This is a genomic window from Stenotrophomonas rhizophila (assembly GCF_020857975.1).
GTDB classification, from domain to species: domain Bacteria; phylum Pseudomonadota; class Gammaproteobacteria; order Xanthomonadales; family Xanthomonadaceae; genus Stenotrophomonas; species Stenotrophomonas rhizophila_C.
Genome location: NZ_JACWUO010000005.1, coordinates 112,904 through 228,246 on the forward strand (window position 1 = coordinate 112,904; position 115,343 = coordinate 228,246).

Consider the following 115,343-nt stretch of genomic DNA (forward strand, 5'->3'; position numbering starts at 1 on the left):
AGCACAAGGACAACGCGCCGGCCGGCGCGGGCGAGGGCACCGACACCACCGCGGTCCATTTTCCCGATCCCGCCCGCGCCACGTTGAAGGAAGGGCTGTTCGTCAACGTCGACAACCTGCGCCTGTTCGCCCGTGGCATGAGCAAGCGCCAGCTGTATACCGTACTGGGCACACCGCATTTCAGTGAAGGCATGTGGGGCGTGCGCGAGTGGAACTACCTGTTCAATTTCCGCAGCAGCCCGGGCGGGGACTACTTCACCTGCCAGTTCCAGGTGCAGTTCGATGGCAAGGGCATCGCCCAGGCCGGTTACTGGAAGCCACAGGCATGCGCAGCAGTGCTGCAGCCGCCGGCACCGGCGGCGGTGCCATCGCCGCCGGCACCGATGCCGAGCGAGCCGCTACGGTTGTCGGCCGATGCCTTGTTCGCCTTCGACAGCGCCACCTTGACCGAGGACGGGCGGCGCAGCGTGGCCGGGTTGCTGCAGCAGGTACGCGCTGCCAGCCAGGTGCAGACCATCCAGGTGCGCGGCTATACCGACCGCATCGGCAGCGACGACTACAACCTGGCGCTGTCGCAACGCCGCGCGCAGGCGGTACGCGATGCGCTGGTGCGCGGCGGCGTGCCGCCGACAGCGATCATGGCCGAAGGCCGTGGCAAGGCCGATCCGCTGGTGCAATGCGAGCAGGCCGGGCGCCAGGCGCTGATCGCCTGCCTGGCACCGAACCGCCGCGTTGAAATCGCCGGCGTGGCGCAGCCGCGCTGAGGCCGGCTGCTACCGCCCACCCGCCGCGCTTCCCCTCCGCTGTGACCTTGGCCGATGCAGCTCTCCCCGCATCGGCCCAGGCGATGTTTTGACCTGGTTCGTCGGTCACGCGTGATGTCTCCCCCGTCATCGCATTGGGGCGGCGGGCCAGGTCATCTTGTTTGCGTGCGATCAGCGCTCGGGGCACCAACGCCTGGTCCTTGCCGGCCTGGCGGGTAGTGTCGGGTCAGCGGCTCATGCCGGGCCGCGTTCGCTGGTGATGGTGGCGCCCTCGCGCATGACCAGGGTTACCGGGGTCTTCTCCACCACCTCCAGCAGGCGTTGCCACTGCGCATCGGTGAGCGCGCCGCTGGCATGCAGCACCCGGTGCACCACCAGCTTGCCGACCGCATCGCGGCTCGAGCTCAGTTCGGCACGAAACTGGCCCAGCTCCCAGCCCTTTTTTTCCGCGTACATGCGCAGGGTGATCGCGGTACAGGCCGACAGTGAGGCCAGGTACAGATCGAACGGGGCCAGCCCGGCGCCTTGCCCGCCCAGCGTGGCCGGCTCATCGGCGATCACCGCATGCGCACCGCTGCGGATCTGGTGGCGGTAGTTGGGGCCTTCGGAAACGATCTGGACCTGTGCCATGGGAGGATGCCTGCGCGGTGTCGGAGGCAGCCAGCATCGCATGCCATGGGTACCTGCGCCGCTGCGGTGCGCAGGCTTCGGGCGCTGGATGCGCGCGCGGCGCAACGCCGGCGCAGGTACCCGGTCGGCCATCGACGGGGATCGGGCAACTGCGTTGGGGGCAGGCAGGCCGCTCGGGTATGCTTGGCCGGGCAGTGCGGGGAAGGTGCTGCCGGGATCGCCCCTACTGCCGGCGCGTGCACCTGCGCGCGCGGCGCGCCGCCACCTGCCGAAGGATGATCGATGGCCATCGCCCTGATTGCCTTGCTGCTGCTGGAGATGATGGTCCAGTTCGCCTGGACGCCGGCCTACTATGGTTGGGGCATCGCGCTGTTCAAGCAGCGCATCGCCACTCCGGCGGCGGCGCGGGTGCGGCTGTCGCCGGGCAGCCTGGAACGCGACATGGCCGTGGACACCCGGCTGCCGCTGGTATTCCACGCCATGCCCGATGGCCGCATCGCCTTCCGTGAAAGTTTCGCGGTGCGCTTCTACCCGGTGATGCGCGGCCGGATCGAGGTCGATGCCCGGCGCCGCGAAGTGCGGGTGCTGGGGCTGTGCAACTGGAACACGCTGGCCATCACCCTGACCATGCCGTTCATGATTGCGCTGCGCCCCAGTGCGGCGCCGATGCTGTTGATGCTGGTGATGTTCCTGGTCTGCTTCCTGGTCCAGCGCAAGCGGTTCCTGGGCGTGGTGGAGGCGGTGCGCGCGCAGCTGGGCGATGACAGCGCCGGGTTGGCCACGCTGGAAGAACGCGTGCGCCTGCAGCGGGCGCGTTGAGACAGTGTTCCACTTGACTCTGTGAGGTGACGGTATGCGGGTGTTGATACGATCCATCGCGATGGTGGCGGTGCTTGGCCTGCTCTGCAGCATGGCCCATGCCACAACGTCGTTGTCGTTCCATGGTGGCGGCTACAGCCTGTACATGGAGATCGGGTACGATCAGCGGCCTGAAATCGCCAGCATCACCGTGCACAGGCCCGGTGACCGCCAAGGTGTCGTGCTGCGCGGCAATTACCAGGTGAAGGCCTTCGACACCGCGGGCAGAAAGATGGAGGTGGTCTACGCCGGCGCCGATCCGCGGGTCGAGCCGTTTACGCTGGTGGTGGACGATGAGGCGGCAACATTGACCATCGCCGGAGCCCGGCGCGAATCAGGGTTCAGCTGGCTCATGTAACCGGTGGCGGCGCGGTCGGGTGCGTCGGCATCACAGGTTGCATCACATACCGGTGGCAGGATGGGGCGGGTCGATCCCCCTTTCTCGAGGAGCCTGCCATGGAATCGTCCGTTGTTTCGTCCCGGCCATGGGCCATCCATCCGTTCCACGCGGCCGTGCTCGGCGGCGTGCTGCCGCTGTTCCTGGGCGCCCTGCTGGCCGACTACGCCTACTGGAGCAGTTACGAAATCCAGTGGAGCAACTTCGCGGCCTGGCTGCTGGTCGGGGCGATGGTGATGACCAGCATCGCGCTGCTGTTGGCCATTGTCGGCCGGCTGCGCGGCAGCGCCGGCACCGTCTACCTGGTGGCGCTGATCGCGACCTGGGTGGTGGGTTTTGTCAACGCACTGCACCACGCCCGCGACGCGTGGGCGATCATGCCCGGTGCGCTGCTGCTGTCGGCGCTGGTCAGCGTGCTGGCCCTGGTGGCCACCTGGATCGGTTTTTCCAGCCTGCGCGCCGGAGGTGCACGATGAAACGCCAAACGATCACGCTGTTGTCCGTCTCGGTGCTGGCCGCGGCCCTGGCCGCCTGCAGCCCGGCCGCGCCGCCGCTCGAGCAGTACGGTGCCGACCCCCAGCTGCCCACGCCGAACCGCGGGGTGATGCCGGACATGACCATCGCCAAGCCGACCGCCTGGGGCGATCGGGTGCCCAGTGTGCCCAAGGGCTACCGGATCGCGGCGATCGCCACCGGGCTGGCCATTCCACGCCAGACCCTGGTGCTGCCCAACGGCGACATCCTGGTGGCCGAAGGGCGTGGCGGCAGCGCGCCCAACCTCAAGCCCAAGGATGTGATCGCCGGCCGGATCAAGTCCAAGGGCAACACCGCCGTCAAGGGCGGCAACCGCCTGACCCTGTTGCGCGACGCCGACGGCGATGGCGTGTACGAGTTCAGGACGGTGTTTGCCGACGGCCTCAACGCGCCCTACGGCCTGGCCCTGGTCGGCAACGCCTTGTATGTGGCCAACCAGGATGCGCTGGTCCGCTTCGACTACCAGGACGGGCAGACCCGGGCCGGCGGCGCGCCGGTCAAGCTCACCGACCTGCCGGCGGCGATCAACCACCACTGGACCAAGTCGCTGGCCGCCAGTGCCGACGGGCGTTACCTGTATGTCGGCATCGGTTCCAACAGCAACATCACCGAACGCGGCATGGCCGTAGAAATCGACCGCGCCCAGGTCTGGCAGATCGACGCGGCCAGCGGCGCGCACAAGGTATTCGCCACCGGCCTGCGCAATCCCACCGCACTGGCGATCCAGCCCGGCACCGGCACACTGTGGGCGGTGGTCAACGAGCGCGACGAGATCGGCCCGAACCTGGTGCCGGACTATCTGACCTCGGTGCGTGAGGGCGCCTTCTACGGCTGGCCGTACAGCTACTGGGGCAAGCACGTGGATACGCGGGTGATGCCGCAGAACCCGGCCAAGGTGGCCAGCGCGATCGCCCCGGACTACGCGCTGGGCTCGCACGTGGCTGCGCTGGGCGTGGCGTTTTCATCGCCGGCGATGGGCGCGGCGTTCGCCGATGGGGTGTTCGTCGGCGAACACGGCAGCTGGAACCGCAATCCGCCGGTGGGCTACAAGGTGGTGTTCGTCCCGTTCCGCGACGGCCGCCCGGCCGGCGATCCGATCGATGTGGTGACCGGTTTCCATGGCGAGGATGGCCTGACCCGCGGCCGTCCGGTCGGGGTCACGCTCGACCCGCGCGGTGCGCTGATCGTGGCCGATGACCTGGCCAATACGATCTGGCGGGTGACCCCGGTGGCGGCAACCGCACCGCCGCCATGAACCGACGGCAGGCCGGCAGCGGATGCCGGCCTGCACTGCTCAATTGGCCTGGCCCAACCGCTGCTTCAATTGCGCGATCTCGATATCGCTCACGCCGATCGCCTTCAGGTACCCTTCGGCACCACCGTACTGCCGGTGCAGTGCGGCTAGGAACATCTGCATGTCCTGCGGTGCGGTGCCGGCCATGCCGGCCAGCTTCCTGCCGATCTCCGGGTTCTGTTTGATCAACGCCATGATCTGCGCGTTCATCGCGCTGTCCTTGGGCTGGTCCTGCAGGTAGTGCGCGGAAATGGCGTAGTTGTGCACGATCTCGGCCTGCGGCACGCCGGCCAGGTCCAGCAGCAGGCCGGCGATTACGCCGGTGCGGTCCTTGCCGGCGGTGCAGTGGAACAGCACCGTGCCGTCGCGCTCGGCGGCGATGCGCTGGAATACTTGCCTGAACTGCGGTTGATTGTGCTCCATCCACTGCACATAGGCTTCGCCCAGGCTGGCGGGGAAGCTGGTCATCATCTTCTGCAGGTCCATCTTCTCGGTGCCCATCAGCGAAATGCGCTGGTAGGCAAAGCGCGCATCGTCGGCCAGCAGGTCCGGCGACTGCGCCTGCTCATCGGCGGTACGCAGGTCGAGGTCCAGGGTGACGCCGGCCGCCGCCAGGGTGTCACGGTCGGCGGCGGTCAGCCGCCCCAGGTCGGCGGTGCGCACGAAGGCGTTGGCCGGGATCGGCCCGCGCGCGCCCTGCAGGCCGGCGAAGCTGCGCACGTTCCATGCGCCCTGCAGCGGCAGCACGCGCTGTGCGTCGGCGGCCAGCGGCTGTACGTTGGCGGTCGCGGTGGAATGGGCCGGTTCGGCCGTGACCGCCTGGCCATTATCGGCCAGGGCGCTGCCGGCCAGCAGCGGCAGGCTCAGTGCCAGGGAAAGCGCGAACGCGAGCGGGGTGTGTCGGGTAGGCATCGGAATCTCCAGGGGTCAGAAGTGGACGCTCAGGTCCAGGCCATAGGTGCGCGGATCGTTGAAGATGCCGGTCTGGCCCAGTGCGGCGCTGTTGAGCTTGTAGAACAGGTGTTGTTCGTCCAGCAGGTTGCGCGCCCACAGCGACACGGCCATGGTGGTGCCGGTCGCGTTCAGCGGCACGTCGATCAGCGCCACGCGCGCATTGACCACCAACGAGCTGTCGGTGAGCATCTGGTCGTATTCGCTGGTGTAGAACCCATCGGACCAGTTGCCGTCCAGGTGGAATTTCAGCGCCGAGAAATTGGCGAACGGCACCAGGTAATCCAGCGACAGGCTGCCGGCGTTCTTCGGCGCCAGCAGCGGCTTGACGGTGACCTCCACGCCGGCGCCGAACGGGTCGACCGCAGTCTGCGCATCGATCCGGGTGTAGGCGTAGTTCAGCCCCACGGTCAAGTTGTCTACCGGCATCACGCTGAACTCCAGCTCGGCACCGCGCGAACTGCCCTTGTTTAGGGCATTGGTGGTGACCATGGTGGTGCGGGTGACACCGCTGTTGGGGTCGAACGGCAGCGAGAAGTCGATCTGCTTGTGCTCGATGGTCGCATCGAACAGCGCCAGGTTGAGCCGTGCGCGGTTGTCCCAGAACTGCGACTTGAAGCCCAGCTCGAACGCGGTCACTTCCTCCGGCGCAAACGCGGTGTAGGTGGTGGAGCGCGAGTTGGCGCCGCCAGCCTTGAAGCCGGTGCTGTACTTGGCGTACACCATCGCCGCATCGGTCAGGTCGTAGGCGATGTTGAACATGGGGTCGAAGCGGCCCCAGGCATCATCGAAGGCCAGGGCGGTGGGCGCGCCGTTGACGATGGACAGGCTGCCTTTCTTCTCATCGCGGGTGTAGCGGCCACCGGCGGTCAGGTGCAGCCGTTCGATCGACGCCGGCGTCCAGGTGGCCTGGCCGAACAGGCCCAGGCTGTCGGTCCAGGCCTTGCTGGCGCGGTCGATGCGCACGTTGGCCAGGTTCAGCGGGTTGGTGGCCGGGTTCAGCCCATAGCTGTTGCCGCCCGGGCCCCACTGCAGCATGTTCGGAGTCTGCGCGTTGTCGCCGGCGGTTTCGTGGTAGTAGAACGCGCCGGCCAGGAACTGCACCTGCGTGGTGTTGCCGACCAGCTGGAATTCCTGACTGTACTGGTGCTGGTAGACCTGGGCCAGGCTGTAGCGGCCGAAGGCGCTGTTGGGGCCGGTATAGGCGGAAATCGCATCGACCAGGCCCATGTCGAACTGGCCCTGGGTCAGTTCGCGGTAGGAGCTGATCGATTTCAGTTCCAGGTTGTCGCCCAGCGTCCAGCCCAGGTTGAGCAGGTGGCCGCTGGTACGGCCGATGTTGTCTTCCTGCGGGCCGCCCAGGATCGACGCATCGCGCCGGTCCTGGCTGGCGCCGGCCTTCTGCAACGGGCTCAACGCCGGGCCTGCCACCAGTACCTGGGTATGGTAGGGCGTGCTCGCATCGTAGGAACGGTCGAAGGCGTACAGCGCCGAGAACGTATCGCTGGGCTGCCACAGCGCGCTCACCCGCGCGCCACGCTTGTCGTAGCGGTTGAAATCGCGCTCGCCGCGCATCGGGTTGTCGGTGGTGCCGCCGCGCGTGGCCTGCACCGCATCGATCTTGACGCTGACATCGCCAACCTTGGGCAGGTCCAGGTGCAGGCCGCTGTTGTAGCCGCTGTAGTTGGACACCCCGGCGCTGACACTGCCGCCGAATTCGCCGGTGGGCGCCTTGGTGACGATGCTGATCGCGCCGCCTTCGGTGTTGCGGCCGAACAGGGTGCCCTGCGGGCCCTTCAGCACCTCGATGCGCTCCACGTCGTAGAGCATGCTGCCCAGGCCCTGCGCGCGGCCCATGAACACGCCATCCACATACACGCCCACGCCGGCATCGCGCGCAGGCTGGTTGGCATCGCCGGAGGCGCCGATGCCGCGGATGCCGATGTTCAGGGCCGAGCTGCGGGTGGCGAACGGGGTGACCCGCAGCGACGGAATCGAGCCGTCGGACAGGCTGCCCAGCGAGATCGCGCTGCGGTCCTTCAAGGCCTCGGCATCCACCACCGACACCGAGATCGGGGTGTCCTGCAGGTTGGTGGCGCGCTTCTGCGCGGTGACCACCACCTGGTCCAGCGCGACCACGTCGCGGGCGGCGCTGTCGGCGGTATCGGCCGCCTCGTTGGCGGCGGCAAGGCCGGGCAGGGCGGTGGCGACGGCAAGGGCGAGCAGATGGCGGTGCAGCAGGGCGTAGCGCATCGGAGTCGTTCACGGCAGGGAGGGGGCCGGCGCAGTCTGGGTGCGTGAAATGACAGGTGAATGACCGTTCATTCATGCGCGGCCGTGGCGTACCATTTCCCCACACTGGATGCCCGATACGACATGCAATGACGCCCAACCCTCTCTCCGCACTCCCGGCCGATGACGCCGCCGCCGCCCGGGCCGAGACCCAGCGCCAACGCATCCTGGATGCCGCGCAGCGCTGCTTCATCACCCGCGGGTTCCACGCCGGCTCGATCAGTGAGATCGCCGCCGAGGCGGACATCAGCCAGGGATTGATGTATCGCTATTTCGAGAACAAGCGGGCACTGATCCTGGCGCTGATCGAACGCCAGCTCGCCCACGACCAGGCCTCGATCGGCCACATGCCGGCCTCGTCGGATCTGGTTGAAGGCCTGCTGCGCTGCTACCAGCAATGGGCGCGCGGGGAGACCCTGGATACCCATGGCAATGCCATCGCCAACGTGGCGCTGTATGCGGAAATCACCGCCGAAGCCCAGCGCGATCCGGTGGTGGCGCAGGTATTGCGCCGGCACGACCGGCAGACCAGCGCGGCGATCACTGCATGGCTGCGCCAGCACGACGTCGCCCGCGGACGCGTCGCCGACGAGGCCGACCTGGCCCGGCGCACGCTGTTGATGCGTCTGCTGGTGGAAGGCCTGGCAATGCGCGCGGTACGCGATCCCGATCTGGCCGCCGATACCGTGCGCCAACTGTTGGCCTCGACCATCGCCACGGTGCTGGCCGAGCAGCCGTGCACCACAGCGAACGCTTGCTGATGGTGCCGCCGGGTTTCTGGAACGCGACGGGCAAGGTCGTCCATGTGCCGGCACCGGAGCGCGACTGGAAGCGCTAGCGACGCCTGCCAGGGCCGCGGCACGGCGTCTTCAGCCCGGCATTGGCCGTCGCCTTACGCCTTGGCGGCAAGCCGCTGCAGCAGGATCTTGGCGGCCTCTTCCGACGAGGCCGGGTTCTGGCCGGTGATCAACAAGCCGTCGCGGACTACATACGAACTCCAGTCCGGGCCCTTGGAGTAGTCGCCGCCCAGCGCCTTGAGCGTGTCCTCGACCAGGAACGGCACCACCGTGGTCAGGCCGACGGCTTCTTCCTCGCTGTTGGTGAAACCGGTGACCTGCTTGCCGGCGACCAGCGGCTTGCCGTCGGCGGTCCTGACGTGGCGCAGCACGCCCGGCGCATGGCAGACCAGCGCGACCGGCTTGCCGGCGGCAATGAAGGCCTCGATCAGCGCGATGGAATGGGCGTCTTCGGCCAGGTCCCACAACGGACCATGCCCACCGGGGTAGAACACCGCATCGAAATCGGCCGGCGACACACTGTCCAGGCGGACGGTGTTGGCCAGCTGTGCGGTGGCATCGGCATCGGCTTCAAAGCGCCCGGTTGCCTCGGTCCTGAAGTCCGGCTCGTTGCTCTTGGGATCCAGCGGCGGCTGCCCACCCTTGGGCGAGGCCAGCACGATCCGGGCGCCGGCGTCCTTGAAGGCGTAGTAGGGCGCGGCCAGTTCTTCGAGCCAGAAGCCGGTCTTGCGGCCGGTGCTGCCGAGTTGGTCGTGCGAGGTCAGGACGATGAGGACGTTCATGAGGTTGGGGCTCCTGCGGGCGCTTGATTAGACCGCCCGCCCGGTGAGGGGGCCGAGAAAACGCGCGTCATCGGGGGCGTGCTGGTATATTCCCCGCCCCCACGCATTGCCAAGTCCAGCCCCGCCATGAGCACGATCCGGAAACACTACAAGCATCCCGCCGAATCGGAAATCGGCCCCGGCACGCTGTACATCGAGGCTCAGGGCGATGTGATCGTCCGGCAGGTCGAAAGCTACCGCAGCGTGCTGGTCTGGGCCGACAAATCCGGCCAGGCCGACTCCCGCTTCCCGCTGTCCGACCAGCCCTTGTCCTGGCTGGACCTGGACGAGGATGACGGCATCACCACCGGTGAATTCGACGCCGTCTGGAAACGCGCCAAGGCCGTGTCCGGCTGAGGGTGCCGACGGTCTGGACTCAGACCGTCCAGCCCGACCGGTCATCGGCGGCCACATGCATCAGCTGGTCCAGCTGGCGCAGCGCCCGGTGCAGTTCCTGGCGGTTCGCCGCCGCCCCCAGTGAGATCCGCACCGCATCGTTGATCGCCACCCCGTCCGGGGTGAATGCCGAGGACGGCGCGATGCCCAGGCCCTGCAACCGCGCCGCGTGGGTGAGGCTGGCGTCGGTCCAGTGGGCGGGCAAACGGCACCAGGCATGCACGCCGGCGCAGTGCTGCAGGAAGCGCGGCGACAGCGCGGACTGGGCCAGGTAGCGGCGCTCGGCCGCTTCTTCCTGCACCAGCGCGAGCAGGGTCTGCGCTGAACCATCGAGGATCAACTGGGTCACCAGTGCATTCATCAGCGGCGGCGCCATCAGGTTGACCGCGCGCAGCGCATCCAGCACGGCCTGGCGCGACACGCCGTCGGGCAGGTGCACAAAGCCGGTGTGCAGGCCGGGGCTGAGGCACTTGGACAAGGTGGAGATGTAGCAGGTGTGCTGCGGCGCCAGCAGCGCGAGCGGGGCAGGGGCGTGCTCGACCAGCAGCCAGTAGGGGTCGTCTTCGATCAGGCGCAGGTCGTGCGCGCGCAGCACCTCGGCCAGCTGCTCGCGGCGGGCCTGCGGCAAGGTCCGCGCGGACGGGTTCTGGGCGGTCGGGTTGAGGTAGACCACGCGTGCACCGCCGGCGCGTGCGTGCCGGCGCAGCGCATCCGGGCGCATGCCGTGTTCGTCGCACTCCACTACCTGCAGCCGCCGTTGCAGCACCCGCGCGGCATGCAGCAGGCCGGGGTAGACCAGCGGCTCGCACAATATCGTGTCGCCGGCGTCGGTCAGGGCCAGGATCAGGGCCGACAACGCGGCCTGCGCGCCTTCGGTGACCACCAGTGCTTCGGCGGCCACCTTGCCGAGGATCGGCTTGAGCCACCGCTGGGCCGCCAGGTGATCGGCGCGGCTGCCGCCGCCGAGGTGATAGGTCATCAGATTGCCCGCGTCGCTGCGGGTCAGCACCGAGGACAGGCCGCGCCGCAGCATGTCCGCGACCTGGCCACCGCCAGGGCTGGGCGGCAGGTTCATGCTCAGGTCGACCAGTTGGGTCAGTTCCACCTTGGGCGGCGCAACGAACGAACCCAGTGGCCCGCGCGCATCGATCAGGCCGCGCGTGCGTGCTTCGTTGAAGGCGCGGGTGACGGTGGTCAGGTCCACGCCCAGCTCGGCCGCCAGGGCGCGCTGCGCGGGCAGGCGTTGGCCGGGCCGCAGCGCGCCGGACCACACCGCACGCTCCAGCGCCTGCACGATGCGCAGGTAGAGCGGCCCGTGGCCGTCGGCGATGAGAGTGCTCCACTGCATCGGCGCATCTTACCTCCGGCCGCGCAGGCGCCTGCGACAGTGTGTCGCATCATGTATGGATCATGTCGTTGCCTAACGTACGCCACTGCGGCGGGCACCCCCCATGCATATCGGTCATGCAGGGGGTTGTCCGCCACTTTTCATGATCCGGGCCGCCCGGCCCGGCACTGCGTTGGAAGGGCCGTCCCGCATGATTCCCGTTACACACCCCGCTCGCCGCGCCACGCCGGCCGGTCGAGCCCGCGCCGGACGCTGGTTCGGCCTGGCAGCGCTGCTGCCCCTGCTTGCCGGGTGCTCCTCCTTGGAGCTGTTCAACCCCATGGGCAGCATCGCCGAACAGGAGATGCAGCTGATCCTGGTCTGCACCGGCCTGATGCTGCTGGTGGTGGTTCCGGTGATCATCCTCACGCTGTACTTCGCGTGGCGCTATCGCGCCTCCAACACCCAGGCCACCTATGCGCCGGACTGGTCGCACTCCACCGCCATCGAAGTGGTGATCTGGACCATTCCATGCCTGATCATCGTGGTGCTGGCGGTGCTGATCTGGAACAGCACCCATGCGCTGGATCCCTACCGGCCGATCGCCTCGGACAAGGCGCCGCTGCGCGTTGAGGTGGTGGCGCTGAACTGGAAGTGGTTGTTCATCTACCCCGACCACAACGTGGCCACGGTCAACGAACTGGTGATGCCGGTCGATACGCCGGTGGCCTTCAAGCTCACCTCCGAATCGATGATGAATGCCTTCTTCGTGCCGCAGCTGGGCAGCATGGTCTACACCATGGCCGGCATGCAGACCCGGCTGCACCTGATCGGCCACACCCCGGGCACCTACGCCGGGATGTCGTCGGCCTACAGCGGCTCGGGCTTTTCGGACATGAAGTTCCCCGCGCGGGTGGTCACCGAGGACGATTTCAGCGCTTGGCTGGCGCAGGCCCGCAGCAGCGGCGCGCACCTGGATGCCGCGCGTCTGTCCGAACTGGAAGTGCCCACCCATGGCGCGCCGCTGCAGCGTTTCAGTGGCGTGGATACCGGCCTGTTCGATCGCATCGTGGGCCGTTACCACGGCATGGGCGATGACGAAATCTGCCTGCCGGGCGAGCAGCCCGGGGCCACCTCAAAGACGTCGAGCCTGGTCGCGTCTGCCAGCCGTACCGCGGAGAACTGATTGTGCTTGGAAAGTTGAACCTCGAGGCGATTCCCTACCACGACCCGATCATCATGGCCGCGCTGGGCGGCTCGCTGCTACTGGGGCTGGCGATCATCGCGGCCATCACCTATTACAGAAAGTGGGGCTACCTGTGGACCGAGTGGGTCACCTCGGTGGACCACAAGAAGATCGGCGTGATGTACATCCTGCTGGCCCTGGTCATGCTGGTGCGCGGCTTCGCCGATGCGCTGATGATGCGCGCCCAGCAGGCGATCGCGGCCAACGACGCGGCCGGCTACCTGCCGCCGGAACACTACGACCAGATCTTCACCGCCCATGGCGTGATCATGATCTTCTTCGTGGCCACGCCGCTGATCGTGGGCCTGATGAACATCGTGGTGCCGCTGCAGATCGGTGCGCGCGACGTGGCCTTCCCGTTCGTCAACTCGCTCAGTTTCTGGCTGTCGGCGGTGGGCGCGGCGCTGGTGATGTTGTCGATGTTCGTCGGCGATTTCGCCGCCACCGGCTGGGTGGCCTACCCGCCGCTGTCGGGGATCGAGTACAGCCCGACGGTCGGGGTGGACTATTACATCTGGTCGCTGCAGGTGTCGGGCATCGGCACCACGCTGACCGGGCTGAACTTCATCGTCACCATCCTCAAGATGCGTGCCCCGGGCATGGACCTGATGAAGATGCCGGTGTTCACCTGGACCGCGCTGATCACCAACATCCTGATCGTGGCGATCTTCCCGGTCCTCACCGCGACCCTGCTGCTGCTGACCATGGACCGCTACCTGGGGATGCATTTCTTCACCAATGATGCCGGCGGCAACGCGATGATGTACGTCAACCTGATCTGGATCTGGGGCCATCCGGAAGTGTACGTGCTGATCCTGCCGTGCTTCGGCGCGTTCTCGGAGATCATCGCCACCTTCTCGGGCAAGCCGCTGTTCGGTTACCGCTCGATGGTGTATGCGACCTGCTCGATCGGGGTGCTGTCGTTCTTCGTCTGGCTGCACCATTTCTTCACCATGGGTTCGGGCGCCAACGTCAATGCCTTCTTCGGCATCATGACCTCGATCATCTCCATTCCCACCGGGGTGAAGCTGTTCAACTGGCTGTTCACCATGTACCGCGGCCGCATCCGCTACCACTCTTCCACCTTGTGGACGATCGGCTTCATGGTCACCTTCGCCCTGGGCGGCATGACCGGGGTGATGCTGGCCATTCCCGGCGCGGACTTCGTGCTGCACAACAGCCTGTTCCTGATCGCGCACTTCCATAACGTGATCATCGGCGGAGTGGTGTTCGGCTGCCTGGCCGGCATCAGCTTCTGGTTCCCCAAGGCATTCGGCTTCACCCTCAACGAGCGCTGGGGGAAGATTTCGTTCTGGTGCTGGCTGGTCGGTTTCTACCTGGCATTCATGCCGTTGTACGTGCTCGGTTTCAAGGGCATGACCCGGCGCATGAACCACTATGCGGTCGACGGCTACCAGCCGTGGCTGATCGTGGCCGCCATCGGCGCGCTGGTGATCGCCGCCGGCATCGCGGCGATGTTCATCCAGTTCTATGTCAGCGTGCGCGACCGCAAGGCCAACCTGGACCTGACCGGCGACCCGTGGAACGCACGCAGCCTGGAATGGGCCACCGCCTCGCCGCCGCCGTTCTACAACTTCGCCACGCTGCCCACCATCACCTCGCTGGAGCAGCATTGGGACGACAAGCAGCACGGCCGCGCCGGGCAGCGGCCGGTCCGTTACCAGGACATCCATATGCCGCGCAATACCGCCGCCGGGGTGGTGATCTCGGTGTTCAGCCTGGTGCTGTGCTTTGCCCTGGTCTGGCATATGTGGGTGCTGGCCGGCATCGGCCTGGTCGGGGTGATCGCCACCTTCGTGCTGCGTTCCTATGACCGTGACGTGGACTATTACGTGCCCGCCGCCGAGGTGGAGCGCATCGAACAGGCGCACTACGCGCAGCTGCAAGGAGCCAAGGCATGAGCGGCGATACCTTGGTGGCTGGCCCGGCGCATGGGCAGCTGGAGGCCGGTCAGCACGACCACGGGCATGAGCACCACGACGACGGCAACAAGACCGTGGTGGGATTCTGGATGTACCTGATGGGCGACTGCCTGATCTTCGCGGTGCTGTTTGCCACCTTCGGCGTGCTGCTCAACGGCACCGCCGATGGCCCCAGCGGCAAGGAGCTGTTCAAGCTGGGCTTTGTGCTGTCCGAGACGGTGGTGCTGCTGCTGAGCAGCTTCACCTTCGGTGTGGCGATGCTGGGCATGCAGGCCGGCAGGCGCAACCAGGTAGTTGCCTGGCTGGTTCTCACCGGCGTGCTCGGCGCGGTGTTCATCGGCATGGAGCTGTATGAGTTCGCCGAGCTGATCCACGAAGGCGCCACCCCGGATGTCAGCGCCTACCTGTCGGCGTATTTCACCCTGGTGGCTACCCATGGCCTGCATGTCAGCTTCGGCCTGCTGTGGCTGGCAATCATGATCCACCAGGTGCTGAAGTTCGGCCTGGACGGCATCGTACGCCGTCGCCTGGCCTGCCTGAGCCTGTTCTGGCATTTCCTCGACCTGGTCTGGATCTGCGTGTTCACCTTCGTCTATCTGCGGGAGTTCGTATGAGCGCCGGTACTGCTGAAACCGACCACGGCGGCGGCCACGCCACCCTCAAGGGCTATGTCGTCGGCCTGTTGCTTTGCCTGCTGCTGACCGGCGCCTCGTTCGGCGTGGTAATGGGCGAGCTGGTGCCACAACCGCTGCGCCTGACCGCCATCGTGGTGCTGTGCGTGGTGCAGCTGGTGGCCCAGCTGGTGCTGTTCCTGCATATCGGCGCCGGCCGCAGCCAGCGCGAGAACACCGGCATCTTCCTGTGCACCGCGTTCCTGATCGCGATCGTGGTGGCCGGTTCCCTGTGGGTGATGCACAACGCCACCCAGAACATGATGCCGATGCAGTTGTGAGCAGCTACTTGCGTCCCCTCCTGCAGGGCATGCTGCTGGCCGTGGCCGTCGTGTTGGCTGCGCTCGCCTCGGCAACGGCGGCCGGCACCGTGACCGCCAGCCAGGCCTGGATCCGCCTGCCACCGGCCGCCGCTGGCGTGGCCGCCGGCTATGTCCAGCTGCACAACGGCGGCCGCGCCGACCGCCTGCTGTCCGCGCGGGCCACCGGCTTTGGCCAGGTGCAGATCCATGCCATGCGCATGGACGGCGAGGTCATGCGCATGCACCCCTTGCCCGACGGGCTGGCGTTGCCGGCCGGGCAGGTCACCGCGCTGCAGCCTGGCGGCCTGCACCTGATGCTGATCGCACCCCAGCGCCCACTGCGGGCCGGCCAGCAGGTGGCGGTCACGCTGCAGTTCGCCACTGCCGGCGAGCAGGCAGTGGTGTTCGTGGTGGCCGAAGGCAGGGGCGGGCACGGAGCAGGGCGATGAGCGTGCGTGCGCTCGCAGTGGGGCTGGGCCTGGCGCTGCTGGCGGCCTGCAGCAACGAGCCGGCGCCGATCATGGGCCGCTCCGCGCTGCAGTCGGTGGCCCTGCACAGCAGCGACGGCCGTGAACTGTCGATCGGCAGCCTGCGCGGCCGGCCCACGCTGTTGTTCTTCGGCTTCACCCATTGCCCGGAAGTGTGTCCGCTGAGCCTGCTCAAGGCGGTGCAGCTCAAGCAGCGGCTGGGCCCGCTGGCCGATTCGCTGCAGGTGGTATTTGTCACCGTCGACCCGCGTCGCGATACCCCGGCGCATCTGCGCCAGTACCTGGCCGCGTTCGACCCGGCGTTCATCGGTTTGGCCGGCGACGAGGCCGGTACGCGTGCCGTGGCCGAAAGCCTGGGCGTGAGCTATCGCCAGGTCGGCGAGGGCGAGACGGCCACCTTCGAGCACACTGCCTCGTGGTTCCTGCTCGGTGCCGATGGCACCCTGCAGGAAGTACTGGGCTATGCGCTCAGCGATGCACAGATGGAAGCGCGGTTGCGGGCGCGGCTGGCATCGAACCCTTGATCCGGCACCCGATGAGCACCGCGGTACGGCCTGGCGCTACCCCGCACTGGCCCGCACCTCCCAGCACGCCGCCGTAAACCGCACGCTGTCGCCTTCCACGAATGGGGCGAAGGCCTGTTCGACTGCCGCCAGTACCCGGGCGCGGGTGGCGGCGTCGATATCGGCGCTGCGCAGTGCGCTGCCCACCGGACCCAGCAGCGAGATATAGGTGCGCAGGTCCCTGCGCGGGATCTGGCAGGGAACGTCGATGGCGGTGAGCTGCAGCTCGGTCCAGCCGCTGTCGGTCAGGATGGCGCGTACGCGGTCGGGGTCGGCGAAGGCGAATTGGCCGGGGGCGTCCGGGTCGCGCGCCGGCAGCGTCAGCATCGGCGCGGCGGCGCGTTCGGCGGTGGTCATGAAGGCATTCTCGGCCGCGCTTCGCCAGGTCAGTGCGTGCAGGCTGCCGCCGTGGCGGGTGGCGTGGCGCAGCCGGGTGAAGGCCTGCACCGGGTCGTCGAAGAACATCACCCCGAAGCGCGAGACGATGCGGTCGACGCTGGCCGGGGCGAAGGCATGCCGTTGCGCGTCGGCGACCACGAAGTCCACCTCCAGGCCGGCGTCGCGGGCGCGCTGCCGCGCCCGTTCGATCATCGCCGCGGCGATGTCCACGCCGGTGCAGTGACCGCCGCTGCCCAGGCGGGCGGCGATGGCCAGGCTGACCGCGCCGGTGCCGCAGCCGATGTCCAGTACCTGCTGTACCGCGCCGGCAGGCTGGGCCTGGGCGAGCAGCCTGGCGAACGGGGCGAACATGCCGTCGAGCAGACTCTGGGCCTGGACCCAGGCCTGGCCGGCCAGGCCGTTCCACAGGGCGTGTTGTGCGTTGTCGGTCATCGAAGGCTCGGTCTGGGCTTGCCAGCAGGGGTGGGGAGCCCGCACTCTGCCACTTCAAGTGCACTTGAGGTCAAGCCGATGCGCGAACTGGATATCGCCGAGGTCGTGCGCCGCTCCGGGGTGGCCGCCTCGGCGTTGCGCTACTACGAACAGTTGGGCCTGATCGCGCCGATCGGCCGCCATGGCTTGCGCCGGGTATTTGCCGACAGCGTGCTGGAACGGTTGGCGCTGATCGCGCTGGGGCGTGCGGCGGGGTTGTCGCTGCAGGAGGTCGGGGTGATGCTGGCCGGCGAGGGCGCCGCCGACCTGGACCGTGCGCGGCTGGCCGCGCAGGCCGATGCGCTGGACCGCAGCATCGCGCGGATGACCGCGATGCGTGACGGCCTGCGCCATGCGGCGGCATGCCGGGCGGCCAGCCACCTGCAGTGCAGCCGTTTCCGCGCGTTGATGCGGCTGGCCACGCGCGCCGGACCGGACTGACCTGCGGCGTGCGGCGGGTCAGCCGGCCAGGGTGTCCACCAGCAGCTTCACGTTGAGCACCACGATGATCGCGGCGATCAGCCAGGACAGGGCGAGCAGCCAGCGCGGGGCGACCAGCGCCCCCATCCTGGCCTTGTCCGACACCAGGCGCACCAGCGGCACCACCGCGAACGGCAGCTGCATCGACAGCAGCACCTGGCTCAACACCAGCAGCCGCGCAGTGCCCCGCTCGCCGTAGATCGCGGTGACCACCACCACCGGCACGATGGCGATGCCGCGGGTGATCAGCCGCCGCGCCCACGGTGCGATGCGCAGGCGCAGGAATCCTTCCATCACGATCTGCCCGGCCAGGGTGGCGGTGACCGTGGAGTTGATGCCCGAGGCGAGCAGGGCCACCGCGAACAGGGTGGAGGCCAGTCCCACGCCGAGCATCGGCGCCAGCAGTTCATGGGCCTGTTCGATCTCCTGCACGTCGGTGCGGCCGTGCGCATGGAATACCGCAGCGGCCAGGATCAGGATCGCGGCATTGATGAACAGCGCCAGCATCAGCGCGATGGTGCTGTCGGTCACCGCCCAGCGCAGCGCGCTGCGGCGGCCGGCGTCGGTGCGCGGGTAGGCACGGGTCTGCACGATGGAGGAGTGCAGGTAGAGATTGTGCGGCATCACTGTGGCCCCGATGATGCCGATCGCCAGGTACAGCGCGTGCGGATTGGTGACCACCTCGGCGCGCGGAATGAAGCCGCCCAGCACCGCCATCAGGGGCGGGGCGGCCAGCGCGATCTGGATCGCAAAGCAGGCCAGGATCAGCAACAGCAGCGCGATCACGAACGCTTCCAGTGCGCGGAAGCCGCGGTGCATCAGCAGCAGCACCAGCACCACGTCCACGGCGGTGATGATGGCACCGGCCAGCAGCGGAATGCCGAACAGCAGCTTGAGCGCGATGGCGGTACCGATCACCTCGGCCAGGTCGCAGGCGATGATGGCGATCTCGCACAGCAGCCACAGGCCGAGGTTGACCGGGCGGGAATAGTGATCGCGGCAGGCCTGGGCCAGATCGCGGCCGGTGGCGATGCCCAGCCGTGCCGACAGGCCCTGCAGCACGATCGCCATCAGGTTGGAGAGCAGGATCACCGACAACAACAGGTAGCCGAACTGTGCGCCGCCGGCGATGTCGGTGGCCCAGTTGCCCGGGTCCATATAGCCGACCGAGACCAGGTAGCCCGGGCCGAGGAAGGCCAGCAGGCGGAACCACCAGTGCCCGCCGACCGGGACGGCGACGCTGGCGTTCATCTCGCCCAGGCTGGGCGCGTGCGTGCCGGCCTGCGGGGTGATGGCGGGGCGGGAAGCGGGGTCCGGCGTCATGGCTGCAATATAGCAAAAGCTATATTAGTAAGGCTGTGCAATGTGGCGCCCGCCGGTCCGCCCGCCGGTCCGCCCCTGCAAGGCGGCGCCGGGTGGTCAGCGCGGTGGCAGCGGCGTCAAGCGCATGCCGTGGGTCTGCGGCAGGCTCAGCTTCATCGCGTCGATGAAGGCGCGCAGCCGCGGCGGCAGGTGCCGGGCCGGCGGGTAGACCAGGTGCACCGGCAGGGCAGGCGCTTCCCAGCCGGGCAACAGGCGCAGCAGGGTGCCGGCCTGCAGGGCCTCGTCGGCCAGCCAGGCCGACACCACCGCCGCGCCCAGCCCGGACAGGGCGGCCTGGCGCACCACGAACAGGTTGTCGGTCAGCAGCCGCGGCTGGATCGGCACCTGCAGGGCCGGGCCACCATCGCCGGGCAGCAGGGTGATGCGCTCGCGGTAGTAGGTGGTCAGGGCGATCCACGGCAGCTGCGGCAGCAGCGCCGGGTCGCGCACGTCGGCGCTGCCGACCAGCGACGGTGCGGCGATCACGATGCGCGGCACTTCGGCCAGCGGCACCGCCACCAGGTTGGCGGTCTCGATCGCACCGACCCGGATCGCACAGTCGATGCCGTCGGCGATGAAGTCCGGGGCGCGGTCTTCCAGCATCCACTCCAGCGAGACCTGCGGGTAGCGCGCCAGGAACGCCAGCATCGGCGCCAGCAGCTGGGCCTGGCCGAAGGCATGCGGCACCACCACCCGCAACCGGCCGCGCGGGACATCCAGCTCGCCGCGCAGGTCGGCCTGGATCGCGTCCCAGTCCTGCACCAGCCCACGGGCATGGGCGTAGCAGCGCTGGCCATCCTCGGTGAGGGTCATGCGGTGGGTGGACCGCTGCAGCAGGTGCAGGCCGAACAGTTTTTCCAGGGCCTGCAGCCGCCGGCTGACGGTGGGCTGGGTGGTGCCCAGCTGGGCCGCAGCGGCCGACAGGCTGCCGCTTTCGACGATGCGCACGAAGGTGCGCAGCAGGTCGATACGGTCGGCACCGACGGACATCTGCGGATCGGTCATGCGTTTCTCGTATGAGCTATATGCGGGCCAGCCTACTACACGGTTGCTGCGGCAAGGAGGATGCTGGCGCCACTTTCCCCGCTCTGGAATTCCCCATGTCTGCTGTGCATGTTCCGCTGCCGGCCTTGCCGGCGCCGCTGTTGTCGCGCGGCCTGATCGTGGCGATGGCCGCCGGCGCCGGCTTTTCGGTCGCCTCGCTGTATTACAGCCAACCGATGCTGGGGGTGATCGGCCCGGCGCTGGGCGCCGCACCGGCGGCCACCGGGCTGGTGCCGACCCTGACCCAACTGGGCTATGCACTGGGCATCGCCTTGCTGGCCCCGCTTGGCGACCGGCTGGACCGGCGGGCGCTGATCCTGGTCAAGGCGGTGATCCTGGCCGCCGCGCTGGGCCTGGCGGCGGTGGCCGGCAGCCTGCCGGGCCTGCTGCTGGCCAGCCTGCTGGTCGGGCTCACCGCCACCCTGGCCCAGGATGTGGTGCCGGCGGCGGCGGCGCTGGCGCGGCCGGACGAACGCGGTGCGGTGGTGGGCAAGGTGATGACCGGGCTGCTGCTGGGCATCCTGCTGTCGCGGGTGGCCAGTGGCGTGGTGGCCGAACTGCTGGGCTGGCGCGCGATGTTCGGTATTGCCGCCGGTTCGGTGCTGCTGATGGCGGTGGCGCTGGCGCGGGCCTTGCCGCGTTTCACCCCGACCACCACGCTGGGCTATCCGGCGCTGCTGGGCTCGCTGCTGTCGTTGTGGCGGCAGCAACCGGCGCTGCGCCGGGCGGTGCTGGCGCAGGGTCTGCTGGCGATCGGTTTCAGCGCGTTCTGGTCGACCCTGGCGCTGATGCTGCACAGCCGTTTCCAGCTGGGCAGCGCGGCGGCCGGGGCGTTCGGTATCGCCGGGGCGGCCGGCGCGCTGGCTGCCCCGCTGGCCGGGCGCTGGGCCGACCGGCTGGGCAGTCCGGCGGTGGCGCGGATCGCGATCACTGTGGCGCTGGCCGGATTCGCGCTATTGCTGCTGGACGGCGCGCTGCCGCCGGTGGCGGTGCTGCCGTTGCTGGCGGTCAGCGCGGTGGTGTTCGACTTCGGTTTCCAGTCGGCCCTGGTCGCGCACCAGACCCAGGTCTATGGGCTGGTGCCCGAGGCGCGCAGCCGGTTGAACGCGCTGCTGTTCACCGGCATGTTCCTGGGCATGGCCGCCGGCGGTGCGTTGGGCAGCCTGGCCTTGGCGCGTTGGGGCTGGAGCGGGGTGGCCGGCTTGGCCACGCTGTCGGCGCTGGCCAGCCTGGTGGTGCGGCGGCGCTGAACGGCGCCTCCGCCGCGGTTCGCTCAGGGCCCGGGGTCGGCCTGGCCATCGTCCAGGCTGATGATGCCGCGCTTGAGGGCCTGGGTGACCGCATGGGTGCGGTCGCGCGCGCCGAGTTTTTCCATGATGTTCTTCATGTGCGCCTTGACCGTCTGTTCGGAGATCCGCATCTGCTCGCCGATCGCCTTGTTCGAGCGCCCCGCGGCGACGTGGCCGAGCACTTCGGTTTCGCGCGGGGACAGGCTGTCTTCGATCACGTGGGCGGCGATGCTGGCCGCCAGCGTCGCGGGGATGCCGGCGCGGCGGCCGCCATGCACGGTGCGGATGGTGTCGATCAGTTCGTGCCGGAGCATGTCCTTGAGCAGGTAGCCGCTGGCCCCGGCCTGCAGCGCACGCACCGCGCGCACGTCGCCGCGATAGGTGGTGAGCACGATGATGCGCGCGCGCGGGTCGTGGCGGCGGATCCGGGTGATCGCCTCCACGCCGTCCACCCGTGGCAGCTGCAGGTCCATCAGCACCACATCCGGGCGCAGCGCCAGGTATTGGGCAACGGCCTGCTCGCCATCGGCCGCTTCGCCCACCAGGCGCATGTCGGCCTGCATGCCGAGCAGGGCGGCCAGGCCATCGCGCAGCAGCGGATGGTCATCGACCACGAGCACGCCGATCGGCGTGGAGGACACGGTCATGCGGATTCTCCAGAAGACCCCGGCCAACGCCAGCGGCGGGTGGAACGGCGGTAGATGCGGTGGCGTGGCAGGAACAGTTCCACCTCGGTGCCCAGGCCCGGGCGCGACCACAGGCGCAGGCGCGCGCCCAGCCGTTCGGCGCGTTCGCGCATGCCGACCAGGCCCCAGTGGCCGTCGGGCAGAACCGCCGGCAGGCCGTTGCCATCGTCGCGGATATGCAGGCGCAGGCCGCGCAGGCCGTAGCCGATCTCGATCTCGATCGCGCCGGCGGCGGCGTGCTGCAGGGCGTTCAACACCGCTTCGCGACCGATCAGGTAGACCTCTTCGGCCGCGTCGCGGCGCAGTGGCACCGGCGCGCCTTCCACGTTCAGTCGCAGCGCCGGGCTGCTGGCATCGCTGGCGCGCTCACCGTAGACCTGCACCAGCGCCGCGCCCAGGTCCTGGTAGCCATCGCGGTCTTCGCGCAGTGCGCCGACCCGCTCGCGTGCTTCGGCCAGGGCGTGCTCGGCCTGCTGCATGGCCGCCTCCAGCGCCGCGCGCACCGGTGGCGGGGTGTGGCTGGCCTGGCTGACCGCATGCAGGCGCAGAATCAGCCCCTGGGTGCCCTGCAGCAGGGTGTCGTGCAGCTCGCGTGCGATCCGCTCGCGCTCGGCATGGCGTTCCTGCAGCCGTGCCCGCACCAGTTGGGTCAGGCGGCGGCTGCGCAGGCGCATCGCCAGCAGGATCAGGCCCAGCAGCAGCAACACGCAGGCCGCGTTGAACCACAACGTCTGGTACCACATCGGGGCGATGCGGAAACTGCGCTGGGCCGCGCTGCTGCTCCAGGCCCCGTCCTGGTTGGCGGCCATCACCTCGAAGCGGTAGTTGCCCGGCCCCAGGTTGGTGTAGAACGCGCGGGTCAGGGTGCCGGCGTCCTGCCATCGCTCATCCAGGCCGGACAGCCGGTAACGGTAGCGGGTGCGCTCGGGCCGGGTCAGCGACACGGCCATGTAGTCGATCTGCAGCTGGGTGGTGCCCGCCGGCAGCAGCAGGCCATCGCGCAGCGGTTGCTGCTGCCGGCCATGGGCGATGTTGCCGATCCGTGGCAGCGGCGCGGCGGCACTGCGCTGCGCTGCCTGCGTGTCCAGCCAGGCCAGGCCCTGGTTGGTGGACAGCCACAGCAGGCCGTCGGCGGCCAGTACCGCGCTGGGCACCGGGGTGGTCTGCGCGGCGATGCCGGGCATGCCATCGGCGGTATCGAACAGCCGCAGCTGCACGGGCGTGGCCTGCCGCAGCGCCTGTTCCAGCCCGGCAGCGTCGATCCGGGCCAGGCCGCGGCTGCCGTTCAACCAGTAACGGCCGGCGCGGTCGCGGACGATCCCGGTGATGCCTTCGAATACGCCGGGGGTATCGGACTGCAGCGCGTGGAAGCGGCCGTCGCTGCCCAGTACCGCCAGGCCGTTCTCGCCGCCCACCCAGAGCCGTGCGCCGATCATGGACGTGGCCGTCACCGGGCCCACCGCCAACCCGTCGGCGCGCGTGTAGTGCCGCCATTGCTGCTGGCGGCGCAGCCGCACGCTGCCATCGGGATAACCCAGCAGCAGTTCGCCGGCCGGGCCGCCGGCCGCGGTGGTGCAGGCCTGGGCGGGCAGGGCCGGGTCGGTGCGCCAGCGGCCGTGCCGATAGTGCAGCACATCGGCATTGCCGAAGCAGAACCAGGCCTCATCGCGGCCCAGCGGCAGCACCGCACGCAGTTCGCGCGGCGCGGGCAGGCCGGGCGGATCCAGCGCGCGGCGCTGGCCGGCGTCGATCACCGCCAGGGCTTCCCAGTCGGCCAGCCACAGCGGCTGGCTGCTGGCCAATGCGGCTCCGTGCAGTGCCGTCGCGCCGGCCTGCAGCAGGTCGCGGCGCAGCGCCATCGGCTGCAGGTCCTGGCCATAGGCGAACACTTGGCCGTCGGGCGCCTGGTACAGCGTGCGCAGCGGATCGGCCGGGCCGGGCAGGGCCAGCGCGTGGACCGGGTGCTGGCGGAACCGGTTGAGGCCCAGGTTGGTGCCCACCCAGACATTGCCTTCGCGGTCTTCGGCCACCGGCACCGCGGTGGTGGACGCCAGCCCCTGGGCGGCGTCGAAGTACTCGACCTGCGCCGGGCTGCGGTCCAGGTCGACATGGAAGATGCCGCCGTTGCCGACCAGGCTGCCCCACAGGCGGCCATCGCGGGAGAACCGGATGCGTTTGGCCAGCAGGCCCGGCAGGCGCTGCGCCTCGCGTTGCGCGGCCGGCAGCAGGCCGTGCGCGTCGGCCACCGGCATCACCCCGCGCTGGCGGTCGGCCAGCCATAGCCGGCCGTCGGCGCGCAGCGCCAGCGACGAGAACGGTGCCACGGTCAGCGCCAGTGGTTCGAAGCCGGTGGCGCCGGCCGGCAGCCGCCACAGGCGCCCGGCCGCAATCACCCACAACGTGCCGGCCGCGTCGCGCAGCAACCACTGTGCCGGCACATCGCCGATCCCCATCGCGGCGGTGGGCCGCTGCCAGCGCTGGCCGTCGAACCAGCGCAGCCCGCCGTCGGCCGCCGCCCACAGGCGGCCGCTGCCGTCGCGCTCGATCCGCGGCACCAGCCCGGGCGGCACGCCCTGGGCCTGCGCGTAATGGGTAAGGCCATGGCGGTCGAGCCGGCTGATGCCGGCGTTGTAGTAGGCGATCCACAGCGTGCCGTCCGGGTCCAGCGCCAGGGTGGTCATGTTGGATGAGGGGAACGTGCTGCCGTTGGGCGGCTCGCGCCGCTCGAACTGGCGGCCGTCGAAACGGTAAAGACCGTTGCCGGTGGCCAGCAGCAGGCTGCCGTCGGTGTCCTGGCCGATGTCCCAGACATCCCCCGGCGCGCCCTGGCCGACCACCCAGGCGGTGTGTTCATAGGCCGACAGGTTCGCGCCCAGCGCCGGCCAGGCGGCCAGCAACAGCCACCACAACGCCCGGCCGGCCAGGTGGCGGCGCGTGCGTGCAGGGGCGGGGGCGGAACAGGCAGCGGGCATGGCGCATTGTCTCAGGGTTGGGGGCAGCGGCTGCCTACTCTTTCGGGGCAGGCGCCAGGCCCCGATAGTGCGGTAACCATGCGGGCCTGCCTTGGAACGCTGCGATGCAACGACTGTTTGTGATGTTTCCCGACCGCGCGCCCGGCATCGGCCTGGTGCTGCTGCGGCTGACCCTGTGCGCGGCGCTGCTGAGCCTGCCGCCGGCACCGGCAGGGTGGCTGCAACTGCTGCCGCTGCTGGCGATCGGCCTGTTGCTGGTCGGCGTGTGGACGCCGTTGGCGGCGCTGCTGCTGGTGTTGCTGCTGGGCGTGCACGCCGCTTCGCACTGGGCCTGGTTGCCGTTGCCGCTGGCGTTGCTGTTGCTTGGGCCGGGCGCCTATTCGCTGGATGCGCATCGTTTCGGGCGGCGCGTGCTGCGCCGGCAACCCGGCGGCGGCGACGGCCGGCACCCCCCGAAAGAGTAGGCGCCGGCCCCGTCGATCGAGGGTAGGGCGCAACGCTCCCGGCGGCGACCATGGCACACCCGGTCGTGGAGCCCGTTGATGGCTGCTTGTTCTCCCCCGACGCCGGCCCTGCCTGCCGCATTGCCGCCGACCCAGGCGGCCGCGCTGCGCCGCGCCCTGGCCTATATCGAGGCCCACCTGCAACAGCCGGTGCTGGTGGAAGAGGTGGCCGCTGCGGCCTGTGTCAGCCGTTTCCACCTGGCACGGTTGTTCCGTGCCGGCACCGGGATGAGCCCGACCGCCTACCTGCGCCATCGCCGCATCGAGCGCGCCCAGCAGCTGCTGCATGCCGGCGGGCTGAAGGTCAGCCAGATCGCCAGCTGCCTGTGCTTCTTCGACCAGAGCCATTTCGTACGCAGCTTCCGCGCCGTCACCGGCTGCACGCCCCGTCACTTTGCCCGGCGCACGCTGCGCCCGGGCGCCTGATCCCCCCTGACCTCCAAGGAACACCCATGACCAAGGCCACCGCCGTTGCCGCCACCTCGCTGCTGTCGCCCACCGACCATGCCCTGGTGCTGATCGACTTCCAGTCGCAGATGGCATTTGCCACCCACACCATCGACATCTCCGCACTGCGCAACAACATGGCGCTGATCGCCAAGGGCGCGGCCGGCTTCAGCGTGCCGGTGGTGCTGACCACGGTGGCCGAAAAATCGTTCTCCGGCCCGATGTTCCCGGAACTGCCGGCGATCTTCCCCGGCCAGGCCGTCTTCGACCGCACCTCGATGAACACCTGGGAAGACCAGCCGGTGATCGATGAGATCAACCGCATCGGCAAGCGCCGGCTGGTGCTGGCCGGCCTGTGGACCAGCGTCTGCATCGTCGGCCCGGCGCTGTCGGCGATCGAGCAGGGCTTTGAGGTGTACGTGGTCACCGATGCCTGCGGCGATGTCAGCCTGGAGGCGCACGAGCGCGCGGTGACGCGCATGGTGCAGGCCGGCGCGGTGCCGATCACTGCGGTGCAGTACCTGCTGGAACTGCAGCGCGACTGGGCCCGCAGCCAGACCTATGCGCTGACCACCGGCATCGCCGCCGAGCATGCCGGCGGCTACGGGATCGGCATCCAGTACGCCAAGGCCATGTTCGGTGCGCAGGAAGGCGGTCACTGAGCATGCCCGCCGCCACCGGCCTGGACCTGGCGTTGTTGCTGCTGCGCATGGTGGCCGGCGGTTTCCTGTTGCCGCACGCACTGGGCAAGCTGTTCGGCTGGTTCGGTGGGCCCGGCCTGGCCGGGTTCGCCGCCGAACTGCGTGGTTTTGGTCTACCGGCCGCGGCGCCGGCGCCATTGCTGCTGGCCGCGCTGCAGGTGCTGTCCGGGTTGGCGGTGCTGCTGGGCTGGCAGACCCGCGGCGCGGCGCTGGTTGCCGCGCTGTTCCTGCTGTCCACCGCGCTGCTGGCCCTGCCCAAGGGCTGGTTCTGGATGCGCGGCGGTGCCGAGTATTCCCTGTTCTGGGCGACGGCATTGCTGGCCATCGCCCTGGCCGGCCCCGGCGCGCTGGCGCTGCAGCCGGCCCTGGCCGGCGCGCCATGAGCGCGGCCTCCCACCATCCCGGCCGCCGCGAACTGCTGCGCGGCGCCGCTGCCGGCCTGGCGCTGGCCGCAGGCGGCCGCGTCTTTGCCCTTTCCCCGGAGAAACGCATGTCTACGCTGCTCATCCGCAATGCCCGCATCACCACCCTCGACCCGACCTGCCCACAGGCCGATGCACTGGCGGTGGTGGACGGGCGCATCGCCGCGGTCGGTACCGAAGCGCAGGTGCGCGCCGGCCTGGACGCGCCCACCGTGATCGACGCCGGTGGCCGCCGCGTGGTGCCCGGCCTCAACGACAGCCATACCCACCTGATCCGCGGCGGCCTGAACTACAACCTGGAACTGCGCTGGGACGGGCTGCGCTCGTTGTCCGATGCGATGGCCATGCTCAAGGCCCAGGTCGACAACACCCCGGCACCGCAGTGGGTACGCGTGGTCGGTGGCTTCACCGCCGAGCAGTTCGTGGAAAAGCGCCTGCCCACCCTGGACGAGCTCAACGCGCTGGCCCCGGACACACCGGTGTTCCTGCTGCACCTGTACGACCGCGCGCTGCTCAACCGCGCCGCGCTGCGCGCCTGCGGCTACGACCGCAATACGCCGGACCCGCCCGGCGGCCAGATCGCGCGCGACAGCAAGGGCAATCCCACCGGCCTGCTGCTGGCCAAGCCCAACGCGCTGATCCTGTACGCCACCCTGGCCAAGGGGCCGCGCCTGCCGATCGAATACCAGTCCAACTCGACCCGGCATTTCATGCGCGAACTGAACCGGCTGGGCATCACCTCGGTGATCGACGCCGGCGGTGGTTTCCAGAACTATCCGGAGGACTACCAGGTGATCGAGCAGCTGCATCGCGACGGGCAGCTGACCGTACGCATCGCCTACAACCTGTTCACCCAGAACAAGGGCGGGGAAGTGGGCGATTTCCAGCATTGGAGCGAGATCGTCGCCCCGCGCCAGGGCGATGATCTGCTGCGCCACAACGGCGCCGGCGAAATGCTGGTGTTCTCGGCGGCCGATTTCGAGCTGTTCAACGAACCACGCCCGGAACTGCCACCGGGCATGGAGCCCGAGCTTGAGCAGGTAGTGCGGTTGCTGGTGGAGAAGCGTTGGCCGTTCCGCATCCACGCCACCTACGACGAAAGCATCGACCGCATCCTCGACGTGTACGAACAGGTCAACCGCGAGATTCCCTTCGATGGCCTGCACTGGTTCATCGACCACGCCGAAACCATCACCGCGCGCAATATCGACCGCATCGGCGCGTTGGGCGGCGGGCTGGCGATCCAGCACCGCATGGCCTACCAGGGCGAGGCCTTCGTGGCGCGCTATGGCAGCCAGGCGGCGCGGCATACCCCGCCGGTGCGGCGCATGCTGCAGGCCGGCGTGCCGGTGGGCGCCGGTACCGATGCCACCCGGGTGGCCAGCTACAACCCCTGGGTGGCGCTGTCGTGGCTGGTCACCGGCCGCACCGTGGGCGGGCTGGCGCTGTATGGCGAAGAAAACCTGCTGGAGCGCGAAGAGGCGCTGCGCCTGTGGACCCAGGGCAGCGCCTGGTTCTCCGGCGACCAGGAGCGCAAGGGCAGCCTGGCGGTGGGACAGCTGGCCGACTTCTGCGTGCTGTCGTCGGACTTTTTCGCCGTCGACGATGCGGCCATCGCCGATATCACCAGCCTGCTGACCGTGGTCGGCGGCCGGGTGGTGTACGGGCAGTGCGACTTCGCGCCGCTGGCCCCGGCGCTGCCGCCGGCGATGCCGGACTGGTCGCCGGTCAACCGCTTCGGCGGCTACCACGTCGGCGGTGCCGCCACCGGGCTGAGCGCGCACGCGCACCTCCATGGCGCCGGCGGTTGCCGCACCCACGGCGCGCACGGCCATGCCGCCGCCCATGCGGTGCCCACCGACGCGCCGAACGCATTCTGGGGTGCGCTGGGATGTTCGTGCTTCGCGTTCTGAGCCTGGGGCTGGCCGGCCTGGCCACGGCGTCGCCGGCGCTGGCCTGCGAGGCCGGCGGCAGCGGTCATTGCCTGACCCTGGCCGATGGCACCGAGCTGCGCAGCGATGCCGCGCTGCGGCTGCGCAGCCTGTATTACGACCCGACCCGCTTTGGCGTACAGGAAGGGCAGCAGGACGGTTACGGCTTGCTGCGTGCACTGGCCTCGGTCAGCGCGCAGCGCGATGGCTGGCAAGCCATGGCGCAACTGGGCGTGCACGCCGAGCAGGGCCGTCGCGGCGGCCCTGGCGGCACCGACCGCGGCGCGCTGGACCTGCAGCAGGGCTATGTGCGCTGGCAGGGCCGGCGGATCGGCTGGCAGGTGGGCCGGCAGGAGGCCGGCTACGGCAGTTCGCGGCTGCTGTCGGTGCGCGACGGCCCCAATATCCGCCTGGCCTTCGACGGCGTACGCGGGCGCTGGACCGCCCCGCGCTGGCAACTGGACCTGCTCGCGCTGCGGCCGGTGGACAACCGCCCCGGCGCGTTCGACGACCGCAGCGACCGGGGCCAGTACCTGCTCGGCGGCTATGCCACGCGCAAGGGCCGCCGCGCCGGCACTGGGCTGGACCTGTACCTGCTGGGCTATGGCCGCGACGATGCGCGCTTTGCCGGCACCGCTGGCGATGAACGCCGCACCACACTGGGCGCGCGCTGGTTCGCCCGACAAGCGCGCTGGGATGCCAACGTGGAACTGGTCGGGCAGCGCGGCACGCTGTCCAGCGCGTCGGGCGAACTGGCCGTCCGCGCCTGGACCCTGGCCAGCGACAGCGGCGTGCGTTGGCCGCAACGGCCCTGGCAGCCGCGCCTGGGCGTGAAACTGGACATCGCCAGCGGCGACCGCGATCCGGCCGATGCCCGCCTGCAGACCTTCAATGCGCTGTACCCCAAGGCGGCCTACTTCAGCGAGGCCAGCCTGCTGGCACCGGCCAACCTGATGGACGTGCAGCCGACCCTCACCCTGACCCCGCATCCGGCGGTCACCACCGAAATCGGCTGGCAGCTGGCTTGGAAGCACCGCCGCGCCGATGCGATCTACACCACGCCCGCGCCGCTGGCCGCGCTGCCGGGCAGTGCCGGCACGCCGCGCCGGATCGGCCAGCAGTTCAAGTGGGAAACCACCTGGCGGGCCAGCCCGCAGTGGCAATGGCAGGCGCAGCTGGCCTGGTTCCAGGCCGGCCCGGGCCTGCGTGCGGCCGGCGGCCGCGACACCTTGTTTGCATCGATGGTAGGAGCTTGGCAATGGTAAGCAACAACAATGGCGCCGCCCCCGGCGCATGGTCACCGCTGAAGATCGGCCTGTTCCGCGCGATGTGGCTGGCCATCCTGGGCAGCAATGTCGGCACCTGGATCAATGACGTCGCCGCCGCCTGGGTGATGGCCGAGCGCACCGGTTCGGCGTTGATGGTGGCGCTGGTGCAGTCGGCCACCACCGTGCCGGTAGTGCTGCTGGCGCTGGTGGCCGGCACCCTGGCCGACATCGTCGACCGCCGCCGCTACCTGCTGTTCACCCAGGGCTGGATGCTGCTGGTGGCGGCCACGCTGGCCACGCTGACCGGACTGTCGATGCTGACCCCGGGGCTGCTGGTCGCCCTGACCTTCGCGATGGGCTGCGGCGCGGCGATGGCGATGCCGGCGCAGGCGGCGATCGTCTCCGAGCTGGTGCCGCGGCCGATGCTGGCCTCGGCGGTGGCGCTGAACTCGATCGGGATCAACATTGCCCGTTCGCTGGGGCCGGCCATCGGCGGCTTGATCGTGGCCCAGCTGGGGCCGGGCTGGGCCTTCGGGCTGAACGCGGTGAGTTTCGCCGCGATGCTGATCGTGCTGAGCCGCTGGCGGCCCGACCCGATGGCCTCGACCCTGCCGCCGGAAGGCTTCGGCGCCGGGCTGCGGGCCGGGCTGCGCTATGCGTTGCGGGCCGGGCGGCTGCAGGCGGTGCTGATCAAATCGGCCGGGTTCTTCTTCTTTGCCAGTGCGGCCACCGCGTTGCTGCCGCTGGTGGTACGCGCGGAGATGCACGGCGGCGCCGGCCTGTACGGCATCCTGCTGGGCTGCATCGGGGTAGGGGCGGTCACCGGCGCACTGGTGCTGCCCACGCTGCGTGCGCGCATGGACCGCGACCTGCTGGTGCTGCTGGCCACGCTGGCCTGCGCACTGAGCCTGTTCGGGCTGGCCTGGTTGCGGCACATGGCGCTGCTGCCGCTGGCGATGCTGGTCAATGGGTTCGCCTGGATCACGGTGCTGTCCTCGCTGCAGATCGCCGCGCAGACCGCGGTACCGGCCTGGGTGCGGGCGCGCGCGCTGTCGCTGTACATCATGGTGTTTTCGCTGGGCATGGCCGCCGGTGGATTGAGCTGGGGCAGCTTCGCCCAGCGCACTTCGATCCCGCTGGCGTTGACGGTGGCGTCGGTGGGCGCGGTGATCGCCGGGCTGCTGGTGTGGCGGGTACGCATTGCCGGCAGCGAGGAGCTTGACCTGCGCCCGGCCGGCTACTGGCCGGCGCCGGAACTGGCGGTGCCGGTGCCGCATGACCGCGGCCCGGTACTGGTGACGGTGGAGTACCGCATCGCCGAGGCCGACCGCGCCGCTTTCCATGCGTTGATGGGCGAGCTGGGCCGCACCCGTCGTCGCGACGGTGCGGTGGTATGGGGCGTGGCCGAAGACGTGGCGACGCCGGGCATCCACCTGGAGTATTTCGTGACCAGTTCCTGGCTGGAGCATCTGCGCCAGCATGAGCGGGTGACTGCCGAAGATGGCGAGCACCAACGCAAGGTGCGCGCGCTGCACGACGGCGAGTACGCGCCCAAGGTGCGGCATTTCGTCGGCGGCGCGGGGGCATTGGCGGCATTGAAGCCGGGCCATGAGCATCTGGGGTGATGCCGCCGCAGCGCCGGGTACGGCCCGGCGCTGCGGCGACTGAACTGGCCGCGATCAGGCCTTGGCGAAGGCCAGCAGGTCCTGGTTGAACTGGTCGGCGTGGGTCACGGTCAGGCCGTGCGGCGCGCCGGGGTAGACCTTCAGCGTGGCATTGGCCACGATCCTGGCCGACAGCCGGCCGGAGGCATCGATCGGCACTATCTGGTCGTCGTCGCCATGCACCACCAGGGTGGGCACGTCGATCTTCTCCAGGTCGGCGGTGTAATCCACCTCGGAGAACTCGGCGATGCAGTCGTACTGGCCCTTGTGGCCGCCCTGCATGCCCTGCAGCCAGAACGCGTCGCGCATGCCCTGGCTGACCTTGTGGCCGTCACGGTTGGCGCCGAAGAACGGGGTGGTCAGGTCCTGGTAGAACTGCGAGCGGTCGGCGGCCACGCCGGCGCGGATGCCGTCGAACACGCTCATCGGCAGGCCGCCGGGGTTGCTGGCGCTGACCACCATCTGCGGCGGCACCGCGCCCACCAGCACGGCCTTGGCCACGCGCTTGCTGCCATGCCGGCCGATGTAATGGGCGATCTCGCCGCCACCGGTGGAGTGGCCGACCAGGATGGCGTCCTTCAGGTCCAGCGCCTCGATCAGCGAGGCCAGGTCGTCGGCATAGGTATCCATGTCGTTGCCGTCCCAGGTCTGGGTGGAGCGGCCATGGCTGCGGCGGTCGTGGGCGATCACCCGGTAACCGTGCTGGCCCATGAACAGCATCTGCGGGTCCCAGGCATCGCCGCTGAGCGGCCAGCCATGGGCGAACACGACCGGCTGGCCGCGGCCCCAGTCCTTGTAGAAGATGGCGGTGCCATCCTTGACGGTGTGGAAGTTGCTCATCGATGAATCTCCAGTGGGGCGGGTGTGGGTGGCGGCCCGGCACGCGGCCGGGCGGCCCAGTACAGCGCGGCGGCGGCCTGCCGGATTGCACCGCTGTGCTGGATTGCCGCCGCCTGTGTCACCGCCTTAACCGCGAACCGCGTATCGTCGGCCCTCTTTGGGTTGGAGTGGATGCATGCGTTGGATCGTGTTGTTGGCCGCATTGGCCATGCCGGTGGTGTCGTGGTTGTCGCAGTCCGGTATGTTCGGCCCGACCAACGGTGCCATTTCCGACCGCTATCCGACCCTGCTGGTCGCCGCCGGCTATGCCTTCGCCATCTGGGGGCTGATTTTCCTGTGGGATGTGCTGTTCGGGCTGTGGCAGCTGCGCCGGCGCAAGCCGGACCTGGTCGGCGTGCGTGGCTGGGTGGCAGCGGGCTTTGCGTTGACCGCGCTGTGGATGCCGGTGTTTTCCAATCAATGGTTCGGTCTGGCGCTGGCGATCATCTGGGCCGCGCTGGCGTGCATGCTGGTGGCCGCCACCCGTGCCGCGCCACCGGAAGCCAGTGGCGGGCAGCGGGCGTGGGCGGCCTATCCGCTGGCCCTGCATGCCGGCTGGCTGTCGATGGCCGCCTTCCTCAACACCGCCCAGGTGATCGTGGCCTACCAGTGGCTGCCGGCCGCCGACATGTTCGGCTGGAGCGTGGCACTGCTGGCGCTGGCCACGCTGCTGGCGTGGTCGATGAACCAGCGCCTGCGCGGGCATTGGGCCTACCCGGCGGCGGTGGTATGGGCACTGGTCGGCGTGTATGTGAAGCAGTCGGGCTGGCGCCTGCCCGGTGCCGACACGGTGTCGGTGCTGGCGCTGGCCGTGGCCGCGTTGCTGGTGCTGCAGACCCTGCTGCTGCGCGCGCGGGCCTGGCGCCATCCCACCGTCGCGGTGGTGGCCGCGCACCGCCATCGGCGCTGACCGGTATCACCGGGCCAGGCCCGACATCCCCCATGACGTGGCAACAGGAGAAGACGCATGCGCGTAGCGATGCATGAGCGGTTCGGCGACCCGGCCGTAGTGCTGCACGGCGGCCAACAGCCGGTCCCGCAGCCCGGGCCGGGGCAGGTGCGGATCCGTACCGTGCTGGCGCCGATCCACAACCACGATCTGTGGACGGTGCGCGGCCAGTACGGCTACAAGCCGACCCTGCCGGCGATCGGCGGCAGCGAAGGCACCGGGGTGATCGACGCGCTGGGCGAGGGCGTGCAGGACCTGGCGCCGGGCCAGCGGGTCAGTGCCGCGTCGGTGCACGGCACCTGGGCGGAGTACTTCCTCGCGCCGGCGAAGATGGTCATTCCCATTCCCGATGCGGTCGACGATGAGACCGCCGCGCAGCTGATCGCGATGCCGCTGAGCGCGTTGATGCTGCTGGAATTCCTGCAGGTGCAGGCGGGCCGGTGGATCGTGCAGAACGCGGCCAACGGCGCGGTCGGCAAGGCGCTGGCGATGCTGGCTGCCGCCCGCGGCGTGCACTGCGTGAACCTGGTCCGGCGCGATGCCGGCGTGGCCGAGATGGCCGCGCTGGGGATCAAGCACACGGTATCGACGGCGCAATCGGACTGGATGGCGCAGGTGCAGGCCCAGGTGGGTGCTGGGTCGATCGCCGCAGCGGTGGATTCGGTCGGTGGCCGCGCCAGCAGCGAGCTGATGACCCTGCTTGGCGACGGCGGCACGCTGGTGTCGTTCGGCTCGATGACCGGCGAGCCGATGCAGCTCAATTCCGGCGATGTGATCTTCAAGCAGGCCACGGTGAAGGGCTTCTGGGGCAGCAAGGTCAGCCAGGCGATGGCGGCCGGGGACAAGCGCCGGCTGGTGGGCGAGCTGTTGCAACTGGCCGCGCGCGGTGGCTTGAGTCTGCCGGTGGACGGTGTGTTCGGCCTGGACCAGGTCGCCGAGGCGGCCGCGGCCAGCCTGGTACCCGGCCGCAACGGCAAGGTGCTGCTGCGGCCCTGACCGGGGATGCCGGCCGCTGGCCGACTCTGCCCCGGATGTTGTCTGGAGCCGGCCAGCGGCCGGCACTACACCCCCACGAGGACATGCATGGACACTACCGCCCCGATCCGCATCACCAAGGCCGGCAGCGTCGCGTCGGCCGCAGGCTCGACGGACTATTTCACCGGCACGGTGCGTATCGACGCGCCGTTCCAGGCCGATGCACCGGCCCGGCTCGGCGGGGCGACGGTAACGTTCGAGCCCGGCGCCCGCACCGCGTGGCATACCCATCCGCTGGGCCAGACCCTGATCGTCACCGCCGGGGTCGGCCATGTGCAGGAGTGGGGCAAGCCCGCGCAGGAGATCCGCCCGGGCGACATCGTGTGGATTCCGCCCGGCATGAAGCACTGGCATGGCGCGCGCCCCGATGTGGCGATGACGCATATCGCCATCGCCGAGGCCGTGGATGGCTCGCCGGTGACCTGGCTGGAGCCGGTCAGCGAGGCCCAGTACAACGGGCAATAGCGCTGTCTCGGTGGGGGTGTTTCACCCGTCCTGGTCTAATGTAATGTATTTAGTTACATATGATCGGAAGCCTGCCCATGGACGCCTACGCCGACCCGGACACCGTCGCACGCTATGCCGAAGGCCCGCCGCGACTGGTACCCGGCTTCGCCGACCTGCTGCGCATGGCCGGCGTGCTGCTGGGCGAACGGGTGGGCGGCGATGCCCGGCTGCTGGTGCTGGGCGCCGGCGGGGGACTGGAGATGCGCGCCTTCGCCCGGGCGCATCCGGGCTGGCGTTTCGACGGCGTGGACCCCTCGGCGCAGATGCTGGCGCTGGCGCGCCAGACGCTGGGCACCGACGCGGCGCGCGCAACCTTGCACCACGGCTATGTGGACGTCGCGCCTGATGGTCCGTTCGACGCGGCCGCGTGCCTGCTGACCCTGCATTTCGTCGCACCCGACCAGCGCGTGGACACCCTGCGTGCGCTGCACCGACGGCTGCGTCCGGGCGCACCGCTGGTGGTGGCGCACATGAGCATTGCCGCCGATCAGCGCGAGCGCTGGCTGGACCGCTACGCCGCGTTCGCAGTGTCGTCGGGGATCGCGCCTGCGGCGGCGGCCAAAGGGCGTGCGGCGGTGGCCACGCACCTGCACATCGCTTCGCCGGCGCAGGACGAAGCCTTCCTGCGCGAAGCAGGCTTCGCCACGGTGGAGCCGTTCTACCAGGGCCTGGCGTTCCGCGGCTGGGTGGCCGTGGCCTGAGTGGCGGGGGAGGCGATGGTAAAGTGCAGGGCTCGCACACCGGAACGACTGCACGCCATGAATGACGCCACCTTCTATCCCATCGGTACCGCCGGCCGGCCCTGGGGCGCGGCAGAGAAGGCGCAGTGGCGTGCCCGCCAGACTCCGAGCCGGCGTTACGCCGATGACGTGCTGCCGGCACTGGAACGCCTGCGCGCCGACTTCGACGTGGAGCAGTACGGCACGCTCGACTATGCGCCGGACCGCTATCCGCTGTTCGCGGTGCGCAGCCGCGACTGGAACCCGGCGTTGCCCAGCGTGCTGGTCACCGGTGGCGTGCATGGTTATGAAACCAGCGGCGTGCAGGGCGCGCTACAGTTCCTGGCCACCCGTGCCAGGGACTACGCCGGCCGCGCCAACGTGCTGGTGGCGCCGTGCGTGAGCCCGTGGGGGTACGAGCGCGTCCAGCGCTGGAACGCCGATGCGATCGACCCGAACCGTTCGTTCGTGGCCGACAGCCCGGCTGCCGAGTCGGCCGCGCTGATGGCGCTGGTCGCGCCCCTGCGCGGCAGCATCGTGATGCACATCGACCTGCACGAAACCACCGACAGCGACGAAACCGAGTTCCGCCCGGCCTTGGCCGCGCGCGACGGCAAGCCGTTCGAGCCGGGGCTGATCCCCGATGGCTTCTACCTGGTGGACGACAGCGAGAACCCGCAGCCGGCGTTCCAGACCGCGGTCAACGCCGCAGTGGAGCGGGTGACCCATATCGCCCCGGCCGACGACAAGGGCGAGATCATCGGTTCGCCGGTGGTGGCCCCGGGCGTGATCGAGTACCCGCTGAAGAAGCTGGGCCTGTGCGCCAGCATCACCGGGGCGACCTACACCACCACCACCGAGGTGTACCCGGACAGCCCGCGTGCCACCGCCCAGCAGTGCAACGACGCCCAGGTGGCGGCGATCTGCGCGGCGATCGATTACGCGTTGGCGCATCGGGTTTCATGATTGCTGTATGGGTTGAAGGATCCGAATCGGGAAAATGAGCGGCCCGTTGCATGGGCCGCCTGGGCCCTCAAGGGCGCTCAGCGGAACAGCTGGTTCAGCGCCGCCCCCGAGGCCGCATCGGCAAAGCCGTCGAAGCGGCCCTGGTCCATCAGCAGTTGCGAGGCGCGCATCATCCCGCCCCAGGCGGTGCGCGCCATCGCCCCGCCGACGCTGACCCGGCGCACGCCCATCGCGGCGATATCGGCCAGGGTGAACGGCACCGCGCTGCCGACCAGCAGGTTGACCGGTTTGGGCGCCACTGCGGCAACCACGGTTTCGATCTGCTCGCGGCTGCTGATGCCCGGGGCGTACAGGCAGTCGGCGCCGGCGTCGGCATAGGCGCGCAAGCGGGTGATCGCATCGTCCAGATCGGGGCGGCCGACGAAGAAGTTCTCGGCGCGGCCGACCAGCAGCACGTCCTGGCCGGAGGCATCGATCGCGCGGCGGGCGGCGCGTACGCGTGCCACCGCCTCGTCGAGCGAACGCAGCGGGTGGTCGGGGTCGGCGCTGGCGTCTTCGATGGAGATGCCGGCCACGCCGGTAGCGATGGCGCGGGTGACGCTGCTGCCGACCTCATCGAGCGTGCCGAAGCCGTCGCCGAAATCGGCGTTCACCGGCAGCGGCGTCGCGGCGGCCAGCGCTCGCAGGTGGTCCAGCGTGGCAGCCAGCGACAACTGGCCGTCGGCCATGCCCTGGCTCCAGGCGACCCCGGAACTGGTGCTGGCCAGCGCCGCGAAGCCCAGGCCGTGCAGGTAGCGCGCGCTGCCCACGTCCCACGGGTTGGGCAGGACGAAACAACCGGCGTCGTGCAGGGCACGGAAGGCGGCGCGGCGTGGGCGGGGATCGAAGCACGGTGCAGTCATGGCGCAGGCCCGGTGAGCGGTGAGCCGATGGTACCGCTGCGGGCGCAATCCCCATGCTGCACGGCGCGGCCGGGGGCCGCGCAGCACCGCGCGATCAGAACACGGCCGGCTTATGCACGCACCGCCCGTGCCGACAGCCCCAGCAGCACCAGCGCCACCGCCACCGCGGCGAAGGCCGCCACCAGGCTGCTGGCCTGCGCAACGAAGCCGATCAGTGCCGGCCCGGCCAGGATGCCGGCATAGCCCAGCGTGGTGATCGCCGGAATGGCCAGGCTTTCCGGCATGGCCTTCTGGTTGCCGGCCATCGAGAACAGCGCCGGCACGATGTTGGCGCAGCCGACGCCGACCAGCGCATAGCCGGTCATGGCCAGCGCCAGGTCCGGGGCGAAGGTGGCCAGGGCGAAGCCAGCGGCGGCGATCAGCCCGCCCAGCAGGATGGCGCGGTGGCGGCCCAGCGCGGCCACCGCGCGGTCGCCGAACAGGCGGGCGACGGTCATCGCGATCGCAAAGGCCATGTAGCCCAGCCCGGCGCGCGAGGACGGCACCTGCTGCACTTCGTGCAGGAACACCGCGCTCCAGTCCAGGATGGCGCCTTCGGCGAGGAAGGCGACGAAGCACAGCACGCCGATGCCCAGCACCACCCCGTGCGGCACTGCGAACACCGGCGCACCGGCCGGTGCCTTGTCGGTGCGCCAATGCGGCAGCGACACCGCTAGCAGCGCGGCCATCACCGCCGATACCAGCAGGCACACCAGCCACGGTGGCAGGTGCAGGGCCAGCAGCGCGGTCATCGCCGCCGCGCCGATCGCGCCGCCGATGCTGTAGAAGGCGTGGAAGCCGGACATCATCGGCCGCCCGCTGTCGCGTTCGACGATGACCGCCTGGATGTTCATCACGCAATCGCAGGCGCCCACGCCGGCGCCGAACACGAACAGGGCCAGGCCCAGCGTCCACGGCGAGGGCGCGACCGCCAGCAGCGGCAGGCTGGCCAGCACCATCAGCAGGGTGGCCACCATCACCGCGCGGCAGCCATGGCGGGCGGCGAACACGCCGGCCAGCGGCATCGCCAGCAGCGAGCCGGCGCCCAGGCACAGCAGCACCAGCCCCAGCGTGCCTTCGTCCAGGCCGGTGCGGGCCTTGGCGAACGGCACCAGCGGCGCCCACGCGGCGGTGGCGAAACCGGGCAGGAAGAAGGCGGCACGGGTGGCGTGCTGTTGGGTGCGGGGCGTGGGCAGGGGCATCGCGATTCCGGGCAACGGGGGAAGGGACACCGGATCAGTCGCGGGTGGCGCGCAGGATGGCCACGCCGCGGCGGGCGAAGGCCTCCACCTGCGCCGGCGGCGCATCGGCCTCCAGGACCAGTTGGTCGATCCGGTCCACGCCGCCGATGCGGTGCGCGGCTTGTGCCCCCAGCTTGTCGTTGGTGGCGACCACCACGCAGCGGCTGCTGGCCGCGAGCAGGGCACGCTTGAGCGCGGCCTCTTCGCCATCCACCGCCCAGATCCCGGCATCGGCATCGACCGCGCAGGTGCCGATGAAGCACACGTCCGCACGTAGCGCGGCAACTGCCTCCAGGGCCTGGGCGCCAACGGTGGCGCCGATGCGCGCATCCAGCCGGCCGCCGATGAGGCTGACCTCGATGCCGCGCCGGGCCATCAACAGCAGGGCGATGTCCGGCGCATTGGTGACCACGCACAGTCCTTGCTGCTCGGGCAGGCAGGCGGCGATGGCGCTGTTGGTGGAGCCGGCATCGAGCAGCACCAGCTCGCCGGGCAGCACCTGCGCGGCGGCCAGGCGCGCCAGGGCCAGCTTCTGTTCGCGGCGCTGGGCGTGGCGGGCCGCCAGCGGCGGGGTGTCCGGCGTGGCCGGCAGCGCGCCGCCATAAACCTTGCGGCACAGGCCCTGGCTGGCCAGGTCGCGCAGGTCGCGGCGGATCGAGTCCTCCGACACCTGCAACTGGGCGGCCAGCTGCGCCGACACCACCCGGCCCTGTTCGCGCAGCAGTTGCAGGATGGTCTGTTGGCGTTCGCCGGGCAGGGCATCAGGGGTCATGCGGGGGTCTCCGGGCGGGGTGAGCGGCACTGCGATCGCGCAGGTTTGTGTAATACGTTGCACCGTTTCGGGCTAAATAATGCCACAACATGGATAAACGTGCACATCCTGCGGCGCATTTGTGCACGGTTTCGTTGGCAATCAGCGCTCGCGCTCCAACTCCGGCTGGATCAGGGCGGTGACCCAGTCCATGAACGCGGCCACCCGGCGTGGCAGGTGGCGGCGCTGCGCGTAAAGCAGAGTGACCGGCATGGGTTCGGCCACGCACTGCGGCAGGATCTGGACCAGTTCGCCGGATGCCAGGGCATGGCGCGCGCCCAGCAACGGCACCTGGATGATGCCCAGCCCGGCCAGCGCCGCCGCGCTGTAGCCCTCGCCACTGTTGACCGTGATCGCCCCGCGCATCGGCAGGCTGCGGTAGCGCTGGCCGTCGTGGTACTCGAACCCCGGCGAGCGCTGGCCCAGCGTGCCCACGTAATGCACCAGCGCATGGGCAGCCAGGTCGGCAAGGTCCTTCGGTACCCCGCGTGTGGCCAGGTAGGCCGGGCTGGCGCAGTTGACGATGTGCATCACCCCCAGCGGCCGCGCGACCAGGGTGTTGTCGTCCAGCGGGCCGACCCGCAGCACGCAGTCGAAGCCTTCGCGGACCAGATCGACGCGGCGGTCGGTGCCGCTCAGTTCGATCTCCAGCCCGGGGTGCCCGTCCAGGAACGCGGGCAGCTGCGGGATCACCAGCTGCCGCGCCAGGCCGCTGGACATGTCCACGCGCAGGCGTCCCTTCAACTGGCTGGTGTCGCGGCGGAACATGCCCTGCAGCTCTTCCAGGTCATCCAGCAGGTCGCGCGCGCGCTGCTGGAACTGGGCGCCGTCGGCGCTGAGCTGCACGCGGCGGGTGGTCCGGTGCAGCAGCTGCACGCCCACTTCGGCCTCCAGCCGCTGTACCGCCAGCGACACGCTGGCCTTGGGCAGCCCCAGGCTGTCGGCCGCCGCGGTGAACGAGCCCAGCTCGGCGACGCGCAGGAAGCTGCGCAGTTGGTCGATGCGATCCATGGATTGTTCGCCAGGTATGAACAGTCAAATCAGAATCGCGCTGTTTATGCTTTGATGCAATGCCAATACGCTGCCTCCCTACCCACACAGGAGCGCGACATGAACACATCCACCCGAGTCGTTCTGATCACCGGCGGCAGCCGCGGCCTGGGCCGCAATGCCGCGCTGGCACTGGCCGCCGACGGCGCCGACATCGTGCTGACCTACCGCAGCCAGGCCGACGCCGCGCAGCAGGTGGTGGCACAGATCCAGGCGCTGGGCCGGCGGGCGGCCGCGCTGCCGCTGGACGTGGCCGACAGTGGCAGCTTCGCCGCGTTCGCCGCCCAGGTGCGGCAGACGCTGCAGGGCTGGGGTGCCACCGGGCTGCAGGGTCTGCTCAACAATGCCGGCGAAGGGCTGTACGCGCCGATCGCAGAGACCACGCCGGAGCAGTTCGACCACCTGGTCGCGGTGCACCTGAAGGGACCGTACTTCCTGACCCAGGCGCTGCTGCCGCTGATCGCCGATGGCGGCCGCATCCTCAACGTGTCCAGCGGTCTGGCCCGCTTCTCGCTGCCGGGCAGTTCGGCCTACGCGATGATGAAGGGCGGCATCGAGGTGTTCACCCGGTACCTGGCCAAGGAGCTGGGCGCACGCCGGATCAGCGCGAATACGCTGGCGCCGGGCGCGATCGAGACCGACTTCGGCGGTGGGCGCGTGCGCGATGACGCGCACACCAATGCGATGGTCGCCTCGATCACGGCGCTGGGCCGTGCCGGGCAGCCCGATGACATCGGGCCGGTCGCGGTGGCGTTGTTGTCGCCGCACACCGGCTGGATCAATGCGCAGCGCGTGGAAGCCTCGGGCGGCATGTTCGTCTGAGGACGGTGCAGGCAGGCGCGGGCCGTGATGGCGCGCGCCTGTTTTTTCATGCGAAAGCGTTGCATTCGCAAACAGCGGCTATCATGCAGTTCCTGTCCACAGCCTGCCGAGCGTTGAGTTGAAAGCTGCCATTGCGATGAGCCCGATGGGCCGTGTGTTCGCCACTGTCGCCTTGGTCGAGGCATTGACCTGGGCCGGGCTGTTGATCGGCATGTATTTCAAGTACCACGCCGCCGAACCGACCGTGATTGGCGTGCGCGTGTTCGGGCCGCTGCACGGGTTCGCCTTCATGGCCTACGTGGTGGTGACCGTATTGGCCGCGGTGCGGCTGCGCTGGCCATGGTGGGCAGCGGGATTGGCGCTGATCGCCGCAGTACCGCCGCTGGTGACGCTGCCGCTGGAATGGTGGTTCAGACGCCGCGGCCTGTTGGCCGCCCGGTAGGGTCGAAGCGTGCTCGACTGCCGGTAGCGGTGCCGCGTTCGGTGGCGACATGACCATTGAACGGAGCTGGTTCTGCGGTTGTGTGACGTGGCCCCGATACAGGTCATGCGTGCAATGGACGTGGCGGGGCTATCGGCAGTCGTTTGGGAACCGACCCTACCGGCGTAGTGCGTCATTGCCTTGGTTGCCCTGGTAGGGTCGAAGCTTGCTCGACTGCCGGTAGCGGTCCCGCGTTCGGTGGCGACATGACCATTGAACGGGGCCGGTTCTGCGGTTGTGGGACGTGGCCCCGATACAGGTCATGCGTGCAATGGACGTGGTGGGGCTATTCGGCAGTCGTTTGGGAACCGACCCTACCAGTGCGGCGCACGTGCGGTGGCGACATGACCGTTGAACGGGACCGGTTCTGCGGTTGCGGGGCGTGACTTCGATGTAGGTCATGCGTGCAATGGACGTGGCGGGGCTATCGGCAGTCGTTTGGGAACCGACCCTACCAGTGCGGTGCCGCGTGCGGTGGCGGCATGACCGTTGTCCGGTGCCGACACTGTGGTTGGCGCGCGGGAACCGGACCTACCTTTTTTCCAGCGCGTCTGTGATCTGTTGCGGCGACTGGAACCCGGCCAGCCGCGCCACTTCGTGTCCGTCACGGACCAGGAGCAGGGTAGGGGTCTGGCGCAGGCCGAGGCTGCGGAAGAACACTTCGCCGATGGTTTCCAGTTTTACTTTGAGCAGTACCACGCCCTCGGTGGCGGGCGCGTCGGCCAGGCTGGCCAGCGACAGGTCCAGCATCCGGCAGCCGGGGCAATCGTCCTTGTGGAAATCCACCAGCACGGTGGCGTAGTCGCGCAGGGCGGCGTGGTAAGCCTCAGGCGTGGCGGCGTGCAGGGTCTGCATGGTCAAGGGTCTCGATATGGGCCAACACGGTGTCGGCCCAGGAATGGATGGCGAGGGTGTCGGCGGCGCCGTGCGGCATCTGCTCGATTTCCAGCACCGCGTGCGGGGAGCTGAAGAAGCGCGCCAGCCGGTGCGCGGCGCCGCAGTAATACTCCAGTCCCCATTGGGTTTCCCCGGTGCCGAACACCGCCACGCGTTGCGCCGACGGTAGGCCGCCGTGGTCGCGCACGGCCGCGACGAAGCGCTTCATCTCCGCCGGGGTGCGCCCGGCATTGTCGGTCCAGCTGCCGAGCAGCAGCAGGTCGTGCGGCCGGGCCAGTGCGTGGGCGGCATCGCCATCGACATCGAACAGCCGCACCTGGTGCCCGTGCCATTGGCAGCGCGCGGCCAGTTGCCGGGCGACATCGCGCGTGTTGCCGCTCAGTGAGGCGTAGGCGACCAGGATCTGCATGGCCTTACAGGTCGTCGAAGCCATTGTCGGCATTGGTCTTCTTGTAGCTGGCGTTGCGCATTTCGAAGAAGTCGGTCTTGGTTTCGGTGAAGTTGTCGGCGTAGGCCTTGATCCACGGCATCACGTTGACGTGGGTGTCGCTGTACAGCTTCTCGATGCCGAGCATGCCGGCCATCTTGTTGGCGCGGTATTTCACATAGCGGATCATCTCGTCCACGTCGATGCCGTCGATGCCATCGAGCACTTCGCCGGTCCAGCGGGTTTCCAGCGCGATGGCGTGCTCGAAGGCATCGTGTACGTAGGCGGTGAGCGCATCGCCCTGCAGAGCCGGGTTCTCGCCGATGATGGCGCGGATCAGTTCGCTGATGAACTTGGTATGGGCCAGCTCGTCGCGGTTGATGAAGCTGATGATCTTGCCGGTGCCGGTCATGCGGTTCTGCCGGACCAGGTTGTAGAAGAAGGCAAAGCCCGAATAGAAGTTGATGCCTTCCAGGATCGAGGACTGGATCAGCGCGCGGATCAGCGTTTCGGCGGTCTTCTCGCGCAGGAAGTCGTCGTAGGACTGCATGATCGGCTGGTTGCGGGCCAGGATGGTGGGGTGGGTGCGGGCGATTTCGAACACCCGGTTCTGGTCGGCCAGCCCGGCGATGGAGGCCAGCACGTAGCTGTAGCTTTCGTTGTGGATCACCTCCTGCTGGCCGATGATCGCCGCATTGGCATGCGCGGCCGGGTCGGTGATGTACTCGGCCACGTTGTAGATGAAGCGGGTCTGCGGCGAATCCAGCGTGGCCAGCAGGCCGATGATGGAATCGTAGGCGTTCTTTTCGCGCGCGTTGAGTTCGCCGTAGCCGCGCGCGTCGCCCTTCATGTCGACCTCGTCGGGAATCCAGAAGTTGGTCGACAGTTCCTTGTAGGCCCGATAGAAGGACGGGTAGGGGATGTCGTTCCAGTTCAGGATGCCGCTGGTGCGGCCGTTGATGATGCCGGTGGAGCGGTTGGGGTGGCGTGGTTCGAGGATCTTGATGCGTTCCAGGGGGATGGCCATGGGGTGTCCTTGTTTTTGCGATTGCATGGGGTGGCGTGGTTGCCGGCCAGCGGCCGGCGCCACCGGGCGATGGGTTGACGACCAACGGTCGTCAGCTACCTGGGGGTGGTCGTCATCCCCCGCACCATTCGCATTCGCTGATGTCGATATCGTTGGAGCGCACGTAGTAGGTGGTCTTCAGCCCTTCGCGCCAGGCGCTCATGTGCAGCGCCAGCAGGGTGCTGGCGCGGATGGTGCTGGGCACGTAGAGGTTGAAGCTGATCGACTGGTCCACATGGCGCTGGCGGCGCGCGTTCTGGCGGATGCTGGCGAACTGGTCCAGCCGGTAGGCGCCCTTTTCGTAGTACGGGTAGGTGTCCAGCGACAGCCCCGGCGCGGCCACCGGGCGGCGGAAGTCCTTCTTCTCTTCGTAGTAGAACGCGCCGTATACCGGGTCGATCGAGGCGCTGGAGCCGGCGATCTGCGCGGTGCTCATGTTCGGCGCCACCGCCAGCAGCCAGCCGTTGCGCAACCCGTGCACGCCTACCTGCGCGGCCAGTTCCTGCCAGGCCGGGCTGGTGTAACCGCGCGCGCGGAAGTACTCGCCGTTGTGCCAGTCGCTGCCCAGGAAGGCGCTGTAGCGGCCCTTCTCTTCGGCCAGGCGCATGCTGGCCTGGATGGCCAGGTAGTTGATCCGTTCATACAGGGTGTCGGCATAGTCCTCGGCCTGGGCCGAGTCCCAATGGATGTGCTGCTGGGCCAGCAGGTGGTGCCAGCCGAAGGTGCCCAGCCCGATCGCGCGGTACTTGCGGTTGGTGATGGTGGCCTGCGGCACGGGCAGCTGGTTGAGGTCGATCACGTTGTCGAGCATGCGCACCTGGATCGGCACCAGCCGCTCCAGCACGTCGCTGGAGAGCAGGTCCGGCGCGGCGGTGACGGCCCGGCCCAGGTTGATCGAGGACAGGTTGCACACCACGAAATCGCCGGCCTGGCGGGTGGTGACGATCTGGTCGCCGCTGATCATCTCCTGGATCAGGCGGGTGGGGCTCATGTTCTGCAGGATTTCGGTGCACAGGTTGCTGGAGTACACCGTGCCGGCATGCTTGTTGGGGTTCTTCCGGTTCACTTCGTCGCGGTAGAACATGAAGGGGTTGCCGGTCTCCAGCTGGCTGACCATGATCCGCTTGAACAGATCGATGGCCTTGATCGTGCGCCGGCCGATGCGCTCGTCGGCCACCACCTCGGCATAGCGGTCGCGGAAGCTGCCCTGGCCGCGCTGCTCGTCGTGGAAGTCCTGCAGGTACCAGCCCTTGATCCGCTTGACCTCGTGCGGATCGAACAGATACCAGTCGCCGCGCCGCTCCACCGTTTCCATGAACAGGTCGGGCAGGCATACCGAGGTGAACACATCGTGCGCGCGCAGGCGCTGGTCGCCATTGTTCAGGCGCAGGTCCAGGAAACTTTCGATGTCGCGGTGCCAGATATCCAGGTACACCGCGATGGCGCCTTTGCGCTGGCCGAGCTGGTCCACGCTGACCGCGGTGTTGTTGAGCTGCTTGATCCACGGCACCACGCCACCGGACGAATTGGCCACCCCGCGGATCGGTGCACCGGCCGAACGCACATAGCCCAGGTAGGCGCCCACGCCGCCGCCGTGCTTGGACACCCGCGCCACGTCGGTGTTGGAATCGTAGATGCCCTGCAGGCTGTCCTCGACGGTGTCGATGAAGCACGACGACAGCTGGCCGCCCAGCTTGCCGGCATTGGCCAGGGTCGGGGTGGCCACGGTCATGTACAGGTTGGACAGTGCCCAGTAGGCCTCGCGTACCAGCAGCATGCGCCGGCGCCGGCCATCGGCACCGCTGCGGTGCTCGTCCTGCATCAGGTACAGCGCGATGGTCAGCCAGCGTTCCTGCGGCAGTTCGAACACCGCGCGCGAAGCGTCGGTGGCCAGGTAGCGGGTGGCCAGCAGGTACAGCCCGTTGTAGGCGAACAGGGTGTCGCGCTCGGGCTCGATCATGCGCCCGGCTTCTTCCAGTTCTTCCTTGGAATAGGCCTTGAGGATGTCGATCGAGTACACGTTGCGGTCGGCCAGGCTTTCCTGCAGGCCTACGTAGGAGCCGTACTTGAGGGCGGCGTCGTAGAAGCGGTTCTTGCTGGCGCGCTTGTACAGCCGGCGCAGGTACAGCCGCGCGGCCAGGTGCTCCCAGTCCGGCGCGGTCAGGTCGATGCGCGCCTCGGCTTCGCGGATCAGCAGGTCCACCAGTTCATCGGCGCTGAGCTGCTGGCGGCGGCCGATCAGGGCCAGCACGCTGCGCAGGTAGTCGGCCAGGTCCAGCTGCGGGAACGGGGCATGCGCCGCCTGCAGGCTGCGCTGCAGGCGCGCCGGGTCGAACGGCAGGCGCCGGTTGCCGCCTTCCTTGGTGATCCACGGCGTGGTGTCGGCGTCGTTGCCGGTCGGTTCGGGGGTTGCGGTGGCGTCGGTGACGCGGCTGTCTTCGTTGATCATCGTCGGTCCATGCGGTGCGCAGGTGTCGCGCCGCGATGCAGGCATCGCGACGGCCGGGCGGGCGTCATGGGGCAGGGGGGATCATCCCCGGCAATGGCCGGGTGAAGGCCGCGCGTCCAGACGCCGTTCGGGTGGTCATGCCCTGTGGCCGGGAGGGGCAACAGGGGCGTGACGGGGAAACGGGCCTGGCGGAAGCGGGGAGCCGATGAACACAACATAGTGTGGTTCTGCCTCATCGTCAACATCATATGTTGTGTTGTCGGCGGGGCTGGCGTGACCAAACGCCGCAGTGCTGCGATCGCGCGCGAAGCGGTGGGGCGACGGCGGAGGGGGTTACCGGAACGGCAGCGCGCGCAGCTGCTGGCGCAGCAACAGCGCCAGCTCGGCGTGCACCTTGGCGTTGTCCGGGTCGGTCAGCGCGATGGCCAACGGCGAACCGGCCGCATCGCGTGCGGCGCGGGCGCGGGCAGCATCCAGGTCGTCGCTGCGCAGGGCCAGATCGGCCAGCACGATCACCTTGCCCGGCTGCACTTCCACATGCCCGCCGGGGACGTACACATGCAGCGGCGGGGCGGCATCGAGCGGAAACACCGAGACCATGCCTTCGCGCAACAGCGCCAGCAGCGGCGTGTGCCCGGCCAGCACGCCGAAGCGGCCTTCGCTGCCGGGCAGGCTGATCTCGCGCACCGGGCCGTTCCATATTTCGCCGACCAGGCTGATGATCTGCGCCGACAGGCCTTGTGCGGCATCGGGAATGATGCCCGGGAGCACGTCGGGAGACGGCGGTGACGCCATTGCGCGGTGCCTGGATCGGGAATGGAAGCCAGCATAGTCGGGTCGATGTAGGCAGCCGTTGATCAACCTGCATCCGCGCGCGGAAGGCCGGCCGACATGAACACGGCGGACAGGTCCGCTGATATCGCAAATGCGACCTGTTATCATTTGACTGGATAGCCACGGCGGCCACGCGCCGCCCCAGCCGATCGATTCGACGTACCCGCGCGCCTGCGCGGTGCGCTCTTCCCTGGATTGGCAGTGGTGGTTATGCGTGAACGTTCGGTAGTACCCGGTTTGCCTGCCCTGGTCCTGGCAGCCCTGACCGGCACCATGGCGATGATGGCCTTCGTGGCGGTGATCGGGCCGGTGGTGCGTCTGCTCGGCCTGGCCGAATGGCATGCTGGCCTGTCGGTGACCGCCGCCGGCGTGTTGTGGATGCTGTCGGCGCGCCGCTGGGGCGCCCTGAGCGACCGGATCGGGCGCAAGCGCGTGCTGCTGATCGCGTTGGCCGCCTATGCGGTGATCTACGTGGCGCTGGCGGTGTTCGTCGACGTGGCGCTGCGCCGGCCCCCGGCATTGTGGCTGTCGGTGCTGGTGCTGGTGGGAACGCGCGCGCTGGTCGGGCTGTTCTATGCGGCCGTGCCGCCCACCGCCGCGGCGCTGGTCGCCGACGGCGCCGCGCCGGGCCAGCGTGCCGCGGCGATGGCCAAGCTGGGCACCGCCAACGCGGTGGGCATGGTGATCGGCCCGGCCGCAGCCGGCTGGATCGCCTTCCATGCGCTGTCGCTGACCTTGTATGTGGCCGCGTTGCTGCCGCTGCTGGCCTTGCTGGTGATTGCCTGGCGCCTGCCGGCCAGCGCACCGGCGGCCATGGCCGTTTCCGGCCCGCGCCCGCGGCTGGGCTGGACCGACCCGCGCCTGCGTCTGCCGGTGCTGGCGGTGTTCGCCGCGATGATCTCGGTGACCATCGCCCAGGTCACCGTGGGCTTCTTTGCGATCGACCGGCTGCACCTGTCGCCGGCCGATGGCGCGCGTATGGCCGGGCTGGCGCTGACTGCGGTCGGGGTCGGGCTGATCCTGGCGCAGGTGTTGGTGATGAAACTGGACCGGGTGCCGCCGCGACGCTGGATTGCGATCGGGGCGTTGCTGGCCGCGCTCGGTTTTGCGTCGGTGGCACTGGTGCAGGCGCCCTGGCAGCTGCTGCTCGCCTATGCGCTGGCCGCGTTCGGGATGGGCTTTGTGTTTCCCTCGTTCCAGGCGCTGGCCGCCGACGCGGTGCAGGCCCATGAGCAGGGCGCGGCGGCAGGCACGGTGGCGTCGGTGCAGGGCCTGGGCATGGTGATCGGCCCGATGCTGGGCACGCTGTTGTACCAGTGGTGGCCGAGTGCGCCGTACCTGCTGGTGGGGATGCTGCTGCTGGTGCTGGCGGTGGCGGCACTGCGCCACCGCGCGCAGGGGGACGCATGAACGACAGCGTACAGCGGCCGGCGCCGGCCGAAGAGGCGCTGTCGGGCAGCCAGGACGCCTCGCTGCCGGTGCAGTTCCTGCTGCGCGCGCCGCTGCGCGCCCTGCAGGCGCAGGGCTGCCGGGCACGCTTGCCACGCGCGGGACTGGCCAGCCTGGCCACGCGGGTGGCGGCGTTCTTCGCCACGCCGCGCGCCGGCCTGCCGCTGCTGGTCGGCGCGGTGCCGTTCGATCCGCACGCCGACGATGCGCTGTACCAGCCCGAGCAGGTATCGTCCGCGGCCGCCACCGGGTTGCCGGCAGTGCCGCGCTTTGCCGGCACGCTCCACGCCGAACCGGATGCTGCCGGCTATGCCGATGCGGTGCGCCGCGCGCTGGCGGTGCTGCGCGATCCGGCCGCGCCACTGCAGAAAGTGGTGCTGGCGCGCAGCCTGCGCCTGCACAGCGCGCAGCCGATCGCAGCGCACGCCCTGGCGCAGCGGCTGGGCCACGACCCCAGCGTGGCCACCTACCTGGTGCCGCTGCCGGTGCCGGTCCCCGAACCGCCGGCGTGGCTGGTCGGGGCCACCCCCGAACTGCTGGTATCGCGGCGCGGCCGCCAAGTACTGTCGCACCCGCTGGCCGGCTCGGCGCGCCGGCAGGCCGATCCGGTCGAGGACGCGCGCACCGCGCAGGCGCTGCTGGACTCGGCCAAGGACCAGGACGAACACCGTCACGTGGTCGAAGCGATCGTGGCCGGGCTGGCACCGTGGTGCCGGCACATCGAGGCCGCGCCGCGCCCGTCGCTGCACGCCACCGCCACCATGTGGCACCTGGGCACGCCGATCCGCGCCACGCTGGACGAGCCGACCACCGGCGTGGCCACCCTGCTGGCCGCGTTGCATCCCACCCCGGCGGTAGGCGGCACGCCGCGCCAGGCCGCGCTGGACACCATCGCCGCGCTCGAGCCGGCACCGCGCGGTTTCTATGCCGGCGCGGTCGGCTGGCTCGATGCCGACGGCGATGGCGACTGGTACGTGGCGATCCGCTGCGCCCGCGTGCAGGGCCGGCAGGTGCAGGTATATGCCGGTGCCGGCATCGTCGCCGGCTCCGAACCGTTGCTGGAGGTGGCCGAGACCGCGGCCAAGTTCGGTGCGCTGTTGAACGCGCTCGGCGTCGACGCCAGCACCCCCGTCTGAATCGTGGAGCCTGTGATGAACGAACCTTCCCGCACCCGGCCACCGCTGCGCCAGACCTGGCCGGCGGCAATGGCGGCGCGTTACCGCGCGGCCGGCTACTGGCGTGGCGAGACCTTCCCCGGCTTCCTGCGCGCGCGTGCGGCGCAGCATGCCGATGACATTGCCGTGGTCGGCGGGCAGGTGCGCCTGAGCTATGCCCAGCTGTGGGCGCAGGCCGGGCGGATTGGCGCGGGCCTGTTTGCCGCCGGCTTGCTGCCGGGGCAGACGGTAGTGGTGCAGCTGGGCAACGTGCCCGAATTCGTAACGGTGGTATGCGGGCTGTTCCGCGCCGGGCTGGTGCCGGTATTCGCCTTGCCGGCGCACCGGCTGACCGAGGTGGCGCACGTGGCACGCACCGCGCATGCCCGAGCCTATATCGCCGCGGCCGGGCAGGACGGCTTCGACTACCGCAGCCTGGCGCGTGCGCTGCAGGCGCAGCTGCCGGCCCTGGCCACGGTAGTGATCGTCGGCGAGGCGGCCGAGTTCCTGGCGGTGGCCGACCTGGACGGCGAGGTGGCAACGCTGCCGCCGGATCCGGACCCGCAGTCGGTGGCGTTCCTGCAGCTGTCCGGCGGCAGCACCGGCTTGCCCAAGCTGATTCCGCGTACCCACGACGACTACATCTATTCGTTCCGCGCCAGCAACGAGATCTGCGGGATCGGCCGCGACAGCGTGTACCTGGTGGCGCTGCCGGCCGCGCACAATTTTCCGATGAGCTCGCCAGGCTTCTTCGGTGCGCTGTACGCCGGCGCGCGGGTGGTGCTCAGCCCCGGCCCCGGGCCGGACAGTGCATTCCCGCTGATCGCACGCGAAGCAGTCACCTGCGTGGGCCTGGTGCCGCCGTTGGCGCTGCTGTGGGTGCAGGCCGCGGCCACTACCACGCACGATCTGTCCAGCCTGCAGGTGGTGCAGGTGGGAGGCGCCAAGCTGGTGCCCGAAGCGGCGCGACGGGTGATCGAGGGGCTGGGCTGCCAGTTGCAGCAGGTGTTCGGCATGGCCGAAGGCCTGGTCAACTACACCCGCCTGCACGATCGGCCGGAACTGGTGATCGGCACCCAGGGCCGCCCGATTTCGCCCGACGACGAAGTACTGGTGGTCGACGACCTCGGCAACCCGGTCGCGCCGGGCAGCACCGGCCACCTGCTGACCCGCGGCCCCTACACCATCGGTGCGTACTACAACGACCCGGCCGCCAATGCGCGCGCCTTCACCGAAGACGGCTACTACCGCACCGGCGACATGGTGCAGCAGCTGCCTGGTGGCTACCTGGTGGTGCAGGGCCGTGCCGGCGACCATATCAACCGCGCCGGCGAGAAGATCTCCGCCGAGGAAATCGAAGACCATCTGCTGGCGCACCCGGGCGTGTTCGACGCGGCGGTGGTCTCCCTCCCGGATGCCTACCTCGGCGAGCGCAGCTGCGCCTTCATCATCGCCCAGGGCGAGCCGACCCAGGCCGCCGGCCTCAAGGCCTGGGTGCGCGGCCGCGGCCTGGCCGCGTTCAAGGTGCCGGATCAGATCGTGTTCGTCGACGCCTTCGGCACCACCGCGGTCGGCAAGGTCAGCCGCCGCGAACTGCGTGCCCGGCTGCGCGAAGGTTTCATGCAACAGACAGGAGAAACGCGCTGATGGCGCTGCCCAAGATTCAACCCTATCCGCTGCCGACCCAGGCCGAACTGCCCACCGCGCGCGGCGCCTGGCAGCCGCACCCCGAACGCGTCGCGCTGCTGGTGCACGACATGCAGCGCTACTTCCTGGCTGCCTTCACGCCGGAGGCAGCGCCGCTGGCCCCGGCCGTGGCCAACATCGCGCGCCTGCTCACGCATTGCCGTGCCCGTGGCATCCCGGTGTTCTACACCGCCCAGCGCGGCAACCAGGACCGGCGCGATCGTGGCCTGCAGGCCGATCTGTGGGGCCCGGGCATGTCCGCCACCGAGGCACACGAAACCATCATCGAGGCCGTGGCCCCTGTGGAGGGCGACCATGTGCTGGTCAAGCACCGCTACAGCGCGTTCCAGCGCAGCAACCTGGAAACGCTGATGCGCGCCCGTGGCCGCGACCAGCTGCTGGTCACCGGCGTGTACGCGCATATCGGTTGCACCGCCACCGTGGCCGAAGGTTTCCAGCGCGACATCGAGAGCTTCATCGCCGCCGATGCAGTCGCCGATTTCTCGCGTGCCGACCACGACCTGGCCCTGCACTGGATCGCCCGTACCTGCGGCGTGCCGATGACCACCGGTCAGCTGCTGGAGGCGCTGGCATGAGCGCACTGACCCTGGAGCGCATGCGCGCCGATGTCGCCGGCATGCTCGGCGAAGTCCCCGAGGACATCGGCGACGATGACAACCTGATGGACCTGGGGCTGGATTCGATGCGCGTGCTCGGCCTGGTGCTGGCCTGGGGCAACACCGGCATCGCGCTGGAATTCAGCCATCTGGCCGAACACGCCACGCTGGGCGGCTGGTGGGGCGTGGTGCAGCGCCTGCAGGCCCGGGCGGCGGCCGGCGCATGAATGCTGGTGCGGTGCCGGCGACGGCTGCGTCGATTGTCCATGGGCTGAGCGAGGCCCAGGCCGGTCTGTGGTATGCCCAGCGGTTGGCGCCGGACAACCCCGCGTTCAACACCGCCCACGCCGTCTGGATAGAAGGTGCGCTGGATGTCGCTGCCTTCGCGCATGCCGCCGACCAAGCCGCGCAGGAAGCGGAGGCGCTGGCGCTGCGCATCGTCGAGGACGCGCAGGGCGTGCCCGGGCAATGGGTCGACCGGCAGCACACGCCGATGCTGCAGGTGCTGGATCTGTCCGATCTCCCGGACCCGGCTGCCGCCGCGCGTGAGGCCATGCAGCGCGACCGGCTCAGCCCGGTCGATCCCGCCCGCGATCGCCTCAGTCAACAGCGCCTGTTCCTGCTCGGTCCGGCGCGCAGCGTCTGGTACCTGCGCGTGCACCACCTGGCCACCGATGGCTACGGCATGGGGCTGCTTACCGAGCGCGTCTGCGCCCTGTATGCCGGCGGTGCGCCGCAGGCCGGGTTGGCGCCACTGCTGCCCGTGCTCGATGAAGACATCCAGTACCGCGACAGCGAGCGCCGCCTGCGCGATGCCGCTTACTGGCGCGATGCCATGGCCGACGCGCCGGCTGCTACCGGGCTGCAGGCGGGCGTGGCGCCGGCCGCGCCGGATGCGCTGCGCCACGTGCAGCCGACCGACCCGGCCCTGCGCGAGCGCCTGCACGCCGCCGCCACCGCGATCGGCCAGCCCTGGCCGGACCTGCTGACCGCGCTCGGCGCGGAGTACTGCCGCCGGATCAGCGGCGCCGCCGAGGCGGTGATCGGCGTGCCCTTCATGGGCCGCCTCGGCAGCGTCTCCGCCCGCGTCCCGGCGATGGTGATGAACGCCCTGCCGCTGCGGGTGGCGGCCGCGCAGGGCAGCGTGGATGACTATGTACGTGATATCGCACTGCGCCTGGTGCGCGGCCGGCGCCATGGCCGCTACCGTGGCGAGCAGCTGCGGCGCGACCTCGGCCTGATCGGCGGCCAGCGCCGCCTGCATGGCCCGCTGGTCAATGTGCAGCCGTTCTATCGGCCGCTGCAGCTGGCCGGCGTGACGGCGACGCTCGAGGTCCTGTCCACCGGCCCGGTCGATGACGTGACGCTCGGCTTCCGTGGCGACGGCACGGCCGTGCTCGATCTGGAGATCGAGGCCAATCCCACGCTGTATACACCCGGGCAGGTGCAGGCCCATGCCGCGCGCCTGCTGCATTTCGTGTCGGCCGCGCTGGAGGTGCAGGCCGCCGGTGGCGCGATCGCCGCGGTACCGCTGTGCACGCCCGCCGAAGCGCAGCGCTATCTCTACGACATCAACGCCACGGCCCATCCGGTGCCCGAGGTCACCTTGGCCACGCTGATCGCCGCGCAGATGGCGGCGACGCCGACGGCCACCGCGGTGGTGTTCGGCGTGCAGCAGCTGACCTTCGCCGAACTGGAGCGGCGCAGCCGTGCGCTGGCCCTGCAGCTGCAGGCGCAGGGCGTGGGCCGCGAGGCGAGGGTGGTGGTGGCGCTGCCACGCTCGCTGGAGCTGATCATCGCCCTGGTCGCGGTGCTGCGCGCCGGCGGCGCCTACCTGCCGGTGGACCTGGCCCATCCGGACGAGCGCCTGGCCCGGATCCTGCGCTCGGCGCAGCCGGCCTGCGTGCTGGCGCTGGCACAGGATCGCGCGCGGTTCCCGGACACACCCGTGCTGGACCCTTCCCAGTGGCAGCGCCACAACGACGCCGCGCTGACCACAGAACTGCAGCCGGATGATGCGGCCTATGTCATCTATACCTCCGGCTCGACCGGCGAGCCCAAGGGCGTGCTGATCGAGCACCGCGCCATCGTCAACCGCCTGGAGTGGATGCGCGAGCACTACGCCATCCAGCCGGACGAGCGCATCCTGCAGAAAACCCCCGCCACCTTCGATGTGTCGGTGTGGGAGTTCTTCCTGCCGCTGATCAGCGGCGCCACCCTGGTGGTCGCCCCGCCCGAGGCGCACCGCGATCCGCTGGCATTGGCCGCACTGATCCGCCAGCACGCGATCACCACCCTGCATTTCGTGCCGTCGATGCTGGCCGCATTCCTGGCCGCCCCGGCCGCGCGCGGGCTGCGGCTGCGTCGCGTGTTCACCAGCGGTGAGGCGCTGGACGCCGCGCTGCGCGACCGCTTCCATGCCACGCTCCAGGCCGAGCTGCACAATCTGTATGGCCCCACCGAAGCGGCCGTCGATGTCAGCTTCTGGCCGGCCGGCCAGGATGACACCAGCGCGCCGGTGCCGATCGGCCATCCGGTCTGGAACACCCGCCTGTACGTGCTCGATGCGCGCATGCTACCGCTGCCGCCCGGCGTCGCCGGCGATCTGTATCTCGGCGGGGTGCAGCTGGCACGCGGCTACCTGGGCCGCGACGATCTCACCGCCGAGCGCTTCCTGCCCGATCCGTTCGTTGCCGGTGGCCGCCTGTATCGCACCGGCGATGTGGCGCGCTGGCGCGAGGATGGGGCGGTGGAATATCTCGGCCGCAACGATCACCAGATCAAGCTGCGCGGCCTGCGCATCGAGCTCGGCGAAATCGATGCCGCACTGCGCTCAGCACCGGGCGTGACCCGCGCCGAGGTGCTGCTGCGCGAAGACCGCCCCGGCGAGCCGCGGCTGGTGGCCTACCTCGACGCAGGTGGGCCGGACCTGGAGATGCTGCGGCGTCATCTGGCCGGCCGCCTGCCGGATTACATGGTGCCCGGCGCCTTCGTGGAACTACCGCAATGGCCGGTCACCGCCAACGGCAAGCTGGATCGCGCCGCGTTGCCGGCACCGGCGCAGGCGCCCAGTTCCGGCGAGGCACCGCGCAGCGCCACCGAGCAGGCGCTGGCCGCGCTGTTCGCGCAGACCCTGGCACTGGACACGGTGGTCAGCGCCGACGCCGATTTCTTCGCCCTGGGCGGCGACTCGCTCAGCGCCGTGCACCTGCTGCTGGCGATCCAGCAGCGGTGGCGCTGCGACCTGGGCCTGGGCGCGGTATTCGCCGCACCGACGGTGGCCGCACTGGCTGCCCGCATCGATGCGCCCCCGGCCGCCACCGACCATGGGCTCGCCCCGATGATCCGGCTGACCAGTGGAGATGCGGCGCTCGCGCCGCTGTACGTGATCCATCCTGCTGGCGGCATCGCCTGGAACTACCGCGACCTGGCCCGCGCACTCTCACCCGCACGTGAGGTGCAGGGCCTGCAGTCGCCGGCGCTCGATCCCACCCGGCCGCTGCCCGCCAGCATCGAAGCGCTGGCGGCCGACTACGCCGAGCGCATCCTCGCGCTGGGCCGGCCCGGCCCGGTGCATCTGCTCGGCTGGTCGGTCGGCGGCATCCTCGCCCAGGCCATGGCGGTGCATTTGCGTGCGCGCGGCCATGAAGTCGGCGTGCTGGCGTTGCTCGATGCCTATCCCAGCGAGTGCTGGCGGGCCGAGCCCGAACCGGACCCGGTGGCGGCATTGCGCGCCCTGCTGGCGATCGCCGGCCATGATCCGGACGCGCACCCCGAACTGGACAGCCGCGCGCGCATCCTGGCCTTCCTGCGCCGCGGCGACAGCGCGCTGGGCAACCTGCCCGATGTGGCGCTCGATGGCGTGGTCCGTGCGGTCACCGGCACCAACCGCCTGATCCGCGCCCATCACCACACGCACTACGACGGCCCGCTGCTGCACGTGCGCGCCGGCCGCGACCACGCCGCCCGCCCGCAACTGCAGTCCACCTTGTGGCAGGCCCATGCCGCAAGCGTGGAGGCGATCGAACTTCCCTACCTGCACGCCGAACTCACCGGCCGCGACGCCGTGGCGCAGATCGCGCCCTGGCTGGCCGCGCACCTTCGGCGGCACGACGCACACAGGACACCGGCATGAAACTCACTGGATTCGACGGCACCATCGCCCTGGTCACCGGCGCGGGCGGCGGCATTGGTGCGGCGCTGGTCGAGCAGCTGCACGAAAGCGGCTGTATCGTGATCGCGACCGACGTGGTCGCGCCCGATACCGCGGCCGGGGCAGGGCAGTCGACCGTCCACGCCAGAGCCCTGGACGTGACCGACCCGGCCGCGGTGGATGCACTGGTGGCTGAGGTGGAAACCCAGATCGGCCCGATCGGGTTTGCCATCAACGTCGCCGGCGTGCTGCAGACCGGCACCGTTGCCGACACCGACGACGCGCAATGGCGCCGGGTATTCGCGGTCAACGCCGATGGCGTTTTCCATGTGTCCCGTGCGCTGGCGCGGGTGATGTCGCCGCGGCGCAGGGGCGCGATCGTCACGGTCAGCTCCAATGCGGCGGGCGTCCCGCGCCACGGCATGGCCGCCTACGCCGCCTCCAAGGCCGCCGCCACCATGTTCACCCGCTGCCTGGGCCTGGAGCTGGCGCCGCTGGGCATTCGCTGCAACATCGTCGCGCCGGGCTCCACGCTCACCTCCATGCAGACCGGCATGTGGGCGGACGGGCAGGGCGTCCAGCGCGTGATCCAGGGAAATCCTGAAACATACAAGACCGGCATACCGCTGCAGAAACTGGCCAGCCCGGCGGACATCGCCAATGCCGTGATGTTCCTGCTGTCCGACCAGGCCGGGCATATCGCCATGAGTGATCTGTATGTGGATGGTGGGGCGACGTTGCGGGGGTAGGTCCGAACCATGTTCGGATAGCGCGGCGCCGGGTCGGAGAGCATCCGACGATGCGTCGGATCTACCCATCCAATGGCCAGCGGCACCAGGCGTAGGGATATTCCCCCAGACGGGTGGCCAGGCCGGCACGCACCGGGTTGGCGACGATGTATAGCGCCTGCGCATGCAACGATTCGTCGCTGCGTACCGCATGATCGTAGAAGCCCCGCTGCCAGATGGGACCGCTACGGCTAAGGGCCCGGTTCAGAAGACGTGCGCTACGTGACTTGAACAGCTGCATGCAGGCGGGCAGCGTCCGTTGCCGCAACTGCATCAACCAATGCAAGTGATCGGGCATGACCACCCAGGCCAGCGACCAGGTGATGCGCTCGGCTTCGATGAAGCGCAAGGTACCTATGATCTGCTCGACATTGTCCGGGGGGTGAACAGGGGTTGGCGTCGATACGCCACTGTGGTCAGGGCATAGACCTGGCCGACCTGTGAGTGACGACCTTGACGCAGACGTGGATTGGTCATGCCCACATGATTTGCGTATCAGGTCATGCCCCACATCGGGCATTGCCATGAATCCATATCAGGCAGACGACAGCACAGGGGGTAGGCCCGAACCATGTTCGGACACCGCGGTCCCGGAACGAACAGCATCCGACGATGCGTCGGATCTACCAACGGAGGTGCCCCGCGTAGGGGTAGATCCGACGCATCGTCGTACGGCGTGGTGCAGGAACGGAGAGCATCGACACTGCGCCGGACCTACGGCGCCAGCCGGTCGTACATTCGCACCAGGTCGACCAGGCTGCGGGCCTGCATCTTGCGCATCACCTGGGCGCGGCGCACTTTCACGGTGATTTCGCTGACACCCAGGTCGGCGGCGATCTGCTTGTTGAGGCGGCCACGCACCACGCCGTCGACCACCTCGCGCTCGCCAGCGTTCAACAGCGCCCAGCGTTGCCGCAGTTCTTCCAGCGCATCGCCGTCGCGGCGGCGCTGGCGGTCGCGCTCGATGCCCAGGTGGATGGCGTCGAGCAGTTCCTGGTCGCGGAACGGCTTGGTCAGGAATTCGATCGCCCCGTCCTTCATCGCGCTCACCCCCATGGCGATGTCGCCATGGCCGGTGATGAACACCACCGGCAGGTGCAGGCCGTGGCCGGCCATCTGGCGGTGGAACTCCAGCCCGCTCTGCCCAGGCATGCGCACATCCAGCACCAGGCAGGCCGGCGCGTCATCGCGCGGGTGCTGCAGGAACGCGGCGGTGGAGGCGAACGCGCGCACCTGCAGGCCCATCGACGCCAGCAGGTCTTCCAGCGCGGCGCGCACCGAATGGTCGTCGTCGACCACATACACCATCGGCGCCGGCTCGGCGGCGGGCGGGGCCGGCCTACGCATGGGCGCCGCCTGTGGCCACCGGTAGGGTGAACACGAAACAGGCGCCGCCACCGGCCGGGCGCTCGGCGCGGATCTGGCCGTTGTTGGCGTCGATGATGCTGCGGCTCAGGCTGAGCCCCAGGCCCAGGCCGAGCGCCTTGGTGGTCCAGAACGCGTCGAACACCCGCTCCGGCGCTTCCAGCGGCAGGCCCACGCCGCGGTCTCGCACCCGCAACGATACCTGGTCGCGGCCTTCGCCGGCGGTGACCAGCGACAGCCGGCGCTGTGCAGCCGGTACCTCGGCCATCGCATCGACCGCATTGAGGATCAGGTTGCCGATCACCTGCTGCACCTGCACGCGGTCGGCGAACACCGGCGGCAGGCCGTCAGCCAGCACGGTGGCCACCACCACGCCATGCTGGTCCAGCTCGCTGCGCGACAGCGCCAGCATTTCTTCCACCGCCAGGTTGAGGTCGAAGCCCTGGCGCTGCGGCGCCGCGCCGCGGGTCAGCCCGCGGATGCGCGCGATCACATCGCTGGCGCGGTGCGCATCGGCCAGGATCCGTGCCAGGGTCTGCCGCGCCTTGTCCACGTTCGGCGGCTGCTGCGCCAGCCAGCGTTGGCTGGCCTCGGCACTGCTGGCGATTGCCGCCAGCGGTTGGTTGACCTCATGGGCGATCGACGTGGTCAGCTCGCCCACCGTGGAGGCGCGTGCCACCCGCAGCAGCCGCGCCTGGGCTTCGTGCACGGCGGCCTTGGCCGCTTCCATCTTCAGCGTCAGATAGGTGGTGATGCCGATCACCAGCATGCCGATCGCCGAATTGACCAGGCCGATCCGGTAGGTGCCAAAGCGGGTCAGGAAGAAACTCAGCCCGGTCAGGACGATGCAGACCGCCGCCAGCGCGATCAGGCCGCGCCGCGGCAACAGCCGCGAGGCGGCCAGGATCACCGCGGCATAGAAGCAGGCCGCAGCCACCGCGTAATCGGTGACGGTGTCGGCGGCGAAGATCGCGGCCATCACCGCGCCCAGGGCGAGCAGGGCGAGCGGGCGGCGCGAGGGCAGTGCGGGCATCGGGACTGTTCTCCCTGTCACGTAACGGGCGCCCGGCAGGCGCGTGCGGGGACGGGCGCGGACGAGCATAGCACCGCGCCGGTAGTGGCCCGGTGCTCAGTCTTCCAGGGTGGCATTCCAGAACCCCTGCAGCACGCCGGGCGCGCCCGACAACGTGGCCAGCACCGCGTCCAGCTCATCGGCATCCACCGATGTCGCGTACAGCACCGCTTGGTGCGCAGCCCGCGGGCAGATGGGGATTGAGGTCCATGCGGACTCCTCGGCAGGGGGCGGGCGCTTACTGCCAGCCGAAACGACGGATATAGAGCTTCTTCAGCAGCGTGGTGAGCACCGCATAGCCGAACAGGATGGCCACCAGGAACGGCCAGTAGCCGGGCGGCAGTGCCTGCAGCTTGAAATAGCCGGCCAGCGGGCTCATCGGCAGCAGCACGCCGATGGCCATGATCAGCCCGGTCATCAGCAGCAGCGGCGGTGCGGCCAGGCTCTGCAGGAACGGCACCTTGGGGGTGCGGATCATGTGCACGATCAGGGTCTGGGTGAGCAGCCCCACCACGAACCAGCCCGACTGGAACAGGCCCTGGTCGGCCGGGGTGCGTGCGTCGAACACGTACCACATCAGCGCAAAGCAGCTCAGGTCGAAGATCGAACTGATCGGGCCGAAGAACAGCATGAACCTGCCGAGGTCGGCCGGGTTCCACTGCAGCGGCTTGCGCACCAGTTCCTCATCGACGTTGTCGAAGGGGATGGCGATCTGCGAGATGTCGTACAGCAGGTTCTGCACCAGCAACTGCAGCGGCAGCATCGGCAGGAACGGCAGGAACGCCGAGGCCACCAGCACCGAGAACACGTTGCCGAAGTTGGAACTGGCGGTCATGCGGATGTACTTGAGCATGTTGCTGAAGGTGCGCCGGCCCTGGAGCACGCCTTCTTCGAGCACCATCAGGTTCTTTTCCAGCAGGATGATGTCGGCCGCTTCCTTGGCGATGTCCACCGCGCTGTCCACGCTGATGCCGATGTCGGCCGCACGCAGCGCCGGGGCGTCGTTGATGCCGTCGCCGAGGAAGCCGACCACCTTGCCCTGCGCGCGCAGGGCGCGCACCAGCCGTTCCTTGTGCAGCGGCGTGAGCCGGGTGAACACGCGGTGGCGGGCCAGTGCCTGGGCGATGGCGGCATCGTCCATGCGCTCGATCTGCGGCCCGGTCAGGATGGTATCGGCCTGCAGCCCGACCTGGGCGCAGACCCGGGCGGTGACCAGCTCGTTGTCGCCGGTGAACACCTTCACTTCCACGCCATGGGCGGCCAGTGCCTGCAGTGCCTGCGCGGCCGATTCCTTGGGCGGGTCGAGGAAGGCCACGTAGCCGACCAGGGTCAGCCCGTGCTCATCGGCCTGCGAATACACCGCCTGGCTGGCCGCGGTTTCCTTCATCGCCACGGCCACCACGCGCAGGCCTTCCTCGTTCAGTTCTTCGGTGGCCTGCCGTACCCGTGCCAGGCGCTGGGCATCCAGCGGCATGTCGCGGCCGTTCTCGCGCACGGTGCTGCACACCGCCAGCATCTCCTCCACCGCGCCCTTGCAGATCAGCTCGTGGTGGTCCTCGCATTCGGACACCACCACCGACATGCGCCGGCGCTGGAAATCGAACGGCACCTCGTCGACCTTGCGGTAATCCTGGGCCAGCCGCAGCTCGCTCTGCAGTTCCACGTGCTCCAGCACCGCGCGGTCGAGCAGGTTGGTCAGCCCGGTCTGGAAATGGCTGTTGAGGTAGGCGAACTTGAGCACGTCCTGCGAATCGTGGCCGAACACGTCGGTGTGCCGTTCCAGCGCGATCCGGTCCTGGGTCAGGGTGCCGGTCTTGTCGGTGCACAGCACATCCATCGCCCCGAAGTTCTGGATCGCATCCAGGCGCTTGACGATCACCTTGCGCCGCGACAGCTGCACCGCGCCCTTGGCCAGGGTGGAGGTGACGATCATCGGCAGCATCTCCGGGGTCAGCCCGACCGCCACCGACAACGCGAACAGGAACGCCTCGCTCCAGTTGCCCTTGGTCAGCCCGTTGATCAGCAGCACGAACGGCACCATCACCAGCGCAAAGCGGATCAGCAGCCAGCTCACGCTGTTGATCCCGGTCTGGAAGGCGGTGGGGGTGGCCTTGGTGGCGCTGCTGCGCTGGGCGATGGTGCCGAAGTAGGTGCGGTTGCCGGTGGCCAGCACCAGCGCGATGGCGGTGCCGGAGACCACGTTGGTACCCATGAACAGCAGGTTGGGCTGTTCCAGCAGCGCCGCCTGGGTGGCATCGCCATCGGCGAACTTCTCCACCGGCAGCGATTCGCCGGTCATCGCCGCCTGGGCCACGAACAGGTCCTTGGCGGTGAGCACGCGGCAGTCGGCCGGAATCATGTCGCCGGCCGACAGCACGATATGGTCGCCGGGCACCAGCTCGCGGATCGACAGCTCCTGCTGCCGTGCCGGTTGTCGGCTGTGCAGGTGCGCACCGAAGTACTGGTCGGCCAGCTCGGCCGCCTCGGTACCGCTGGCCCGGCGCAGCACCCGCGCGGTGTTGCCGACCAGCGCCTTGAGCCGTTCGGCGGCGCGGTTGGAACGGCCTTCCTGGATGAAGCGGATCAGGGTGGACAGCAGCACCATGGTGCCGATCACCACGGTCGCCTTGGCATCCTCGGTCAGCCAGGACACCACCGCCAGCACGGTCAGCAGCAGGTTGAACGGGTTGCGGTAGCACTGCCACAGGTGGCGCCACCACGGCAGCGGCTTTTCGTGATCGACCTCGTTGGGACCGAGCCGGGCCAGCCGTTCGGCTGCCTCGGGTTCACCGAGGCCGTCGGCGTGCGAGGCCAATGTGGCCAGTGCCTGCTCGAGCGGGGCCTGGGCCAGGCCGACCAAGGCAGTGCTGAAGGCCGGGGGTGCGGCGGCCGCGCGGCCGACGCCGGCCTCGGGCATGGCGCGGCGGCCGAACAGGTTGCCGGCGCGGCGGCTGCGCAGGAAGGTATCGAACCAGGCGTGGAGCAGGTTCATCGGGAACTCCTCATAGGGCGGACCCGGGCGGCGGCGGGCCGCCGGATCGGGCAGGGGAAGGCAGGTGCGGTCGCCGCGGCGCGGGCGTGCTCAGGCGTGCTGCAGGCGCGGCGGTACATGGGTCCAGGCTTGTGCATGCAGGCGCTGGCTGCCGCCGATGCACAGCGGGCGCATCGCCGCGCGGGTGGCCGCGGGCAGGTGGCGCAGCACGCTGATGCGCTCGCTGATCGGCAGCAGCGACAGCGCATCGGCGATGACCCGCGCCGAGCCCAGGGCCAGGGCGCGGGCGAACAGGGGCGCGCCATGCTGCAACAGCAGGCTGCGCAGTGCGCCGACGCGGCGTTCGACGATCAGCCGGCGCTGGGTGATGTAAAGGATTTTGTAGTGCATCGGGAGGCCTCCGGGCAGACAGCGCCGGCCGGCTTCATTCGCTCAGGCGAGCGCAAGCCCGCTCAGGCGAGCGCAAGCCGCCGGCCGGACGCCGGGGAGTGATGGCAATGGGGGTGGATCAGGGGCGCGCAGCGCCCGGCAGGATCGGGATCCATGGGGGTAGTCCGGTGGAAGGGGGAGGGGGGGCGGTGCGCGTATCTGCGCTTAGCCGATGTGCGTATTGTCCGCATTGGTGTTGCGGAAACCTAGGTGCCCTTGGGTTCGTTGGGATATACCTTGGTATAGCGGGCGGCCGGTGCTTCGGCATTCGCTTTATTTGTAGTGCCGGCCGCTGGCCGGATGCTGTTGCTGTTGCTTTTCCGCTTCGCGGTTCTTAACCTCAAAAGCGTTTCGTGCCCCTGCGGGGCGCGAGTCACTTTCTTGCTCGTGCAAGAAAGTAACCAAAGAACACGCCCCCGTCCGCGATCCGGCAGGCTACGCCTGCCGGTGCCCTGCGCTTCTCGCGTCGGCAAGGGACGGTGCGGAACTCGCTGCGCTCGCGCCCCTAGACCGGCGAGCGCCCGTTATTCCAACGCGTCGCCACGCGCCCATGTGCTGCCGCACAGCCCTCAGTATGCTTCATGCTTGGCCCGCACCTCTTCGCCCTTGCCGCCGCTGCGATGCTCGGCTCGCTCCAAGGGGGAGGTACGTCAAGGTCATAGGCAAAGCAACTGCAACAGCAACAGCAACTGCAACAGCAACTGCAACAGCAACAGCAACTGCAACAGCAACTGCAACAGCAACAGCAACTGCAACAGCAACAGCAACAGCAACAGCAACAGCAACAGCAACAGCAACAGCAACAGCAACAGCAAAGCGGAGTCCGGCTTTACGTCTTGCTGGTGCTGGTGCTTGTGCGGGCGCGTTTGGGTTTGTTCTTGCGGGTGCGCGCTGCTTCTTTGCTGCCTGTCGCCGTGGCCGGCTGCAGCTGTTCCAGCCAGGCCAGGTTGTCCAGGTACATCAGGAAGTGCTGCAGATAGCCGGGGGCCAGTTCGCTCATCAGGGTCAGCGAGCGGTGCACCAGTACGGCCGAGTTCAGCGGGCCGCCATCGCCCGGGCCCTGCGCCAGCGACAGTCGTTGCTGGCTTTCGTTGCGCACCCGGGTCCATAGGTCGCGGAATTCGCTGACTGCCGGCAAGGCCGGGAAGGCCGCTGCGTCATCGTGGGCGGTCACGGGCCTAGTTTGAATTGGCGCGGTGCGCTCGCGTTGCGCCAGGGTGGCCAGCAGGCCGGCCAGCGGCGTGGCGTTGGGTGTGGTTGCCGCGGCGGGCGCGGCTGTTGCTTCGGCCAGGCGCGCGGCATAGGCCTGGCGCAGGATCGACAGGCGCGCATCGAGAATTTCGCGTACCGCACCGGTGTGCGCTTCGGCCCGGGCCTGCAGGGCCTCCAGCAAGGCAAAGCCGAGTGGGTCGTGGCGGTCGTGCTGCTGCGCGCGCCACAGGTCCAACTGCGCCTGCAACGGCAGCGTGCGCGATTTACCGTGCATCGGCCGCAGCGCTGACTTTGGGGCGGGGAATCGGCGCCATCTCAACCCGACGGTTGCGTGCGCGGCCGGCTTCCTCGGCGTTGGAATCCACCGGCTGCTCGGCGCCGAACGCGGCGGCGAACACCGCCGAGGCCGGCACGCCTTCGGCGACCAGCGCGCGGGTGACGGTCAATGCGCGTTCGGCCGACAGCGCCCAATTGTCGGCGAACTGGCGGTTGCCTTCGCGTACCTGGCGGTCATCGGTGAAGCCGCTGACCATCAGGATTTCCTCGCGCGAGGACAGGTACTGGGTCAGCGGCCCGGCCAGGCTGTTGAGCAGTTCGCGGCCTTCGGGCTGCAACTGGTCCGAGTTCAATGCAAACAGCACGCTGCCGCGGATGCCGATGCGGCCATCCACCAGCGTCACCCGCCCGGCTGCCAGCGGTACCGCCAGCGCCTGTTCCAGGGTCTGCCGGCGCCTGGCCTCGGCCTGGCGTTGCTGCACTTCATGGTCGAGCCGGGTGGACAGTTCCAGCTGCAGGGCGACCACCCCGACCAGGATCAGCACGAAGGCGCCGAGCAGCACCGACATCAGGTCGCCGAAGGCGGCCCAGATCGGCGCGCCCGATTCGCTCTCCAGCTCGATCTCCTCGCTCATACCGCAGCCGCCCCGGCCTTGCCGGCGCCACGGCGCGCGCTCAGCTGCTGCAGTTCCTCGATGATCTGCTGCTGCGACAGCACGCTCAGGTCGATCACCTCACGCGCCTGGGCCACGTAATAGGCCAGCTGCTCGTCGCTGCGCAGCAGCGAGGCATCCAGTGCGCCGCTGATCTGCTCCAGGCGTTCGCCCAGCCCGGCACTGGCGCTGCCGAATACCTGCATCGCACCGCCGAAGGCATCGGCCAGGCTGGCCACTTCCACCGCGCTGCCGGTGAGCTGGGCAGCCACCTCGCCGAGCTTGCCGGTCTCGCCGGCCAGGTGCTCGGTGAAGCGCGCGCCCACCCGCTCGAGCAGGTCGGCCGAAGTGGTGACCAGCGCATCGACGGCGCTGCGCTGTTCGGTGGAGGCGTGGTTGACCGCATCCAGCAGGGTTTCCAGGGTGGCCAGCAGGCGGCTGCGTTCGTCCAGCATCGCGGTATCGCGCACCATGCTGTCCGACAGTTTCTGGCGCAGCTCGGCCACCACCTCGGCCGCGGCCCTGGGCGCTTCGGAGGCCACCTGCACCAGCCGCGAAATTTCGGCGATGGTGTCGCTGGCGTGGGCCTGGGTGTGTTCGGTGATCTGCCGGGCGGTGCTTTCCAGCGCGTCGCAGATCTGCTGCTGGCGCTGGGCAACCTGTTCGCCGGTCTGCGCCCACTGCCGGCCCAGGTCGGCCGACAGCGCGCTGAAGGCGTCGCTCCATGCCCCCAGGCGCTGGCCATCGCGTGCTTCCAGCGCGTCCTGCAGGGCCGCGTGCGACTGCTGCATCGCCTGCACCAGGGTGCTGGCATGGGTGTCGAAGCTGCCGGCGGCGGCCGACAGCGCCTGCTGGTTGCGTTCGGCGTGGGCGTGGCTGGCCGCCTCCTGGCGTTCCAGCGCCTCGCGCCAGGCCGCGGCGTGGCTGTCGGTGCTGGCCTCCAGCCGGCTCGACAGCACCTCCACCAGGGCGGTGGCGTGCTGGTCGTGGCGCTGCACGAACTGCTGCAGTGCGCCGCCGAGCGTGCCGAGCAGGGCCGCGCTGGTCTGCTGCTGGGCCAGCTGGGCGCTGTTCCAGCGTTCGGCGCTGGCCTCCAGGCGCGTGCCCAGTGCCTCGACCAGGCTGCCGGCCTGCTGCTGGTGCTGCGCGCTGAACTGCGCCAGCGTGCCCTGCAGTTCGCCGACCAGCGCCTGGTGGGTGTGCTGCTGGGCCTGCTGGGCTTCGCTCCAACGGTCGGCATTGGCGTCCAGCCGCGCCGACAGCGCCTCCAGCAGGCTGAGTGCACGTTGATCGTGCTGTTCGGCCAGCCGGTCCAGCGCGCCGCGCAGGGCTTCGGTCATGGCGGTGTGGCTGTGCTGCTGCGCGGCCAGGGCGTTGGTCCAGTGTTCGGCAGCGCTGCTGCGGCTGCTCTGGAAGCCGCTCTCCAGGCTGTCCAGCTGGCGCTGTACCGCTTCGCCCACGGTGCGCTGCAGGGTGCCGGTTTCAGCGGCGATGGCACGCAGGGTCTGCTGCATGACCGGCTGCAACGCCGCGCCGACGGCCTGCGCGCTGGCCGCCACGCTGGCGCTGAGCGCCTGTTCGATCGCCGCGGCCAGCCGCGCATGCTCGGCATCGGCCTTGGCGTGGAAGCTCTCCTGGCGTGCCAGCAACTGCGCATTGGCCTCCTGGCTGCGCTGTTCGATCGCGGCGGTCATCGCCTGCAGTTGCTCGACCAGGGCCGGCATCAACCCGGTCTGGGCCTGGGCCAGGCGCAGGGCTTCGCTGCGCTGCCAGGCCTGGGAATGATGGTGCAGCGGGCCGGCCAGCTGGGTATCCAGCTGCTGCACCACCTGCAGCCGTTCGCGCCGGCACAGCGCCGACAGCAGGCCGAGCATGGCCGAGGTGGCCACGCCGGCGATGGAGGTGCCGAACGCCACCGCCAGCCCTTCCACCGGCGCGCCCAGCGAGCCGCGGATGGCCTGCAGGTCGGTGGCGCTTTCCAGCGCCAGCCCGGTGCCGCGCAGGGTGGCCATCATGCCCAGCAGGGTGCCGAGCATGCCCAGCAGCACCAGTAGCCCGACCAGATACGGGGTGAGTGCCGGTGCCGGCAGCGCGATGCGCTCGCCCTGCACGCGCAGCCGCACCGCGTTGCGCAGCCCGGCCGGCACGCGTTGCAGCCAGGGGCCCGGGTCGTCCTGCGCGGCGGCCATGTCGGCCAGCGCCAGGCCCAGCCCGGCCGTGGCCTGGCGATAACGGAACAGCTCCACGCCACCGGCGGTGTAGCAGGCGGCGATCACCAGCGCCACCGCCAGGCCCACCGGGTTGGTACCTACGTAGCCGGCGCCGATCCAGCACGCGGCGCACAGGCCTGCAAGGAAAACCGCGAAATACACACTAGTTCTGAACATGAGGTCCCAGTTATCGGGGGCGAAGTACTGCAAGCAGGCCTTCGATGGGGTGAAAACGAACATCCAGCTCGGCCAGCAGCACCTGCTGCATGTCGTGCTGGAAACGCAGCCGCCAGGCATTGCTGGCGGGGGCGGTCGGTACGGGTTCGCCGTCGGCTGCGGCCGGCAACGCCGCCGCGTGCAGGCGGGCGAAATGCTGGCCCAGCAGGGCCGGTACGCTGGCCAGCAGGGCCTGCTCGCGCGGGCTCAGGGTCTGCTCCATCACCGCGTCCACTTCGGCCAGCCGCGCCAGTTCCGGTGCGGCATGGCCGAGCATGTCGCGCAGCCGCCCACGCAGCCGGCCGGTGGCGGCCAGCATCGACCGTTGCAGGGTCAACACCCGCTGCCGCAGCGGCGCGAAATCATCCGACGCGGTGGAAGCACTCAGCGGCGGCAATGGCTGGGCGATGGCGTCGACCAGGGCCGCGCGCACCCGCGCGACCTCGGCGGCATCGGCCGCCTCGAACGGCGTCGCCTCGGCCACCGGGGGCGGCAGCCGGCCGTCCAGTGCCCGCGACAGCGCCACCGCCCGGTTCCAGTCCACCCATTGGCTCAGGCGATCGGACAAGTCCGGGCTGGCAGCCGGCACCTTGCCATCGGCAAACCCCGCCAACAGGCGGATGAAGGCCGGGGCGGGCAGGGGCGGGCGGTAGGACGTTTTCGCCATTGTTCCGGTTAAAACGCTGAATTTTACACCGGAATGACAGTTGGGCTGTCTGAACAAGATTCCGAGCGGTCACGGGGAAGGAACGAAATCAGATAGTTGCGACGCGCGGCACGGACGGCCCCAAGAGGGCGCATGGGACAATCCCGAGGGATGACCACAGGAGGGTGCCGCCTTGAGTGCAGGGAAGATGATTGTCGTCGGCGGGCTGCTGCTGGCCGGGCTGGGCACCGCCAGTGCCGAACCTGCGCCCGCAGCACTGACGCTGGACCGGGCCAAGGCCGCCGTGGCCGCCACCCTGGACCTGATTCCATCCGACGACATCCAGTACGACTACCGGCCGCTGGTGGTCCGGCTGGCCGATATCGATGGCCGCGGCACCCGCGGCGTTGTCTACGTCTATACCGCGACCAACACCGGCAGCACCTTCGAGCAGACTAACAACCTAGTGGTGATGAGCGCCCTGGCGCCGGATGATCGCCGCGGCCGGTCGGCCTATCCGGGCAGTTCGTCGCTGGATGACGCCACCTATGCGGTGATCCGCGAGATGGGCTATGCCGATGATGCCACCGACCATATCCCGGGACAGTTCAAGCGCCTTGAAGTCGTCGACGGGCAGATCCGGGTCACCTTCGACAGTCAAGCCAAGTCGACGTTGTGCCATGCCGAAGACCGAGCGAGGTACGACCAGGAACCATGCCCGGCACCGGGCCGGCATACCTGGACATGGCGTTGGAGCCCGGGAACGCTGACCCGCACCGAGCCGCCGGGACCGGGCGCGCACTGACGTGCTGCACACAGGCGTATGCACCACGCTTACATCGCATTGCCTACGTTGGACACGGGTGCAGTACCGGCCCGTTCCCCCAAAGGAGTCCACCATGCAACAGCAGATCCCCGAAGGTACCCTGGTCGTCGTGGCTGACGGCGGCTCGGCCCGCGTGTTCACCAACGTCGGCACGGGGCGCACGCTGCAACTCAAGCAGCATGAGGAACTGCAGGTGCAGGACATCAGCGCGCAGGGCGTCTCCGGGCAGGGGCCGTCCGGGGCGATGCCCAAGGACATGAGCGTGGCCCAGCTCAACGAAGCCACCTTCGCCAAGCAGTTGGCCGCGCAGTTGAACGAAGATGCGCTCAACAACCGCTATGCCCACCTGGTGCTGATCGCCGACCCGCAGACACTCGGCCGTATCCGCCCGCAGCTGCACAAGGAAGTACAGTCGCGGCTGATCCGCGAACTGGCCAAGGACTTCACCAATGCGCCGCTGAAAGATGTGCAGCGCGCGTTGGAATGACCCACCGGAGCAGAGCGCAGCATGGCCTATACCCCCGACTATGTAGACACCCCGCCCAGCCGTGCCGAGCTGGACGCCGGCAGCGGCTGGCAGCTGCTGGAGTTCGGCGCGCCGTGGTGCCCGCACTGCAGCGCCGCGCAGCCGGTGGTTCAGGCGCTGCTGCAGCAGCACGACATGCCGCACCTCAAGGTCGAAGACGGCAAGGGCCGGCTCCTGGGTCGCGCGTATCAAGTGAAGTTGTGGCCTACCGTGATCCTGCTGCACAACGGTGAAGAGCAGGGGCGCGTGGTGCGGCCGTTGCGCGTGGAAGATATCGAGGCGTTGGCGGCGCTGGTGCGGCGGCAGGACGCGTAGGGCCGGAGCTGCCTCCACACGGCATGCTGCGCCGTGCCCGATACGCTGCGATGCAGCATGAAACAAGGCCGATCCCACTCCAACGGCACCTGCAATGGCGGCCCGCCGGTGCTAGGATCGGCTCAATATTGAATCGATCCAAATCCGACCTATGCCAATGCTCGAGAAGAAGCGATGGGCCGCGCTGGCGGCAGGAACCCTGTTGATGGCGGGCACGGCAATGGCTGCACCGTCCGAGCTGGGTGAGCGCGCATTCGGGTCGGTGGACCCGTTCATTGGCACCGCCGGGGAGGGGCATACCTATCCCGGGGCGACGGTGCCGTTCGGCATGGTCCAGCTCAGCCCGGACACGCGCATCCAGCCGCGCGAAAAAGCCTATGACTGGGCCGCAGGCTACCGGCACGACGACCGCAGCATCGTCGGCTTCTCGCATACCCACTTTTCCGGCAGCGGCCATTCGGACCTGGGCGATGTGCTGCTGATGCCGGTCGCCCCCGGCACCAGCCTGGAACGTGGCGACCCGGACAAGCCTGGCAGCGGATACACCTCGCACTTCGGCCACGACGACGAACGCGCCGAGCCCGGTTACTACGCCGTCACCCTGGACGATCCCAAGGTGCGCGCCGAGCTCACCGCCAGCACCCGCGTCGGCGTGCATCGCTACACCTTCCCGGCCAACCAGCCGGCACGGGTGCTGCTGGACCTGCGCACCAGCCTGTACGACTACCCGGGCAAGATCTCGTGGTCGCGCTTGCGGGTACGCGACGATGGCACCGTCACCGGCTTCCGCGAAACCCGCGGCTGGGCACCGGGCCGCCAGCTGTATTTCGCGATGCGCTTCTCGCGCCCGCTGACCGCGCACGAACTGCACAACACCGAAAAAGACATCCCCTACAAGGGCTTTGCGCCGCCGGCACCGAATGCACCGGGCGAGCGCGCGCAGATCGAGGGCCGCCAGCTGGTGGGTACGTTCGATTTCGGCACGCTGAAAGCGCCGCTGGTGGTCAGCGTGGCGATCTCCTCGGTGAGCGAGGCCGGTGCGATCGCCAATCTTGCCGCCGAAGTGCCCGATCTGGATTTCGACCGGGTCCGCGCCGAAGCCAAAAAACAGTGGACCGAGGCGCTGTCGGTACTGGATATCCAGGCGCCCGCGCATGCTCGGCGCAGCGCCTATACCGCGCTCTACCACAGCCTGCTTGGCCCCACGCTGTTCATGGATGCCGACGGCCAGTACCGCGGCGCGGACAACGCCGTGCACCGCGCCGAAGGCTTCAACCACTACTCCACCTTCTCGCTGTGGGATACCTACCGCGCCCTGCACCCGCTGCTGACCCTGGTCCAGCCGGAAAAACGCAACAGCGATTTCATCAACTCGCTGCTGGCCCACCAGCAGCACAGCGCCTACGGCATGCTGCCGGTGTGGTCGTTCCACGGCCAGGAAACCTGGTGCATGATCGGCTACCACGCCGTGCCGGTGATCGCCGATGCCTACCTCAAGGGCATCGGCGGCTTCGATGCCGACAAGGCGCTGCAGGCGATGGTCGCCACCGCCAACTACGGCCCCTACGATGGCATCGCCCAATACCGCGAGTTGGGCTGGGTACCGATCGACGAGGAAGGCGAGGCCGCCAGCAAGACCCTGGAATACGCCTTCGACGACTGGACCATCGCACGCATGGCCGAAGCGATGGGCCGCAAGGACGTGCAGGCCACCTTCGACAAGCGCGCCGGCAACTGGCGCCATGCTTTCGACGCCGATACCGGCTTCATGCGCGCGCGCAAGCGCGACGGCAGCTTCCGCACGCCGTTCGATCCCAGCGCCAGCGGCTACGGCAGCGACTACACCGAAGGCAATGCCTGGCAGTACTCCTGGTATGTGCCGCAGGACGTGGCCGGCCTGGCTAGGGCGCACGGTGGCAGCGACAAACTGCTGGCGCGGCTGGACCAGGTGTTCGACGCCAAGGTCGACCCGGCGGTGTTCGAGCACATGGAGGACATCACCGGCCTGATCGGCTGGTATGCGCACGGCAACGAACCCAGCCACCACGTGGCCTATCTGTACGCCCATGCCGGGCAGCCGTGGCGCACCCAGGCGCGCCTGAAGCAGATCATGGACACCCAGTACGCCGACCGCCCCGACGGCCTGGCCGGCAATGACGACCTGGGCCAGATGTCGGCCTGGTATGTATTCACTGCGCTGGGCTTCTACCCGGTGGCGCCGGGCAGCGGCGAATACATCATCGGCCGCCCGTTCCTGCCCAAGGCCTCGCTGCACCTGCCCAACGGCAACACCTTCACCATTACCACCGACGGGCTGGAGCAGGGCCACGGCTATATCGGCGCGGTCACCCTCAACGGCAAGCCATTGCAGCGCGCCTTCCTGCGCCACGCCGAGATCCTGGCCGGCGGCGAACTGCACTTCACCCTGCAGGCCGCGCCGAACCAGGCCTGGCCGGGGCAGGGTGCGCAGGCGCCGTATTCGATGTCGCGCTGAGCCTGGTGTCCGCTGCCGGCCCGCCGGGGTGGGGGCCGGCAGCGGATGGCCGGGCCATAATGCGATTTATTCCCCATTTGGCCAAAAGGCGTATAGTGGCCCCATTCCCTCCGTGGAGCCTGCCATGACCCTGCCACTGGACCTGCCCGGCCTGGAGAAGGCCACCGCCTCCTCGGTGAAGACCCGCGGCTGGCCGAGCCTGATGCGTACTGTCCGCGAGAAGCAGGCGCTGGTCATCACCAACCACAACCACCCCGAAGCGGTGATCGTGGACATCAAGGCCTACCAGGAACTGCTGGCCAAGGCCGCCGGCACCGACAGCGGCACCCGCGCCGCTGACCTGGAGCGCCTGCGTGCCCGGTTCGATACCCAGCTGGCCAGCCTGGACCGCGATGGCGGGCTGGGCAAGGTGCTGGGCCAGCCGATCCGCCGCGGCCGCAAGGTCACCCTCGGCCAGCCGCTCTGACCGATGGGGCGGATTCTGGTGCTGGCCGGCGTCAACGGCGCCGGCAAAAGTTCGCTGTTGGGCACATGGCTGGAACAGGAGGGGCTGTCCTGGTTCAACCCGGACAGCTTCACCCGTGCCCTGGTCGATGCCGGCTGGGAACTCGGCGAGGCCAATGCGGCGGCCTGGAACGAAGGCGCGCGACGCCTGCGCCAGGCGATCGCCGATGGCAGCGACTTCGCCTTCGAAACCACCCTGGGCGGCAACACCATCCCGCAGTTGCTGCGCCAGGCCTGCCAGAGCCATGAGGTGGCGATCTGGTTCTGCGGCCTGGACAGCGTGGAACTGCATATCGCCCGCGTCGCGGCGCGCGTGGCCGGCGGCGGCCACGACATTCCGCACGACAAGATCCGCGCCCGCTTTGATACCGCGCGCGAAAACCTGATCGATCTGCTGCCGCACCTGGCCGAACTGCATGTCTACGACAACAGCGCGCCGGCCGATGCCCAGGGCAGGGTGGAACCGCTGCCGCTGCTGCAGGTCGATCGCAGCGGGTTGCACTACCCGGTATCGGTGGCCGAACTGCTGCATACCCCGGACTGGGCCAAGCCGATCGTGATGCGCGCGATGGAACTGCACGGCGGGTAGGTCCGAGCCACGCTCGGACACCGTGCGGCGGATAGGTCCGAACCAGCAGCGGTAGGTCCGAGCCATGCTCGGACAACGCCATGCCCGAACGAAGCGCATCCAACCATGGGTCGGATCCACCGGCCATGCCGGCATGGGGCCAAAAACCCCCGCATGCTAGAGTCGGAGTAAACGCCGGTACGACGGATGTAGCCATGAAACACAGCGCAGCAGGTACCGCACCGCCAACAGGCGAAGGCCGGCGCCTGCCGATCGGGCCGGACAGCCCGGTGTTGTGCCGGGCGCGCGAGTATCCAGCCGGCACCGTGATCGGCCTGCACCATCATCCCGATCGTCATCAACTGGTCTACGCCGAAACCGGAGTGCTGGTGGTACAGGCCGGCGTGGGGCGCTGGGTGGTGCCCAGCACGCGCGCGATCTGGATGCCGGCCGGGACCGGGCACAAGGTCAGCTGCATCGGTGCGGTGAGCATGCGCAGCCTGTACATCCTGCCGCAGGCCATCGCCCAGCCGCCGGCGGCGGCATCGACGGTATCGGTTACGCCGTTGCTGGCGGCGCTGATCCACGCCGCGGCGCAGATCGCCCAGCCTTATCGGGCCGACACCCGCGATGGCCGGTTGATGCAGTTGATCCTGGATGAACTGCAGACCCTGCCGGTATTGCCGCTGCACCTGCCGCAACCCACCGACCCGCGGCTGCAGGCGATCGGCCACCAGTTCGAGACTGCCCCGGACGACGCCTCCACCCTGCAGGACTGGGCGCTGCGCCTGGGGGTGGACGTCAAGACCATCCAGCGGCTGTGCACGCGCGAACTGGGCATGACCTTCGGGCAATGGCGGCAGCAGGCGCGGCTGCTGCGTGCGCTGGAACGCCTGGCGCATGGCGACAAGGTCATCGATGTGGCGCTGTCGCTGGGCTATGCCAGCCCCAGCGCGTTCACCGCGATGTTCAAGAAGCGGTTCGGGCAACTGCCCAGTCGGTTCTTCCAGCAGCCCTAGTGTGGCCTGGTCCTGGGCAGGAAGGCGGTGGCCAAGCCCAGCAGCGGCAGGTAGGAGGTGAAGTGGTAGACCCAGACGATGCCGTGCGCGTCGGCCAGTTTGCCCAGGCCGGCCGCGGCGATGCCGCCGATGCCGAACATCAGCCCGAACATCAGGCCCGACACCATGCCGACCCGGCCGGGCACCGCTTCCTGCGCGTACACCACCAGCGCGGCGAAGGCCGAGGACATCACCAGTCCGATCAGCACCGCCAGGATCGCGGTGCCGGCCAGGTTGGCATAGGGCAGGGCGAGCGCGAACGGGGCCACGCCCAGGAACGAAATCCAGATCACCGCCTTGCGCCCGATGCGGTCGCCGACCGGGCCGCCGATGAAGGTGCCCAGCGCGACCGAGGCCAGGAAGATGAAAAGGAACAGCTGGCTGTGCTGCACGCTGAGGTGGAAGCGTTCGATCAGGTAGAAGGTGAAGTAGTTGGTGAACGAGGCGATGTAGACGAACTTGGCGAACATCAGCACGCAGATCACCGCGACCGCCTGCACCACCTGGCCCCGGTCCAGGCCGGTGGCGCGGTTGCGCGACAGGCTGCCCATCGCAGCCTGGCCGTGGCGCACGCTCCAGCGGGTCAGGCGCAGCAGCACGCCAATGGCCAGCGCGGCGCCGAGCATGAACCAGGCAATTGCACGCTGCCCGTGTGGAATCACCACTGCGGCCGCCAGCAACGGACCGATCGCCGAGCCGGTATTGCCGCCCACCTGGAAGGTGGACTGGGCGGTGCCAAAGCGCCCGCCCGAGGCCATCCGCGCCACCCGCGAGGCTTCGGGGTGGAAGGTGGCCGAGCCGATGCCGATTACCGCGGCAGCCACCAGCAGCATTTCGTAACGCGTGGCCAGCGCCATCATGGCGATGCCGACCAGGGTGGCGGCCATGCCCGACGGCAACAGGTAGGGCAGCGGGCGCTTGTCGGTATACATGCCCACCCAGGGCTGCAGCAGCGAGGCGGTGATCTGGTAGACCAGCCCGATCATGCCGATCTGGCCGAAGCTCAACGCGAATTCGCTCTTGAACATCGGGTACACCGCCGGCAGCACGGCCTGGATCATGTCGTTGAGCAGGTGCGCGAACGCCGCGGCACCGACGATGCGCAGCGCGAAGCCCTGCTGGGGCGTGGCGGTGGCAAGGGGAGGGAGGGTTGTGGTGGTGGTGGCGTCTGTAGGCATCGGTAGCAACGACTCGCAAGGCAATCCGGATCGCAGTGCGCCTGCCTGCCGTGGCAGGACGCAGGCCGCCGGGGTCCGGGTGGGGAGGGCGAAGCGGCAAGCCTAGGGCGTGCCGGGATTGCCGTCTCACGCGATATGGGCGCCGGTCGTCGCGATTTGGACATCGCGCTGGAGCTGGCCCCTTGCCGATCAGCGCGCAGGTACCGGCAGCCAGCAGTGCGCCGGACAATACGGGGGATGCGCGCACGCCGACGAGGCGATGGCGACAGCGGCGCGCGCGTCGGAACATGTTTCCAGCAGTTCAATAAAACTCCTATTGCGTCTCTCGGCCGTCCGCGCCGAGCGGCACGCCCCACACCCGCAGCAGCATCTGAATGAAGTCGGCCGCCAGCACGCGGTTGCCGTGACCGCTGAGGTGGTCGGCATCGAAGTACAGCGGCAGCCCGTCGGCGTCGAATGCCGAGCAGGTCGCGCCGGGGCACAGCAGCGGGAACGGATCCCATACGGTCAGCTGCGGGTAATGGTCCTGCAACTGCTGCAGCTGCTGCAACTGGTCGGCGCGCAGGGCCAGCAGTTGCGCGCGGGACACCTCCAGGCCCGGGGCGCAGACCGGATTGATCCGGTTGAACCAGTCCGAGCACCGGTTGGCCGAGGCCTTGAACAACGGCTTTGGCGCATCGATCACCACCTGCAGCCCGGCGGCCTGCAGGCGCCGCAGCACGGCATGGGCAGAGTTCATCGCCGCGTCGTGATGGCCGCGGTCCAGTTCGGCGAAGACCGCTGCCCAGGTCGCGGCGGAGTCGCCGGACCAGTCGCGGCCGGCCAGTTCAGGCATGCGCAGCGAGGCCAGCAATACCATGTCGCCCGGCTTGGCCGCCGCCTCGATCGCCCGCAGCGCGGTCTCGCGGCGGTCGGCGCAGTCGGGCGGGTCGGCGCCGATCAGCCGCACCACGCCACAGCCACCGTGCTCGTATTCGATTACCTCCACGCCCAGCTGCACCTGAACCTGCCTGAGCATGGTGCGGTAGGCGGCGGTGTGCGAATCGCCCAACGCGAACAGCTGGCGGCCCTGCAGTTGCGGCGCGTTGATCGGCTGCGCCGACGACGGCGGCGCGTGCCGGTAGGCCATCCAGGTGTAGGTATCGGCGGTGCGGCTGAGCGAGAGCTGGTCGGGGTTCTCGCTGATCCAGCGGGCGCCCGGCATCGCCACTGCCAGGACGGCCACAGCGGCCGTGGCGGTCACCCAGCTACGCCGCTGCAATACACTGCGGCCAGTGCGGATCGGCGTTTCGATGCAATGGTACGACGCTGCGGCCAGGCCCAGTACCAGCAGCGGGTAGGCCAGCTGCACGGCCAGCAGTTCAAAGCCTACCGTCCAGCGGATGAACACCGCCACCGGCCAATGCCACAGATACAGCGAGTACGACAGCCGGCCCAGGTAGCCGGCCACGCGCGTGTGCAGCAATACGTGCAGCAGCGGCGGCGAGCCGGTGCCGGGCAGCACCAGCGCGGTGATCATCAGCAGCGTCCCGGTCACGGTGGCCAATGCCCACGGCATCGGGAAGCGGGCCGCGTCGGCACGCAGGAAGCCAGCCAGCAGCAGGCCCAACCCGGCCAGCATCAGCACGGTCAGCGTACCACCGGTGCGCGCCTGCAGTGGCCGGCGGCGCAGCAGCTGGTACAGCAGCGCACCGGCGGCCAGTTCCCAGAAACGCGACGGCAGCAGGTAGAACGCCGCCAGCGGATCATGTGCACTCTGCACCGCGCTGGTCGCCAGCGAGGCCAGCGCCAGCACCGGCAGCAGTGCCCACAGCGCCGGGATGCGCTGCCGGTGGCGCAGCCACAGGTACCAGATGCCCGGGAACAGCAGGTAGAACTGTTCCTCCACGCCCAGCGACCAGGTATGCAGGTAGGGGTTCAACTCAACGCTGGGCGAAAAATAGGTATCGGTGTTGAAGGCCAGCACGAAATTGCTCAGGCCCAGGAAGGCGGCCAGGCCGGTGCGGTTGTTCTGCTCGCTCAGCCAGACCTGCGGCAGCAGCATCGCCGACAGCACGAAGCTCACCGCCACTACCACCAGCAATGCCGGCAGCAGGCGCAACAGGCGGCGCCGGTAGAAGCCGAACAGGTAGTCGGCAAAGCCGGTGCTGTTGCGCTCGGACAATGACTGGCTGATCACAAAGCCGGAGATCACGAAGAACATGTCCACGCCGGTGAATCCGCCCGGCAGCAGTGACAGATAATCGGCGTGGTAGACCAGCACCGCCAGCACTGCGATCGCACGCAGGCCGTCAATACCGGGGATGTAGCCGGAAGCAGGTTTGAGCATGCGCGAATCCTCTGACATGGACGGGCCGTACTGCAGCACCAAGGCGGCCCAGCCTAGTCCGCGTTCGCAATGACAGGAACCATGTCCACGGTCCGCGTTGGGCGCGGATAAAGCTGGCGCGCGCGCGGCTCCGCGCCGAATGCGTCATGCAGTGCTGGTCGCGGCGAGCGCGCGCACCGCTGCGGCAGGCGGCATGTCCGCAGCGACGGGCGTTGGCGCGGTGCAGGATGGGCGGCAGGCATTGCCGCACCGCACCAATCCGTGGCAATGCGCATCTACTACAGAACATCTATCAGGCAAATCGATTCAATAATTCAATCAACGTTTCGTGTCCAGGTGCGCCTGCATGACCATGCATGGCGACGTGCCGACGCCGCAGCCGGCATCGCCTGGGCCGCGTCCGGGCCGGCCCGGCCAGATCGACCTGGATGTACTGCATGCGCCGATGCAGGCTGGCGCCGCCCCGGCGGTGTCCGCTGCGCCGCCGAGTATCCCTGCGGTCGCTATGCACCGTTGGCCGCAGGGTCGGGCGAGTGTAGGCATGGGCAGGCGGGGAAAGGGGGCGGATATGCGACGGTTCTGACGACGCTGCGGCGCAGCGGTCGGTTTTCCGGGACTATTCACGCAGGATGCTCGGCGAACCGGACCCGCACTTGGCGGCGTCAACCAGGCTCACCCTATACAGCGGCGCAAAATGATTGAATAGCTCAATAAATGCCAAGGGCAGGCATGGCAAGGCGTTGTGGCCGCGGTCTCGGCTCCCGTCGGCCATCCAGCCCGCGGCCACACAACTCTTTCCGGGGGAAAACGACACCATGTTCGGGACTGGGCGCAAATGCGTGCTGTTGATCGGGGCGCTGGCGGTTTTCGCCACGTCGGCGGCGCCAGCCGTATCCCCGGCAGGCGCGCGGGGCGCACCGACGACCGCGCCGCCGCTGGTACTGGGCGCGCAGCAACGGGCCTGGCTGGACGCCCACCCGCGCATCGTACTGGGCACCGCCGGGCTGAACTGGGCGCCGTTCGAGTACCTGCAGGACGGCCAGCTCAAGGGCATGGGCATCGACTACTTGCAGGCATTGGCGCCGATGCTGGGAGTAAAGGTCACCGTCAAGGTATATCCGGATCTGGAGGCCTTGATCGAGGCCACCTGTGCCGGCCAGATCGATGTGGTCATCAATGTCGCGCTGACCGCCGCGCGCACTCGTTGCATGGTATTCACCGACGCCTATGTCGAAATCCCGGTGGCCCTGGTTGGGCGCAAGCATGACCAGCGGGTGGTGCAGGATCCGGACCTGAAACACCTGCAGCTGGTCACCGAACGCGGCTTTCCCACCTCGTCGGTGGCGCGCCTGCGCTATCCCGATGCCGAACACGTAGTGGCCCCCACCACCGGGGAGGCGCTGCGCATGGTGGCCGATGGCCGTGCCGACGCGTACCTGGGCAACCCCTACGTGGCCGCCGCCTTCATCAGCACGCACCGCGAGTATGCGTTGAGCCTGGCGCGGCAGAGCGACGTACCGTTAGACAGCCTGCATTTCGCAGTGCCCAATGCCAAGCAGCGACTCGCCGAGGCATTAGATCAAGCCATGGCGCATACCACCCACGCCGAACAACAGGCACTGCACTCGCGCTGGCTACCGCCGCTGGATTGGGGGCGGCAGGGTCGCCCCCTGTTGAGTGCGCGCGAACAGGCTGCGCTGGCGCAGCCGGTACGCATGGGCTTTGCGCCGAACGCCGCGCCGGTCTCGTTCCTGGACGCGGCCGGCTCGCCCAGCGGTCTGACCGAGGACTACCTGGAGCGGTTTCGCGCCCTGGGTGCCACCTTGAACATGGTGCCGGTGCGCGACTGGCGCGAGATCCGCGACATGATGCACAGCGGCCAGCTCGACGCGGTGATGGGCATCCCCGAGGACGGCATGGCCGCGGGCAAGGGCTGGGTGTTCAGCCGCCCATTCCTGACCGTGGCCAATGTGATCGTGACCCGCCGCAACGGCGAGACCGTGCTGGAAATGCGTGATCTGAACGAGCTGCGGGTGGTGCTCAGCGACCGCGAGCGGTTGCAGCCGCGCCTGCTGGCGCAGGCGCCGCGCGCGCGGGTGCTGGATGCACGCAGCACCGGGCAGGCACTGGAAATGGTGCAGTCCGGCCAAGCCGATGCCTATATCGGCAGCCTGGCCATCGTCGATCGGCTGCTGCGCGAGCGGCATAGCGGCGACCTGCAGATCGCCGCACCCACCGATATCGAAGACCGCCTGACGCTGGGCGTGCGCGAGCAGTACGCGCCGCTGGTGAGCAGCTTCGACCGCATGCTGATGGGCATGTCGCCGCGCGAACGCGAGGCGATCCGCAGCGACTGGCTGGCTGTGGAATACCGCAGTGGACTGGACTGGCGCCGGCTGCTGCGCTGGCTGGCGCCACTGCTGATGGTGCTGGCCACCGCGCTGGTGGTGCATGGGGTAGGGCACTGGCGGCTGCGCCGGGAAGTGCGCCAACGCCGCCGCGCAGAGCAGCGCCTGGAAGAGGTCACCGACAACCTGCCGGCGGTGGTCTACCAGTTGCAGCGGGACGTGCACGGCGACCTGTCGTTTCCGCTCATTGTCGGCGACATGATGGCCTTGTTCGGGATTGAGGCCGAACAGGCCATGCGCAATGGACGCGACTTGTTCGCGCGCGTGCATCCGGACGATCAGCAGCCACTGCAGCAGCTGTTGAGCGAGGCGGCCAACGGTTTCCTGCCGATCGATACCCGGCTCCGCGCGCACGGCGCGGCCGGCTGGCGCTGGGTCCGTTCGCGTGGCACGCCCTACCATGCCGACGACGGCAGCATCCGCTGGAGCGGATACTGGATCGACATCACCCAGGCGCAGGAGCAGGCCCTGGCCCTGGCCGAGGCCAAGGCCACCGCCGAACGTGCCACTGCCGCCAAGGCCGAATTCCTGGCCACCATGAGCCATGAAATCCGCACACCGATGAGCGGGGTGCTGGGCATGCTGGAGGTGCTCGAGGGCGCCGGCCTGACCCCGCCGCAACGGCAGGTACTGGGCGTGATCGACGAATCGGCGCGCATGCTGCGGCAGATCCTGGATGACATCCTGGATTTTTCCAAGATCGAGGCCGGTGGCCTGCAGCTGGCACCGTCGCCCACCGACATCCGCGCCACCGTGGCCAACGTGCATGCGCTGCTGGCGCCGCAGGCCAAGGCCAAGGAGCTGGCCTTCGATTGCCATATCGATGCCGAGATTGCCGGCCACCTGCTGGTAGATGGGTTGCGCCTGCGCCAGGTGCTGTTCAACCTGCTCAGCAACGCGATCAAGTTCACCGCGCAGGGCGGCATCCAGGTCATCGTCAGCCTGCTTGGGCACTACCACGGCCGCCAGCAGCTGCGCATCACCATCGCCGATACCGGTATCGGCATCTCCGCCGAGGCCCAGCAGCGGTTGTTCCGCCCGTTCACCCAGGCCGAGACCAGCATCAGCAAGCACTATGGCGGCACCGGCCTGGGCCTGATCATCTGCCGGCGGCTGGCGGAGGCCATGCACGGCAGCATGCAGTTGAACAGCGTGCTGGGCCGCGGCACCAAGGTGCATGTGCAGCTGGAACTGGCGGTGGTGGACCCGATCACGGCCGACGCCGCCACCGGCCAGGACGCGGCCACCGCACAGTTCGCGCCGGGTCAGCGGGTGCTGGTGGTCGAGGACCATCCCACCAACCAGGCTCTGATGCGCTGGCGGATGCAGCAGCTGGGGCTGGATGCGGTGATCGCCGCCGAAGGCGCGGCCGGTCTGGCCGTGCTGGAGATGCAGGCATTCGACGTGGTGATCACCGATTGCCGGATGCCGGGCATGGATGGTTATGCCTTTACCGAAGCCCTGCGCAAGCGCGAGCTGATGCAAGGCAGTGCGCGCTTGCCGGTGATCGCCTTGACCGCCAGTACCAGCCCGGAGGAGGAACAACGCTGCTACCGCGCCGGCATGGACCAGGTGCTGACCAAGCCGGTCACGCGTGAGCAGCTGCGCGCGGCACTGCAACGCTGGATGGTACCGGTTGCAGCACACGGCCAGGATGGTGGCGATACCGCAGTGGCCGGCATGGGCGTGGACTGGGCCAGCGACCTGCCCTCCATCGACGCGTTGCAGGCGCGTTTCGGCACCGCACCGGTGGCGGCGCAGATCGCCACCACCCTGCATGAAGCCCTGGGCACCGACCTGGACAATCTGCGGGCCGCCTTGGCGACGGGCGATGCGGGCCAGGCCCATGATGCCCTGCACCGGATGGCTGGCGGCACCGGTGCGGCCGGCAGCGTGGACATCGCGCGCCACCTGCGTGACCTGAGTACCGCCGTGGCACGCCACGGCGTGGCGCAACAGCGTAGTGCCCTGGAGGAGGTACTGCGGGTGATGGCAGTGTATCGGAAGACGTTGGGGTAGCGCCGGGCGCTGTGTTGGCGCTGCAAGTGAAACTCGACATCCCTGCTTCTGAATGACCCGGAGTGGGTCAGTTGTGGTCGTGGCGGGCGGGGATGGGTAACCTGCCCTGGGGCGCGGCACTTCATCATGCAGGTTGTCGCGCTCGGGATCCCAGGATGCCCCGGCCGCTGGGGTTGATTCGGCGTGGATGGCCGCTTGCCGGCAGAGTCCGGCAACGGCAGCGTGCGGCGGACCTGAGCCGGTGCCAAGCAACCGCAACGCAGCCATCGTACTGCGGTCACAGGATATCGCCGCTGCGCAGTGACCGGCTGCGCAGTTTCCGTTGTGAAGGCAATCGCTGTCGCAACAGGCTCTGGGCGCTGCGAAGCGCGCACCGTTAGGCTGCTTTCAACTTCTGTTGCGGTTGTCCATGAGCAGGCTTCGGCGTTACGTGCACATCCTTCCAGCAATCGACTGGTACTTTGTCCACGACGGCGCCGGCGACAACGCCGAACCGGTGGCCTGGGACCTGGTTGCCTGGGGCTTGACCGATGCCGGCGAACTGATTGGGCTGGTCGATAACCGGGGCTGCGACAGCACCCTCGCGGGCACCCAGTGCCTGGTCGCAGTGCCGCCGGTACGCGGCCGCTATCTGCACCGTAGCCAGCGTGCAGGGCCGGGCGTGCCGCGCCGCTGACGTCGCACGTCGAGCCTGCGCCATGCCGATATGGATCGGCCGTCTGCGTGCGTTTGCCGTGGCGGGATGCGTGACGTGCACAGCCCCGGCTGAAGAACACCGAAAAAGATGAACGGTTCCGCACACGCAACATGCCATCGGCGTCGATGTGCATGTTGCGGCATCCGTAGTCGCATCCGACACCTCTTTGCGCTGTATTGACGATGTCGCTTGACCGGCAGTGCGACGCATCCGCACTGTCGGCCAGCCATATACCCCGGCTTCGGGAATGGCGCCCCCTGTTCCTGTTCGGCCAAGGCGATGGAGTTCTATGCATTCTGTTCAATGGGTTGACCGTGGTCATCAGTTGACCGTCCCGCCGCAAGGTGAAGGCACCAGTTGTGTCGGTATCTCGCGGATGTCTTCGGTGCAGTTGCCTGGCGGCGTGTCCACGCTGTGGATGCAGCTGCGCGGCAACACCGGCGTGCACGCCCGCGAAGGCGAGTTCCGCTTGAAACGCGGAGACTGGATGGTGCTGGAGCGCGACTCGCGCCCGACCCTGCAGGCCGACCGGCTGGGCATCTGCGTGGGCCTGTGCCTGAGCACCGACACCCTGGTCGCGCTGGGCGAGGGCGCCACGCCGCTGTACCCCGGCCGCGGCCGGATGTCGGCCAGCGACCTGCAGATCGCAGTGCGGCTGTGGCGGCGGATCGGGCAGGCGGCCGACGGCCGCCTGGGCACCCGCGGCGACCTGCGCCCGTTGCTGCTGCACATGGCCGACCTGCAACGCGGCATTGCCGCGCAGGTGCAGCACTGCCCGGGCCGCTCATTGGGCCGCAAGCGCCACGTGCTGGCGCGGCTGCAACGCGCGCGGCTGTTCCTGGAAGGGCATACCGACCGGGTGGTGCGCATCGGCGAACTGGCCGAGTTGGCCAATCTGTCCTACTGGTACTTCTCCAAGGCGTTCCAGGGCGTGTATGGCGAATCGCCGCAGGCCTTCGGCGCGCGCGTGCGGCTGGAGCTGGCCGCGCGCCTGCTGCGCGACAGCGACATGATCGTCGGCGAGATTGCCGCCGCCAGTGGTTTCGAGCACGCGGGCAGCTTTGCGCGCGCATTCCGCGCGCACTTTGGCGCCTGCGCCACCGCCTACCGCGACAGTGCCTGGGCCGCTACAGCCAATTCGGCACACATCGCAGGCGCATCGCGCGCAGCGCAGCTGCGCGCCACGCCGTAAGTTCAGCTCTGCGCTTTTTCGCGCAAATTTTACAATTGGAGAGAGTTGGATGCCTGACCTGATGTTGCCGCGCGCACTGCCGGCACAGCTGCTGCCGCTGGCCATTGCCGCTGCCCTCGCACCGCTGACCGCCACGGCGCAAGAAGCCTCTACCTTGGACCGGATCGAAGTCACCGGCTCGCGCATCCGCGCGGCCGATGCAGAGACCCGCCAGCCTATCCTGACCCTGACCCGCGACGATATAGCCAAGCAGGGCTTTACCAGCGTTGCCGATATCCTGCAGAACCTGAGTTCGGCCGGGTCGCCGGCGATTTCGCGCGCCGATGCGCTGGCCTCGGGCGAGGCGGTGGGGGGCTACTACATCGATATCCGCAACCTGGGTGCTGCCCGCACCCTGGTGCTGCTCAACGGCCGCCGCCTCGGTGCCACCACCAGCGGCCTGCAGGATCTTGGCCAGGTGCCGATCAGCGTGATCCAGCGGATCGAAGTGCTTAAGGATGGCGCCTCAGCCATCTATGGCTCCGACGCGATCGCTGCAGTAGTCAATGTCATCACCGACAGCCAGTTCGACGGCGCCGAATTCAGCGCACGGGTCGGCCAGTTCAGCCAGGGCGATGGCCGTGCCCAGGAGTTCTCGCTGAAGATCGGCACGCAAGGCGAGCGCAGCGGCATCCTGCTGGCGGCCGAGTACAGCAAGGAAGAGCCGGTTTGGGCCAAGGACCGCTGGTTCAGCCGCGACGGAAATGCCGGCCCGGACTACCCCGGTTCGGGTTGGAGCCCGATCAGCAAGCAGGGTGCGCACTGCGACCCGTGCTCCAGCGAGACCGTCCTGCCAAAGGATGAGCGCTGGTGGACGCTGCGCGATGGTGGCGACCCGAACAACCCGGGCGACTACCGGCCGTTCACTGCCGATGACAACGTCAATTCTAACGAGCAGATGATGCTGCAGACAGGGATTGAACGGCGTTCTCTGTTTGCCAGTGCCTACCACGACGTCAACGACAACCTCCGTCTGCAAGGCGAGGCACTGTACAACCAGCGCATCACCGACCAGCAGATTGCCGGCTACCCGCTACAATACGATGTGCCTGTCGACAGCCCGTTTAATCCGCTGGGCGAGGACACCAAGATCCGCCGCCGCCTGTGGGAAGTGCCACGCACCACCCGCAGCGAGCTGCAGACCTACCGCCTCAGTGGCGGCCTGGTCGGCAACTTCGAACTGGGCGGGCGTGCGTTCGACTGGGATGTGGGCGCACTGGTCAATCGCAACCGCCTGACCAAGACCGGGCACGGCGATGGCAGTCGCTTTGCACTGGACCGTTCGCTCAAGCCGGAGTGCGGCACCGCCGCTGATCCGAACTGCAAGCCGTGGAACCCGTTCCTGCCCTACGGCGTGGGTGGGCCCGGCTCGCTGTCCGACCCTGAGCTGCAGAAGTTCCTGTTCCCGACCTTCGTCGATACCGGCGAGACGACCACCACCACCTACAGCGCCAACCTGGCCGGCTCGCTGTTCGACATGCCGGCCGGCGAATTCGGCTTTGCGGTGGGCTACGAGCATCGCCGTGAGCAAGGCCGATTCGTTCCCGATGCGTTCTCCCAGTCCGGGCAGAGCACCGGCCTGGAGTCGGTGACCACCGAGGGGGCCTACTCGCTCGATGAGGTCTATACCGAACTGAGCATCCCGATCCTCAAGGACCTGCCGTTTGCGCGCGAACTGACCTTGAACGCCGCCGGGCGCTTTTCCAAGTACAGCAACTTCGGCAACACCTTGAACAGCAAGTTCGGGCTGACCTGGCGGCCGATGGACGAATTGCTGGTCCGCGGCACGATCGCCACCGGCTTCCGCGCCCCCACCATCGCCGATCTGTACGGCGGCACCGCCTCCAGCTTCGAGTCCTACGTCGATCCCTGCGGCATCGGCGCCACCAACACGGTCAACGGCAATGCAGCCTGCACCGGCGCTGGCGTTCCGCTTGGCTACGAGCAGCTCGGCCAGGGTGGCAAGCCGTGCACCGGCTATCCCTGCCAGACCCCGGACCAGTTCTTCCGTGACTCCAACCCGGACCTGAAGCCGGAGCGCTCCACCAGCACCACCGCCGGTGTGGTCTGGAGCCCGCGTTGGGTGGAGGGCCTGGATGTGTCGCTGGACTGGTACAAGTACACCATCAAGGACCAGATCATCCTGGACAGCGTAGATCGCATCCTGCGCGACTGCTATGTGCTGGGCAATGCTGCCCGCTGCGAGGGCATCGCGCGCGGGCCGGATGGTCACATCACCAACCTGCGTTATGGCACCACCAACCTCGGCCTGGTACAAACCCAAGGCTACGACCTGGGCATCCGTTACCGCCTGCCCGAGCTGGCCATTGGTCAGTTCAAGGTCGACTGGCAGACCAGCTACACCAGCCAGTACGATGAAGAAGGCAGCAACAGCAAGGGTGAGAAGTTCATGGACGGCCGGGTTGGCGAGCCGGGTTACTTCCGGGTGCGCTCCAATATCGGTCTGGACTGGGAGAAGGGCAGTTGGGGCGCCAACTACACGCTGCGTTATTACTCGGGCATGCGGGAGAATTGCGTGCGCAACCGACCCTGCACCGATCCGGACCGCTACGCCAATGGCGAGCCGGAAGCGATCCGCAAGGTCGGCAGCAACACCTTCCACGACCTGCAGGTCCGTTGGACTGCGCCGTGGGATGCAACGATCGCGGTGGGGGCCAAGAACCTGTTCAACCATCAGGGCCCGATCATGTTCTCGCAGCCCGGCAGTGCCTTCCCGTACTACGGCGGCTTCGATATCGGCCGTTCGATCTACATGAAGTACCAGCAGCGCTTCTGATCGGGGCGTTGCAGGAAAGCAGCAAGAGGGGCCGGCGCAAGCCGGCCCTTTCCATTGGGTGATTGGGTGAGCCGTCCTGGAGCAATGCCGGTGGCGGAGGTTTCAGACGCGCTGGGCCACGCCCGGGAAGACGCCTTCATCGCCATGTTCAAACGGTGCACCGGCAGCTCGCCCGGGCAGACGCGTTTGCGCGCGTTGATGCCTGCGCGGTAGCGGCGCTTTGGTACGAATATCATGGCATCCGCGCCATGCAGTCGCACAAAGCCCTGCTGTGGGCGTCCCGCAGGGCAACCGGGGGACGCGGAAGTATCGTGCTCAGCGCTGTGGATCGAGCCGATCGAGGATCGTCGACGGCCAGGCCGTGGATTTCCACAGCGCCACATCCACGCAGACCAAGTCGAGCTCGCCCTCTACCAGCAGTTCATCGTCCCGCCAGGCCTGCTGGTGGAAGCGCAGCGTGCTCGGGCGCAGCGGCTCGGCGCGGGTGCACAGGCGCAGGCGTGCATCCAGGCCAGCCGGGCGGTGATAGCGCAACTGCACCGCCTGTACCGCCAACACCAATCCCAGCTGTTGCCGCGCCTGGGCCTGCGACAGCCCGCGGTGGGCCAGCCATTCCGCCCTGGCCTGGTCGAAATAGCGTAGATAGCTGGCGTGATAGACCACGCCGCCTGCGTCGGTGTCGGCATAGCACACGCGCACCATCAGATCGTCGTCTTGCCTCGCTGGCGCCTGGTTCATCGTTCGACCATGGCGCGTTGCAGGCGCTGGTGGAAGTGGATCAGGCCGGGCTCGTGGCAGCCGAAGGTCAGGTGCGGCTGCGCGCCGGAACGCAGGCCGCGCTGCACTGCCTCGGCGACCGGGAAGTCTTCTTCGTCCACCGCACGGATCAGCATCCGCATGTTCGCGTCCCAGTGCGCGCGCGCCTTGTCACTGTCAGCCTGCTGCGGGATATACATGGACACTTCGGCAACGCATTGGGCCGGATCGCCAACGGGGTCGGGGAAGGTCCGCCATATCTCCACATGGTCCAGCTGCCAGATCAACAAGGTGTTGGGGAACAGCAGGTAGATGATGATCGAATGCCGGAGCAGGTCCCAGTGGCGCGGATCGGTGCCGCGCAGAGTATCGATTGTCTTGCGCGGGTAGACCATCCGGCAATGGTCGCCGAAAGCGTCGAAGATGCCGAGGCTGTGGATGAACAACGAGGCAATCGAATCGCGATGCAGGAACGGGAAATGCGCGCTTTCCAGGAACGTGTCGATGACCATCTTCCAGTTCATGCGGCGCTGCAGCCGGCGGCTCTGGTAGTGGAAGAAGTCCTGCAGCCGGTAAGCGTCCAGCTCTTCCTCCAGCCCGTGCAGGTCGGTTGCCGCCGCGCCGGCCCGATGCACCCAGACCAGTCCATGCGCTTCGTCGACTCCAATTGCCGCCAGTTGCCGTTCGTGTGCCGCCAGCGGCGGATAATGCGCGGCGTGCAGCTTCATCGGCATACCATCCAGGTCGTACGACCAGCCGTGGTAACGGCAGGTGAAGGCGCGCGCGCCTTCACCACCGGCCTGCACCAGCGGCGCACCGCGATGGCGGCAGACATTGTGGAAACCATGGATTGGCCCGGCCGGGGTCCGCACCAGCAACCGCGAGCCGCCGCCAAGGTCGTCGACCAGATAGTCGCCGGCGTGGCGCAGCAAGCCACTCAGCCCGAGCAGTTGACCACGATCACCGAATAGATGACGCCGTTCCGACGCCTGCCAGGCGTCGGAAAAGTACGCTTCCACCGGGTTGAGTCCAATCGCTGGACACATGTCGGTGGTCTTTGCATCCAGATGCGCGAATATCCGTTCGATGATCGCCACCTGCCGGTCGTGCTGCATGCCATTCTCCGCCAAGTATCCCGTCGGCCAATGCTTGCCGGGCCGGGATGACGTCGATGTGACGCTGGCGGCCCCGTCACACCGGGCACTTTCCGCGGGACGGCCGACGCCGCAACATGAGCGAGATTCCATGTGATGCTAATCACGTTTTGCCCGGCGAGCGCGGCCACTACCTCGGTCGCACGTGCGTGCGCATGCCATTTCGCTGGCTGCCATCATCCGGCCCCGCGCCCGGCGAACGCATCGGTGGCGCGCACCAGCGCATCGGTGGTGGCCGGCTCGTTGGCGCTGTGGCCGGCCACCACCATTTCCAGCCGTGCTTCGGGCCAGGCGCAGGCCAGGTCCCAGGCGCTGCGCGGCGGGCAGATGATGTCGTAGCGGCCCTGCACGATCACCGCCGGCAGGTGGCGGATGCGGTCGATGTCGCGCAGCAGTTGGCCGTGTTGGAGGAAGGCGTGGTGGCGGAAGTAGTGCGCTTCGATCCGTGCCTTGGCCAGGGTATCGAGCGGATCGGCGCTGGAGACCGCATCCACGTCGTGCACCAGCGTGGCCGCATGGTCTTCCCAACCCAGCCACGCCTGCGCGGCGGCGATGCGGGCGGCCTGGTCCGGCCCATCCAGGCGTCGCCAGTACGCCTCGATCAGGCTGCCATGCTCGTCGGCCGGGATATGCGCGGCGTAGCGCGCCCAGCGTTCCGGGAACAGCCAGCGCGCCCCGCCGTCGGCCTCGTTGAACCAGCGGTTTTCCTCGGCGCGGCCCAGGTAGACGCCACGCAGGATCAGTCCGGTGGCGCGCTCGGGATGGGCCTGCGCGTAGGCCAGCGCCAGGGTCGAGCCCCAGGAGCCGCCGAACACCAGCCAGCGGTCGATGCCCAGGTGGGCGCGCACGGTCTCGATGTCACCGACCAGGTGCGCGGTGGTGTTGTCGCGCAGCTCGCCGAACGGGGTGGAGCGGCCGCTGCCACGCTGGTCGATCAGCACGATGCGGTAACGCGCCGGGTCGAAGAAGCGGCGATGCGTGGGCGAGGCGCCGGCACCGGGGCCGCCGTGCAGAAATACCACTGGAATGCCGTCCGGCCGCCCGCATTCTTCCACGTGCAGCGTGTGCAGCGCATCGGCGGCCACCAGGTGCTGGCGATACGGGGCGATGGGGGGATACAGGGCGCGCATCGCGTGATCCTCGGCAACAGATCGGCCCAGCATAGCCGTCGCCACCGCGCCCGTCATGCGTACCACCTGCGGTGGATTTCGCTGCTTCGCCCCCTTCGCGCTTCAGCTTTCGTCGCGCGACACCCGCGTGCGGTACGCATAGACGTTGTCGCCGCCAATGCGCTTGGCCTGGGTGCCGCTGATGGTGTCCACCTTGCGGTCCGAGCCGGTTACCGGCTGGGCCTGCACCTCGGTTTCGTGCTCGAAGGCGTGCGACTTGTCGGTGTTGCGGTAGTAACGGTACAGCGCCCAGTACAGGGCGGTTGCGCCGGCGGGGCCGGCGGCCAGCAACCAGAGTCCACTTTCATCGCTCATCACATGGCTACCAGGAAGAGAAGCACCAGGGCTTCGATGACGGTGCCGGTGGTCAGCGCGGCCAGCAGCAGTTTCCACTGCTGTACCGGCACGCTGCCCATGGTTTCGCCGGTGCGGCCATTGACCGCGATGTAGTGCAGCATGCCGCCGTTGCGGCCGGGCTGGTGGTAGGAATACAGCCAGACCGGCAGGTACATCGACACCCAGCGGGTGCCATGCACGTCCAGCCGTTCGCGTTCCCAGCGCACGCCGCGGTCGTAGCGGCGGACCGAGCCCTCCACCTGGGCGCGGGCGATGGACAGCAACTGGTCTTCCAGCCGCGGCTGCAGCTGCTCCACGTCCACGTTGCGCTTCTCGGTGCTGAAGCCGTTGAGGAAGGAAGCATTCCACTTCAACGCGTTCTTGGTATCGAACGGCAGGATGGTGTTGATGATGTTGTTGGTGTTGGCCCGGGTGTCCAGGTTGCCGCGCTCGGAGGAGGATTCCAGCGGCAGGTCGTCCACGGTGAAGTCCACCTGGCGCTCGACCTGGTAGATGTCGGCGTCGTAGTAGGTTTCCTTCTTGTCGCCGGTGCCGCGGGTGTACTCGCGGGTCTCGATCTCGCCCTTGCCGGACACGCTGGCGCTGACGTTGCCGTCCACGATCATGTAGGGCAGGTACACGCCGATGACGTTTTCCGGGGTGAACTCCTGCTTGAACGCCTTCAGCGCGAACAGCCGGCGCTTGTCGACGAACTGGCGGATGCGGGCGACCGCATCGTTCTTGCCGATATGGAACGGCAGCACCGCGTCGGGCACCGCGCCGTTGGCCACCTGTTCGTTGACCCCGAACACATGGCGGCACCAGTGGCAGCGCGCGGTCATGCTGCTCTCGGTGTTGATGGTCACCTCGGCGCCGCAGCCGGTGCACTTGAAGCTCATCAGGCTGGCGGTGTCGGCCTGGATGTCGCGCGCGCCGGAGGCGATGACGGTGCCGCGCAGCTGGTCGATGCCTTCGCCCAGCCCGAACGCTTCTTCGACCCGGTCGCCGTGCCACTCGTTGCGACAGTACTGGCAGACCAGCACGTCGCTGCCCAGCTTGAGCCGGATATCGGTGGCGCCGCACTTGGGGCAGCGGTTGAGGCCGTCGCGCAGTTCGGCCGCGGCGGTGTCGATGGCCACCGGGTCCGGCGCCAGCACTTCGTCACGGATCGCCTCGGGCAGGGTGGCCGGGTCGAGCGGAAAGCTGCCCGGCAGCGGCGGCACATCGCGCGGCGAACCGGGGCCGGTCGGCGGCGCGTCCGGCAACGGCGGTGGCGCCGCCCCGGGGGGCAGCGGCGGCGGGGTGGTTCCTGGATTGGACATATGCGTGCGCTTCCTGCGTCTTACAGGCCCAGTGCCTTGGCCTTGAGGGCATCGTAGTCGTCCTGGGTGATCAGGCCCAGGTCGAGCATTTCCTTGGCCTTCTTCAGCTTGGCCACCGGATCCTCGGCGGCCGGCGCGGCCGGTGCCACCGGCTGCTGCAGGTTGCCGGCACCGAACATGCCCGAGGCCATGCCGACCCCGACCAGGCCGGCCGCGCCGCCGTTCTCGCCGGCCGACTGGATGCCCTGGGCCACGCTGGCCTGCAGGTTGGAATTGCCGCGCGCGCCGGACAGCGCATCGGCGCGCTGCACGGTCTTGAGCAGTTCGCGGGTGTTGGCGTCGTACTCGATCGACACGATCGCGGTCTTGACGATGGCCAGGCCGCGGTCGGACTTCCACTGGTAGCCCTGTTCGACCGCTGCCGACAGGCTCTGCGCAAAGCCCAGCGAATCCTGCTGCAGCTTGGTGATGCGGTTGCCCTTGCCCGGGTCGTTGGTATACAGGCTGAAGGCCGGCGCCAGCGAACCGACCACTTCATTGAACAGCTGGCTGGCCGCGGCGTTGTCCAGGTCGGTGAAGTCGAACACCTGGCCCGGCTGCAGGTAGCTGGCCGGTACGAAATTCTTCACGAACAGGATCGGGTCGACGATCTTCAGCGTGTACGAGCCGCGCGTGACCGCGCCGACCTGGGTGGCCAGGAAGCCGTCGTCCCAGTAGATCTCCGACTGGGTGCCGAAGCGGTTGTCGGGCAGTTCCTTCAACGAGACGAAGAAGGCCGCCTGCTGGCCGCCGGGCTGGCCGCCGAACTTGAAGCGTTCCCAGCTCTGCTTGATCAGCGGGGTGACCAGGCCGTCGCCGGCGAAGAGGGACTGCGAGTTCAGGTCGTCCGAGCGCCACTCGTAGCCGCCGGGTTCGGCGACGAAGCCGGTGATCGCCCCGTCCTGGAACAGCAGCAGGCCGTAGCCCTCAGGCACCACGATCTTGGAGCCGTTGCTGATGATGTTCGACGAGCCGCTGGTATTGGACCCACGCCCGGCATTGGTGCCGCGCGGCACCGCCGCAAACAGCGCTGCGGTGGACGGCAACCCGGCCGGCACGGTGTAGAAGTCCTTCCACTGGTCGGCCAACACGCCGCCGACTGCACCCTTCACCGCCTGTACCAGACCCATGAGCCACTCCCTGAATTGCGTGGACGGGCAGGGTGCCCGTCGTCCTCGTCGCACTATATCAGCCGCGTGCGGCAGGCGAAGGAGGGGCCGGCGGGACATCGCGGGGGCCGGCCGCAACGCGCAGAGCAGCGGCGGACGAATGTTATGTAATAGCATTACATGATAAGTTGTCAGCCCCCTTCGCCACGGTGTCCCCCGCGTGCCTTCCCCTGCTCCTGTCGTGCAACTCCAGCGCCTGTCGGTCAGCTTCCCGGGCAAGACCGTACTTTCCGACCTTGACCTGACCCTCGAGCAGGGCAGCATCTACGCGCTGCTCGGCGGCAATGGCGCGGGCAAGTCGACCCTGCTGTCGGTGTTGCTGGGCTTCCTCCAGCCCAGTGCCGGCAGCGTGCGCGTGGCCGGCGTCACGCCATGGTCGGATCCCGGGCGCGCCCGCGCGCAGCTGGCCTACCTGCCGGAAAACGTAGCGCTCTACGAACACCTCAGCGCGGTGGAGAACGTGGACTACCTGCTCGGCCTGAGCGGGCGCCGGCAGACCGGCGCGGCCATCGCCACGGCACTGGCCGACGCCGGGCTGCAGGAATCGGCCTGGCATCAGCGCCTGGCCGGTTTTTCCAAGGGCATGCGGCAGAAGGTGGCCATTGCGATCGCCTTGATGCGGCAGGTGCCGCTGCTGCTGCTCGATGAACCCACCTCGGGCCTGGACCCGGGCGCCAGCGCCGATTTCCATGCGTTGCTGGCGCCGGTCCGGGCACGCGGCACCGCCGTGCTGATGGTGACCCACGACTTGCTCGGCGCGGCCGATATCGCCGACCGGATCGGGGTGCTGGACCAGGGCCGCATCGTGCATGAGAGCGACCGCAACGGATTCGACTTGGCGACCCTGCATGCCCATTTCATCGGGCGGGACCGCCGCGCATGAGTGCCGTGCTTTCGGTGATGGGCAATGAACTGCGTGCGCTGCTGCGGCACCGCACCGCTCTGGCCGGGATCGTGCTGATGGCGCTGCTGACCCTCACTGCGACCGTGGTTTCGCTGCACCACATGGGCGCGGCCGCGCAGCAGCGCGCGCAGCACCAGGCCCAGGCCCAGGCCGCCTTCCAGGCGCAGCCGGACCGGCATCCGCACCGGGTGGTGCACTACGGCCACTTCGTCTACCGGCTGCCGGCCGCGCTGGCCGCGTTCGATCCGGGCGTGGATCCGTTCACCGGCAGCAGCATGTTCCTGGAAGGCCACCGGCAGAACACGGCCAACTTCGGCGATGTGATGCAGAGTTCGATCCTGGTCCGCTTCGGCCAGCTCACCCCGGCCTTCGTGCTGCAGGTGCTGGCGCCGTTGGTGCTGGTGTTCCTGGGGCATGGCCTGCTGGCCCAGGAGCGCGAGCGTGGCACGCTGCGCCAACTGCTGCTGCAGGGCGCCAGCGGCGGCGCCATCGTGGCTGGCAAGCTGGCCGCGCTGTGGGTGATCGCCGGCATTTTCCTGCTGCCGGCGGTGGTCGGACTGGCCTGGCTGGCTGCGATCACGCCGGGCGCGATGCCGGTCGCCGCGGCGGTGATGGCAGGCTATGCGCTGTACCTGGCGGTGTGGTGCACGCTGATCGCCGGCGTGTCGGCGCTGTTGCCGCGGCGACGCGATGCGCTGTTGGCGCTGATCGGCGGCTGGGCGCTGATGGCGCTGCTGGTGCCGCGGGTGGCCCCGGACCTGGCCTATGCGGCCTTTCCGCTGCCGGACCGCCTGCACACTGAAGTGGGCATCGCCCGCGATCTGCGCGCCCTGGGCGACAGCCATGACCCGGCCGACCCGCACTTCGCCAGCTTCCGCCAGCGCGTGCTGCACCAGTATGGGGTGACCCGGGTGGAGGAGCTGCCGGTCAACTACAAGGGACTGCTGGCGCTGGAAGGCGAGCGCCTGACTTCGACCCTGTTCAATCGCTACGCCGCGCGCAGCGCGGACATCCAGTACCGGCAGAACGCGCTGGTGGCCGGGTTTGCGCTGCTCAGTCCGGTGGTGGTCATCCGCCAGCTGTCGATGGCCGCGGCGGCCACCGACCTGCAGGCGCACCTGCGCTTCCTGGACCAGGCCGAACAGCACCGCTACCGCATCGTGCAGCAGCTCAACCAGATGCAGGCCGTCGGCGTGAGCTACGCCGATGACACCGCCAAGGACGCCGGCGCCGACCAGCGCAAGCGCGTGGACCGGGCGCAGTGGCAGCAGATTCCCGCGTTTGCGTATACGCCACCGCCCAGCGCGGCGGTGCTGCAGGCGCTGCTGCCGGCACTGGCGGTCCTGCTGGGCTGGCTGCTGGCCGCCGGGCTGGGGCTGGGCTGGGCCACGCGCCGGCTGGGGGTGTCGCGATGAACCGCTGGTCGTACGAACTGCGCCTGCTGCTGCGTTCCCGGGCCGCCGTCGCCGGCCTGGTACTGCTGGCGCTGCTGGCCATCGCCAGCCTGGTGTCGGGGCTGCAGCGCATCGACAGCCAGCGCAAGGCCATCGCCGCCATCGCCGCGGTACAGGCCGAGGACATGGCCGCGGTGACCGCCGCCCATGGCGATGCCACCGATGCCGGGGTGGCGGCCTACTACAGCTTCCATCCCACCTGGAACCCGCCGTCGCCGTTGGCCTTCGCCGCAGTGGGCATGCGCGATGTGGCGCCCTTCATGCTGCGCGTGCGCGCCCTCGGGCTGGAGGCGCAGATCCACGACGGCGACAGCTTCAATCCCGAGCTGGCCCTGGCCGGGCGTTTCGACTTCGCGTTCCTGTTGACCTTCCTGTTGCCGTTGTTCGTGATCGCGCTGCTGCATGACCTGCGCTCGGCGGAAACCGAGTCCGGCCGCGAGCGCATGCTGCGCAGCCTGCCGCTGCATGTCGGCCGGCTGTACCTGCGCCGGGTGGCGGTGCGCGCGGCGGCGCTGTGGCTGTGCGTGGCCGTGCCGTTCACGGCGGTGGCGCTGCTGCAGGGCGTGCCGTTGCTGCCGCTGGCTGGTGTTCTGGCGCTCGCCGCGGCCTACCTGCTGTTCTGGGTGGCGTTGTGCCTGCTGGTGGCCTGGCGCGGCTGGAACTCCGGGGTCAACGCGGCCACGCTGGCCTCGCTGTGGGTGGTGATCGCCCTGGTCGCCCCGGCCCTGGCCAACGTGGCAATCGAACGCGCCATCCCGGTGGAGCAGGGCGCGGCGATCGCCCGCGCCCAGCGCGAGGCGGTGAACCATGCCTGGGATATCCCGCGCGAGGACACGATGCGGCGCTTCTACGCGCGCTACCCGCAATGGCGCGATTCGGCGCCGCTGGGCGACGGGTTCCACTACAAGTGGTACCTGGCCTTCCACCAGAACGGCGACGACGCCGTGGCGCCGCTGGCGGCGGCCTATCGCCACGGCATCCAACGCCGCACCGCGGCGGCGGCGACCGTGGGCCGGGTATTGCCGCCGGTGGGCCTGCAGGTCGCGCTGACGCGGCTGGCCGGCACCGACATGCAGGCCCACCTGGACTACCAGCAGCGGATCGGTCGCTACCACGCCCGGCTGCGCCACTACTACTACGGCTATCTGTTCACCGACCGGCCGTTCCACCAGCGCGACTACGGCACCGCGCCGGCGTTCGATCCGGACCGCTGACCGCACTCCCGGCCGCTCCCCCTTCCGCACCTACTGAATGACCCCCCCATGAAAAGCCATGCCCTGGCCGCGGCCATCGCCGCCACCCTGCTTGCCCCCGATACCCATGCCCAGTCGTCCGACTCCGCCCTGACCCTGGGCAAGGTCGACGTGCACCAGCACGGCGAGGGCCAGCTCACCGCGCACCAGGTGCTCACCTCGGTGGACGTGCTCGGCGCCGACCAGATCGAGGGCAGCAACGTGTCCCACAGCTGGGAGCTGCTGGGCAAGATGCCCGGCATCCAGCTCACCGAGACCCGCCAGGGCGCCGAGTCGGGCAAGCTCAGCTTCCGCGGCTTCAACGGCGAGGGCTACCTCAACGCGATCAAGACCCTGATCGACGGCGTGCCCAGCAACGTCAACAGCGGCAACCAGCGTTTCATCGACATGCTGTTTCCGCTGGAGATCAGTTATATCGAGGTGGTACGCGGCACCAACGACCCGCGCTACGGCCTGCACAACATCGGCGGCAACGTCAATTTCGGCACGCGCCAGGGCGGCAACTACACCGACGGCCGGCTGTCCTACGGCAGCTACAACACCGGCGATGCGCAGCTGGCGGTGGGCCGCGAGCGCGATGGGTTCGCGCAGAACTACTTCATCGGCAGCCAGGCCTCCGATGGCTACCGCGACCACGACAGCTCACGCAAGTATGCGCTGGGCGGCAAGTGGTTCTACGGCAGCCTGGAGGAGGGCATGCGGATCGGCCTGACCGCGCGCACCTACCACCACGAGGCCGACGAACCGGGCTTCATGACCGCCACCGAACTGCGCGCCCACCGCCGCGGCAGCCAGGCGCGCAACGCCAACGACAGCGACGACCGCGACATGCGCCAGCTCGGCGTGCACCTGGACCTGCGGCTGGCCGACACCGTGCTGCTGGGCACCCGGCTGTACTACAACCGCTACCAGGACCAGCGCCAGGTCACCTTCAGCGACCTGCCCGGCGGCAATGCGCCGCGGCAGCGCCGGGTGTGGGATGAAAGCCAGGCCGGCATGCTCGCCACGTTGACCTGGCAGGCCAGCGACAGCCTCACCGTGGAAGGTGGGGTCAACTACGAGCAGCAGGACAACGGCTATGTCCGCGAGCGTTTCAGCTACGCCATCCCCACCGATTTCAGTGCAGCCCCGGCGCGCGTGCAGAACAACGACCGGCACAGCCTCGACAACCGGGGCGCCTACGTGCAGGCCATCTACCAGCCGATCGCGGCGCTGAAGATCGTGCCGGCCTACCGCGTGGACCGCTTCGACGGCACTACCCGCCTGCCCGGCGGCATCACCGGGCCGCTGCAGGACTACGGCAGCATCGGCCAGCCCAAGCTCAGCGTGGTGTATGCGCTGGGCGCGCAGACCAATGTGTATGCCAACTGGGGCCGCACCTTCCAGGTGCTGACCGGTTCCACCGCGCCGGCCTACCTCACCCCGGGCCAGGCGCCGATGCCGCCGTCGACCAACACCGGCATGGAAGTGGGCCTGAAGTTCAGCCCGCTGCCCGGCAGCCAGGCGCGCCTGGCGGTGTGGCAGCAGGATGCGGAGAACGAGGTGTCCAACATGCCGGCCACCGGCACCACGGTGACCCTGGGCAAGACCCGCCGGCGCGGCGTGGATGCGCAGTTCAACGCGCAGCTGGGCGACAAGTGGACGCTGTGGGCCTCCCATGCCTACCAGGAAGCCAAGATCGCGCGCGATGGCCGCGACGGCGCGCTGTCGCTGCAGGGCCGCGAGGTGGCCGCGGTGCCGCGGCATATCAGCACCCTGGGCGTGGATTACCAGGCCACGCCGTCGCTGCAGCTGGGCCTGCAGGGCAGGGCGCAGGGCGACTACTACCTGGAGGAACGCAACGTGGCCGGCAAGTACGGCAACTTCGCCGTGCTCGACCTGAGCGCCCGCTATCAGATCAACCCGGCCTGGAGCGTGGACCTGCAGGTCAAGAACGCCACCGGCCGCCAGTACGCCTACGCCTGGTACGACAGCTTCTTCTGGGAACAGGCGCAGCCGATGTTCTCGCCGGCGGCCGGCCGCGCCGTGTTCGTTGGCCTGAACATGAAACTGTGATGCGGCCGGCGTCTCATGCCGGCGGCGGGCCGGGCCAGGCCAGATGAACCTGATGCACGCCGCTGTCGTCGACCAGCGGCATGTGCAGCTCCGCCCGGGCGGCGCCATCAAGCGTCAGCCTGGCGCGCCCCGTATCGACCTGTTCAACCTGGATGATGTACAGGCTTGAGCCGAACCGGTAGCGCAGCGTGTACTGCGGCCACTCCGGCGGCAGGCAGGGTGTGAATACCAGCCGGTCGCCATGGCGCTGCAGGCCAAGCAGCGATTCGGTCAGCAGCCGGTACATCCAGCCGGCCGAGCCGGTATACCAGGTCCAGCCGCCGCGCCCGACATGCGGCGCCACCGCGTAGACGTCGGCGGCCAGCACGTACGGTTCCACCTTGTAGACCGCCACCGCGGCGGCATCGCCGGCGTGATGGATGGGGTTGATCATGCGCGCCAGCTCCCAGGCCGTTGCCGCATCGCCCTGCTGGGCGAAGGCCATCGCCGCCCAGACCGCGGCGTGGGTGTACTGCCCGCCGTTCTCGCGCACGCCGGGCACGTAGCCGCGGATGTAGCCGGGGTCGTGCGGGGTCCTGTCGAAGGGCGGATCGAGCAGCTTCACGATGCCTGCCTGGCGGTTCACCAGGTGCGTGGACAGCGATGCCATGGCGGTGCCGGCGCGCGCGGGGTCGGCGGCGCCGGACAACAACGACCAGCTCTGCGAGATCGAATCGATCCGGCATTCATCGCTGTGGGTCGATCCCAACGGGGTGCCGTCGTCGAACCAGGCACGGCGGTACCATTGCCCATCCCAGGCGTGTTCTTCCAGGTTGGCGCGCAGGCGTTGCGCCTGGTCGCTGCAGTAGCCGGCAAATTCGGCGTCGCCGTGCGCGCGTGCTACCGCCACGAAACGCTGCAGGGTGTCGAACAGGAAGAAGCCCAGCCACACGCTTTCGCCGCGCCCGTCGCGCCCGACCAGGTTCATGCCGTCGTTCCAGTCGCCGGCGCCGATCAGCGGCAACCCGCGCGCACCGAGCAGGGTGCAGCCCCGCCGCAACGCAAGCACGCAGTGCTGGTACAGCGATTGCTGGTCGTGGGAGACCACGGGCAGATCGTAGTAGGACTCTTCGCCGGGGTTGAGCGCGCGCCCCTCGATGAAGCGCACCTGCTCATCCAGTACGCCGGTATCGCCGGTGACCTGCACGTAGCGGCAGGTGGCCAATGGCAACCAGAGGAAATCGTCCGAACAGCGCGTGCGCACGCCACGCCCCTGCGGCGGGTGCCACCAATGCAGCACGTCGCCTTCGGGGAACTGCTGGGCCGCGCACCGCAGCAGGTGCGCGCGGCCCAGGGCCGGGGCCGCGTGGACGGTGGCCATGGTGTCCTGCAGCTGGTCGCGGAAGCCGAAGGCGCCGCCGGACTGGTAATAGCCGCTGCGGGCCATGTAACGGCAGGCCAGGGTCTGGTACATCAGCCAGCCGTTGACCAGCACATCCACGCTGGGGTCCGGGGTCTGCACCTGGACCACGTCCAGCAGCGTGTGCCAGTGGGCGGCAAGGTCGACCAGCGCGTCGCGGGCGCATTGCCCGCCCTGCACGCTGCGGGCCAACTGCAGCGCCTGCTCGGCGTCCTTGCCCATGCCCAGCCGGAACACCACTTCCTGCGCCTGCCCATCGGCCAGCAGCAGCGGGGCCTGGATCGCCGCACACGGATCCAGGCCCACGCCGAGCTGGCCGGACAGATGCTGGCGGTGCAGCGCGGCCGGGTCGGCCATGCTGCCGTTGCGGCCGAGGAATTCGCTGCGGCTGGCGGTGTAACTGCAGCCATTGGCATCGGTATCGAAGAACGCGACGCGGCCCTGGAACTCGGTGTTGTAGGGGTTGCGGGCGGTGAGCACGCCGCTGGCGGTATCCCGCTCGCAGACGATGTGCATCTGCGAGGTGGCGTGGATGCCGCCCAGCACCCACTCCACATAGCCGGTCGCCGACACCCGGCGGGCCCGGCCGGACAGGTTGCGCAGCTTCAGTACCGAGTACTTGACCGCGTCGGTGACGGCGACATACACCCACAGTTCCGAGGCGATGCCGTCTTCGACGTGCTCGTACACGCTGTAGCCGAATCCGTGACGGATGCGGTAGGTGCCGCGCCCCCGGCAGGGCAGTGGGGTGGGCGACCATACGTGGCCGCTGTCTTCATCGCGCAGGTAGAACGCTTCGCCGCCGCTGTCGCTGACCGGGTCGTTGTGCCATGGGGTCAGGCGGAATTCGTGCGCATTCTCGAACCAGGTGTAGCCGACCATGCTTTCGCTGACCACGCTGCCCAGCCGTTCGTTGGCCAGTACGTTGGACCACGGCGCCGGCGTCGGCCGGCCTTCGCGCAGGGTGATCACGTACTCGCGGCCGTCGGCGCTGAAGCCGCCGGTGCCATTGTCGTGGAGCAGTGCGCTGCCGGTTTCCAGCGCAGGGCCGGGCAGGTGCGCGGCCTGGGCATCGCGCGGCTGCGCTGGCGCATCCGGCGGCGGCAACGCGGCGTGGTGGTCGCGGTCGGCAGCGTCGGTCTCCAGCAGCAGGGCCGGCGGGGTACGCACCGGCGGTTCGTGGCGGCCGACCTGGGTGGCCAGCGTGCCCTGCTGGTCGTTGATGATCACCCGCGCCACCGACTGCAGCAGGATGCGGTCCTCCTGCGGCATCTGGTAGCCGGGCCGCACGAAGATGCCGCCGGGCCGATCCAGCACATTGGCTTCCGGATCGGCCGAGATCATGCCCAGGATCCGGTCGTGCAGCTGCTGGCGGTAGCCGGGCTGGCTTTCGTTCCAGATCACCAGGTCTGCGCGCAGGCCCTTGAGGCGCCAGTAGGCATGCGCCTGCACCATCTGCCGGACCAGCTCGATGTTGTCGGTATCGGCGATCTGCAGCAGCACGATCGGCAGGTCGCCGGAGATGCCGTGGCCCCACAGCCCGGACTGGCCGCGCTGGTTCTGCAGCAGCACCTGCGGGTCGGCGCGCAGCAGCGGATGGGTGTAGACGATCAGCCCGGCCAGCCGCTCGTAGAGCTGCGCATCGGTCTGCGAGGCATCGATCTGGCGGCGCACCACCTGGCTGTGCGTCCAGGCCAGGTCGAAGACCCGGTCGGCCAGCCGGCGGTCGCGGTACTTGTCCACCAGCGCCACGCAGGCCTGGCGGTCCGCGCCGACGCCCTGCACCATGTCGATCAACGCGGTCTGTCCCGGCGCCAGCTCGATGCGGCAACGGATCGCCACCACCGGGTCCAGCACCGAGCCCTCGCTGTCGGACAGCGCCGGGTCCACGCTCAGCGCATGCGGCGCGCGCGGCGTGCCGCCGCGGCCCAGGAAGCGCGCCCGGTCGGTTTCATAGGAGATCGCGCTGATCTCGGCATCGTGCACCGCCACCAGGTGGAACATCCACGGCGGTACTTCATCGTGCGAGCGGGGCCGGCGCGTGCACAGCAGCGCCTGCTTGTCGCGCACGATCTCGGACTGGACGAACAGGTTGCTGAACGCAGGGTGCAGTTCGTCGGCGATCGCCGGCGCCAGCACCACTTCGGCATAGGTGGTGATCTCGACCATGCGGGTACGGCGGCTGCGGTTGCACAGGCGCAGTCGACGCAGTTCGATGTCGTCCTCGGCGGAGATGGCCACTTCCAGGTGGGTTTCGTAACCGTTCCGGCGGCCGCGGAATTCGGCCTTTGCATCGGAGAATATGGCTTCGTACTGCTCCACCGGCACGCCGGTGGGCTGCAGCGCGGTCGACCAGAAATCGCCGCTGGCCACATCGCGCAGGTAGCAGAAGGTTCCCCAGTGATCGCGGGTGCCGTCCTCGCGCCAGCGCGTGATCGAGATATCGCGATGCCGGCTGTAGCCGCCACCGGCGCTGGTCAACAGGCTGTGGTAGCGCCCGTTGGACAGCAGCTGCACCGCCGGCCGGGAACTGCCCGGGTTCTGGAAGACGCGCAGCTGGGTTTCGGTGTCGACCGTGGTGGCGTGTTCCTCCAGCGCCACGGCCTTGTGCGGATGGAAGATGCCGGCGCGCGGAATGCGTTCCTGCAACAGCAGCAGGGTGGCCTGGAACTCCACGTCGGCCACGAAGCGGCGCTGCATCGGCTGGTCGTGGAGCAGGTGCACCAGCGACAGCAGGCCCATGCCCTGGTGGTGGGCCATGAACGAGCGCACCACGGCATGGGACTGGCCCTGCGGTATGCGCCCGGGGGTGTAGTCGATCGCCTCGTAGAAACCGAAATCGCCCTTGAATCCCAGCGCGTCCAGCTGCTGCAGATTGAGGCAGGCCTCCTCCGGCGCCACCATCAGCGCCATCATGCTGGCGTAGGGCGCAATCACCAGGTCCTTGCCGAGCCCGCGCTGCAGGCCCAGCCCCGGCACGCCGAACGCGCGGTATTGGTAGTTCAGGCGCGCATCGACGGTGTTGTATCCGGACTCGGAGATGCCCCACGGCACCTTGTGGTCGGCCCCATAGGCGATCTGCGCCTGCACGGCATGGCGGGCGGTTTCGTCCAGCAGCGTATCGGGGTAGCTGGGCATCACCAGCTGCGGCATCAGGTACTCGAACATCGAGCCGCTCCAGGACAACAGCGTCGCATTGCCGTTGACCTCGGTCAGCGGACGCCCCAGCGCGAACCAGTTTTCCTGCGGCAACTGCCCCTGGGAGATGCCGACGAAACTGCTCAGGCGCGCTTCGGAGGCCAGCAGGTCGTACAGGCCCTCGTCCAGGCGGTGCTCGTCCACGTTGTAGCCGATCGCCAGCAGGTGGCGCGCACGGTCGTAGAGGAAACCATGCTCGATCAGCGAGAACTGGCCGGCGATATGCGCCAGCCGCTCCAGCTCGAGAATGCGGTCGCGCGCACGCGCCCTGACCGGCGCGCTGGCGGAGCGTTCCAGCAGCTGGCGCAGGGTGGGGATGGCGGCTTCGCGCGCACCATCGCTGTTGCTGTCATGGGGCGATGTTGCCGTGACAAAGAACGCCAGTTCGGCCAGTGCCGACCGGCAGGTATCGGCCAGGGTGGACGGCCAATGCGGCGTCGCTTCGGTATCGTCCACGGCAGCGGGCCAGGCCGCCACCAGGGCATCGGCATGCAGCACCAATGCGGCCAGCGCGCGTTCGGCCTGGAGCAGCGTTGCAGGGGGATCGGCCAGCGCCTGTGCGAGCGTGGCGCGGAAACCGCCCATCGCGCTCGACACGGCCGGGTCGTCGCGCCCGGCGGCCTGGCGGGCTTCTTCCAGCACGCCCAGGGTGTCGGCCAGCCCGGTGAAGGTGCTGGGGCCCAGCACCGGCGCGTCGGCCAGCGCCAACAGCCCCTGGCGCAGGGTCAGCAGGTGGCCGACCAGGTTGCCGCTGTCGACCGTGGAGATATACGCCGGGGGCAGCGGGCGCAGGGTCTGGGTGTCGTACCAGTTGTAGAAGTGGCCGCGGTGGCGCGGCAGGGTTTCCAGCGTGTCGAATACCCGCCGGGTGCGCTCGATGACGCCGCCGACCTGCAGGTAGCCGAAATCCCAGGCCGCCAGGTTGGCCAGCAACGACAGCCCGATATTGGTCGGCGAGGTGCGCCGGGCCACGACCACGGCGGGGTGCACGCGCACATTGTCCGGCGGCAGCCAGTGGTCTTCGGCGCGGACATGGGTCTCGAAGAAGGCCCAGGTGCGCCGGGCCAGCCGGCCCAGGAAGGCCCGCTGCGCGGTGGACAGGTCGGCGGCGCGGCGGGCCGGCGGGCGGCCCAGCCATGCCATCAGCACCGGCGAGCACAGCCACAGCAACAGGAACGGCACGGCCACCCACAGCGATGCCGGTTGCCGGGACGCCAGCAACGCGGCCACCGCAACGGCGAACAGCGCCGTCGGCCACATGCTGCCGAACTCGGCCGCCACGCCCTGGCCGAGCACCCGTTCGACCTCGCTGGACGGATTCCACTGCAGCAGGGATCGGCGCGTCACCCACTGCCGCCACAGCGTGCGCACGATCGCCGACACGCTGAAGAAGGCCTCATAGGGCAGGCACGCCAGGTTGATCGCCGCGCGCAGCAGCTGCTGCAGCACCGACCGGCCGGCCTGCAGCAGGTAGGCCTTGGGCGGCATGTCGACCGGTATCGAGCAGACATCGCGCAGCGCGGGGATCAGTACGGGCAGCAGCCACAGGCTCAGCAGCCAGGTCGACCACGCCAGCGGGTCGGGCGAGAACAGCCAGCCCAGCACCAGCAAGGCGGTGCTCGCCGCCGGCACCAGGCTGCGCCGCAGGTTGTCCAGCAGCTTTCCGCGCGACAGCCACGACAGCGGGTTGCGCTCATAGCGCCCGTCCTGGCGCGGCACCCACGGCAACAACCACGGCAGCAGCTGCCAGTCGCCGCGGATCCAGCGGTGGCGGCGCTTGACGTCCACCGCATAGCGGCTGGGATAGTCCTCGAACAGGCGCACGTCGCTGACCAGCCCGGCCCGCGCGTAGCAGCCTTCCAGCAGATCGTGGCTGAGGACGCGGTTGTCCGGGAAACGCCCGGCCAGTGCGCGTTCAAAGGCGTCCACGCCATAGATGCCCTTGCCGACGAAGGAGCCCTCGCCGAACAGGTCCTGGTACACATCCGACACGGTACGCGTATAGGGGTCGATGCCGGCCTCGCTGCCGAACATGCGCGCATAGCGCGAACTGCGCCGGCCGCCCAGGCGGGTGCCCACGCTGGGCTGCAGGATGCCGTAACCGCGAACCACGCGGCCCAGCGCGGCATCGAAGTGCGCCGCGTTGAGCGGGTGGGCCAGGGTGCCGATCAGTTCACGGGCGGCATCGCGGGGCAGCTGGGTATCGGTGTCCAGGGTGATCACGTAGCGCACCTGCGCCAGCGCCTCGACCCGGCCGGTCACCTGCTGGAAATCGTTGGTGATGCCTTCGCGCAGCAGCCGGTTCAGCGCCGCCAGCTTGCCGCGTTTGCGCTCATGCCCGATCCAGCGCCGTTCGCCGGCGTTCCACTGGCGTGGCCGGTGCAGCAGGAAGAACAGGTCATCGCCGCCACCTTCGGCGGTGCGCGCCAGTCCATAGCGGCGATTGAGCTGTTCGATTCCGCGTGCCGCGCGTTCGAGCAGCGCCGCATCGGTCGGCAGGGTGGCCTGGTCGGCATCGAGGAAGTCGGTCAACAGCGCAAAGTGCAGGTGCGCGTCGCGATTGGCCAGAAAGCGCACTTCCAGCCCTTCGACCAGGTTGTCCACGTCGGTCAGGCTGCCCAGCATGCAGGGCACCACCACCAGGGTGCGCGCGCCTGGCGGAATGCCCTTGGAGAAATCCATCCGCGGCCGGCGCTGCGGCGATACCAGCACGGTAGCGGTCCAGTTGACCAGCGCGATCCCCAGTTCGCTGAAGGAGACCACCGCCAACAGCGCCACCACGGCCAGCAGCACGCCCTGCAATGACGGCGCCGTCGCGACCAGGCTCCAGCTGAACACCGCGACGATCGCCGCGATCGGCAGCAGGTATGCGGGCAGGGCGATGCGCCGGGGCGACAGCCGGACCGGCCTGGCTGCAGGGGCGGCCGCGCGCAACGCGGCCTGCAGCTGCGCCACGCCATCGTCCACCAGGTAGAACCCCACATGGGCTTGGAACGCCGCCGGGTCGACCGCGGCCGCCGCCTGCGCCAGGTCCAGCGCGGTGGCGGCGACGGTCTCCTCATCGATACCGGCCCGCCGCGCGATCTTCTCCACCACGTGCCGATAGCTGTCGCGCGTGCTGAAATCCATCAACGGATAGGTCGAACACGGGTCCTGGCGCAGGCGATGTTCGACCACGCTCATGCTCTCGACGAACTCCCGCCAGTCCATGGTGGCCAGAAAGCGCAGGCTGCCGATGCTGTTGCTGATCGAGACCTGGTCTGCCGCCTGCTGCTGGCTTTCCTGCTGCACCAGTTCCTCGACGCGGTGGCCCTCGGCCGCGGCCCACTGCTCAAGCCAGGTGATCGGCATCGAGAAGGCGCCGCCGCGGCCCTGCAGCCCCCGGGCCAGTTCGGAAACGAAGGCTCCCGACAGCGGTGGCCCGGAACGGGCCAGGTCGGCGACCAGCAGCACGACATCCTTGGGGCTGTCGGCGGCGGCGCGGTTGAGCTGGCCCGCCCACCGGCCCGCCAGCCTGCGGTCGGCGCCATCGTGCATCAGCCGTACCGCCATGCGCCGCAGGTTGTCGATCAGCGCCAGCCGCAGCATGATCGGAATCGCCCACAGCTCGCCCAGCTTCAGCGGGGTGATGGCCTGGTAGGCGGCGATGAAGCGGCTGATGGTTTCGCCATCGACGCGGCCGTCGCCGTGCGCGATGGCTTCCAGGGAAAGATCGTAGACCCGGGGCAGGCCGGCGGAGCGGCCCTGCGCCAGGGACGGAAGCTGCCGGCTGTAGCCTTCCGGCAGATGCCGCCGCGCGGTATGGATCTGCTCTTCGACAAGATAGTAGTTGTCCAGCAGCCACTCGCCAGCGGGGGTGATGCGCATTTCATCGCGCACCATGGCGCTGAGCAGGCCGAATACATCGTCCAGCAGGCCTTCGTTCTCCGCCAGCCGGCCGAGCAGGCGTTCCTGGCCCGGCCGCAGGTGCACGGCGTGCTCGCCGGCCAGCGCGCGGCCATGCACTTCCATCTGCTCGACATTGAACAGTGCCGCGCGCAGCGGTGCTTCGACCTTGACCGACGGCTTGGTGGCGGTGTTCCAACGCGATGAACGTCGGCGCTGGCGTAGCCAGTGCCTGACAACCCTCAGGACCTGAAGCATGGACAATCCTGTTGGGTGCGATGACGAGCGCGCAAGAGCAATGCTTATAGCACCCGGCCTGGAACAGGGCGTGAGCGCCTGCTCCGCCGACAGGCGTGGCGTGGGCGCCGGCGGCCGCGCGCGCCAGTTGGATTGCGCTGCCAACGCCCCCCCAAGGCCACGCCCGCAGAGGGCGTGGCTTGCCCCGCGCCGGCTTACACCACCGTGCAGCGGCCGGCCAGGCCCGACAGCGCGATATCGCCGATCACTGCCGTCGGCGCCGCACAGGCCGCGCCGACGATCGTCACCTCCAGGCCGGCGGCCTCCGGCGACAGCGCCGTGTGGGTGATGCAATGCTGGGTCATCATGCCCACCAGCCGGATGGCGGAAACGCCGCCGGCAGCGAGCGTGCTGCCCAGCGTGGTGCCGAGGAAGCTGTCGGCCTGCTGTTTTTCAATCAGCGTACAGCCCTGCAACGCGTCGGCGATGGCCGGGTGCAGCTCGGCACCGGCGCTGCCGTCGGCCAGGAACGGTGCACCGGCCGGTGCCTTGTGCTGGATGCCGATGACCGGTTCGCCGGCCTGCCTGGCCCGTGCGATGGCATCGAGCGCGTTGGCCAGTGCCGGTTCGCTGTTTTCCAGCGGGAAGCGGCCGCCGGCAAAATAGTCGTTCTGGATGTCCACGACGATCAGGGCGGTGCTCATTCGGCGCTCCCGGCGAAGGTGAGGGTCTGGCCGTCTTCGGGGATCAGCACGCTGTCCTGGATCGCCTTTTCGGTGACGTAGCGGCGCAGGTCGGCGCGCGAGACGGTCATGTGGTTCACCGCGTCCATGTGCACGGCCACGATGCGGGCGGCCGGGGCCAGCGCATGCACGCGCGCGGTGTCTTCGGTACCCATGATGATGCCGGTATCGAACCCCTTGACCCGTGCATCGCCGGTGTTGAGCACGATCACCTCGGGGCGGTAGCGGGCGATGGCCTGCTGCACCTGGCCGTTCCAGACGGTGTCGCCGGCAAGATAAATGGTGGGTTGGCCGGGTTTTTCGAATACCAGCCCCATCACGCTGCCCAGCAAGGTGGCCAGCGGCTCCACCGCGAACATCGCCGCCGAACCGTGCTGCGCGCCCACCCGGGAGATGCTGACCCCGCCGAAGCTGGCCTGCGCCGGCAGGATGCGCACGTCCTTGAACCCCTGCCCACGCAGCAGGTCCGCATCGGCCTGGTGCTGGACGAACATCGGCATCTGCTTGGGAATGGCGGCCTGGGCGGCCACGTCCCAATGGTCCAGATGGGTATGGGTCAACAGCACCGCATCCACCCCGTCCAGCACCTGGGCCACGTCGAAGGGCAGTTCCACCAGGGGGTTGCGCAGTTCGCTGCGGTAGGTGTCGGGGAAGCCGGGGTAGGCGCCCTTGGCGGCCAGCATCGGGTCCACCAGCAGCACGGTGTCGGCGTAGCTGATCTTCACCGTGGCGTTGCGGATCTGTTGAATGGTGGTGGCCTGGGCGGGCGTGGGCGTGGGCGCGGGCGCGGGCGCGGCGAAGGCGGTGGCCGGCAGGCCCAGCGCGAGCAGGGTGCCGAGGGCCAGGGAGCGCAGTTTCATGGCAGTGTCCTGAGGGGGAGAAGTGGGACACAGCTTGACGCCGGCGCGCAACGGCCGATACTGGCCTGAGAGACCAACATCGATGGAATCGGGCCATGATGACTTCCTGCACCACCCAGCCGGCTTCGGCCCCCATCGAGGTGGTGGTGGTAGCCCCCGAAGGCGTCAGCGCGTTCCACCTGTCGGTGCCGTTGATGATCTTCGACCTGCCGGCCGGGGAACGGCCGCTGTTCCGCCTGCGCATCGCCGCCGAACAGCGCCGCGTGGCGCTGTCCGGTGGGCAGGTGGGGGTGACCGCCGACGGCGGCCTGGCCCTGCTGGACCAGGCGCAGGTGGTGATCATCCCGGGCTGGGCCGAGCTGGAGCGCGCGCCCAGCGCGGCCCTGGTCGACAAGCTGGTGGCGGCCCACCGGCGCGGCGCGCACGTGGTGGGGCTGTGCTACGGCGCCTATGCGCTGGCCTATGCCGGCCTGCTGGACGGGCGCCAGGCCTCCACCCACTGGCAGGGCGAAGCCGACTTCCAGCGCCGCTTCCCGGCGGTGACGCTGAACATGGATGCCCTGTACGTGGACGAGGGCGGGGTGGTGACCTCGGCAGGCACCGGCGCGGCGCTGGACTGCTGCATGTACCTGGTGCGCAAGCTGTGCGGGGCGCGCCAGGCCAACCGCATCGCACGGCTGATGGTGCTGCCGCCGCACCGCGAGGGCGGCCAGTCGCAGTACATCGAGCAGCCGGTGCCGGCCCAGCCGCACGATGCGCTGCTCAGCCAGCTGCTGGACGACCTGCGCCAGGACCTGCAGCGCGACCATTCGCTGGATGCGCTGGCACAGCAGGTGGCCATGAGCCGGCGCACGTTCACCCGGCGCTTCCACAAGGCGACCGGGATGACGGTAGGCAACTGGCTGGATGCCGAGCGCCTGCGGCGGGCCAAGGAGTTGCTGGAATCGACCACGCTGTCGATCGACCAGGTGGCCGAACACGCCGGCTACCGCACCACGGTGGCGTTCCGGCAGGGCTTCAACCGCGCGTACCAGACCAGCCCGCGCGAATGGCGGCGGATGTTTGCGTTGCAGGAATAGGCCGATCGGGGACGATGCCGCACTGCGGGATTGACAATTCTCCTATTGGGACGTTTATATCCTATCCAGGATCCTGGCCGCCGTGGCCCGGGCGTCAGTACGCCATTCGAGAGAGCACGACATGACAGCAGTGAACCGGTGGCGGCGATGCGGCCGATGGGTGAAGCGCATCCTGCTGGGGCTGCTGGCCCTGGTGCTGCTGCTCACCCTGGTCGGGGCGGTGTACGAGGCGCTGGGACGCCGCAACGCCGAGAAGGACTTTCCGCTGCGCGGGGAGATCGTCGATATCGGCGGTCGCCGGATGCACATCGATTGCCGTGGCAGCGGCTCGCCGACGGTGATCCTCGAATCCGGCCTGGGCACCGGCGGCACGCTGGACTGGGCCCTGGTCCACGACCGGATCGCAGCCTTCACCCGCACCTGCGCCTACGACCGCGCCGGCATCCTGCACAGCGACCCCAAGGATTCGCCGCAGCGCGCCGCCACGGTGGCCGAGGACCTGCATGCGCTGCTGAAGGCCGCCGACATCACCGGTCCGCTGGTGCTGGTCGGCCATTCCATCGGCGGGCCCTACATCCGCACCTATACCGGCCGTTATGGCGACCAGGTTGCCGGACTGGTGATGGTGGACGCCTCGCACCCCGACCAGATCGCCCGGCTTGGCAAGGTGGTGAGCATCGATGTGCATCCGCGCAAGGTGTCGCTGTTGATGAACACCATGACGGTGCTGTCGCGCACCGGCATCGTGCGCTTCCTGTTCTCGCGCGCCGACCATGGCAAGCGGCCGAAGGACGATGCGGCCCAGATCGCCGCGTATGCCAGCAGCTCGGTCAAGGGAGCCAAATCCGAAGTCGACGGCTTCGACGCCACCATGGATGACGCCCGCGCGGTGCGCAGCTTTGGCGACCGCCCGCTGATCGTGTTGACCGCCTTGATTCCGTTCACTCCCGAGGAGTTGAAGAAGATGGGCATGACCGCCGCCGAAGGCGCGCGGTTCAAGCAGGAATGGCGTGCCCTGAGCGCCGATCAGGCGGCCATGTCCAGCCGCGGGCGGCAGCAGGTCATTGACGATTCCAGCCACTACATCCAGATCGAGAAGCCCGATCGGGTGGTCGTGGCGGTACGTGAGGTGGTCGACGAGGTGCGCGCGGACGCGGCCAAGGCGGCGCCGGCCGCCGGCGCGACCGGCGCCAGCGCCGAAGCGGAGACGCGGCCATGATGGCGCGCGGCATCCTGTGGGCGGCCGTGTCGATGCTGCTGGCCGCCACGGCGGCCGCGGCCGACCATGACCTGGTGATCCGTGGCGGCCGTGTGCTCGATGGCGCCGGCAACCCGTGGGTGCGGGCCGATGTGGCGGTCAAGGACGGGCGGGTGGTGCAGGTGGGGCAGGTGCCCGGCAAGGGTATCCGCGAGATCGACGCGCGCGGGCGCTATGTGGCGCCGGGCTTCATCGACATGATGGACCAGTCCGGTGCGGCCCTGCTCAAGGATGGCGCGGCGGAAAACAAGCTGCGCATGGGCGTGACCACCCTGATCGGCGGCGAGGGCGGGCCGCCGGTGCCCGCCGCCGGGATGCCCGGCTATTTCAGCACGCTGGAAACCCAGGGTATTTCGGTCAATTTCGGTACCTACTATTCCTCCACCCAGGCCCGGGTACATGTAATGGGCGATGCCGCCGGCGCACCCACCGCCAGCCAGCTGCAGGCGATGGGCGAGCAGGTCAAGCTGGCGATGGAAGCCGGCGCGTTCGGCATCTCCAGCGCGTTGATCTATGCGCCCAGCAGCTTCCAGAGCACTGCCGACATGGTGTCGCTGGCCAAGGTGGCCGCGCAATGCGACGGTTTCTACGCAACGCATATGCGTGACGAAAGCGAGGGCGTGGTCAAGGCGATCGAGGAAGCCATCGAGATCGGCGAGAAGGGCGGGGTCAAGGTCGAGATCTTCCACCTCAAGGCCGCCTTCGCGCCGCAATGGGGCAAACTGATGCCGCAGGCGCTGGCCACCATCAACGCGGCGCGGGCGCGCGGCGTGGATGTGGCCGCCGACCTGTATCCGTATACCGCCGGCGGCACCGGGCTGGAAATCATCGCGCCGAGCTGGGTGTGGGCCGATGGCGTGGAAAAGGGCATCGAGCGCGTGCGCGACCCCAAGGTCCGCGAGCGCATGAAGAGGGAAGTCGTCGCCGGCTCGATGCCGGGCTGGTCGAACCTGGTGCATGCCTCCGGCGGGTTTGAAAACGTGCGCCTGGCCAACGGCTTCAGCGACAAGTACCGGCGCTTCCACGGCAGGACCCTGGCCGAGATCGGCGCCGAACTGAACCTGCATCCGGCCGACGCGGCCTGGGACATCGCGCTGGAAGGGCTACCCAACCGCGCTGTTGCGCTGTATTTCATGATGAGCGAGCTCGATGTCGAACTGGCGCTGCGCCAGCCGTGGGTGAGCATCGGCAGCGATGCGGCCGCGGCGGTCAACTTCGGCCAGCCCGGCGCCATCGGCCTGCCGCACCCGCGTGCCTATGGCACCTTCCCGCGCATCATCGCCGAGTACGTCAAGCGGCGCCCGGTGCTGAGCCTGGAGGAAGCGGTGCGCAAGATGACCAGCTGGCCGGCGCAGCGGATGGGGCTGGAGGATCGTGGCTTGATCCGCCCGGGAATGCGCGCGGACATCGTGCTGTTCGACCTGGATACGCTCGACGATGTCGCCAGCTGGGACGCACCGACCGCATCGCCGACCGGCATCGAGATGGTGATCGTCAACGGCGTGGTCGCCCTCGATGGCGGCACGCCTACCGGCGCCAGGGCCGGCGCGGTGCTGCGCCACCCGTGCCGCCAGCGCTGAACCATTCCACCGCTGCACCGACCAAAGGTAGTTCACCATGATCCGACACCCGTACCGATCCGGCCTTGTGGCCCTGGCGCTTGCCGCCGCAGGCCAGGCAGCGGCGGCCGCACCGCCGATCACCAGCAACGACGACCTGGGCACGGCGGTGGCCGCGCAGATCGCCTGCGCCGGCATCTTCGTGGCCGGGCGCGCCGAGGCCGACGTGCTGCGCGACGACATCCATGCGCTGGCCCCGTTCACCAGGACGGTGGCGCTGTCGGTGGACCGCAAGGCGCACACCGTCACCGCCTCGGCGCCGGGCACGGCCACCCGCACCGCGCTGCATCGCCCGGCGGTGGGCTGCACGCTGACCACCGGCGACGTACCGCTGAAGGCACTCAACGCCCAGGCGGCCCGGCTCAAGCCGCTGCCGTCGCGGCCGGCCAGGCCCTGGCCGCAGGGGGATGCGCCGGTGGCCAGGCTGCAGGCCGCCGCCGAAGCCAGGCTCGACCGCGCCGCGCTGGATGCGGCGGTGCGTGCCGCCTTCGACGAGCAGAACACCGGCGGCTATCCCGATACCCGGGCGATCGTGGTGGTGCAGGGCGGGACGATCGTTGCAGAGCACTATGCGCCGGGCTTTACCCAGGACACCCGGATGCTCGGCTGGTCGGCGACCAAGAGCCTCATGGGCACGCTGGTCGGCCTGTTGGTCGATGACGGCGTGCTCGCGCTGGATGCGCCTGCGCCGGTGCCCGAGTGGCAGGGCGCCGGCGACCCGCGCGCGGCGATCACGCTGCGCCAGCTGCTGACGATGTCCAGCGGGCTGGCCTTCGTGGAAAGCTACAAGCCGGGCAACGACTCGATCAAGATGTTGTTCGAGGCCGGCGACATGGGCGCATTGGCCGCCGCCCGCCCGCTTGAGCACGCGCCGGGCACGCACTGGAGCTATTCGTCGGGCACCACCAACATCCTGTCGCGGATCGTGTTCCAGGCCACCGGCGGGACGCTGGAAGGCATGACCCGGTTTGCGCAGAAGCGCTTGTTCGAACCGGCCGGCATGCGCAGCGCGCTGATCGAGCCGGACGAATCCGGCGTGCTGGTCGGCAGTTCCTACGGCTATGCCACGGCCCGCGACTGGGCGCGCTATGGGTTGCTGTATCTCAACCACGGCCAGGCCGGCGGCAAGCGCCTGCTGTCGCCGCAATGGCTGGATTTCGCGCTGACCCCCACCCCGGCATCGGAACGGCCCTCCTACGGCGCGCAGCTGTGGTTGAACCGGCCCGCGGCCGCTGAAGCGGGGCGCAAGGTGCTGCAGGATGTTGCGCCCGATGCCTACATGGCGATGGGCCACAACCACCAGATCGTGGCGGTCATCCCCTCGCAGGACGCGGTGATCGTGCGCCTGGGCTGGACCCCGGAAGGCCAGAAGTTCGACTGGAACAAGCACCTGTCCCGGATCGCCGCCGCGCTGGCGCCGGCGGCAGCGGCGAACTGACCGACGCAGCCACGCGGGCAGGGCGCGGATCCCGCGCTCTGCCTGCTTGCGCACCCCTGCACCGCCCGCACAGAAACCCGTCGCCGCATTGACAGTTCTCCATTTGGGACTTTATTGTCTCAATACGAGAATTACTCGCTATGAGGCAGGGAAACCCGATG

Annotated in this window: 95 protein-coding genes and 1 pseudogene (1 of these 96 cut by a window edge); 55 read left to right on the forward strand and 41 right to left on the reverse strand. The window is 69.0% G+C overall.

Going from position 1 to position 115,343, the window contains the following annotated elements; genetic code table 11:
* Positions 1 to 764, forward strand: the 3' portion of a protein-coding gene (locus IC535_RS06825; RefSeq protein ID WP_228885524.1) for an OmpA family protein. 97 nt of this gene lie to the left of the window's left edge; 764 of the gene's 861 nt are visible here — the last part of the coding sequence; the start codon falls outside the window, past its left edge; the stop codon is at positions 762 to 764.
* Positions 765 to 998: 234 nt separating this feature from the next.
* On the opposite strand, the gene IC535_RS06830 is transcribed toward IC535_RS06825, so the two are convergent.
* Complete coding sequence (locus IC535_RS06830; protein WP_228885525.1) at positions 999 to 1,394, reverse strand: OsmC family protein; 396 nt, start codon at positions 1,392 to 1,394, stop codon at positions 999 to 1,001.
* 282 nt (positions 1,395 to 1,676) lie between these two features.
* On the opposite strand from IC535_RS06830, the gene IC535_RS06835 reads away from it, so the two are divergent.
* From IC535_RS06835 to IC535_RS06850, 4 genes are all read left to right on the forward strand, one after another.
* On the forward strand, positions 1,677 to 2,213 hold the full coding sequence (locus tag IC535_RS06835; RefSeq protein WP_228885526.1) for a hypothetical protein: 537 nt from the start codon (positions 1,677 to 1,679) through the stop codon (positions 2,211 to 2,213).
* Between the two features lie 34 nt (positions 2,214 to 2,247).
* The gene (locus IC535_RS06840) at positions 2,248 to 2,610 is read left to right on the forward strand and encodes a hypothetical protein (RefSeq protein WP_228885527.1); all 363 of its coding nucleotides are present in this window, start codon (positions 2,248 to 2,250) and stop codon (positions 2,608 to 2,610) included.
* A gap of 98 nt (positions 2,611 to 2,708) precedes the next feature.
* Positions 2,709 to 3,125 carry a DUF2231 domain-containing protein gene (locus tag IC535_RS06845; protein WP_228885528.1) on the forward strand — a complete coding sequence of 139 codons (417 nt, stop codon included), beginning with the start codon at positions 2,709 to 2,711 and terminating at the stop codon, positions 3,123 to 3,125.
* Complete coding sequence (locus IC535_RS06850; protein WP_228885529.1) at positions 3,122 to 4,438, forward strand: PQQ-dependent sugar dehydrogenase; 1,317 nt, start codon at positions 3,122 to 3,124, stop codon at positions 4,436 to 4,438. Before IC535_RS06845 ends, IC535_RS06850 begins: the two co-directional genes overlap by 4 nt.
* Before the next feature lie 39 nt (positions 4,439 to 4,477).
* On the opposite strand, the gene IC535_RS06855 is transcribed toward IC535_RS06850, so the two are convergent.
* Together IC535_RS06855 and IC535_RS06860 are read right to left on the reverse strand one after the other, a co-directional pair.
* On the reverse strand, positions 4,478 to 5,389 hold the full coding sequence (locus tag IC535_RS06855) for a tyrosine-protein phosphatase (protein ID WP_228885530.1): 912 nt from the start codon (positions 5,387 to 5,389) through the stop codon (positions 4,478 to 4,480).
* Positions 5,390 to 5,404: 15 nt separating this feature from the next.
* A complete protein-coding gene (locus IC535_RS06860) occupies positions 5,405 to 7,681 on the reverse strand; it encodes a TonB-dependent receptor (RefSeq protein WP_228885531.1) in 2,277 nt (758 codons plus the stop codon).
* 128 nt (positions 7,682 to 7,809) lie between these two features.
* On the opposite strand from IC535_RS06860, the gene IC535_RS06865 reads away from it, so the two are divergent.
* Positions 7,810 to 8,481: a TetR/AcrR family transcriptional regulator gene (locus IC535_RS06865; protein ID WP_228885532.1), complete on the forward strand. Its 672-nt coding sequence runs from the start codon at positions 7,810 to 7,812 to the stop codon at positions 8,479 to 8,481.
* Positions 8,482 to 8,612: 131 nt separating this feature from the next.
* On the opposite strand, the gene IC535_RS06870 is transcribed toward IC535_RS06865, so the two are convergent.
* Complete coding sequence (locus tag IC535_RS06870; protein ID WP_228885533.1) at positions 8,613 to 9,299, reverse strand: type 1 glutamine amidotransferase domain-containing protein; 687 nt, start codon at positions 9,297 to 9,299, stop codon at positions 8,613 to 8,615.
* A 126-nt stretch (positions 9,300 to 9,425) separates the two neighbouring features.
* On the opposite strand from IC535_RS06870, the gene IC535_RS06875 reads away from it, so the two are divergent.
* Positions 9,426 to 9,695, forward strand: a complete 270-nt coding sequence (locus tag IC535_RS06875; protein ID WP_228885534.1) for a hypothetical protein — start codon at positions 9,426 to 9,428, stop codon at positions 9,693 to 9,695.
* A gap of 19 nt (positions 9,696 to 9,714) precedes the next feature.
* Here IC535_RS06875 and IC535_RS06880 read toward each other — a convergent pair whose 3' ends face one another.
* Entirely contained in the window at positions 9,715 to 11,082 is a 1,368-nt protein-coding gene (locus IC535_RS06880; RefSeq protein WP_228885535.1) for a PLP-dependent aminotransferase family protein, read from the reverse strand.
* Positions 11,083 to 11,272: 190 nt separating this feature from the next.
* Here IC535_RS06880 and cyoA point away from each other — a divergent pair, with 190 nt between their 5' ends.
* From cyoA to IC535_RS06910, 6 genes are read left to right on the forward strand one after another with little or no spacing between them, the layout of a single operon-like run.
* A complete protein-coding gene (gene cyoA / locus IC535_RS06885) occupies positions 11,273 to 12,247 on the forward strand; it encodes a ubiquinol oxidase subunit II (protein WP_267472937.1) in 975 nt (324 codons plus the stop codon).
* A gap of 2 nt (positions 12,248 to 12,249) precedes the next feature.
* A complete protein-coding gene (cyoB, locus tag IC535_RS06890; protein WP_228885537.1) occupies positions 12,250 to 14,229 on the forward strand; it encodes a cytochrome o ubiquinol oxidase subunit I in 1,980 nt (659 codons plus the stop codon).
* The gene (gene cyoC / locus IC535_RS06895) at positions 14,226 to 14,864 is read left to right on the forward strand and encodes a cytochrome o ubiquinol oxidase subunit III (RefSeq protein WP_228885539.1); all 639 of its coding nucleotides are present in this window, start codon (positions 14,226 to 14,228) and stop codon (positions 14,862 to 14,864) included. Before cyoB ends, cyoC begins: the two co-directional genes overlap by 4 nt.
* The gene (gene cyoD / locus IC535_RS06900; protein ID WP_228885540.1) at positions 14,861 to 15,202 is read left to right on the forward strand and encodes a cytochrome o ubiquinol oxidase subunit IV; all 342 of its coding nucleotides are present in this window, start codon (positions 14,861 to 14,863) and stop codon (positions 15,200 to 15,202) included. Before cyoC ends, cyoD begins: the two co-directional genes overlap by 4 nt.
* 8 nt (positions 15,203 to 15,210) lie before the next feature.
* On the forward strand, positions 15,211 to 15,672 hold the full coding sequence (locus tag IC535_RS06905) for a copper chaperone PCu(A)C (protein ID WP_228885541.1): 462 nt from the start codon (positions 15,211 to 15,213) through the stop codon (positions 15,670 to 15,672).
* Positions 15,669 to 16,235 carry an SCO family protein gene (locus tag IC535_RS06910; RefSeq protein WP_228885542.1) on the forward strand — a complete coding sequence of 189 codons (567 nt, stop codon included), beginning with the start codon at positions 15,669 to 15,671 and terminating at the stop codon, positions 16,233 to 16,235. Before IC535_RS06905 ends, IC535_RS06910 begins: the two co-directional genes overlap by 4 nt.
* 36 nt (positions 16,236 to 16,271) lie before the next feature.
* Here IC535_RS06910 and IC535_RS06915 read toward each other — a convergent pair whose 3' ends face one another.
* On the reverse strand, positions 16,272 to 17,105 hold the full coding sequence (locus IC535_RS06915; RefSeq protein ID WP_228885543.1) for a class I SAM-dependent methyltransferase: 834 nt from the start codon (positions 17,103 to 17,105) through the stop codon (positions 16,272 to 16,274).
* Between the two features lie 78 nt (positions 17,106 to 17,183).
* Here IC535_RS06915 and IC535_RS06920 point away from each other — a divergent pair, with 78 nt between their 5' ends.
* Entirely contained in the window at positions 17,184 to 17,585 is a 402-nt protein-coding gene (locus IC535_RS06920) for a helix-turn-helix domain-containing protein (protein WP_228885544.1), read from the forward strand.
* 18 nt (positions 17,586 to 17,603) lie between these two features.
* Here the strand turns inward: IC535_RS06920 and IC535_RS06925 are convergent, their stop codons facing one another.
* A complete protein-coding gene (locus tag IC535_RS06925) occupies positions 17,604 to 18,947 on the reverse strand; it encodes an Nramp family divalent metal transporter (RefSeq protein WP_228885545.1) in 1,344 nt (447 codons plus the stop codon).
* Positions 18,948 to 19,043: 96 nt separating this feature from the next.
* The gene (locus IC535_RS06930) at positions 19,044 to 19,991 is read right to left on the reverse strand and encodes a LysR family transcriptional regulator (RefSeq protein WP_228885547.1); all 948 of its coding nucleotides are present in this window, start codon (positions 19,989 to 19,991) and stop codon (positions 19,044 to 19,046) included.
* Between the two features lie 164 nt (positions 19,992 to 20,155).
* On the opposite strand from IC535_RS06930, the gene IC535_RS06935 reads away from it, so the two are divergent.
* Positions 20,156 to 21,280 (forward strand): MFS transporter, encoded by a 1,125-nt coding sequence (locus IC535_RS06935; protein WP_429000348.1) that lies wholly within the window; start codon positions 20,156 to 20,158, stop codon positions 21,278 to 21,280.
* Between the two features lie 23 nt (positions 21,281 to 21,303).
* Here the strand turns inward: IC535_RS06935 and IC535_RS06940 are convergent, their stop codons facing one another.
* Both IC535_RS06940 and IC535_RS06945 read right to left on the reverse strand, forming a co-directional pair.
* On the reverse strand, positions 21,304 to 21,966 hold the full coding sequence (locus IC535_RS06940) for a response regulator (protein ID WP_228885550.1): 663 nt from the start codon (positions 21,964 to 21,966) through the stop codon (positions 21,304 to 21,306).
* Positions 21,963 to 24,977 carry a sensor histidine kinase gene (locus IC535_RS06945; RefSeq protein ID WP_228885551.1) on the reverse strand — a complete coding sequence of 1,005 codons (3,015 nt, stop codon included), beginning with the start codon at positions 24,975 to 24,977 and terminating at the stop codon, positions 21,963 to 21,965. Before IC535_RS06945 ends, IC535_RS06940 begins: the two co-directional genes overlap by 4 nt.
* A 104-nt stretch (positions 24,978 to 25,081) precedes the next feature.
* Between IC535_RS06945 and IC535_RS06950 the strand changes: the two genes are divergently transcribed.
* The 7 genes from IC535_RS06950 to IC535_RS06980 all read left to right on the forward strand — a co-directional run bounded on the left by IC535_RS06950 (position 25,082) and on the right by IC535_RS06980 (position 31,874).
* Positions 25,082 to 25,441 (forward strand): hypothetical protein, encoded by a 360-nt coding sequence (locus IC535_RS06950; RefSeq protein ID WP_228885552.1) that lies wholly within the window; start codon positions 25,082 to 25,084, stop codon positions 25,439 to 25,441.
* Positions 25,442 to 25,519: 78 nt separating this feature from the next.
* The gene (locus IC535_RS06955; RefSeq protein ID WP_228885553.1) at positions 25,520 to 25,906 is read left to right on the forward strand and encodes a helix-turn-helix transcriptional regulator; all 387 of its coding nucleotides are present in this window, start codon (positions 25,520 to 25,522) and stop codon (positions 25,904 to 25,906) included.
* Between the two features lie 26 nt (positions 25,907 to 25,932).
* Positions 25,933 to 26,589, forward strand: a complete 657-nt coding sequence (locus IC535_RS06960) for a hydrolase (RefSeq protein ID WP_228885555.1) — start codon at positions 25,933 to 25,935, stop codon at positions 26,587 to 26,589.
* Between the two features lie 2 nt (positions 26,590 to 26,591).
* Positions 26,592 to 27,011, forward strand: a complete 420-nt coding sequence (locus IC535_RS06965) for a DoxX family membrane protein (RefSeq protein ID WP_228885556.1) — start codon at positions 26,592 to 26,594, stop codon at positions 27,009 to 27,011.
* A 107-nt stretch (positions 27,012 to 27,118) separates the two neighbouring features.
* Complete coding sequence (locus tag IC535_RS06970; RefSeq protein ID WP_228885558.1) at positions 27,119 to 28,963, forward strand: amidohydrolase; 1,845 nt, start codon at positions 27,119 to 27,121, stop codon at positions 28,961 to 28,963.
* Entirely contained in the window at positions 28,942 to 30,246 is a 1,305-nt protein-coding gene (locus IC535_RS06975) for an alginate export family protein (protein WP_228885559.1), read from the forward strand. Before IC535_RS06970 ends, IC535_RS06975 begins: the two co-directional genes overlap by 22 nt.
* A complete protein-coding gene (locus tag IC535_RS06980; RefSeq protein ID WP_228885560.1) occupies positions 30,240 to 31,874 on the forward strand; it encodes an MFS transporter in 1,635 nt (544 codons plus the stop codon). Before IC535_RS06975 ends, IC535_RS06980 begins: the two co-directional genes overlap by 7 nt.
* A 54-nt stretch (positions 31,875 to 31,928) precedes the next feature.
* Here the strand turns inward: IC535_RS06980 and IC535_RS06985 are convergent, their stop codons facing one another.
* Complete coding sequence (locus tag IC535_RS06985) at positions 31,929 to 32,753, reverse strand: alpha/beta fold hydrolase (RefSeq protein ID WP_228885562.1); 825 nt, start codon at positions 32,751 to 32,753, stop codon at positions 31,929 to 31,931.
* Positions 32,754 to 32,928: 175 nt separating this feature from the next.
* On the opposite strand from IC535_RS06985, the gene IC535_RS06990 reads away from it, so the two are divergent.
* From IC535_RS06990 to IC535_RS07010, 5 genes are all read left to right on the forward strand, one after another.
* Positions 32,929 to 33,702, forward strand: a complete 774-nt coding sequence (locus IC535_RS06990) for a hypothetical protein (RefSeq protein ID WP_228885563.1) — start codon at positions 32,929 to 32,931, stop codon at positions 33,700 to 33,702.
* A gap of 57 nt (positions 33,703 to 33,759) precedes the next feature.
* The gene (locus IC535_RS06995; protein WP_228885564.1) at positions 33,760 to 34,737 is read left to right on the forward strand and encodes a zinc-binding dehydrogenase; all 978 of its coding nucleotides are present in this window, start codon (positions 33,760 to 33,762) and stop codon (positions 34,735 to 34,737) included.
* Positions 34,738 to 34,824: 87 nt separating this feature from the next.
* A complete protein-coding gene (locus tag IC535_RS07000; RefSeq protein ID WP_228885565.1) occupies positions 34,825 to 35,241 on the forward strand; it encodes a (R)-mandelonitrile lyase in 417 nt (138 codons plus the stop codon).
* A gap of 77 nt (positions 35,242 to 35,318) precedes the next feature.
* Entirely contained in the window at positions 35,319 to 35,984 is a 666-nt protein-coding gene (locus IC535_RS07005; RefSeq protein ID WP_228885566.1) for a class I SAM-dependent methyltransferase, read from the forward strand.
* Between the two features lie 57 nt (positions 35,985 to 36,041).
* On the forward strand, positions 36,042 to 36,968 hold the full coding sequence (locus IC535_RS07010; RefSeq protein ID WP_228885567.1) for a M14 family metallopeptidase: 927 nt from the start codon (positions 36,042 to 36,044) through the stop codon (positions 36,966 to 36,968).
* Between the two features lie 77 nt (positions 36,969 to 37,045).
* On the opposite strand, the gene IC535_RS07015 is transcribed toward IC535_RS07010, so the two are convergent.
* The 4 genes from IC535_RS07015 to IC535_RS07030 all read right to left on the reverse strand — a co-directional run bounded on the left by IC535_RS07015 (position 37,046) and on the right by IC535_RS07030 (position 40,972).
* Entirely contained in the window at positions 37,046 to 37,870 is an 825-nt protein-coding gene (locus IC535_RS07015) for an isocitrate lyase/PEP mutase family protein (protein ID WP_228885568.1), read from the reverse strand.
* A gap of 110 nt (positions 37,871 to 37,980) precedes the next feature.
* On the reverse strand, positions 37,981 to 39,111 hold the full coding sequence (locus IC535_RS07020; protein WP_228885570.1) for an MFS transporter: 1,131 nt from the start codon (positions 39,109 to 39,111) through the stop codon (positions 37,981 to 37,983).
* Positions 39,112 to 39,145: 34 nt separating this feature from the next.
* Complete coding sequence (locus IC535_RS07025) at positions 39,146 to 39,922, reverse strand: DeoR/GlpR family DNA-binding transcription regulator (RefSeq protein ID WP_228885573.1); 777 nt, start codon at positions 39,920 to 39,922, stop codon at positions 39,146 to 39,148.
* Positions 39,923 to 40,063: 141 nt separating this feature from the next.
* On the reverse strand, positions 40,064 to 40,972 hold the full coding sequence (locus IC535_RS07030) for a LysR family transcriptional regulator (protein ID WP_228885574.1): 909 nt from the start codon (positions 40,970 to 40,972) through the stop codon (positions 40,064 to 40,066).
* A gap of 99 nt (positions 40,973 to 41,071) precedes the next feature.
* Here IC535_RS07030 and IC535_RS07035 point away from each other — a divergent pair, with 99 nt between their 5' ends.
* Together IC535_RS07035 and IC535_RS07040 are read left to right on the forward strand one after the other, a co-directional pair.
* Complete coding sequence (locus tag IC535_RS07035; protein ID WP_228885575.1) at positions 41,072 to 41,833, forward strand: SDR family NAD(P)-dependent oxidoreductase; 762 nt, start codon at positions 41,072 to 41,074, stop codon at positions 41,831 to 41,833.
* Between the two features lie 136 nt (positions 41,834 to 41,969).
* Positions 41,970 to 42,275 carry a DUF3817 domain-containing protein gene (locus tag IC535_RS07040; protein WP_228885655.1) on the forward strand — a complete coding sequence of 102 codons (306 nt, stop codon included), beginning with the start codon at positions 41,970 to 41,972 and terminating at the stop codon, positions 42,273 to 42,275.
* A gap of 570 nt (positions 42,276 to 42,845) precedes the next feature.
* Here the strand turns inward: IC535_RS07040 and IC535_RS07045 are convergent.
* From IC535_RS07045 to atpC, 5 genes are all read right to left on the reverse strand, one after another.
* Positions 42,846 to 43,169, reverse strand: a complete 324-nt coding sequence (locus IC535_RS07045) for a thioredoxin family protein (RefSeq protein WP_228885576.1) — start codon at positions 43,167 to 43,169, stop codon at positions 42,846 to 42,848.
* Positions 43,141 to 43,620, reverse strand: a complete 480-nt coding sequence (locus tag IC535_RS07050) for a flavodoxin (RefSeq protein ID WP_228885577.1) — start codon at positions 43,618 to 43,620, stop codon at positions 43,141 to 43,143. Before IC535_RS07050 ends, IC535_RS07045 begins: the two co-directional genes overlap by 29 nt.
* A 4-nt stretch (positions 43,621 to 43,624) precedes the next feature.
* Positions 43,625 to 44,665 carry a ribonucleotide-diphosphate reductase subunit beta gene (locus IC535_RS07055; RefSeq protein WP_228885578.1) on the reverse strand — a complete coding sequence of 347 codons (1,041 nt, stop codon included), beginning with the start codon at positions 44,663 to 44,665 and terminating at the stop codon, positions 43,625 to 43,627.
* Between the two features lie 112 nt (positions 44,666 to 44,777).
* Positions 44,778 to 47,153, reverse strand: a complete 2,376-nt coding sequence (locus IC535_RS07060) for a ribonucleoside-diphosphate reductase subunit alpha (protein WP_228885579.1) — start codon at positions 47,151 to 47,153, stop codon at positions 44,778 to 44,780.
* A gap of 333 nt (positions 47,154 to 47,486) precedes the next feature.
* On the reverse strand, positions 47,487 to 47,948 hold the full coding sequence (gene atpC / locus IC535_RS07065; RefSeq protein WP_228885580.1) for an ATP synthase F1 subunit epsilon: 462 nt from the start codon (positions 47,946 to 47,948) through the stop codon (positions 47,487 to 47,489).
* A gap of 249 nt (positions 47,949 to 48,197) precedes the next feature.
* On the opposite strand from atpC, the gene IC535_RS07070 reads away from it, so the two are divergent.
* Genes IC535_RS07070 through IC535_RS07100 form a run of 7 tightly spaced genes read left to right on the forward strand, consistent with a single transcriptional unit; the run spans position 48,198 to position 57,795 of the window.
* Positions 48,198 to 49,397 (forward strand): MFS transporter, encoded by a 1,200-nt coding sequence (locus tag IC535_RS07070; RefSeq protein ID WP_228885581.1) that lies wholly within the window; start codon positions 48,198 to 48,200, stop codon positions 49,395 to 49,397.
* The gene (locus tag IC535_RS07075) at positions 49,394 to 50,572 is read left to right on the forward strand and encodes an isochorismate synthase (protein WP_228885582.1); all 1,179 of its coding nucleotides are present in this window, start codon (positions 49,394 to 49,396) and stop codon (positions 50,570 to 50,572) included. Before IC535_RS07070 ends, IC535_RS07075 begins: the two co-directional genes overlap by 4 nt.
* Before the next feature lie 15 nt (positions 50,573 to 50,587).
* Positions 50,588 to 52,237, forward strand: a complete 1,650-nt coding sequence (locus tag IC535_RS07080; RefSeq protein ID WP_228885583.1) for a (2,3-dihydroxybenzoyl)adenylate synthase — start codon at positions 50,588 to 50,590, stop codon at positions 52,235 to 52,237.
* Positions 52,237 to 52,872: an isochorismatase family protein gene (locus IC535_RS07085; RefSeq protein ID WP_228885584.1), complete on the forward strand. Its 636-nt coding sequence runs from the start codon at positions 52,237 to 52,239 to the stop codon at positions 52,870 to 52,872. Before IC535_RS07080 ends, IC535_RS07085 begins: the two co-directional genes overlap by 1 nt.
* Complete coding sequence (locus IC535_RS07090) at positions 52,869 to 53,120, forward strand: phosphopantetheine-binding protein (RefSeq protein ID WP_228885585.1); 252 nt, start codon at positions 52,869 to 52,871, stop codon at positions 53,118 to 53,120. Before IC535_RS07085 ends, IC535_RS07090 begins: the two co-directional genes overlap by 4 nt.
* Entirely contained in the window at positions 53,117 to 57,028 is a 3,912-nt protein-coding gene (locus IC535_RS07095; RefSeq protein WP_228885586.1) for a non-ribosomal peptide synthetase, read from the forward strand. Before IC535_RS07090 ends, IC535_RS07095 begins: the two co-directional genes overlap by 4 nt.
* Positions 57,025 to 57,795, forward strand: a complete 771-nt coding sequence (locus IC535_RS07100; protein ID WP_228885587.1) for a 2,3-dihydro-2,3-dihydroxybenzoate dehydrogenase — start codon at positions 57,025 to 57,027, stop codon at positions 57,793 to 57,795. Before IC535_RS07095 ends, IC535_RS07100 begins: the two co-directional genes overlap by 4 nt.
* A 61-nt stretch (positions 57,796 to 57,856) precedes the next feature.
* Here IC535_RS07100 and IC535_RS07105 read toward each other — a convergent pair.
* The 10 genes and pseudogenes from IC535_RS07105 to IC535_RS07150 form a co-directional block, all read right to left on the reverse strand.
* Positions 57,857 to 58,311, reverse strand: a pseudogene (locus IC535_RS07105) (REP-associated tyrosine transposase).
* Positions 58,312 to 58,548: 237 nt separating this feature from the next.
* Positions 58,549 to 59,181, reverse strand: coding sequence for a response regulator transcription factor (locus IC535_RS07110; protein WP_228885588.1), 633 nt, complete (start codon positions 59,179 to 59,181; stop codon positions 58,549 to 58,551).
* Positions 59,174 to 60,232 (reverse strand): sensor histidine kinase, encoded by a 1,059-nt coding sequence (locus IC535_RS07115; RefSeq protein ID WP_228885589.1) that lies wholly within the window; start codon positions 60,230 to 60,232, stop codon positions 59,174 to 59,176. The genes IC535_RS07110 and IC535_RS07115 overlap by 8 nt, the downstream gene beginning before the upstream one ends.
* Positions 60,233 to 60,509: 277 nt before the next feature.
* The gene (mgtA, locus tag IC535_RS07120) at positions 60,510 to 63,263 is read right to left on the reverse strand and encodes a magnesium-translocating P-type ATPase (protein ID WP_228885590.1); all 2,754 of its coding nucleotides are present in this window, start codon (positions 63,261 to 63,263) and stop codon (positions 60,510 to 60,512) included.
* 90 nt (positions 63,264 to 63,353) lie between these two features.
* Complete coding sequence (locus tag IC535_RS07125) at positions 63,354 to 63,653, reverse strand: hypothetical protein (protein ID WP_228885591.1); 300 nt, start codon at positions 63,651 to 63,653, stop codon at positions 63,354 to 63,356.
* Positions 63,654 to 64,348: 695 nt separating this feature from the next.
* Complete coding sequence (locus tag IC535_RS07130) at positions 64,349 to 64,507, reverse strand: hypothetical protein (protein ID WP_228885592.1); 159 nt, start codon at positions 64,505 to 64,507, stop codon at positions 64,349 to 64,351.
* A 14-nt stretch (positions 64,508 to 64,521) separates the two neighbouring features.
* Positions 64,522 to 65,178: a DUF2894 domain-containing protein gene (locus IC535_RS07135; protein WP_228885593.1), complete on the reverse strand. Its 657-nt coding sequence runs from the start codon at positions 65,176 to 65,178 to the stop codon at positions 64,522 to 64,524.
* Positions 65,168 to 65,815, reverse strand: coding sequence for an OmpA family protein (locus IC535_RS07140; protein ID WP_228885594.1), 648 nt, complete (start codon positions 65,813 to 65,815; stop codon positions 65,168 to 65,170). The genes IC535_RS07135 and IC535_RS07140 overlap by 11 nt, the downstream gene beginning before the upstream one ends.
* Positions 65,812 to 68,220, reverse strand: a complete 2,409-nt coding sequence (locus IC535_RS07145; RefSeq protein WP_228885595.1) for a DUF802 domain-containing protein — start codon at positions 68,218 to 68,220, stop codon at positions 65,812 to 65,814. The genes IC535_RS07140 and IC535_RS07145 overlap by 4 nt, the downstream gene beginning before the upstream one ends.
* A 10-nt stretch (positions 68,221 to 68,230) precedes the next feature.
* Positions 68,231 to 68,926 carry a DUF3348 domain-containing protein gene (locus IC535_RS07150; RefSeq protein ID WP_228885596.1) on the reverse strand — a complete coding sequence of 232 codons (696 nt, stop codon included), beginning with the start codon at positions 68,924 to 68,926 and terminating at the stop codon, positions 68,231 to 68,233.
* A 172-nt stretch (positions 68,927 to 69,098) separates the two neighbouring features.
* Between IC535_RS07150 and IC535_RS07155 the strand changes: the two genes are divergently transcribed.
* The 7 genes from IC535_RS07155 to IC535_RS07185 all read left to right on the forward strand — a co-directional run bounded on the left by IC535_RS07155 (position 69,099) and on the right by IC535_RS07185 (position 75,157).
* Entirely contained in the window at positions 69,099 to 69,710 is a 612-nt protein-coding gene (locus tag IC535_RS07155; protein ID WP_228885597.1) for a hypothetical protein, read from the forward strand.
* A 94-nt stretch (positions 69,711 to 69,804) separates the two neighbouring features.
* A complete protein-coding gene (locus IC535_RS07160) occupies positions 69,805 to 70,218 on the forward strand; it encodes a host attachment family protein (protein ID WP_228885598.1) in 414 nt (137 codons plus the stop codon).
* Positions 70,219 to 70,239: 21 nt separating this feature from the next.
* Entirely contained in the window at positions 70,240 to 70,572 is a 333-nt protein-coding gene (locus IC535_RS07165; RefSeq protein ID WP_228885599.1) for a thioredoxin family protein, read from the forward strand.
* 205 nt (positions 70,573 to 70,777) lie between these two features.
* Positions 70,778 to 73,066, forward strand: coding sequence for a GH92 family glycosyl hydrolase (locus IC535_RS07170; RefSeq protein WP_429000342.1), 2,289 nt, complete (start codon positions 70,778 to 70,780; stop codon positions 73,064 to 73,066).
* Between the two features lie 124 nt (positions 73,067 to 73,190).
* A complete protein-coding gene (locus IC535_RS07175; RefSeq protein WP_228885601.1) occupies positions 73,191 to 73,532 on the forward strand; it encodes a type II toxin-antitoxin system prevent-host-death family antitoxin in 342 nt (113 codons plus the stop codon).
* A gap of 3 nt (positions 73,533 to 73,535) precedes the next feature.
* Positions 73,536 to 74,159, forward strand: coding sequence for a hypothetical protein (locus tag IC535_RS07180; protein WP_228885602.1), 624 nt, complete (start codon positions 73,536 to 73,538; stop codon positions 74,157 to 74,159).
* A gap of 194 nt (positions 74,160 to 74,353) precedes the next feature.
* Complete coding sequence (locus IC535_RS07185) at positions 74,354 to 75,157, forward strand: AraC family transcriptional regulator (protein WP_228885603.1); 804 nt, start codon at positions 74,354 to 74,356, stop codon at positions 75,155 to 75,157.
* Here the strand turns inward: IC535_RS07185 and IC535_RS07190 are convergent.
* Complete coding sequence (locus IC535_RS07190; RefSeq protein ID WP_228885604.1) at positions 75,154 to 76,374, reverse strand: MFS transporter; 1,221 nt, start codon at positions 76,372 to 76,374, stop codon at positions 75,154 to 75,156. The two genes, IC535_RS07185 and IC535_RS07190, sit on opposite strands and share 4 nt — an antisense overlap.
* Positions 76,375 to 76,687: 313 nt before the next feature.
* On the reverse strand, positions 76,688 to 78,703 hold the full coding sequence (locus IC535_RS07195) for an acyltransferase family protein (protein ID WP_228885605.1): 2,016 nt from the start codon (positions 78,701 to 78,703) through the stop codon (positions 76,688 to 76,690).
* A gap of 815 nt (positions 78,704 to 79,518) precedes the next feature.
* Here IC535_RS07195 and IC535_RS07200 point away from each other — a divergent pair.
* The 4 genes from IC535_RS07200 to IC535_RS07215 all read left to right on the forward strand — a co-directional run bounded on the left by IC535_RS07200 (position 79,519) and on the right by IC535_RS07215 (position 87,855).
* Entirely contained in the window at positions 79,519 to 83,130 is a 3,612-nt protein-coding gene (locus IC535_RS07200) for an ATP-binding protein (protein ID WP_228885606.1), read from the forward strand.
* 430 nt (positions 83,131 to 83,560) lie between these two features.
* Positions 83,561 to 83,806 (forward strand): hypothetical protein, encoded by a 246-nt coding sequence (locus IC535_RS07205; protein ID WP_228885607.1) that lies wholly within the window; start codon positions 83,561 to 83,563, stop codon positions 83,804 to 83,806.
* 310 nt (positions 83,807 to 84,116) lie between these two features.
* Positions 84,117 to 85,019 (forward strand): helix-turn-helix transcriptional regulator, encoded by a 903-nt coding sequence (locus IC535_RS07210; RefSeq protein WP_429000344.1) that lies wholly within the window; start codon positions 84,117 to 84,119, stop codon positions 85,017 to 85,019.
* A 49-nt stretch (positions 85,020 to 85,068) separates the two neighbouring features.
* Positions 85,069 to 87,855, forward strand: a complete 2,787-nt coding sequence (locus tag IC535_RS07215) for a TonB-dependent receptor plug domain-containing protein (protein ID WP_228885609.1) — start codon at positions 85,069 to 85,071, stop codon at positions 87,853 to 87,855.
* 315 nt (positions 87,856 to 88,170) lie between these two features.
* On the opposite strand, the gene IC535_RS07220 is transcribed toward IC535_RS07215, so the two are convergent.
* From IC535_RS07220 to IC535_RS07245, 6 genes are all read right to left on the reverse strand, one after another.
* Positions 88,171 to 88,593 (reverse strand): YbgC/FadM family acyl-CoA thioesterase, encoded by a 423-nt coding sequence (locus tag IC535_RS07220; RefSeq protein ID WP_228958664.1) that lies wholly within the window; start codon positions 88,591 to 88,593, stop codon positions 88,171 to 88,173.
* Positions 88,590 to 89,726, reverse strand: coding sequence for an aromatic ring-hydroxylating oxygenase subunit alpha (locus tag IC535_RS07225; RefSeq protein WP_228885611.1), 1,137 nt, complete (start codon positions 89,724 to 89,726; stop codon positions 88,590 to 88,592). The genes IC535_RS07220 and IC535_RS07225 overlap by 4 nt, the downstream gene beginning before the upstream one ends.
* Positions 89,727 to 89,941: 215 nt before the next feature.
* A complete protein-coding gene (gene pip / locus IC535_RS07230) occupies positions 89,942 to 90,895 on the reverse strand; it encodes a prolyl aminopeptidase (RefSeq protein ID WP_228885612.1) in 954 nt (317 codons plus the stop codon).
* 102 nt (positions 90,896 to 90,997) lie between these two features.
* Positions 90,998 to 91,249 (reverse strand): hypothetical protein, encoded by a 252-nt coding sequence (locus IC535_RS07235; protein WP_228885613.1) that lies wholly within the window; start codon positions 91,247 to 91,249, stop codon positions 90,998 to 91,000.
* Positions 91,249 to 92,592 carry a TFIIB-type zinc ribbon-containing protein gene (locus tag IC535_RS07240; protein ID WP_228885614.1) on the reverse strand — a complete coding sequence of 448 codons (1,344 nt, stop codon included), beginning with the start codon at positions 92,590 to 92,592 and terminating at the stop codon, positions 91,249 to 91,251. Before IC535_RS07240 ends, IC535_RS07235 begins: the two co-directional genes overlap by 1 nt.
* Positions 92,593 to 92,612: 20 nt before the next feature.
* Entirely contained in the window at positions 92,613 to 93,761 is a 1,149-nt protein-coding gene (locus IC535_RS07245; RefSeq protein WP_228885615.1) for an SPFH domain-containing protein, read from the reverse strand.
* A 220-nt stretch (positions 93,762 to 93,981) separates the two neighbouring features.
* On the opposite strand from IC535_RS07245, the gene IC535_RS07250 reads away from it, so the two are divergent.
* From IC535_RS07250 to IC535_RS07265, 4 genes are read left to right on the forward strand one after another with little or no spacing between them, the layout of a single operon-like run.
* Positions 93,982 to 94,683, forward strand: coding sequence for an ABC transporter ATP-binding protein (locus tag IC535_RS07250; RefSeq protein WP_228885616.1), 702 nt, complete (start codon positions 93,982 to 93,984; stop codon positions 94,681 to 94,683).
* Positions 94,680 to 96,119, forward strand: coding sequence for an ABC transporter permease (locus tag IC535_RS07255; protein WP_228885617.1), 1,440 nt, complete (start codon positions 94,680 to 94,682; stop codon positions 96,117 to 96,119). Before IC535_RS07250 ends, IC535_RS07255 begins: the two co-directional genes overlap by 4 nt.
* Positions 96,116 to 97,372, forward strand: a complete 1,257-nt coding sequence (locus IC535_RS07260; RefSeq protein WP_228885618.1) for a DUF3526 domain-containing protein — start codon at positions 96,116 to 96,118, stop codon at positions 97,370 to 97,372. The genes IC535_RS07255 and IC535_RS07260 overlap by 4 nt, the downstream gene beginning before the upstream one ends.
* Positions 97,373 to 97,420: 48 nt before the next feature.
* A complete protein-coding gene (locus tag IC535_RS07265; protein WP_228885619.1) occupies positions 97,421 to 99,466 on the forward strand; it encodes a TonB-dependent receptor in 2,046 nt (681 codons plus the stop codon).
* Positions 99,467 to 99,479: 13 nt separating this feature from the next.
* Here IC535_RS07265 and IC535_RS07270 read toward each other — a convergent pair whose 3' ends face one another.
* From IC535_RS07270 to IC535_RS07280, 3 genes are all read right to left on the reverse strand, one after another.
* On the reverse strand, positions 99,480 to 108,206 hold the full coding sequence (locus IC535_RS07270) for a GH36-type glycosyl hydrolase domain-containing protein (RefSeq protein WP_429000346.1): 8,727 nt from the start codon (positions 108,204 to 108,206) through the stop codon (positions 99,480 to 99,482).
* Positions 108,207 to 108,400: 194 nt separating this feature from the next.
* Positions 108,401 to 108,889, reverse strand: coding sequence for a cysteine hydrolase family protein (locus IC535_RS07275; protein ID WP_228885620.1), 489 nt, complete (start codon positions 108,887 to 108,889; stop codon positions 108,401 to 108,403).
* Complete coding sequence (locus IC535_RS07280; protein ID WP_228885621.1) at positions 108,886 to 109,788, reverse strand: MBL fold metallo-hydrolase; 903 nt, start codon at positions 109,786 to 109,788, stop codon at positions 108,886 to 108,888. Before IC535_RS07280 ends, IC535_RS07275 begins: the two co-directional genes overlap by 4 nt.
* A 95-nt stretch (positions 109,789 to 109,883) precedes the next feature.
* Between IC535_RS07280 and IC535_RS07285 the strand changes: the two genes are divergently transcribed.
* The 4 genes from IC535_RS07285 to IC535_RS07300 all read left to right on the forward strand — a co-directional run bounded on the left by IC535_RS07285 (position 109,884) and on the right by IC535_RS07300 (position 115,182).
* Positions 109,884 to 110,867 carry a GlxA family transcriptional regulator gene (locus tag IC535_RS07285; RefSeq protein WP_228885622.1) on the forward strand — a complete coding sequence of 328 codons (984 nt, stop codon included), beginning with the start codon at positions 109,884 to 109,886 and terminating at the stop codon, positions 110,865 to 110,867.
* Between the two features lie 160 nt (positions 110,868 to 111,027).
* Positions 111,028 to 112,086, forward strand: coding sequence for an alpha/beta hydrolase (locus IC535_RS07290; protein WP_228885623.1), 1,059 nt, complete (start codon positions 111,028 to 111,030; stop codon positions 112,084 to 112,086).
* A complete protein-coding gene (locus IC535_RS07295; protein WP_228885624.1) occupies positions 112,083 to 113,705 on the forward strand; it encodes an N-acyl-D-amino-acid deacylase family protein in 1,623 nt (540 codons plus the stop codon). Before IC535_RS07290 ends, IC535_RS07295 begins: the two co-directional genes overlap by 4 nt.
* A 37-nt stretch (positions 113,706 to 113,742) precedes the next feature.
* The gene (locus tag IC535_RS07300) at positions 113,743 to 115,182 is read left to right on the forward strand and encodes a serine hydrolase domain-containing protein (protein WP_228885625.1); all 1,440 of its coding nucleotides are present in this window, start codon (positions 113,743 to 113,745) and stop codon (positions 115,180 to 115,182) included.
* Positions 115,183 to 115,343: the final 161 nt, after the last annotated feature.

Coding starts and splice junctions, on each gene's coding strand:
- IC535_RS06830 (WP_228885525.1), bottom strand. CDS start 1,394: ATGGCACAGGTCCAGATCGTTTCCGAAGGCCCCAACTACCGCCACCAG.
- IC535_RS06835 (WP_228885526.1), top strand. CDS start 1,677: ATGGCCATCGCCCTGATTGCCTTGCTGCTGCTGGAGATGATGGTCCAG.
- IC535_RS06840 (WP_228885527.1), top strand. CDS start 2,248: ATGCGGGTGTTGATACGATCCATCGCGATGGTGGCGGTGCTTGGCCTG.
- IC535_RS06845 (WP_228885528.1), top strand. CDS start 2,709: ATGGAATCGTCCGTTGTTTCGTCCCGGCCATGGGCCATCCATCCGTTC.
- IC535_RS06850 (WP_228885529.1), top strand. CDS start 3,122: ATGAAACGCCAAACGATCACGCTGTTGTCCGTCTCGGTGCTGGCCGCG.
- IC535_RS06855 (WP_228885530.1), bottom strand. CDS start 5,389: ATGCCTACCCGACACACCCCGCTCGCGTTCGCGCTTTCCCTGGCACTG.
- IC535_RS06860 (WP_228885531.1), bottom strand. CDS start 7,681: ATGCGCTACGCCCTGCTGCACCGCCATCTGCTCGCCCTTGCCGTCGCC.
- IC535_RS06865 (WP_228885532.1), top strand. CDS start 7,810: ATGACGCCCAACCCTCTCTCCGCACTCCCGGCCGATGACGCCGCCGCC.
- IC535_RS06870 (WP_228885533.1), bottom strand. CDS start 9,299: ATGAACGTCCTCATCGTCCTGACCTCGCACGACCAACTCGGCAGCACC.
- IC535_RS06875 (WP_228885534.1), top strand. CDS start 9,426: ATGAGCACGATCCGGAAACACTACAAGCATCCCGCCGAATCGGAAATC.
- IC535_RS06880 (WP_228885535.1), bottom strand. CDS start 11,082: ATGCAGTGGAGCACTCTCATCGCCGACGGCCACGGGCCGCTCTACCTG.
- cyoA (WP_267472937.1), top strand. CDS start 11,273: ATGATTCCCGTTACACACCCCGCTCGCCGCGCCACGCCGGCCGGTCGA.
- cyoC (WP_228885539.1), top strand. CDS start 14,226: ATGAGCGGCGATACCTTGGTGGCTGGCCCGGCGCATGGGCAGCTGGAG.
- cyoD (WP_228885540.1), top strand. CDS start 14,861: ATGAGCGCCGGTACTGCTGAAACCGACCACGGCGGCGGCCACGCCACC.
- IC535_RS06910 (WP_228885542.1), top strand. CDS start 15,669: ATGAGCGTGCGTGCGCTCGCAGTGGGGCTGGGCCTGGCGCTGCTGGCG.
- IC535_RS06915 (WP_228885543.1), bottom strand. CDS start 17,105: ATGACCGACAACGCACAACACGCCCTGTGGAACGGCCTGGCCGGCCAG.
- IC535_RS06920 (WP_228885544.1), top strand. CDS start 17,184: ATGCGCGAACTGGATATCGCCGAGGTCGTGCGCCGCTCCGGGGTGGCC.
- IC535_RS06925 (WP_228885545.1), bottom strand. CDS start 18,947: ATGACGCCGGACCCCGCTTCCCGCCCCGCCATCACCCCGCAGGCCGGC.
- IC535_RS06930 (WP_228885547.1), bottom strand. CDS start 19,991: ATGACCGATCCGCAGATGTCCGTCGGTGCCGACCGTATCGACCTGCTG.
- IC535_RS06935 (WP_429000348.1), top strand. CDS start 20,156: ATGGCCGCCGGCGCCGGCTTTTCGGTCGCCTCGCTGTATTACAGCCAA.
- IC535_RS06940 (WP_228885550.1), bottom strand. CDS start 21,966: ATGACCGTGTCCTCCACGCCGATCGGCGTGCTCGTGGTCGATGACCAT.
- IC535_RS06945 (WP_228885551.1), bottom strand. CDS start 24,977: ATGCCCGCTGCCTGTTCCGCCCCCGCCCCTGCACGCACGCGCCGCCAC.
- IC535_RS06950 (WP_228885552.1), top strand. CDS start 25,082: ATGCAACGACTGTTTGTGATGTTTCCCGACCGCGCGCCCGGCATCGGC.
- IC535_RS06955 (WP_228885553.1), top strand. CDS start 25,520: ATGGCTGCTTGTTCTCCCCCGACGCCGGCCCTGCCTGCCGCATTGCCG.
- IC535_RS06960 (WP_228885555.1), top strand. CDS start 25,933: ATGACCAAGGCCACCGCCGTTGCCGCCACCTCGCTGCTGTCGCCCACC.
- IC535_RS06965 (WP_228885556.1), top strand. CDS start 26,592: ATGCCCGCCGCCACCGGCCTGGACCTGGCGTTGTTGCTGCTGCGCATG.
- IC535_RS06970 (WP_228885558.1), top strand. CDS start 27,119: ATGTCTACGCTGCTCATCCGCAATGCCCGCATCACCACCCTCGACCCG.
- IC535_RS06975 (WP_228885559.1), top strand. CDS start 28,942: ATGTTCGTGCTTCGCGTTCTGAGCCTGGGGCTGGCCGGCCTGGCCACG.
- IC535_RS06980 (WP_228885560.1), top strand. CDS start 30,240: ATGGTAAGCAACAACAATGGCGCCGCCCCCGGCGCATGGTCACCGCTG.
- IC535_RS06985 (WP_228885562.1), bottom strand. CDS start 32,753: ATGAGCAACTTCCACACCGTCAAGGATGGCACCGCCATCTTCTACAAG.
- IC535_RS06990 (WP_228885563.1), top strand. CDS start 32,929: ATGCGTTGGATCGTGTTGTTGGCCGCATTGGCCATGCCGGTGGTGTCG.
- IC535_RS06995 (WP_228885564.1), top strand. CDS start 33,760: ATGCGCGTAGCGATGCATGAGCGGTTCGGCGACCCGGCCGTAGTGCTG.
- IC535_RS07000 (WP_228885565.1), top strand. CDS start 34,825: ATGGACACTACCGCCCCGATCCGCATCACCAAGGCCGGCAGCGTCGCG.
- IC535_RS07005 (WP_228885566.1), top strand. CDS start 35,319: ATGGACGCCTACGCCGACCCGGACACCGTCGCACGCTATGCCGAAGGC.
- IC535_RS07010 (WP_228885567.1), top strand. CDS start 36,042: ATGAATGACGCCACCTTCTATCCCATCGGTACCGCCGGCCGGCCCTGG.
- IC535_RS07015 (WP_228885568.1), bottom strand. CDS start 37,870: ATGACTGCACCGTGCTTCGATCCCCGCCCACGCCGCGCCGCCTTCCGT.
- IC535_RS07020 (WP_228885570.1), bottom strand. CDS start 39,111: ATGCCCCTGCCCACGCCCCGCACCCAACAGCACGCCACCCGTGCCGCC.
- IC535_RS07025 (WP_228885573.1), bottom strand. CDS start 39,922: ATGACCCCTGATGCCCTGCCCGGCGAACGCCAACAGACCATCCTGCAA.
- IC535_RS07030 (WP_228885574.1), bottom strand. CDS start 40,972: ATGGATCGCATCGACCAACTGCGCAGCTTCCTGCGCGTCGCCGAGCTG.
- IC535_RS07035 (WP_228885575.1), top strand. CDS start 41,072: ATGAACACATCCACCCGAGTCGTTCTGATCACCGGCGGCAGCCGCGGC.
- IC535_RS07040 (WP_228885655.1), top strand. CDS start 41,970: ATGAGCCCGATGGGCCGTGTGTTCGCCACTGTCGCCTTGGTCGAGGCA.
- IC535_RS07045 (WP_228885576.1), bottom strand. CDS start 43,169: ATGCAGACCCTGCACGCCGCCACGCCTGAGGCTTACCACGCCGCCCTG.
- IC535_RS07050 (WP_228885577.1), bottom strand. CDS start 43,620: ATGCAGATCCTGGTCGCCTACGCCTCACTGAGCGGCAACACGCGCGAT.
- IC535_RS07055 (WP_228885578.1), bottom strand. CDS start 44,665: ATGGCCATCCCCCTGGAACGCATCAAGATCCTCGAACCACGCCACCCC.
- IC535_RS07060 (WP_228885579.1), bottom strand. CDS start 47,153: ATGATCAACGAAGACAGCCGCGTCACCGACGCCACCGCAACCCCCGAA.
- atpC (WP_228885580.1), bottom strand. CDS start 47,948: ATGGCGTCACCGCCGTCTCCCGACGTGCTCCCGGGCATCATTCCCGAT.
- IC535_RS07070 (WP_228885581.1), top strand. CDS start 48,198: ATGCGTGAACGTTCGGTAGTACCCGGTTTGCCTGCCCTGGTCCTGGCA.
- IC535_RS07075 (WP_228885582.1), top strand. CDS start 49,394: ATGAACGACAGCGTACAGCGGCCGGCGCCGGCCGAAGAGGCGCTGTCG.
- IC535_RS07080 (WP_228885583.1), top strand. CDS start 50,588: ATGAACGAACCTTCCCGCACCCGGCCACCGCTGCGCCAGACCTGGCCG.
- IC535_RS07085 (WP_228885584.1), top strand. CDS start 52,237: ATGGCGCTGCCCAAGATTCAACCCTATCCGCTGCCGACCCAGGCCGAA.
- IC535_RS07090 (WP_228885585.1), top strand. CDS start 52,869: ATGAGCGCACTGACCCTGGAGCGCATGCGCGCCGATGTCGCCGGCATG.
- IC535_RS07095 (WP_228885586.1), top strand. CDS start 53,117: ATGAATGCTGGTGCGGTGCCGGCGACGGCTGCGTCGATTGTCCATGGG.
- IC535_RS07100 (WP_228885587.1), top strand. CDS start 57,025: ATGAAACTCACTGGATTCGACGGCACCATCGCCCTGGTCACCGGCGCG.
- IC535_RS07110 (WP_228885588.1), bottom strand. CDS start 59,181: ATGCGTAGGCCGGCCCCGCCCGCCGCCGAGCCGGCGCCGATGGTGTAT.
- IC535_RS07115 (WP_228885589.1), bottom strand. CDS start 60,232: ATGCCCGCACTGCCCTCGCGCCGCCCGCTCGCCCTGCTCGCCCTGGGC.
- mgtA (WP_228885590.1), bottom strand. CDS start 63,263: ATGAACCTGCTCCACGCCTGGTTCGATACCTTCCTGCGCAGCCGCCGC.
- IC535_RS07125 (WP_228885591.1), bottom strand. CDS start 63,653: ATGCACTACAAAATCCTTTACATCACCCAGCGCCGGCTGATCGTCGAA.
- IC535_RS07135 (WP_228885593.1), bottom strand. CDS start 65,178: ATGCACGGTAAATCGCGCACGCTGCCGTTGCAGGCGCAGTTGGACCTG.
- IC535_RS07140 (WP_228885594.1), bottom strand. CDS start 65,815: ATGAGCGAGGAGATCGAGCTGGAGAGCGAATCGGGCGCGCCGATCTGG.
- IC535_RS07145 (WP_228885595.1), bottom strand. CDS start 68,220: ATGTTCAGAACTAGTGTGTATTTCGCGGTTTTCCTTGCAGGCCTGTGC.
- IC535_RS07150 (WP_228885596.1), bottom strand. CDS start 68,926: ATGGCGAAAACGTCCTACCGCCCGCCCCTGCCCGCCCCGGCCTTCATC.
- IC535_RS07160 (WP_228885598.1), top strand. CDS start 69,805: ATGCAACAGCAGATCCCCGAAGGTACCCTGGTCGTCGTGGCTGACGGC.
- IC535_RS07165 (WP_228885599.1), top strand. CDS start 70,240: ATGGCCTATACCCCCGACTATGTAGACACCCCGCCCAGCCGTGCCGAG.
- IC535_RS07170 (WP_429000342.1), top strand. CDS start 70,778: ATGGCGGGCACGGCAATGGCTGCACCGTCCGAGCTGGGTGAGCGCGCA.
- IC535_RS07175 (WP_228885601.1), top strand. CDS start 73,191: ATGACCCTGCCACTGGACCTGCCCGGCCTGGAGAAGGCCACCGCCTCC.
- IC535_RS07180 (WP_228885602.1), top strand. CDS start 73,536: ATGGGGCGGATTCTGGTGCTGGCCGGCGTCAACGGCGCCGGCAAAAGT.
- IC535_RS07185 (WP_228885603.1), top strand. CDS start 74,354: ATGAAACACAGCGCAGCAGGTACCGCACCGCCAACAGGCGAAGGCCGG.
- IC535_RS07190 (WP_228885604.1), bottom strand. CDS start 76,374: ATGCCTACAGACGCCACCACCACCACAACCCTCCCTCCCCTTGCCACC.
- IC535_RS07195 (WP_228885605.1), bottom strand. CDS start 78,703: ATGCTCAAACCTGCTTCCGGCTACATCCCCGGTATTGACGGCCTGCGT.
- IC535_RS07200 (WP_228885606.1), top strand. CDS start 79,519: ATGTTCGGGACTGGGCGCAAATGCGTGCTGTTGATCGGGGCGCTGGCG.
- IC535_RS07210 (WP_429000344.1), top strand. CDS start 84,117: ATGCATTCTGTTCAATGGGTTGACCGTGGTCATCAGTTGACCGTCCCG.
- IC535_RS07215 (WP_228885609.1), top strand. CDS start 85,069: ATGCCTGACCTGATGTTGCCGCGCGCACTGCCGGCACAGCTGCTGCCG.
- IC535_RS07220 (WP_228958664.1), bottom strand. CDS start 88,593: ATGAACCAGGCGCCAGCGAGGCAAGACGACGATCTGATGGTGCGCGTG.
- IC535_RS07225 (WP_228885611.1), bottom strand. CDS start 89,726: ATGCAGCACGACCGGCAGGTGGCGATCATCGAACGGATATTCGCGCAT.
- pip (WP_228885612.1), bottom strand. CDS start 90,895: ATGCGCGCCCTGTATCCCCCCATCGCCCCGTATCGCCAGCACCTGGTG.
- IC535_RS07235 (WP_228885613.1), bottom strand. CDS start 91,249: ATGAGCGATGAAAGTGGACTCTGGTTGCTGGCCGCCGGCCCCGCCGGC.
- IC535_RS07240 (WP_228885614.1), bottom strand. CDS start 92,592: ATGTCCAATCCAGGAACCACCCCGCCGCCGCTGCCCCCCGGGGCGGCG.
- IC535_RS07245 (WP_228885615.1), bottom strand. CDS start 93,761: ATGGGTCTGGTACAGGCGGTGAAGGGTGCAGTCGGCGGCGTGTTGGCC.
- IC535_RS07255 (WP_228885617.1), top strand. CDS start 94,680: ATGAGTGCCGTGCTTTCGGTGATGGGCAATGAACTGCGTGCGCTGCTG.
- IC535_RS07260 (WP_228885618.1), top strand. CDS start 96,116: ATGAACCGCTGGTCGTACGAACTGCGCCTGCTGCTGCGTTCCCGGGCC.
- IC535_RS07265 (WP_228885619.1), top strand. CDS start 97,421: ATGAAAAGCCATGCCCTGGCCGCGGCCATCGCCGCCACCCTGCTTGCC.
- IC535_RS07270 (WP_429000346.1), bottom strand. CDS start 108,206: ATGCTTCAGGTCCTGAGGGTTGTCAGGCACTGGCTACGCCAGCGCCGA.
- IC535_RS07275 (WP_228885620.1), bottom strand. CDS start 108,889: ATGAGCACCGCCCTGATCGTCGTGGACATCCAGAACGACTATTTTGCC.
- IC535_RS07280 (WP_228885621.1), bottom strand. CDS start 109,788: ATGAAACTGCGCTCCCTGGCCCTCGGCACCCTGCTCGCGCTGGGCCTG.
- IC535_RS07285 (WP_228885622.1), top strand. CDS start 109,884: ATGATGACTTCCTGCACCACCCAGCCGGCTTCGGCCCCCATCGAGGTG.
- IC535_RS07295 (WP_228885624.1), top strand. CDS start 112,083: ATGATGGCGCGCGGCATCCTGTGGGCGGCCGTGTCGATGCTGCTGGCC.
- IC535_RS07300 (WP_228885625.1), top strand. CDS start 113,743: ATGATCCGACACCCGTACCGATCCGGCCTTGTGGCCCTGGCGCTTGCC.